The sequence below is a fragment of the Lactococcus allomyrinae genome (assembly GCF_003627095.1).
GTDB lineage: Bacteria > Bacillota > Bacilli > Lactobacillales > Streptococcaceae > Lactococcus > Lactococcus allomyrinae.
The window spans coordinates 1,268,775-1,384,117 of record NZ_CP032627.1 but is presented as its reverse complement, the minus strand read 5'-3'; the positions used below and the strand labels follow the sequence as shown (position 1 = coordinate 1,384,117).

The window sequence follows — 115,343 nt, the reverse complement described above, 5'->3', positions numbered from 1 at the left end:
TCCCAACCTGCTTCGACCCATTGCCAACCGATGTAAATCCGTAGGATTGTTAGAACCCATGAAGCGACAATATTAGTACGTAATAATTTAATCATAACGGTTTTCTCCTTTTTCTGTGGTGAGCTCAGTCCTTTTAAAGTTGTAAAATAACCCTAGGAGTAGAGCTTGAGATAATAGAAAAACTTGTAAACGGTTTTATGCTTACAAGTTTATTTTACTCTGATTTTGTTTTGTTGTCTATTAAAAATTACAATCGCTCTATTATTTTAAAAATAATTTTTCTAATTGACGAGCAACACCGTCTTCATCATTGGTCCAAGGAAGGATTTCTGTCGCAAAAGGTGTCAGACGTTTCGAGGCATTCTTCATTGCATAGGCATTTTTAGCAAGTTTAAACATCTCAATATCATTGTGCTCATCTCCGAAAGCAATAAGATTTTCTAGAGGAATATCAAGAACTTTAAGAAGATGTTTTAATCCAGAAGCTTTACTAATTCCTTTGGGAACGACTTCTAAGATACCGTTTGGGCCTCCCCAAACACCAACATCAATTTTTCCATTGTAGTGTCTGCGCATTTCTTCTGCTAATGCTATTTTGTCTTTTTGACGAGTGGAGATAAGTACAGCGTGTGGATTATCAGTGACACGGTCAGCACGTAAACGATTGTAAGGTTGAAATTTTTCCACACCAAAAAGCTTTGCATCAACATTTCGGAAAGTATTAAGGAAGAATTTTCTTCGGTATTCAACGGCGAAAAAATCAAGATTGAAATTTTGTTGGTGCCTTAATAAGTCAAAAACAAAAGAACGGTCAATATAGTGAGCTTTCGTGTGTTCCCATCCTTTGTTATTAGGCATTGAAATGAGTGCACCGTTAAAATTTATGACTGGACTGCTTAATTCAAGTTCGCGATAGATATCTAAAGACATTCGGTAAGGGCGCCCCGTGGTAATACATATAATATGTCCAAGTGCTTCAATTCGTTTAAAAACATATTTTGTATAACGACTGATAGAGTGACCATCAGATTGTAAAGTTGTTCCATCTAGGTCAATAGCAATCAATTTTCTATCTTTATTTTCCATACCCCATCCTTTATTTATATTCGTTCATCCATTATAACATAGATAGGCTACTCTTACTTTGAAGTTGCAGAATAAACAGAGAGTTGTTAAATAAAAGTATCCTAATTTATTTTCAATTCTCCGTAGAAAACTATTAGATGGATCAAGAATTTTGAGTAAGGGAACGAACATTAAAAAATTATTTACTAATTATGTTCGATATTTCCGAACATTGAAATGTTTTTAAAGGAAATTCCTAACAAAAATCTTGTTTCCTTAAGTAAAACTGATTAGAATAGGGATATAGTTATTTTTTATTTTATGACGTATGCCACAAAAACGTGTGGGATACAACTTTTTAGCGAATAACTGAGTTCAGCGGGCTAGAAAGTTAGTGAAAATATACTTTTCTCACTTTTATTAGTGATGACTACAATTGGCCTATTATGCTACTGTTTTGCGCCATGAAATTTGCAAAGCAACATCGGTTCATTCGTGTATTTACGATAAATTAGCCATAGTTTTTTATATTTCATAACTTCCAAATAGACCCACTTCGCATCTTTTAAAAAGGAGAAATTTTTCGTGAACAAGTTATTTAAACTTGAAGAAAACGGCACTACAGTTGGCCGTGAAATTATGGCTGGATTGACAACATTCTTTGCCATGAGCTACATCCTCTTTGTGAATCCACAAATCTTGGGGTCAACAGGGATGCCCGTACAAGCGGTATTCTTGGCAACAATCTTGGCATCTATTGTTGGTACACTTGCGATTGGCTTGATTGCTAATGTCCCTTATGCACTTGCTCCAGGAATGGGCCTCAATGCTTTCTTTGCTTATACTGTTGTATTGAGTCTTGGATATACTTGGCAAGAAGCGTTGGCTATGGTTTTCATCTGTGGTGTGGTTAATATTATTATTACGTTTACATCTATTCGTAAAGCAATTATTCTTGGTATTCCTGAGGCTTTGCAACACGCTATTGGTGGTGGGATTGGTATTTTCATCGCTTATATCGGGATTAAAAATGCTGGTATCTTGCAATTTATCGCTGACCCTGGGACTTATACAAATGAACACGGTACGATTACAGCTAATTCATCAATTGTGCCTGGACTTGTGACTTTTAATAATCCTGGTGTTTTGATTGCACTTGTTGGGATTGTTGTAACAATGTTCTTCGTTCTTCGTAAATGGAAGGCAGGAATTTTACTTTCTATTTTGGTTACAACGATTCTTGCTATTTTGACTGGTGTAGTTAAGATTGATGTGCATACATTGTTTGCACAAAATAATCTTGGAACTGCCGTTGATCAAATGGGAACAACATTTGGTGCTGCTTTTGGCCCTAAAGGTTTTGGGAGTTTATTCTCTGATTCTTCACGTATTGTTGAAGTTTTGATGACTGTCCTTGCCTTTTCATTGACGTCAATCTTTGACCCAATCGGTACATTTATTGGTACAGGTCGTGCAACGGGTATCTTTACAGATGAAGACCTTAAAGATATGGAAAATAGTCATGGTTTCTCATCTAAGATGGATAAAGCTTTGTTTGCTGATATGATTGCAACTCCAATTGGGGCAATCTTTGGTACATCAAATACAACAGTTTATGTTGAATCTGCCGCTGGTATTGGTGCGGGAGGACGTACTGGTTTGACTTCGGTTGTGGTGGCTGTAATGTTTGCTATTTCAAGCTTATTCTTGCCGCTTCTTGCTATTGTACCCTCTCAAGCGACTGCACCTATTCTTATCATTGTTGGGATGATGATGCTGAGTTCATTTACTGAGATTAAATGGAGCGACCTTGGCGAAGCAATTCCTGCTTTCTTTGCTTCTGTATTTATGGGACTTGGATATTCAATCTCTTACGGGATTGCCGCTGGATTTATTACGTTCATCTTTGTTAAACTGTTCAATGGAAAAGTGAAAGAAGTAAAACCTGTTATTTGGGTAGTTGCTATCTTGTTTATCATTAACTTTGCGGTTTTAGCTGCTTTGTAAGCTCAAAATTATACTTATGAATATTCTGTCAGTATACTGACAAGCCGGTTAGCTTTGCTAACCGGTTTTTTATCTGATTGATTCAATCCTTATATCAAGCGCATTGAATTGACAGAATTTTTTTATTTACAATTTTCTTGTTAGTAATTTTTTAATGAATTTTGTCATAATGTGATTAAAAATATGTTAAAATATGCTCATGGAAGATTTTGGATTATTTATTATTGGCGTAATTTTGACGTTATTTTTTGGGAGTATCACTTTCGTTTTTTGGTGGAAAATAAAGCGCTTGAAAGATTTAAGAACATTGCGCTTGGGAAGATTATCCTTTTTTTATATTATTTTTTTATGGATAACATTGAATGGTGTTTTGGGTTCGTTTATTGTATTTTCAGAGCAACGAAACAGTATCGGTCTTGTTTTGTTATCTATTGAAGCAGTCTTGTTTGCGATTACTCCTTTGGTGTTAGGTTTTGTTATTCCCATTGCGATTGTAGTTTTGACCATAAAAATGTGGCGAAGAGAATCAAAATCTGTTTCAAATTTATTGTTGCCTATTGTCGTTCTTTTCTTTATTGGTATTGATTTTCTTTATCTTTCGGTTGGGAAACTACCAGAAAGTTGGCTTTGGTTACACATTCTGAGTTTTGTATATCCCATCTTGTCTATTTATTTGGCTTGGCAATTTGGTATTTTCTTTTTATCAAGCTGGGTATATGGCAGGCGAGTGAGAAAAATGACAGCGCCTTACTATGTCGTGCTTGGTGCAGGACTCATTCAGGGAGAGCATGTTGGGAAATTGCTCGGCAATCGAATTCGTGCTGCTGTAGATGCAGTACGTGATGAACAGACAATTTTGGTGTTTTCAGGAGGTCAAGGACCAGACGAGAAAATCTCAGAAGCACAAGCCATGCAAAAATATGCCGTTGAAACGCTGGGATTTCCATTTGAGCGCACACTACTTGAAAATCAATCTCGAACAACTTACGAAAATCTAGTCTTTTCCGACAAACTTTTGAAAGATAAATTTCTATTTTTCACTTCAGATTATCATGTCTTCCGTGCTGCTTTATTTGCAGCTCAGATTGGTCTAGAAGCGCAAGGAGGACGTGGTGGAAAAACGGCGATGTATTATCGTGTTCCCGCCTTCATTCGTGAATTTATTGCTGTTCTTAACTCTGAAAAGAAAAAACATATGATTTGGGTTGCCGTCATTGTCGGAAGTTTCATCATTTTTGCTATTGTTGTTGTTCTGATGCAGCATTATAATAGGAACTGAGTTCGCATTCATTAAGAGCTGTGAAAAACAATCGAATTTCATCCTAAAATATTCTGTCAGTGTACTGACAGTTTTTTTGGTGACAATCTGTCAGTATTTTCGTATATGATAGTATGCTGACAGCAATTGATGAAAAAAATAAACTGGTTAACTTATTAGAAAGTTCTCCAGAAGAACTGACTGGGCAATACTTTTGTCCTGCTTGCAAAACAGAAGTTGTCTTGAAAAATGGAAATATAAAAATTACACATTTTGCGCACAAAACTTTACAAAATTGTGAATCGTGGACTGAAAATGAGTCTGTGCAACATTTAACATTAAAGAAGATACTCTATCGTTGGTTCAAAAAGTCCGAAAAAGTGGAAGTAGAAAAATATCTTCCGGAGTTAAAACAAACCCCTGATTTGCTGGTTAACGATAAAATTGCAATAGAAGTTCAATGTTCCTCTCTTTCGCTCAAACGCCTAAAAGAACGAACAGAAAACTATCAAACTCATGGTTATTCAGTGATTTGGCTAATGGGAAAGAAATTATGGCTGAGTCATCAACTGACAGAACTCCAAAAAAATTTGATGTATTTTTCTGAAAATCGAGGATTTTATTTCTGGGAACTTGATTTAGAACGAAAAAAATTAAGATTAAAATCATTGATTCATCAGGACTTGAGGGGCAACATTTTACATTTAACAGAAGAAATATTATTTGGTCACGGAGAACTGTTGACACATTTGCGCCAGCCTTTTTCCGCACAAGCTCCATTGTCATTACCTGTCAGTGCTGACAGAGGGCTTTTTCATTTTGTCAGACAACAACTCTTTCATCGGTCAACGAAATGGTTGGAAATTCAAGAAAAATATTATCAGCAAGGGAAAAATTTACTGACAGAAAACTTTGACAAACCTTATATCGCGCCACCAGGACTCAATTTACTTTCTGTCAGTGATGACAAGATTTCATCAGCAAATTTCACACAAATTACACAAAATTTAGTGCCCTACTATCAAAATTTTTTAGAAAATTTCAAAAAAAATCCGCGAAACAAGCTCTATCCACCTCGTTTCTATGCTATAATAAAAGAAGTTAACAATGAAACAAAGGCAAAATAGAAAAGATTATTCAAGTGGATAGTCTATTTTTTATAGTGCTACAACTAAAAATTACAACATCAAGCAAAGTGTTTGTTCATAATGAATTATAAGATAATTGTTTTGATGAAAAGGTAGGAGAAAGTATGAATATTGTTTTTTCGGATGTAGATGGAACTTTTCAAGATTTAGGCGTACCTGTTCCTCAAATAAATATAGATGCAGTTAAAAGACTTCAAGAAGCAGGTGACCATTTCGTATTTGTAACAGGTCGTGGTATTGGACTTGTTGAGCAAATGGAGCAAGAGATTGGACTAGATTGTGATGTCATCTTCGGAAATGGCGCAGGTTTTAAAGCAAGAGGGCAATTTCCGACTTATAGCAATTGTCTATCAATAGAAACTTTGCGGCGTCTTTTGCCTATTTTGGATGAAGAAAATATTCTTTATTTTATCCACACTGACACTGAGGTGGTGATTCAACCTGTAGAGAAATATGAGGTGCATCTGCAAAAACTCCGCGACAGTCTGAGTTTCATGGGACATCAAGGAAGACTGCTGATGGATTATAAAACAGAGTATTTCAAAGAGCAATGTTATCACGTTGAAGATATTATTGGATTTTTTGAAACATATCCAGAGCGGACAATCGTAAAAATTGAGCTAATGGAAGCAAGCGACAAAAAACATGAAATCCTTAGAGAGAGATTAACTATCAAAGACACTTACGTTTTCACATCATTCATAAAAACACTTGAGATCGTCAATCCTCTCAGTACAAAAGGAGCTGCAATACGCTCTTATCTTGAAAAATTACCTTATGACTTAAGTTTTGGAATAGGTGATGGAGAAAATGATTTAACAATGTTTGAAACAGTTGATGTAGCAGTGGCGGTAGCAAATGCATCTGACACAGTAAAAAACAAAAGCCACAAAACTACTTTAAGTTGCAACGAAGGTGGCGTTGGAAAATTTATTTTTGATGAAATTCTAAACTATACTGACATTAACTAAAAAATCTTCCACTTTTTGAGCGCCGATTTAAAATCAGTCTAGTATGAATTCCTCCAGAAAATAAACATTAAACTGTGGATAATGCTATAATAAAAAAATCTAGTACTATCTAAAAGCTAAGATTTAGACAGTATCTTCTCCGCTAGGAAAATATGATTAAAGTGATATAGAAACTGAGAAAGAGAAATGACAATATGGTTAAAGAAAGAACTGAAATTCTAGAACAATTGACTTGGGATTTAACAACGATTTTTTCAACAGATGAGGCTTGGGAAGAAGAGTTAGATTGTGTTACAGGCAATATTGAGGATGCAGAAGCAGATTTTGTAGGGCATTTATTAGATAACGCAGCAACTTTGAATGAGATAACAGCGACCATGCTCTCAATCTCAAGAGATGTGGAAAAGCTCTACGTCTACGCTTCTATGAAAAATGACCAAGACACTAGAGCTGCAAAGTACCAAGAATATCAAGCAAAAGCTACAACACTTTACGCAAAATTTGGTGAAGCATTTTCCTTCTATGAACCAGAATTTCTAGCGTTAACAACTGAAAATTATCAAAAATTATTATTAGACGAGCCACAATTAAAAAAATATCAACATTATTTTGAACGATTGTTTACCAAAAAAGCTCATATTCTGACCCAAAAAGAGGAAAAACTTCTCGCATCCGCAGGAGAAATTTTTGGTAGTGGTGCAGAAATATTTGAAGTATTTGATAATGCAGATGTCCGCTTTCCACAAGTAAAAGATGAGTCAGGTAAAGAAATTCAACTGACTCATGGGAATTATATTTCGCTTATGGAAAGTAAGGATAGAACTGCTCGTAAAAATGCTTATAAAGCGCTTTATAGTAACTATGAACAATATCAACATACTTATGCTAAAACCTTACAAACTAATGTGAAAGTTCATAATTTCAATGCAGAAGTACGAGGCTATTCATCAGCACGGGAAGCAGCTTTAGCAGAAAATTTTGTACCAGAAAAAGTTTACGATGTTCTTATTGAAACAGTCAATAAATATTTACCTTTATTACACCGTTATATTGTACTTCGCAAAGAAATCTTGAATCTTTCAGATTTAAAAATGTATGATATCTATACACCATTATCAACATTAGACTATAAATTTAACTATGAAGATGGGGTAAAAAAGGCACAAGAAGTACTAGCAATTTTTGGAGAAGATTATACCAAACGTGTAAAAAGAGCTTTTGATGAACGTTGGATTGATGTATGTGAAAATGTAGGAAAACGCTCAGGCGCTTATTCAGGTGGGTCTTATGATACAAATGCTTTCATGTTACTTAACTGGCAAGAAACATTGGATGACCTGTTTACACTGGTGCATGAGATGGGACATTCCATGCACAGTACATTTACACGTGAAAACCAGCCCTATGTTTACGGTGATTATCCGATTTTTTTAGCTGAGATTGCTTCAACCACAAATGAAAATATTTTGACTGAAACATTACTCAATGAAACAGAAGATGATAAAGAACGGTTTGCCTTACTTAATCATTGGCTGGATAGTTTCCGAGGAACAATTTATCGTCAAGCGCAATTTGCCGAGTTTGAGCAGATGATTCACGAAGCAGATGCTAAAGGTCAAGTTCTCACGAGTGAGTTTATGAATGATACTTATGGAAAATTAAACGAAAAATATTATGGCTTAAAAGCAGAAGAAAATTTAGAGATTCAGTATGAATGGGCAAGAATTCCACATTTTTACTATAATTTCTATGTTTTCCAATATTCTACAGGGTTTGCAGCTGCGACCTATCTTGCAGAAAAAATTGTTCACGGAACGACAGAAAATCGTGAAAAATATTTGAATTATCTTAAAGCAGGTTCATCCGCTTATCCATTAGATGTTATTGCTAAAGCAGGCGTTGACATGACATCCGCAGAGTATCTTGAAAGTTCATTCCAGCTTTTTGAAAAGCGCCTAAAAGAATTTGAAACCCTTGTAAAAAAATGAATTAATAATCAAATTTATATCTTAAAATATTACAGTTAATTTGTTATAAAAACTAACAAAACAACAACTTAATACAGCTCAATTTCTAAAAGGAACTAGTATAAGATAGGAAAGCGAGGTTTAAGGAGTAGTCATGAGAAAAGAACAAGAAATGATGGAGTTAGTTTTAGGAATTGCGCAATCTGATGAACGCATACGAGCAGTTTATCTGAATGGTTCAAGAGCAAATCCCAGCATAAATGGTGATAAATATCAAGACTATGATATTGTTTATATTGTCACAGAAATTAGTTCATTTATTGAAGACAAAAAATTTCCCCAGAATTTTGGTACTCCTTTAATTATCCAAGAACCTCATTCTCCCAGACCTGACACCCACCACGCGTGGTTGATGCTTTTTCAGGATGGTGTCAGAATTGACTTACAAATTGAAAATAAGGAAAAAAATAGCTTTGGGGAAGACACACTAACCATTCCATTACTTGATAAAGATAATATTTTAAAAGAAATTTCTTTATCAAACGACAAAGGGTATTGGATAAAAAAACCGACAGAAGCGGAATATGCAGCATCTTGTAATGAATTTTGGTGGTGTCTAAACAATGTAGCAAAAGGAATAAAGCGCCAGCAGCTCTCATATACAATGCGAATGTATATGGAAACAGTTCATTTAGAATTAGAAACCATGTTAGACTGGTTTATTGCAGTACAGCATAACTTTGAATTAACAACGGGAATGTGGGGAAAGCATATTAAATCCTATCTTCCTGATGAACTCTATGAATCTTATAAAAAAACATATTTATCAGCAGAAGATGAAAAAAATTCGTGGCAAGCAATTTTTACTGCCTGTGACCTTTTTCATCTGTTGGCAAATGATGTTGGAAAACGGTTGAATTTTACTTATGCACAGTCTGATGAAGATGGAATGAGAGCTTATCTGAATATGATAAAAAACAATGAATAAAGAAAGGAAACCATTAATTCGTGGTTGAAACCTATAAACGTACAAGTAATCCAATGATGAATCGTCCAGTTGTAAAACCAGAACTCGTTGACTGGATGCGCAGAAGCCAAACACAGTTGAGTGGAGATATTACAAAAGTTCTGACATTTGCTAAAGAAAACAATATTCCTGTAATTCCGCATGAAACTGTGACTTATTTTCAAATGCTGATTAGTATTATGCAGCCTAAACGTATTCTGGAAGTCGGGACAGCCATTGGTTTTTCAGCACTTATGATGGCAGAAGCTGCTCCTAGTGCTGAGATTGTAACAATTGATCGAAATCCTGAAATGATTGCTTTGGCAAAAGAAAATCTCGAAAAATATGATTCTCGTCATCAGATTATCCTTAAAGAAGGAGATGCTGCTGACGTTTTATCGGTTTTGAAAAGAGATGAACATAAAAAATATGACATTATTTTTATGGATTCAGCGAAATCAAAATATATCGAATTTCTGCCAAATGCATTAGATTTGTTATCTAATAATGGAGTTATCTTGATGGATGATATCTTTCAGGCAGGCGAAATATTAGTCCCTATCATGGAAATTAAGAGAACACAACGTGCCCTAGAGCGGGGATTACGTAGACTATTTGATGAAGTGTTTGATAACCCTAAATATATAACGAGCGTTCTTCCGCTAGGAGATGGTTTATTGATGATAAAATGTCGTTGAACCCTTGGGAATATGACAAAAATTGAAACTTTGCATAAATAAAGTTTTATTTAACTTTTTATGTTATAATTACAACAAGTTAAAAATAAATTAATGATTTTAGACCGAAGTGGCTACTCGGTCATCATGTAGGGGAGAATATTTTGAAATTCAAAAAACTCAGTTTAGCTATTGCTACAGTTTTCGCAGGTGCTGCACTCGTGACACTTTCGGGTTGTTCAAACAATGACTCAGCGAGCAAAGATATTATTACCATGAAAGGTGACACGATTCGTGTGTCGGACCTCTATAACGAAGCAAAAGAATTTCCATCGCAACCAACAAACACTTTACTCCAAAACTTAACTTTTGATAAAATTTTTAGCAAAGAGTTTGGGAAAGAAGTGACAGATAAAAAAGTTGCAGCTCAAGTTAAGGATATTAAAAGTCAATACGGCGACCAATTCTCTTCAGCCTTGCAACAACAAGGATTGACAGAGGCGAGCTTTACGCCATATATGCGTACTCAAATGCTTGAACAAGCAGCGATTGACCATGATATCAAGACAACACAATATACAAAAGCAAATCTTGAAGCAGCATGGAAAACTTATCACCCAGACGTGACTGCTTATGTGGTTTCTGAAACATCAAAAGATGCTGCAACTAAAGCATTAGCAGCAGCAAAGAAAGACGATGCTGGTAAAGCAAGTTTTGAGAAAACAAATGCTTCAAGCAAAATAACGTTTAATTCAACTTCAACAACAGTACCAGCGGAAGTTCAAACAGCAGCTTTCAAGTTGAAGAATGGTGAATTTTCAGATGTTATTGAAGCCTCTGATGCGTCTACTGGTTCTACTTCATATTATATCGTTGAGATGGTTAAAACATCTGACAAAGGTACTGACATGAATAAGTATAAAAAAGAACTTCAAGATGTCATCAAATCTCAAAAAGAGTCTGATACAACGTATGTTAGTGGTGTGATTGCTTCTTACTTGAAAAAGTATAATGTTACTGTGAAAGAAACAGCATTCTCAAATCTTTTCTCACAATTTACACAAACTTCATCAAGCTTATCATCTAACTAATAATTAAAACTTTAACTTTGCAGAGAGCTCATGGTGCTGAAAATGAGTAGGTTAAAACAACAGTGCTTAAATAGCAGAGAAAACTGCTTTGACAATCAAAAGAGATGATAGAAATTCTATCGTGAATAAGGGTGGTACCGCGGTATTTAACTGTATGCGCCCCTTTGTTTACGGTAGTTTTTTATCGTTTTATTGTGAATGAATACACAAATTAAAATAAATAATAGTTTGAAATGAATTTCCCTTTCTAAATAGGTTAGACGCTTAATGAAAAAATAAGACTAACGATAAAAGGAATAGTGGAAAGTCTAAAGGAGAAATCTTAATGAAAACCATGACTTCAGCAGAAGTTCGTCAAATGTTTCTTGAATTTTTTAAATCAAAAAATCATACAGTAGAACCTTCACAAAGTCTTGTACCAGTAAATGATCCAACTTTACTTTGGATTAATTCTGGTGTTGCGACATTGAAAAAATATTTTGACGGTTCAGTTGTTCCAGAAAATCCACGAATTACTAATGCACAAAAAGCAATTCGGACAAATGATATTGAAAATGTAGGTAAAACAGCACGTCATCATACAATGTTTGAGATGTTGGGGAATTTTTCTATTGGTGATTATTTCCGTAAAGAAGCGATTGCTTATGCTTGGGAGCTGTTGACAAGTAAAGAATGGTTTGAATTTCCAGCTGAAAAATTATACATTACTTATTATCCTGATGATAAAGATACTTTTAATCGTTGGGTAGAAGTCGGAGTTGACCCTTCACATCTTGTTCCTATTGAGGATAATTTTTGGGAAATTGGGGCTGGACCTTCGGGACCAGATACAGAAATTTTCTTTGATCGTGGTGAAACGTATGATCCAGAACACGTCGGATTAAAATTACTTGCTGATGATATTGAAAACGACCGCTATATTGAAATCTGGAATATTGTCCTTTCTCAATTTAATGCTAATCCTGCAATCCCACGTTCAGAGTATCCTGAATTGCCTCAGAAGAATATAGATACAGGCATGGGATTGGAGCGGATGGTTTGTATCATTCAAGGTGGAAAAACTAACTTTGATACTGACCTTTTTCTCCCTATTATTCGTGAAATTGAGAAACTATCTGGAAAAACTTATGATTCTGATGGAGAAAACATGAGTTTCAAGGTTATTGCGGACCATATTCGCTCATTGAGTTTTGCTATCGGTGATGGGGCATTGCCTGGAAATGAAGGACGGGGCTATGTTTTACGTCGTTTGCTACGTCGTGCTGTTATGCATGGGAAAAAATTAGGTATTCAAGGCAAATTCTTGGCGCCATTAGTCCCAACTGTTGGAAAAATCATGCAAAGTTACTATCCTGAAGTGCTTGAAAAACAAGACTTTATCATGCAGATTATTGATCGTGAAGAAGAAACATTTAATCGAACTATTGATGCGGGACAAAAGCTGATTGATGAACTCTTGAGCAAGCTCAAAGCTGAAGGGAAAGATACACTTGAGGGAGAAGATATTTTCCGTCTTTATGATACGTATGGCTTCCCAGTGGAATTAACAGAGGAACTTGCTTATGATGAAGGCTTCAAGATTGACCACGAAGGTTTCAAAGCTGCAATGAAAGAGCAGCAAGACAGAGCGCGTAGTGCAGTGGTTAAAGGTGGCTCAATGGGCGCTCAAAATGAAACTTTGTCTTCAATTGAAGTTGAATCAACTTTCCTTTATGAAGATAAAGTAGCACAAGCGAAATTGTTGGTAGCAGTTAAAGATAATGAGCTTGTTGAAAATGTAACTGGTACAGCTCAACTTGTATTTGATGTTACTCCATTTTATGCTGAAATGGGTGGACAAGTTGCTGACCACGGTGTGATAAAAAATGCTTCAGGTCAAGTGGTGGCAAACGTTTTAGATGTGCAACACGCTCCTCATGGACAAAATCTGCACGAAGTAGAAATATTATCAACGCTCAAGGTTGGTGATACTTATACTCTAGAGATTGATGTAGAGCGGCGTAATGCTGTTGTGAAAAATCATACGGCGACTCATTTACTTCATGCAGCGCTTCATCATATTGTAGGTAATCATGCCTTACAAGCAGGATCACTTAACGAGGTTGATTTCCTCCGTTTTGATTTCACTCACTTTGCACAAGTGACAAAAGAAGAATTAGCAGCGATTGAACGTCAGGTTAATGAAGTGATTTGGCAATCTATAAAAGTTGATACGATTGAAACAGATGTAGAAACAGCGAAATCAATGGGAGCAATGGCACTTTTTGGTGAAAAATATGGAAAAGTTGTCCGAGTTGTAAAAATTGGTGATTATTCAGTGGAGCTTTGTGGAGGAACACATACAGCAACAACTTCTGAAATTGGTCTATTCAAGATTATCAAAGAAGAAGGCATTGGCTCGGGTGTTCGTCGGATTATTGCAGTGACGGGTCAAAAAGCTTATGAAGCCTTTAAGGATGCTGAAGATACTTTGAATGAGGTAGCAGGGGTAATTAAAGCACCACAAATATCACAAGTGGTAGCAAAGGTTTCAAGTCTTCAAGATGAGCTAAAAACTGCTCAGAAAGAAAATAATGCTTTAGCAGGAAAACTTGCAGCAACTCAGTCAGATGAAATTTTTAAAAATATACAATCAGTAGGAGATTTGACTTTTGTTGCTAGTGAGGTATCTGTTCCTGATGCAAATGGTTTGCGTCAACTTGCAGATATTTGGAAACAAAAGGAACTTTCAGATGTGTTAGTGCTTGTTGCAAAAATTGGTGAAAAAGCAAGTCTTTTGGTGGCAAGCAAGTCATCAGAGATCAAAGCAGGAAACTTAGTTAAAGAACTTGCTCCATTGATTGACGGCCGAGGTGGCGGTAAGCCAGATATGGCGATGGCTGGTGGTTCTAATGCTGCTGGTATTGGTGGACTCTTGGATAGAGTTAGTGAAAAATTAGTATAAAAGTAAAAACTATCGCAAGATTTTGCGATAGTTTTTCTATTCGATGATATTTGAAAATTCATCAATGGGGTAGCGAAGGTGTGGAAAGCCAGGCTGTAAAGCTTTGCCAACAGGAAGCATGAGGATAGGTTCATAGGTTTTAGGAATGTTTAAATAATCCATAATTTTATCAAAGAATACACCACGCATTGGCACGGATTCGTATCCGAAAGCCCTTACGACATACATCAGATTCATCGAAAAAAGTCCAATATCAAAACGTAAGCCTTCATTTTCAGCATCTTCAGGGTGTAATTGAAGATAAGCTGTTACTCGTTCTGTTTTTTCTCTAAGCTCATCTTGGCGAATAATCTTGTTTCTAATGTTGAAGTTCATAATTTTTTGAACATCATAGGTGGATTTATCACCAAAAATAAGGAAAACAGCAGATGAATCTTCGACTTGTTTTTGATCTGCTGAGAAATTTTTTAAAATTTTCTGTTTGGCTTTATTTTTAATGACGATGACTTTCCATGGTTGAAAATTATTACTGGAAGGAGCATTTGCAGCGTGTGACAGAATATTTTTGATTTCTTCAGTGCTGATTTTGGCATTGGGATCGAACGCTCTGACTGAAGAACGTGCGTCTAAAAATTCGAGTGGTGACATTTTTTCTCCTTGTTAATAAGATGTGAGTCCGGCTGCTTCTAAATGATGAAAAATGCGTTTGGCTGAGAAACTTTAACTCCTAAACCAATAAACAGTGGAGTGGTGAAAGCGCGTAGATAGGAGAGTGCGCAGGAAAGTAAAGTTTATCTGTGCGATTTATCTTTTTTCACTCATTTCAGGGAGGACAAACTCTGTTAAAATAAGTTGTATGAAAATATTATAGTATAATGGATTATAAAATATAAGTACGCACTTTTTTGTTACTGTAAATTTTTAGATGGGAGAAAAATATGATTGAGGAATGTGGTGTTCGTCGTGTGATGGATATTTTTGGTGGAAAATGGAAAGTAAATATTTTATGGGCAATTTGTAAGATGGAGGGGATTCGGTTTAATCAGTTACGGCGTGAAGTTAAGGGAATTACAAATGTGATGTTAACACGTTCGTTGGAGACTTTGATTGATAAAAATCTAGTTGCTCGTAAGGATTTCCAAACGATTCCTCCCCATGTGGAATACTATTTGACAGATAAAGGGAGGGAGCTTGTTCCTTTTATGCAAGCATTGGATACATGGGGACGAGAAAATCTTTGAATGATGTGGTAAAATAAATTTATGGTAAAAAACACAGAGGACAAGCCGTTAGCGCAAAATAAAAAAGCAAGGCATGATTATGAAATTTTTGAAACTTTTGAAGCTGGAATTGTGCTGACAGGTACGGAAATAAAGTCTGTCAGAAAGTCTAAGATACAGTTAAAAGATGGTTTTGCACGTGTACGAGATGGTGAGGTATGGTTATCAAATGTGCATATTGCACCTTTTGAGCAGGGAAATATTTTTAATGTGGATGAGCTGAGAACGCGAAAGTTATTGCTTAATAAGAAAGAAATTGCTAAGATTGACAAAGAATTAGCGGGGACGGGCGTAACATTTATTCCATTGAAAGTGTATCTGAAAAACGGATTTGCTAAGGTATTGATGGGACTTGCGCGCGGGAAAAAGCAGTATGATAAACGTGAAACGCTCAAGCGTAAAGACCAAAATCGAGATATTGCAAGGCAACTCAAGTCTTATAACCGCTGATGAATTGGAGAATATAGCGCTGTTTTCATGAACTTGCTGGTGCCAAAAGTTTATGTATGTTTAAGATCAAAAATCTACTGACAAATGGTAATAAATTCTGTCAGTATACTGACAAAACGGTCAAAATGCTGATCGTTTTTTTGTTGGGTTGATTTAATAATATTTATATGAATTCATCTCTGGTTTTTTCTAAAACTTGGCAGATGAACTGCATAGTGTCTTTGAGGAGTGAGTCGAAAGTAAAATCTGGTTTGTTGTGTAAGCAGCTTATAGATCGATCATTGTACTCATAGCTTTGTGTTGTAAAAATAGCACTATGATACGCACTCTGTATGCCATTCTTTTTACGGATTTAGTCGTTTCGAGCGAATACATATAAAAGTTTGTTGGAATTTAAAGCGGAAGGGAGCTTTTAAAAGTAAAATGGTATTAAATCTGATTGTACTGACAGAGTTTACGATGCTGACAGGGAATTTTTTGAGTAAATTTATTCTGTTTACATTCCATTTACTTAGTATTTACCAAGGGTTTACATTTGGAAAGGCATTTTGATGATAGAATAGTTTTGTAAGCAAAAAGTGCTTAACAAACTTATTTAGAAATTAATTGGAGAAACTTCTCATGAAAAAACAAATTCTTGTTGCTCTTGTTGCCGGTAGTGCACTTTTGACTCTAGCGGCATGTGGTTCATCTAATGGTTCATCATCTACTTCCACTAGTTCATCTGATAAAGCATTGTCAGGTAAAATTATTGCAGGTGGTTCGACTGCGCTCCAACCATTGGCACAACAAGCTTCAACTGAATTTATGGCTAAAAACCCTAATGTTCAAGTCACTGTTCAAGGTGGTGGTTCTGGTGTTGGATTGACCCAAGTTGCTGCAGGTTCGTTCCAAATCGGGAATTCTGATATTTTTGCGGAAGAAAAATCTGGTATTGATGCTTCAGCAATTACTGACCACAAAGTGGCAGTCGTTGGTTTTGCTCCAATCGTAAATGCTAAGATTGACGTGAAAAATTTGACTTCACAACAACTTCAAGATGTATTTACTGGAAAAGTGACCAACTGGAAACAAGTAGGTGGACCTGACCAAAAGATTACTGTCATTGGTCGTACAGAAGGCTCTGGTACACGTGTAAACTTTGATAAATTCGCTCTAGGTGGTGCAACAGAAGTCAATGGTCCAACACAAGATGCTTCTGGTTCAGTTGTAACAATGGTAGGACAAACACCAGGTGCTGTTTCATACGTTGCTCTCTCATATGTTGATACAAGCAAAGATATTAAAGCAGTATCTATTGATGGTGTTGAACCAACAGAAGAAAATGTTGCAACAAATGATTATAAAGTTTGGTCTTATGAGCATATGTATACAAATGCTAAGAAAGAAAGTGCTGCTGATAAAGCATTCATCAAATACATTGCCAATGATACAACAGACATCAAAAAACTGGGTTATATCCCTGTAAGTGACATGAAAGTTAGCCGTGATGCTGATGGAAATGTAACTAATAAATAATTCCAGGTGCTGATTGATACAAGCAGGAATCAATCAGCCTCTTTCTTAATAAACTAAAGCGATAAAAATTTTCTTCTTCATAAATCAAAATCTTTTGTCGCTTTATATCTTGTCAGTGCTGACAAGAACTCTGTTAGTTACTTATATATAAGCAAGATAGATGAATTCCTATAAGTCTGTCTAGTTTCTCACTTTGCCAATTACTCGTAAGCAGTTTTGGCAAACTAACGCATATTTTGAGGCGTTAAAAATTTTCTTCATTCTTTTAAAAAAAGATAGGAATATACTTGCTCACTTCCGTTATGGAGATGGGCAATTTCCTGTTTCATTTACAAATTATTTACATAAAAACGCTGTCATTTCTCTTAAATTATACAGCCCTTATGATATAATTAAGGCATGAAGAAGAAAATTTTTATCGCTTTAGTAGCGGCATCTGCTTTAGCAGTTTTAGCGGCTTGTGGTACTGGCAATAAGCAAGTCACTGCAGGTGGCTCGACAGCTTTGCAACCTATGGTTGAACATGCTTCAATGGATTATATGAAACAGAATCCAGAAGATATTATCATGGTTCAAGGCGGTGGTTCTGGTGTGGGGCTTGCTCAGGTTGCAGCAGGTTCATTTCAAATCGGAAATTCAGATATTTTCGCAGAAGAAAAATCGGGCATTGCAGCAAATAAAATTACCGATCATAAGGTTGCGGTAATTGGCTTTGCACCGATTGTCAATAAAAGTTTGAAAGTGTCAAATCTGACGCAACAACAATTGATTGATATATTCACTGGGAAAATTACAAATTGGAAGCAAGTTGGCGGTCAAAATCAAAAAATTACCGTCATTGGTCGTACTGCAGGTTCTGGAACACGAGTGAACTTTGATAAGTACGGATTAAATAATGCTACAGAAATCAATGGACCGACACAAGATGCTTCTGGTTCAGTTGTTCAGCTTGTTGGTCAAACACCAGGTGCAATTTCTTATGTTGCCTTTAGTTACACAGAAAAACTAGGAGTTAAAGCATTGAATGTTGATAATGTCAAACCAACATATGATAATGTTAAGACGAACGAATGGAAAATCTGGTCTTATGAGCATATGTATACCAACAATTCTAATAATAACAAAATAGAAAATCGGTTCATAGAGTATGTCAAAAATGATAAAAAAACTCTTGAAGAACTCGGCTACATTCGTGTTTCCGAGATGAAGGTGGATCGTGATGCTAATGGTACAGTAACAAAGGTAAAATAATGCTACTTGAAGTATGCAGTTATAATTATCACGATGCTTTTGAAGCTATTACTTACTGACAGAAAAAATTTTTAGTAAATTGAGGCTGACGAGAGTCAGCTTTGATTTGTGAATGAAATCCGAACTTTAAGATAATAAAAAAGTGGATTTGTCAATGAAAATACCATGTCAAAATTAATTTTAGTTAGGTCTATATGGAAAACTCAAAAATCAAAGAAAAATTGCTTTCAGGCAATAAAAATTCTAAACTCGAAAAATTCGGTAAAAGTTTAACTTTCTTGTGTATTGCCCTTATCGTTTTTGTAGTTGGTGCGATTCTTGTTTTTGTTGCACAAAAAGGATTGTCAACTTTTTATGCCAATGGTGTTAATCCATTTCGTTTCCTTTTTGGGACGAATTGGTCGCCAGGAAATTTGGGGCCAGATGGTAAACCTGCTGTTGGCGCACTTCCTATGTTTTCTGGTTCATTGATTGTTACAGTACTTTCGGCGCTTGTTGCAACTCCATTTGCTATCGGTGCTGGAATTTACATGACAGAGATTTCACCAAAATATGGTAAAAAAATTCTTCAACCTGTTATTGAACTCCTGGTTGGTATTCCATCTGTTGTTTATGGGTTTATCGGTTTAACAGTTGTTGTTCCAATCATTCGTCATGCATTCGGTGGCACGGGACTCGGACTTTTGTCTGGTGTGTTTGTCCTTTTTGTTATGATTCTTCCGACAGTAACCAGTATGACAGTAGATGCTTTAAGAGCTGTGCCAGGTCATTATAAAGAAGCTTCTCTTGGACTTGGCGCGACGCGTTGGCAAACAATTTGGCGCGTGTTATTAAGAGCAGCAACACCAGGTATCTTGACTGCCGTTATTTTTGGTATGGCACGTGCATTTGGTGAAGCACTTGCGATTCAAATGGTTGTAGGTAATGCTGTTATGATGCCAAAAAACTTGATTTCACCAGCGTCTACCTTGACATCAATCTTGACTTCAGGAATTCCAAATGCGACACCAGGTATCCAACTTAACGCACTTTGGTCACTTGCATTACTCCTCTTAATCATGTCACTCCTCTTTAACCTTGCAATGCGTGCGATTGCTAAGAAAGGAAGTCTCAAATAATGAACGCTAAACGCTCTGATAAGATTGCCACTGGCGTCCTTTACGTCCTTTCAGGCATCATTGTCCTTATTCTAGCTTTTCTCTTGATTTATATTCTAGCTAAGGGATTACCTCATATTTCTTGGGAATTTATTACAACAGCATCCAACCCATTGACTGGTGGTGGTATTGCTGTTCAACTCTTCAACTCTATCTATCTTTTGCTTGTAACCTTGATTATTTCTGTCCCTCTATCACTTGGAGCAGGAATCTATCTTTCTGAATATGCCAACCAAAAACATTGGTTGACTGGAGTGGTTCGCTCTGCAATTGAAGTATTGTCTTCACTCCCTTCTATCGTAGTTGGTTTGTTCGGGATGTTAATCTTTGTTTTACAATTTGGTTTAGGATTTTCAGTTTTATCTGGTGCATTGGCGCTGACAGTTTTTAACTTGCCATTGATGACGCGTAATGTTGAGGAATCACTTCGCGCCATTCCAACTACTCAACGTGAAGGTGGTTTGGCACTAGGGATGTCAAGATGGGAAACCGCTATTCAAGTAATTTTACCAGCTGCTGTTCCAGGGATTATTACGGGGGTTATCTTGTCCTCTGGTCGTGTCTTTGGGGAGGCTGCGGCACTTATCTATACTGCAGGACAAACCAATCTTCCAATCAATTGGACAAATTGGAATCCAATGAGTATCACATCACCTTTATCACTCTTCAGACCTGCTGAAACTTTGGCAGTACATATCTGGGCACTTAATACTGAAGGTACTATTGCAACAGCGCAACAAATTTCAGCAGGTGCGTCAGCAGTACTGATTATCTTTGTTCTGCTCTTCAATTTAGGTGCACGTTTCCTTGGGAATCGAATTCATAAGAAACTGACTTCATCAAATTAAAGGCAAACTTGTAAAAGAAAGGAATTGAGACTACCTAGATGTTAGGAGGTTGTCTCACATCTTATATATGGCAACAACTTATGACTGGAACGAGCGCCAAATTATGGTGCCAGAAAATGAAATTGCTCTTTCAACCACTGATTTACGTGTTTTCTATAATGGGACAAAAGAAGCAATTCATGGGGTAACGATGAGTTTTCCTAAAAACGAGATTACAGCGCTAATTGGTCCCTCTGGTTCGGGAAAATCAACCTATCTGCGTGCATTGAATCGTATGAATGATACAATTGACGGTGCAAGAGTGACTGGAAAAATCAACTACGAAGGCGTTAATATCAATGATCAGAAGGTTAATGTATTTGAGGTTCGTAAGCAAATTGGGATGGTCTTTCAACGTCCAAATCCATTTCCAAAATCTATCTATGAGAATATTGCTTTTATTCATCGGAGAGCAGGTGTAAAAGACAAGAAAAAATTGGATGAGATTGTTGAGAAATCACTTAAACAAGCTGCTTTATGGGAACAAGTGAAAGATTCGCTTAATCAATCAGCGTTAGCGATGTCTGGTGGGCAAGCACAACGGCTTTGTATCGCACGTGCTTTATCAGTAAAACCAGAAATTATATTGATGGATGAGCCAGCATCAGCACTTGACCCTATCTCTACCATGCAAATTGAAGAAACCATGATGGAACTTAAAAAGGATTACACGATTATTATTGTGACGCACAATATGGCTCAGGCTTCGCGTGCTTCTGATAACACTGCTTTCTTCTATTCTGGTGATTTAATCGAATATGATAAAACGAGTACAATTTTCACCTCACCAAGTTTAAAATCTACTGAGGACTATGTTTCAGGACACTTTGGTTAAGAGAGAAAGAGAGTTTGTTTAAAAGTGGTGAAAAATAGAAAAAGGCTGCTTTCTGCTCTTTGGTAGGTTCAAAATTTCATTTTTTCATTCACTTTTAGCTTTCCAATTTGGATTGAATAGATTGTTGCTACTGACAGGATGTTGTCAGTATGCTGACAAAGGGAGAAATATGACAAAAGAAGTAGTTTTAACTGTCAGTGACCTTTCGCTTTATTATGGGAAGAAAAAAGCACTGAATAATATTAATATGACATTCTATAAGAATGAAATTACAAGCTTGATTGGACCATCTGGTTGTGGGAAGTCAACGCTCCTACGTTCAATTAATCGAATGAATGATTTGATTCCAACTGTAACAATTACAGGTGCGATTGACTACAAAGGGAAAAATATTTATAGTCCTAAAATTGATACTGTTGACTTGCGAAAAGAAATTGGGATGGTCTTTCAACAACCAAATCCTTTTCCATTTTCAATTTATGAAAATGTTGTTTATGGACTGCGTCTGAAAGGAGTGAAAGATAAAGCGCTTCTTGATGAAGTAGTAGAAAATTCACTGAAAGCTGCAAATATTTGGGATGAAGTGAAAGATATTTTGCACACATCAGCGCTTGGCTTATCTGGTGGTCAGCAACAACGGGTTTGTATTGCGCGTGTTTTGGCGGTCAATCCTGAAATTATTCTGCTTGATGAAGCAACATCGGCGCTTGATCCAATTTCTGCAGGACGTATCGAAGAAACACTGATTGAATTACGCAAAGATTATACACTGATTATGGTGACTCACAGTATGCAACAGGCCTCAAGAATCTCTGATCGTACTGCTTTCATGCTCAATGGTGATGTCATTGAAATGGATGACACGAAGAAAATCTTCTTAAACCCAGAAAAGAAGGAGACAGAAGACTATGTTGCAGGTAAGTTTGGCTAAGAAGTGAGCTAATTGCTCTAGGATGCTGCGCTTTGCTTTATTACATTAGTGTTGTTCATAAAATCGTTTTGCTTTTGCGGGCGAGCATAGCTTTGTGTTTATTTAATCGTCACTTCGCCTTGATACTTTAGTCGGTTAGTGAAATCCGATAGCATAACGAAGGGGAGATAGAGCGAATGAATATCGTAGCGTAGCGAAGCGGAGTGGAGTGGCGTCTACGCCGAGTGCTTGACTGCTGTCAAGGTAAGGTTACGTATGAAGCAAGCGGAGCTTGTATCAAAACGTAGTTCGACAAAAAAGTAGAGTTGACTTCACACGTCGATTGCTAAATTTAGCGATGAGTTGAAATCTGCACGGAATAAGTTTTAACTTTATGCTATAATAGCTATAATTATTTAAAAAAAGAGGAATATACCATGCTTCGTACACAATTTGAAGAAGATCTTAATAAACTTCATAATCAATTTTATTCAATGGGAACGCAAGTTTCAGCTCAATTGAACAAAGCAGTTCGTGCATTTGTCAGCCACGACCGTGATTTAGCAGAAGATGTTATTGAAGGCGACCATGCGATTAATGAGCAAGAAAAAAGTCTTGAAACTCAATCATTGGAAATGATTGCACTCCAACAACCTGTATCAAGTGATTTGCGTACTATTATCACAGTGCTTAAAGCTTCATCAGACCTTGAGAGAATGGGGGACCATGTTGCCTCTATCGCTAAAGCAACGATTTCACTTAAAGGTGAAGAACGAATCCATATTGTTGAAGAAGATATCAGCCTTCTTGGTGAAAAAGTGAAATCAATCGTTGATGCATCGCTGAATGCCTATATTCAAGGCAATGATAAACGTGCGCATGAAATTGCGGAACAACAATACACGATTAAAAATATGAGTCGTGAAATTCAAGAAAAAGTTCTTGAAGGGATGAAGGAAAACTCTGAAACAGTAACCACTGGTAAGGAATATCTTCTCACGCTTGTTTATCTTGAGCGTATCACAGGTTATGCTGTGAACCTTTGTGAGTGGATTGTTTACTTGAATTCAGGTAATATTATTGAACTTTAACAAAAAAAGTTCTGGCTATTTGGTCAGAGCTTTTTTATTATATATCAATTTTCTATAGTTAATCTCTTGTAAGAACCCAAAATTTAATTGACGTTGCAGACTGACTTTATAGCGCAAAGAAACGTCATGACACGTACTCAGTGCGCCCTTCTGGGAAAGGAGTTCTATGGTGCTGAATCACAAATGAATATCCTATAAAACGAGAAGTTCAAATCGTAATTCATATTCATAAATTTTTCGTTCCATGCTAAATTACTCCGCTAATTATCCATTAAGTACCTGTATTTTTAACGGGTCAGTAGAGACCTCAACTTCACCACCTAATGGAAAGGTGAAAATCGGTTGAGTATGTCCAAAGTCAACATCATAAATTACAGGAATCTTCTTGAGAATAGGATGTTTGTCCAAAATAAAATGTAGAATCTCTGGTGTCATTTGTTCCTCTTTTGGAAAACGTCCGATGACTAATCCAGAAATATCAGGATAAACTTGTAAAAAGTGTGCTAACTCTCTATCCCAGTCATAAAAATCTTCTTGCTCAGCATTTTCCAAAAAAGCAATCGGACACTTAGCTTTAACTTGAGCATTTGTACCAGTGACCAGCATTAAAGTATTTAGATTGCCACCTAAAATCGTGCCACGGGCATATCCAGAATTGTAAACTTTCCATGAAGCAGGAAGCAGATGGCGGGATTGTGTTGGATCATACCACGCATCACTAGTGTAAAAATCGCTTGCAATGAGTTCATATGAGGTCTGACCAGCCACGGCTTTGAGCCATTCAGCAGTTTGAAAATCTTGTCCTTCATCCATCAAAAAAGCGATGTATCCTGGCCCATAGTAAGTCACAAGTCCTGTATTTGCAAAGATGGCATGATGAAGTACAGTGATGTCTGAAAAACCACAGAATATTTTTGGATTTTTGCGAATAATTTCCCAATCAATATAAGGGAGAAGTTCGTTAGCATCAAATCCACCAATCGTGCATAAAATCGCTTTTACATTTTTATCCAAGAAAGCAGCGTGGAAGTCTGCGATACGTGAAGGAATGCTACTTGATGTAAGCAAATCATTTTCCAAAATATGATCACCAAAGGTTACCTTGAAACCAAGAGATTCAAGGCGTTTTTTAGCTTTTAGTTTTTCGTCAAATGGGCCTGTGCGTAGTAAAGATGAACTTGGGGAAATGACACGAATTTCGTCAGTTTGTTTTAGTTTCTCAGGGAAAATTTTATTCATAAAAAGTCCTCCAACTTGAATTTTATTTATTATATCACTTACAAGAAATTTTTTCTTATTAGGACTGTGGTCATGATACTGACAGAAGATAACTATTGTTATTGAAAGAAGTTGTCATTGAATTGATGATTAAAAAAATCCTGTCAGTATGCTGACAGAAATTTTTCAAAGTGATAATCTATTATTTAATGACTTCCAGACCGCCCATGTAAGGACGAAGCACTTCAGGGATAGTTATAGAGCCGTCAGCATTTTGGTAGTTTTCTAAAATGGCAGCAACAGTCCGCCCAACAGCGAGTCCAGAGCCATTCAAAGTATGAAGAAGCCGTACTTTTCCATCTTCGTCACGATAACGAATTTGCGCACGGCGAGCTTGAAAATCTTCACAGTTTGAGCAAGAAGAAATTTCACGATAAGTATTTTGTGCAGGAATCCATACTTCTAGGTCATAGGTTTTAGCGGCAGAGAAGCCCATATCACCCGTTGAGAGAGCCATAACACGATAAGCAAGTCCCAACTTTTGGAGAATATTTTCGGCGTTTTGAGTCATCTTTTCTAATTCATCATAAGAATTTTCAGGTTTTGTGAATTTTACCATTTCTACTTTATGAAATTGGTGTAAACGAATCAAACCACGCGTGTCACGTCCAGCAGAACCAGCTTCAGAGCGGAATGAAGGGCTCATAGCTGTAAAATAAATGGGGAGTTCGCTACCATCTAAAATCTCACCACGATAATAATTTGTCAAAGGAACCTCAGCCGTAGGAATCAAGACAAAGCCACGTTCGTCTTTTAGCTCAAAGGTATCTTCTTTAAATTTAGGATATTGACCAGTGCCAAACATTGAATCTTGATTAACCATATAAGGTGGAATCATCTCAGTATAACCTTCTTTAGCGTGCTCATCCAACATAAAGTTATAAAGTGCACGTTCAAGCCTTGCACCAGCACCCTTGTAGAACAAGAAACGTGAACCAGTCACCTTTCCACCGCGCTCCCAGTCAAGAATATTGAGCGCCTCACCCAAGTCCCAATGTGCTTTTGGTTCAAAGTCAAATGTTGGTACATCTCCGATACGACGGACTTCTACATTGTCGTCTTCATCAGCGCCGATAGGTGTGCTGTCAGCAGGAATATTTGGTAGAGTTGTTGTATACTCGGTCAATTTTGTTTCGATGTCAGCGAGTTTAGCATCAATACTTTTCACTTCTGCAGAAACTTTTTGCATCGCAGCAATTTGAGCAGAAGCATCTCCTTTAGTACGCTTGATTTGAGCGATTTCTTCAGAAACAGCATTACGTTCTTTTTTTAATTCTTCTGATTTAACGATAAGTTCACGGCGGCTAACATCAAGCGCACGAAGTTCTTCTAGTGTTTCTTTAGCCACACCACGAGTGGCTAATTTTTTAGCGACTTCATCAAAGTCTGAACGAATTCTTTTAATATCTAACATAAGATTCTCCTTGTAAAATGTGAGCTTAACTATTTTTATACTGGTTCATCTTCAATTCTACTTAGTGAAATTACGGCTAGCAGGCTCCGCATAGCGAATCATTTCGCCTTGTGCAGCTTAGAGCGAATGGATACCTGTGGTGTATCAGCAGCGTGGTGCGATAGCACGGAGATAGAATTGTTAGATAAACTGTAACCATACTGCTTTGCGATGATTGGGAAAAGCGATGTTTTTCTCATCTGCAACCTTGGTGCAAGTATGTCAGCGCAAAAAATGGTTTGCGTCTTACGCAAAGGGAGCGAGCATAGACAGCGTAGCAACTTTCAAGCGGTACGTTTAAAAGTTAAACAGTATTAGTTTCATCACTTCAAAATAGTTATACTCAGTTGTTTAAGATTTTTAACTTATAAATCATCCCTGACAGCATCCTGTCAGTATTTTATCTCACTGACGAAAATCTGTCAGTAAAATAAAATATAAAAACGCCCAAAATTCATAAGAATTAGGGCGCTGTTATTGCACGGTTCCACCTAAATTTACTGACAGAAATTTTGACGAGCTGTCAAAACTATCAGAACTCTAGCACTCATAACGTGAGCTAAACGTTCTCATTTTCACGAGAAAAATAAAGAAGTAGAAGGTCATTACTCTATTTTACTTGTTCACACCACCCACAAGTTCTCTACAAAAATAAATGCTAGACCAGCTTCTGTCCTCTATTTTATCAAAATATCTATTGTTTTGTCAAAGATTATCGGATATGGTTTAGAGATTTCTCATAAAAATGTTATCATTATATTATAGGAAAATGTAATTAAAAGAAGGAACATCTGGATTATATTATTAGGTTTAACACCATAAAGTCACAAGCTCAAATCTCAATTTGCTAAAATGCCACCTAAAAGAGGTCTCATTTTTTAGGTGGTTTGGTCATAGTATGGCTTAACAAGTCTTACTTTTATAGTTTAAGTCCGTCCACTAGAGGTGCCAGAAGACTGCGACTTCTAATTAATTTATCAGTACCAATTTGTTGACCGATTCGTTTCAAGATTGCTCCAGAATCTTTAGAGGAAAATCTTACTTTAGAATTTGTATTTAAATATAGGCCAAATTGTGAGCCGACTTTTCCTCGAAGAGACACATCCAATTCAACTTTGACAATTGTATGCCAAGGAAAGCTGAGATTTTTCCCAATCCGAGGGTTTGAATACTCAAATTCAAATCCTAAAGGAGTCAATTTTATTTCACCATTTTCAACGGCGCCCAAAAAAACGCGCCCCTTGGCAGTGTAATCAATCTGGTTGTTATTCATTTCCATCTCATTAACCTCACTTATTATTGTACTGATAAAAGTATTAGGAGCAATTTGTTATGAGGTTGCTTCATGATTCTATCCTACACAAATACAATAGTTTTATCTACAGCTTATTTAAACGACTAAGTTGGAGCAGGATTATAGTTTAGTTTGTTGTGAAAATCAACAACGTCTGCCGCAAAAATGATGCCATTGCGACTAATAAAATCCTGTTGGATTTCAAAATAGGACTAATATAGTCTTAGTCTGTAGCTTTGTCCTATTCATAAAAGCTTCTTACAGCACCATTATATCATAATAACACACATCTCACTATACCAGTTTCATTTTGAATTTCTATAATGTTTCAGACATTTGAGTACTTTCTCGACTTTAAGTTACTGACAGAATTTCTGTCAGTAAAAAAACTTTGATTGATTTTAAAAACATAATAATATAACTGATAGTAATTTTATTATAGACAATTTGTTGTGAAAATCAGGGCAAATGCAAGTGTTACCAGTCATCTTCGAATCAATATTAGTGTTGTAAAAATGAATGATACTTGCCTTACATAATTCTATAGGATTTTAAAGTGCTAACCAGTATATCAAAATGACGACCAATACATCAACTCAACATCCCAAAGGAGGACCTTGTGCACATTATAGGCGTAAAAATCGACCAGAAATTTATAAAAGATTTAATTGTACTCATTTTAGGGGTAGGCTGTTACATTTTATCCGTGCGACTATTCGTTATTCCTAATCTTCTCGCAAGCAATGGAATCGCAGGATTTTCAGTATTTATGAACTTTGTTTTTAATTTAGACCCAGCGCTTACTTTTTTTGTTATTAATATCCCACTGTTTCTCTTTGGATGGCGTTTACTGACCAAGCGTGAGTTACTGCTCAGCATTCCTGGTGCTCTAGCGATGAGTCTTTGGATGATTGCCTTTGAATTTATGGGAATACAAGGATTTCAACTTAATCAAATCATTTTTGCAGGTATTGCTGATGGTATATTATCAGGGATTGGTGCAGGACTAGTTGTAATATCAGAAGGTACTTTTGGTGGCTCTCTATTACTAAGCAGAATGATGGAAGACCAGTGGAAACTCCCAATTGACCGCGTACTCTTTGGAATAGATGTTGTAGTCATGATTCTCTCACTATTAACCTATCTTGCTTTTCCAAATTTTGCAGTTACACTGCTCTCGTGCTTCATTTTCAGTAAAGTCACACGTTTTATTGGACGTAAAGAATATCGTTTACGTGTCATTGAAAGATTAAAATTTAATAATTTAAGAAAACAAAAAGAGGATTAATCCTCTTTTTTTCTCCTCTTAAAAATAGAAGTAATCGTACTCGAAAATCTCTTTGATTTTACAACTCTTTCATTACCAATATATTGGCGAATAATGCGTAGAATTTTTCCCGATTCCTTTGAAGAAAAACGTACTTTCTGACCATTGGCAAATACGACATAGAATTGACGCCCAATCTGATATTCTCCCTTAAGAGATTTAGTCACATCGCCTTCAACGACCTTGATTGAATTCCATGGAAATTGCATATTCTTCTCAACATCACGGTCATCAAAGAACTCAAATGCCCGATCCCCTATCATAATTTGTCCATACTGTGGAAAACCAAGATAAGCTATCGCTTTACCATTATAATCCACCTTTGTGTTCAGTGATTGAGCCACTCTATCTCACTCCATTCAAAATAAATATATACCCATTATACCATAAGAAAGCGCTAATTTCATTACGATTCCGTAAAAAAGAAAATGAAAAAGTCGCCAGAAACTGGCGACCAAATTAATTTAATATAATTATTAAGCAAGACCAGCAACGCGGAGCAAGATACCCACAACGAAGAGAGCGATGATAATAACAAGTGGAGCGTTTTTAGATTTCCATTTACGCAAGATAGCGATAACGAGGAAAGTCAAGAGCAAAGCAACAAAACCAGGAATCAATGAATTAAATACATCGTTCAAAGATTGTTGTTTGAAGTTTTCAAGGCTAAGTCCGCCTTTGAATTGACCAAGAATATTGTGAAGGTCAGTTCCTGAAACAGAACCTTTAGGGAAGTCAATATAACCTCCATCTTGAATAGGTTGTTTAGGAAGCATAGCATTTGGACCAGCAAAGCTAATGTTAACCCAACGTTGAATCAAGGCACCAAGGATAAACATACCAAGGATAGATGCACCTTTAGTCAAAGTTTGAAGGAAACCACCACCGAGGTCAGAAGTAATGTTAACCCCTTGTTTATATCCAAATTCTTGAGTATACCACAAGAAAGCGATACGGATGATATTCCATACAAAGAAGAAGAACAAAGGAGCAATAATAGAACCACCAGTTGCAAGAGATGCAGCTACGGCACCAACGATAGGACGTACTGTAAACCAGAAGACAGGGTCACCAACACCAGCGAGAGGACCCATCATACCAACTTTAACCCCTTGGATAGCTGCTTCATCAACATCACCACCATTAGCGATTTCTTCTTCAAGGGCAAGAGTAACACCGATGATTGGAGCAGCTGGATATGGGTGAGTGTTAAAGAATTCCATGTGACGTTTGAGGGCAGCTTTAGCACCATCAGAGCCAGCAGGATAGAATTTCTTCAATGCAGGAAGAATTGCATAGAGGAAACCAAGGTTTTGCATACGTTCGAAGTTCCATGAACCTTGCAAGAACATTGAGCGAACCATTACTTTGAAACGTTCGTTTTTAGAAAGGCTGAACTTTTTATTTGTATTTTCCATTTTTATAAGTCTCCTTTCCTATTAATAATCGTTCAAGATATCGCCAATTGGGTCACCAGAACCACCAGCAGCACCACGTGAGTTTCCTGCTTTTTCAAGGTTGAGATAAACGATAGCGATAACGACACCAAGGATACCCATAGCAATCAAAGTCAATTGTGAAATTGGTGCAAGAGCAAATCCAAGGAAGAAGAAAGGCCAGAGTTCTTTAGTAGCCATAAGGTTGATAACCATTGCATAACCAACGACAACAACCATACCACCACCAACAGCAAGACCACCAGATACCCAGTCAGGGATAGCATTCAAGGCAGCTGTAACTGTTTTTGCAGGGATAGCCAAGATGATACCAGCAGGGATAGCAATACGCAAACCTTGAAGAAGGAGCGCAAACATATGCCAACCAGCAACACCATTATAAGAACCTTTTTCAGCAGAAGCATCAGCCAAGTGAATGATACCAACTGAAAGGAAACGAACGAATGTAGTAAGAACCAAACCAGCAGTTGCAAGCAAGATACCAGTAGGAACGATAACACCCATAATGTGGTTCAAATCGTAGTTACCACCTTGAACCATCAAGATAGCAGAAGCGACAGAAGCAAGTGCAGCGTCGGGAGCGACAGCAGCACCGATATTAGCCCAACCAAGGGCGATCATTTGAAGGGCACCACCGAGGATAATACCTTGTGCCAAGTGACCAGTAGCAAGACCAATCAATGAACAAGCAAGAATAGGTTGGTGGAATTGCCATTGGTCCAAAATACCTTCAAGTCCAGCAAGGAACGCGAAGATAAGGACAAAAATGACTGAAATAGCACTCATTTTATTTAATTCTCCTTAATTATTTAACATTTGCTTTTTGAATCAATGCGAACAAATCAGCTCTTGAGTCAGTTGGAACTTTACGGACATCAAAGTTGATACCAAGATCACGCATTTTTTCAAAGGCTGCAACATCACTCTTATCAGCAGAAAGAACAGTATTCAACATAGTTTTACCTGCTGAGTGAGCCATAGAACCAACGTTAATCGTTGAGATGAGACCAGGAACGGCTTCAACAATTTCTAAAGCATCATGTGGGTTTTCAAAGAGCAAGAAAGCGTGTGTTCCACCAAAACGTGGGTCTTTAGCAACCTCAATCATTTTCTTGATTGGAACAACATTAGCTTTAACTCCTGGAGGAGCAGCTTGTTCAATCAGAGTCTTACGCATGGTATCTTTGGCAACATTGTCAGAAACAACAATGATGCGGTCAGCTTTAGAATCTGGAGTCCATGCTGTTGCAACTTGACCGTGAAGCAAACGAGTGTCAATACGAACGAGGTTGATTTTAATTTTACCATCGCCGATGACTGTCCCTTCTGGAATAGCGCCTTGTGCGGCTACAGGAGCAGCTGCCGTAGCAGTTTCTTCTGCGGGTTGAAGCTCATCAGGAAGAACGCGTACGCCTGCCTTAGCTTCTTTCATAATGTTCGCCACTACTTGTTCAATACCAGCAGACGCATCCATCATACGCTCTGTGTAGGCTTGAATCAGCATTGGCAAGTTGAGGCCTGTGATAATGGCAATCTTGCGGTCAGGGTTTTCACCCATCACAGCGCTTGCTTGGTTAAATGGAGAACCGCTCCACAAGTCAGCAAGGACAAGAACATCATCTTCAGCATCAAATGTTGCGATAGCTGCTTCGATTTTAGCATGCAAATCAGCTGGTCCTTCGTTAGGCATAAAAGTAACAACTTGTACTTTTTCTTGCTCACCGAAAATCATAGAACCAGATTGTTTGATGCCTGCGGCGAATTCACCATGGCTCGCAATAACAATTCCGATACTCAATGTGAGTAACCTCCTATATAAGATTATAATAAAAATTATTACTTAGTCATTATACTATTTTAATCCAACATTTGCAAATGGTTTCATGAAAATAGAAAAGGGGTTATCTTAGCGTTGAAAGCCCTTTACAAATCAAGTTGTATAGACACTTTTAAAGCATGGTTTTGAAATTTATTCTTATAAAGAATACAAATTTTTTATTAAAAACACAAAATATTTATGAATTTGAAAACTTATGGTAAAATAGATAGTGATAAAATACTTCTAAATGTCCTCAAGGATTTTGAGGGCCCCAGTGGGACATAATTTAACGGCTGAACGGAGTGACGAAGTATCGGGTAATTCTTTTTGTTGTTGATCAGTAGCATAGAATTTGACAATACCATCATCGTGATAGTCGAATACTTCGGGTGCATGGACATGGCATAGCCCACATGCGATACATTTATCAGGAATAATTTTTATCTTCATATAGAGAATGATAATAAAAAAATGGTAAAAATGAAAGGAAAACGTCGTGTCAACGAAAGAACCTTGGAATAACGAAATATATCGTGCAATGCGAGAAGAACCAACAGAAATGAAAAGACAAGTTAGAATAAAAGATGAAAATAAGCGACCTTTAACGACACGCTTTTTGACTTTTCTTGTTGTCTTAATGTTTATTATTGTGGGATTGGCAATAGGTTTCATCCTATGGAATAGTCAAGTTCAAAGTAATGCGAGTATAGCGAAAAACTTCCATCAAGCATCAGTGAGCCAGAAAGAAACAGTGAAATCAAGTGATAAGACATCCGCTTCTTCAAACGCGACTACCAATACAAGTGTAAGTAGTACGAGTACCGCCTCTAGTAGTAGTGCTGCTGGTTCAACTTATACCGTTGTTGCTGGAGATTATCCTAGTACAATTGCTGCAAAAACGGGGATTGCATGGGAGACTATTGCAAGTTTGAACAATATCTCGGCAGATGGCTATAACGCTGATGGTAGTGCAATTCATGCAGGACAAGTTCTTAAATTAAAATAAAATTTATACAAGTATTAGCAATATCATAAAAGTAAATTTAGAAAAAGGATATTATGAAAAAGATTCAAATTGCTGTTGATGGACCAGCATCAAGCGGGAAATCAACAGTTGCTAAAATCGTAGCTCGCGACCTTGATTTAATCTATCTGGATACAGGCGCAATGTATCGAGCTGCAACATTTGTTGCTTTGCAAAAAGAAACAAATAAGGCAGAGGAAATTATTGATTTTATAAAACGTAATCCTATCTCTTTTATGAATGGTAAGAGTGGTCAAGAAGTTTATTTAGGACTAAATAATGTGACTCAAGTTATTCGGACTAATGAAGTTACAAATACAGTGTCTAAGATTTCAGCCATGCCAGAAATTCGTGAATTTCTAGTTGCTGAGCAGCAACGTATTGCTCATAACGGTGGAATCATCATGGATGGACGTGATATTGGAACTGTGGTTTTACCTGAAGCCGAACTTAAAATATTTTTAGTTGCTTCTGTGGATGAACGAGCAGAACGACGCTATAAAGAAAATATAGAAAAAGGAATTCCCACAAATCTTGAACAACTGAAAGAAGAAATCGCTAAACGAGATTATAAAGATAGTACGCGTGAGATTTCACCTCTGAAGCAAGCTAATGATGCTGTGCTCCTTGATAGCACAGGAAAAACAATTGAAGATGTTGTTTTATTTATTGAAGAAAAAGTAAAAGCAATTGTTTAAACAAGTGCTTTTACTTTTGGTATAAATAGGTGTTCCAAATGTGATATAAAAAGTGAAAAAACAGCTAAGGTATTTTTATGTATTTTGCACGAGCTAAAAAACTTTGGTATAATAAGTAGGAAATGAATGATAAAAAATATAAAAGACTAGAATATTTGAGGCATAACATTGATTATCTCACTATTCGCGAACGTCAAGAGTATTATGAATTACTCAATGAATTTACAGCACATGAAAGTTACTATAATCCTGAAGAGGCTGAGGAATATTCGGGATATGAAGCTCAGACTAATGATTATGATAGCGGTTATTCAGATGAAGGTGTCCAACATTCTTCTGCTTCAAATCGAAGAAGTGGGCGAAACTCATCAATATCTCCTACTCTAAGTGAGAGAAGAAAAAATGTTAAAAAAGATAAAGATTCAAAAAAATCTCCAAAGTTGGGAAAAAATGGTAAGAAAAAAAAGCATTGGTTGAGAAGGATACTCAGTGTCATTATTTTAATTATTGTAGTCATGGCAGGATTTTTCGTTTATGGCTATAGTCGAGGTGTAAAACATGAAGGAGGTGTGGCGAAACCAGAAACTTTTACTAGTTTAAAAAATTCTGATGGATCTGTTAATATTCTTCTTCTTGGAGCGGATAAACGCCCAGGTCAATCATCAGATGTGGCGCATACAGATACAATCATGGTGCTCCATATGAATGCTAAAGACCATCAAATGAGGCTTGTCAGTTTCATGCGCGATACACTGGTCAATGTGCCAGGAGTTAGTGGCAGCTCAAAAATCAACTCAGCTTTCACAGTAGGAGAGCAAGAGAATCGTCAAGGAGTGAACTTGATGAGTGAAACATTGAAAGAGAATTTTGGTGTCAACTGTCAATATTACGCAGTGGTAGACTTCTCTAGTTTTGCGACTATTATTGACTCTCTCTTCCCCACAGGATTGAAAATTGATGCGAAATTTTCAACAGTAAATGGACAAAAACTCAGTGCTGTACCTGTTCCAGATGATTTATCAGAAACAGAAGGTAAAACTTCTACCGATAAAGTCCTTACTGCAGATGAAGCGGCTGCTTTAGGTTATCCAGATGGTGGTGGAACATTCATGATGATTAAGCCAGGGGTTCAAAAAATGGATGGTCGCACTTTGTTGAACTACGCTCGGTTCCGTCATGATGATGAAGGAGATTTTGGTCGAGTAAAACGTCAACAACAAGTTTTAGAAACTGTGATGTCTAAAATGAAAAATCCTCTTACTCTTTTTACTGGTTCTAGTGCGTTGGGAACGACTCGTGCGGTCACAATGACAAATATTCCAAATTCATTCCTATTAACATCAGGAATCAAATCATTATTTGATATGAAAAATGGAATAAAATCAACAACAATACCAAATAATAATGACTGGCAAAATGCATATGATAGGTATGGAGGTTTAGGGCTTTCTATTGATATGGTAAAATATAAAGCGGAAGCTGAAAAACTTCTTGGACAATAAGTAAAAAAAGTCTCGTTAATATAACGAGACTTTTTTATTTATCCTTTGTCTGCACCAGCGGTAATTCCGTTGACGTAGAAACGTTGCATAATAATAAAGAGAATTGTGATAGGTACAGCGATAAGTACACTACCTGCGATAAACTGATAAAGGTTAGTTGCACTAGAACCTTTAGAGTTAGTCATCATATTTTGCAGACCATAGGCTACTGTACGTATTTTAGGATTTCCACCTCCCAATATATAGCTAGAGAATAGGAAATCGAGCCAAGGACCAATGAAAGCCATAAGAGAAGTGTAAACAATCATTGGACGAGATAAGGGTAAGGTGATTTTGATAAAAGTTTGCCAGCGTGAGGCACCATCAATGATTGCAGCTTCGTCAATAGAGCGAGGTATAGTATCTAAAAATCCTTTAAAGACATAGAAACCAAGTCCTGAGCCTCCGACATAAACTAAAGCCATTCCCCAAAGATTTAACATATTAATAGATTTTAAAATAGAATACATGGCAATCATTCCCATAATACCTGGAAACATCCCAATAATTAGGGCAAATTGTAAGAATGGTTTTCTAAATTTAAAACGTAAACGTGATAGGGAATAGGACATAATAGTCGTGATGAACGTATTAGCTACTGCACAAATAACTGCTAAGATAAAAGTATTTAAAACCCAATTTAAATAAGGGTACATAGGGTTATTGAAAATCCCTATATAGTTTTCAAGTGTCCAGTGAGTTGGAAAAAGCGTTTGAACAAATCCTGTGTTATTATTTTGAGCAAAGCTTGTCACTATCATCCATAGCACGGGAAAAATCCAGAGTAGCGCTAAAACAACTAATAGAATGTAACGCAAGATAAGAGAAGTTCTTCTTTGATTTTTGTAAGATTTCAATGTTTATCCCTCCTTAAATGCATTGGTTCTACGATACAATGCTAATGAAGCTGTTGCGGTAATAACAAATATGATAATACCAATTGCAGATGCGACTGCGTAGTTTCTCGTAGATTGGGTTGTCAATTTATAAAGCCAAGTAATAAGCAAGTCAGTCGTTCCGGCTTGAGCATTAGCTAGAGTGTTACTTGTATTTGGACCACCACCTGTAAGGAGATAAATAACATTAAAGTTGTTAAAATTACCAATGAATTGTTGAATCAATGTTGGTGTCAAGACAAAAAGAATTTGTGGGAATGTAATTGAACGGAAAACTTGAAAAGAGTTAGCTCCGTCAATACGTGCAGCTTCAATTTGATCTTGAGAAAGATTTTGAATAATGGCAGTTGAAACTAACATTGTAACTGGAATACCAATCCACATATTGACCCCGATGACTGAAATTTTTGCCAATGTTGGGTCAGATAAAAATTGAATAGGTCCTGCTATCCAATGCGCATTTTCTAATGCAGTATTGATAGGACCATGGTCATCTAGGAACATTGCCATCAGCAAAAGAGAGACAAACTGAGGTACAGCGAACACAACAACAAAAAGTGTTCTCCAGAATCCTTTAAATTTGATACCTTTAGATTCGATGAGCAGAGCGAGTAACACACCTCCAAGGAAAGTTGTTACCGTTGAAGCGATTGCCCAAATAATTGTCCAAGCTAGTATAGGTAAGAAAGCTTGTCCAAAATCGCCTTGGAAAATTTGAATGAATGCGGAAAAACCAGTCCATGAAAAACCTATGAGGTGTTGACTATCATAATTTGTGAAAGCCAGTGTAATCATGAAAATCAGAGGTGCAACTGTAAAAGCGAGAATCCCGAGCAATGGCAAAGCCATCAAAGTAATATAAAGACGGTCATCCAAAAGTGAAGATAAATCTTCTAATGTAGTAGGAATATGTGCGTCATCACGGTTCAGAGCGTACAAATGGCGTAAAGAGCGGAGGTGTACGATGTATAGGAAGATGAGTAAGGCAACGGCTACTATGGCGAAAACCCCAAAAAGTAAATAAAGAATGGAATTATCAGGTAAAATGGTATTGTATACACCTTGTGAGGCATCCCAAACGACTTTTTTTGTCTTGACTGTTCCTAACGTTCCGAGCATACTGATGGCGCTGAAACCAGAAAAGAATAGCCAACCGATGATAATAATCTCACTAGCGAGAAAAAGAATACCCTTAAGCCATTGTTTATTTTTAAGTTGAAAAAGTCCCATGATTATAAAGCTAAGTTTGGCAAAAATATCACCTTTAGACCAGACTTCTCCATAAGTTGCTTCAGGAGGAAATTTATTTTTCTTTTTGAACATAAAATTTGTCCTTCTTTAAATAAGAAATAAAGAGATTAGGCTGTGCCCAACCTCTTTATAACAAGAGTCATTACTAATTATTTAGTTGCTTTAGAAATAGATTCTTGGAAAGTCTTAAGTTGTGTAGCAAATTGTGATGCTGGAGTCTTACCAAGGTATGTATTATTAATCAAAGGTGCAGCTAAATTCCAGAATGTGGCCATTTCAGGCATCTTAGGCATTAAAGTATCATTTGGTACTTGTTTGATAACGGCTTGTGCAGCAGGGTCATTAGTGATTGTTGAATCATCTTGTAAGCTCTTAGCAACAGGAATAGCATTATTGTCTTTATAGAGTTCTTTTTGAGAGTCTGCATTTGAAAGATATTCAGCAAGTTTTGAAGCAGCCACTTGATTTTTAGATGCAGAATTAACAGCAAGTGTACCTACACCAGAAAATGCTTGCATTTGTTTAGAGCCAGAACCAAAGTCAATAGTAGGAAGTGTTGTTACACCGTAGTTATCGCCAAGAAGTTTTTTGATATTTCCAGCATCCCAAGGACCATCAAGGACTGCAGCAGTTTTACCAGATTTCAAATCAGCAAGTAAAGCTTGACCAGAATTGACTACACCTGTATTTGCTTTTTGTTTTGCAAACCAAGTTAGAACTTGAACTCCTGAATCTCCAGATACATCAGTACCATCTAAAGTTTCACCATCTTTACCAAATAAAACGGTTCCATTTGAAAGGAAGGCAGGATACCAGTTGTATGAATTAGAGAAGTCTGTACCGATAGCAGTATCTTTTGTGAATTGACTCCAATCAGTTGGAGCACTTGAGAATTTCGATTTATTGTAGAAAATAATGTTAGACTGTTGGTCTTGAGGGTAAGCGTAAAATTTACCTTTCCAAGATACGGCATCAGCAGCTACTGAAATATCGTTTGATTTAACCCATTTTGTTGCATCAGGTGATAAAGGATTAATGTATCCAGCTTCAGCCATAGCACCAAGTTGGTCATTAGGAACTTTGAAGACATCAGCAGCTTTAGATGGATCTTTACCAACGTCAGTTTTAGCATTTGCTGAACCTGTTGGGGACTGAGTAACTTTTACTTTAACATCAGGGTATTTCTTTTCAAACCCATTTACTAAAGTTTTGTAACTGTCAACGTTTGCAGGGTCAACCCACAAAGTAACATCTCCTTTTACTGCTGGAGATTTTGATGATGTTGATTTGCTACCACTTGCAGAATTTCCGCAAGCTGCGAGTGTTGCTACTGCGAGCACTGATGCTCCACCAAGGGCAACTTTTTTCCAAGATTTCATTTTATGTTTCCTCCTAATGAAAACGGTTTTAATTTTTACACCTCTCATTTTACGCAAACGTTTGCTCTTTGTCAAGGAAAATAATATTACATTTTAGTTACGAGGTGTTTCTGGCTTAAAAACAGCGTTTCTGAGATATTTTCCCTTAGAAATAATCATGTAAAATAAAAGAAATTGCAAAATAATATGCAATCGGTTGCGCAGATGAAAGCGTTATGCTAAAATGTAATCAATGTGAGGATTTGTATTCTTCCAGATGTGGTGGACATGACACTAACGGAGAGTTGATTGTATGAGTATTGATTTTCCGCTGTCCCTAAAATTGTGCAGAAAAATCTTGTGACAGTATTAGGGCAGTACAACCATCAAATAATTTGGAGGTTCTTTTTATGAACAAAGCAGCACTTTACCATCGCCCTGAATCAGAGTTTGCGTACTTATATACGAAAGAATTGATGCATATTCGACTTCGAGCGGATAAGGATGATATCGCAACTGTAGAATTGGTTTATGGTGACCCTTATATGTGGAAAGGAGTGGATAATCCAGATACACAATATTGGGAAAGTCGTAGTATAGAAATGAAGAAGATGCTTTCTACTAATATTAGTGATTTCTTTGAAGCTGAGATTACTGTTCCTACTAAACGAGTGGATTATTTATTTGTAGTCACTGGTGTAGATGGTGAGAAAGTCATCTATACTGACCAAGGGTTATTGGATTATGATAAGACATTAGTAACTAAAAAATACGGCGCTTTTCGCCTTCCTTATTTCCATGAAACTGATCGTTTCCATGCACCTGAGTGGGTTAAGCAAACGGTTTGGTATCAAATTTTTCCTGAACGTTTTGCTAATGGGGATAAATCAAATGACCCTGAAGAAACAAAAGAATGGAATCCAACGGAGACACCTGAACGTCAGGACTTTTATGGGGGTGATCTACAAGGGGTGATTAATCATTTGGATCACTTAACGGAGCTTGGTGTAAACGGAATTTACTTTACTCCGGTTTTTCAGGCGTTTTCAAATCATAAATATGATACAGAGGATTATTTGGATATTGATAAGCATTTTGGTGATAAAGAAATTTTCAAAAAGCTCGTGGACGAGGCGCATAAGCGCGGAATTAAAGTAATGTTGGATGCAGTTTTTAATCATATTGGGGATACTTCTGCACAATGGCAAGATGTTTTGAAATATCAACAAGACTCAAAATTTGCTGATTGGTTCCATGTAAATCAATGGCCAGCGACATATACACCGACAGATGATTTTGAAAATGCTGAGAACGCAACTTACGACACATTTGCTTTTACTCCGCATATGCCTAAGTTAAATACAGCAAATCCAGAAGTTGAAGCTTATTTACTTAAAGTTGCAGATTATTGGATTCGTGAATTTGATATTGATGCTTGGCGTTTGGATGTTGCTGATGAAGTAGATCATACTTTCTGGAAGAAATTTAGAACAACTTGTGATGCTGCGAAAAAAGATTTTTATATCTTAGGGGAGGTGTGGCATTCGGCTCAACCGTGGCTTGTTGGGGATGAGTTCACGGCTGTGATGAATTATGCTTATACAGATGCTATCAAGGATGGATTTATCACGAAGAAGATTTCGCTTGAACAAATGGCTTCTAATATCAACACACAATTAACACTTTATAGAAAACAAGTGAATCAAATGATGTTTAATGTGTTAGATTCACATGACACTCCACGTATTTTGACTGTTGCAAAAAACAATAAAAATCTGATGAAACTTGTGGAAACTTTTACTTATCTCCAACCTGGTGTACCATGTATCTACTATGGCGATGAGTACGCTGTTACTGGCGGTATGGATCCAGAATGCCGAAAATGTATGCCGTGGGAAAAAGAATTTCAAGATGAAAATATGTTTGAATTTTTCAAAGGATTGGTTGCTTTTCGTCATGAATACCAAGAGATTTTGAGTGATTCTGATGTTGAGTGGAAAATTGTTGATAATGAAAATGGTATTGTTAAGTTTAAACGTGGAGACTTGAAAGCTGTTTTCAATATTGGGGAAAAACCAGCTTATTTTTCAGCTGAAAATATTGTATTCTCTAATTTGATAGATGGTAAGAATGTTTTACAATACGGTTTTGTGATTTATAAATAATTTATGATTCTGTCAGCAAGATATTTTGCTGACAGAAATTGATTTTTTACTAACAGAAAATTAATTTTCTGTTAGTGATTGATTTTACATTTTCAGGAGTTAACTTATGGAAAAAAATTGGTGGCAAAAGACAGTTGTTTATCAGATTTATCCGCGGTCATTTATGGATAGTAACAATGATGGTGTTGGTGATTTACAAGGGATTATTTCAAAGCTTGATTATTTGAAAGAGTTAGGTATTGGTGCAATTTGGTTGTCACCTGTCTACCAATCGCCGATGGATGATAATGGTTATGATATTTCGGATTATCAAGCGATTGCGGATGTTTTCGGCACGATGGAAGATATGGAGCAGTTGCTTGCTTGCGCGGAGCAACGCGGGATTAAGATTGTGATGGATTTGGTGGTTAATCATACTTCGGATGAACACGCTTGGTTTGTTGAGGCACGAAGTTCGCGTGATAATAAATATCGTGACTATTATATCTGGCGTGATGAGCCGAATGATTTGAAATCAACTTTTTCGGGTTCGGCTTGGGAATTTGATGAGAAGACTGGGCAATATTTTTTACATATTTTCAGTAAACGTCAACCCGATTTGAATTGGGAAAATCCAATCGTTCACAGGGAAGTTTATAACATGATGAATTACTGGATTGATAAGGGAATTGGTGGCTTCCGTATGGATGTTATTGATTTGATTGGAAAAGAAATTGATCAGGAAATCACTGGAAATGGTCCAAAATTACATGAATATTTGCAAGAAATGAACCGAGCAACTTTTGGGGATAAAAATTTGCTTACAGTCGGCGAAACTTGGGGAGCAACACCAGAAATTGCAGAACTTTACTCTAATCCTGAACGTGCAGAATTGTCAATGGTTTTTCAATTTGAACATATCACAGATACTTATCTGGATGAGGGAGAAAAATGGGACAAGAAAGCCTTTTCTGTGTCATTGCTGAAGGAAGTTTTTGCCAAATGGCAGGCGCTCGAAAAAGGTTGGAATTCACTTTTTTGGAATAATCATGACTTGCCTCGCATCGTGTCAAATTGGGGAAATGATAAAAAATATCGCGTGGAATCAGCGAAAGCTTTTGCTATTTTACTTCATATGATGAAAGGAACGCCTTATATTTATCAAGGAGAAGAACTCGGTATGACGAATTTTCCTTTTGAGTCGATTGAACAAATTAATGATGTTGAGTCGAGGAATATGCGTTTAGAGCGTCTTTCTGAGGGATACTCAGAAGATGAGATTATGGATTCGATTCGTCGTGTGGGACGTGATAATGCTAGAACTCCGATGCAATGGTCACTTGATGAAAATGCAGGATTTACTGAGGGGAAACCTTGGCTTTCTGTCAATCCAAATTATTTGGAAATTAATGCTGATCTAGCGCTCAAAGATGAAAAATCGGTCTTTTATACTTATAAAAAGTTAATCGAACTTCGTCGTCAGCATGACTGGGTAGTTTATGGTGATTTTGAGCTGTTAGATAGTGAGCGAGATGTTTTTGCTTATTTACGCAAGTATAAAGGGAAAAAATATTTAGTTGTAGTTAATTTATCTGATGAGCAAAATAGCTTTTTGACGGGATTTGTCAGCAAGGAATTGCTGATTCACAATTATGAATTTATGCCTGAGCTTTCTCGAATGAACTTGCTCCCTTGGGAAGCTTTTGTCTGCGAAGTGGAATGATGCTGACAGAGTTCTGTCAAAGGATAGGAGGTAAAGGATGATTTTCCTTTGGATTTTACTAGTCTGGAATATCGTAGTTTTTGGATTTTATGCGGTGGACAAGTATAAAGCGATACATCATTTGTGGCGTATTCCTGAGAAAGTTTTACTGACAGAGGCGATCATAGGTGGCGGTCTTGGTGCAATTTTGGCAGGACAGATTTGCCATCATAAGACGCGTAAATGGTATTTTTGGCTGGCTTGGATTATTGGAGTAATCGTTGATATAGCTTTGGTTTTAGTGATTATTAATCTAATGTGAAAATTTTTTCTGTCAGTGTATTGACAGAATTTTGCAGTATCTATCAATGGCAAAAAAGGAAGAAAGAGGAGCTGAGGTGAAAAATGACTTCTGAATACGAACGCATGATTTCAGGCGAACTTTACGATGCAAGCAAGATTGAACCAGAATATCGTCCAAGAAAATCACGTGTTTTGGCGCAAAAAATTAATCAAGTGAGCTTAATGGAAAGAGACAAAATCGTTGCGCTTGAAAAAGAATTATTTGGACAAACTGGTGAAGAGATTTATGTCAATCCGCCGCTTCATGTTGATTATGGCTTTAATACAAAGATTGGTGAGCGTTTTTATGCCAATATGGACTGTATCTTTCTTGATGTAGCACCGATTACGATTGGTGATGATGTCATGTTTGGACCTCGTGTGCAATTGATTACGCCCAGTCATCCGATTGATGCAGGGGTTCGTGTGCGTGGGCTAGAGTTAGGAAAAGCAATCACGATAGGGTCTCGGGTTTGGCTTGGAGCCGGTGTGATAGTCAATCCTGGTGTTACAATCGGCGAAAATACGATTGTTGGCTCTGGAAGTGTTGTGACAAAAGATCTGCCTGCAAATGTGATTGCAGTAGGAAATCCTGCGCGTGTCTTACGTGAAATTTCGGAAACAGACCGTCTTTATTGGGAAGATGAAGAGAGAAAGTATCATGAAAAGTAAAATCATTGTACTGTCAGCGAGTATTCTTGCTCTGTCAGTACTGACAGCTTGCCAAAAAACTAATTCGCAAGCGAGTAGCGCTGACAAAAAAGCTGTCAGTACAAAAGTGAGTCCAAGTTTATACCGCAATTTTTATGAAATTTTTACAGGTTCTTTTGCGGATTCAAATGGTGATGGGCAAGGAGATTTGAATGGTGTTACACAGCATTTAGATTATTTGAACACTGGAAATCCCCAATCAACAACAGATTTAAAAGTTCAGGGCTTGTGGATGACACCTATTTTTGCAAGTCCTAGTTATCACGGTTATGATGTGACAAATTATGAAGCAATCAATCCAAAATTGGGTACGATGGCAGATTTTGAAAACTTAATTGCACAAGCGAAAAAACGCGGTATTGCAGTCATCTTGGATATGCCATTTAATCACACGGCGACAAACAATGTGTGGTTTGAAAAGGCGCTTGCTGGCGATAAAAAATATGTCAATTATTATAATTGGTCAAGTCAGCCAAAACAAGGCTATAATTTGGCAAGTAATGGAAAATACTATGAGTCAGAGTTTGACAAGTCTATGCCAGACCTGAATTTATCCAATCCAGATGTTAAAAAAGAAATCGCAAAAATCACAAAATTTTGGCTGGACAAAGGTGTTTCGGGCTTTCGTTTAGATGGTATGGCTTATTATTATGGCACATCTGTGGATAAAAATACGGTTAAATTTTCGAGTTGGTTGATGAAGACGATTCATTCTCAAGATAAAAAAGCTTATGTCGTAGGCGAGGACTATGCAGGTGCAGATGATATTACGTCACTTTATGCTTCAAAAATTAATTCACTATTTGCTTTTCCCAATGCTTTAAATAATAATAACAGTCCATTGATGAATGCTTTGATGTATGGCGAGGGTTCAACTTTTTCAGAGGGAGAAACGGCTTGGGATGACGAGATTCATAAAGCAAATCCGACAGCAATTGATGCACCGTTTTTGACCAATCATGATATGGATCGAGCGATTAATTTCACAAATACGCTACCTGAATCTAAAATGGCGGCATCAAGCTACCTGCTCATGCCGGGCAATCCATTTATTTACTATGGAGAGGAGTTGGGAATGAGTGGCTCAGGTGTTGACCAGAATAAACGCTTGCCAATGCCTTGGGCTGTGGATGGTAAAGATTCACCAAAAGCAAGTGTTTCTGTGCCTGGAAGTGATATGATAGCTACGACACTTGGTGGTTCAGTTGCGCAACAAGAAGCCAATCCAGATTCTTTGCTTAATTGGTATAAGAAAATTTTACGATTAAAGGCGAAATATCCGGAAATTGCTGCTGACAGAATCAAATCAGTTTCTGTCAGTAATGATAGCTTATCTGTCATTAATTACGGGCAAGACTTAACGATTGTCAATAATTTTTCGGATACTGACTCCGTTACTGTAAAATTACCTAAAGCAGTCATTGGAAACAAACTTTCTGATGGGCTTTATATCAAAGGTGGAGCGGCGAAACTGACAGCTGACAAGTTGACAGTTCCAGCATACAGCACAGTAATTTTGACGAAATGAAGTCAAGACTTATTTCAATGGGAGTTCCAACTCCCACTGAATTTAGTCGGATAAAATTCAAAGTTAGTGCTGCTTCATCCCCACCTAAGAGGGGGGTTAGCACGCACTTACTTTGATAAAAGGAAAATTCTGTCAGTGCTGACAGAGATTAGGTTTAATGAAAAAGAATAAAAATTGGTTTCATTCTGCCGTTGGCTATCAGATTTATCCGAAATCTTTTAAGGATTCAAATGGTGATGGCATCGGTGATATTCAAGGAATTATTGAAAAATTAACTTATTTGAAAAAGTTGGGTGTTGATTTTATTTGGCTTAATCCAATTTACAAAAGTCCACAATTTGATGGTGGGTACGATATTGCAGATTATTATGCGATTGATGAGATGTTCGGAAGTCTTGATGATTTCAAAATTTTGCTTACAAAAGCTCATGAAGTTGGTATAAAAGTAATCATGGACTTAGTTGTCAATCATACGTCTGACCAACATCCGTGGTTTTTAGAGAGCAAGAAGTCGAAAGACAATCCTTATCGCGACTATTATTTATGGCAAGAGGCTACAGATAAGAAGATGCCAAATGACTGGATTTCTTTTTTTGGTGGTTCAGCGTGGACTTATGATGAAGCGACCAGACAGGCTTATTTCCATGTTTTTGCAAAAGAGCAACCAGATTTAAACTGGAAAAATCCTAAAGTACGTGCAGAGATTTATCGTATGATTCGTTGGTGGTTAGAGCTTGGGATTGATGGTTTTAGATTAGATGCTATTTCTCATATTCAAAAAGAACCGTGGGATTTTAAAATTAAATCATGGAAAGGCGATGGCCCGTGGCAGCCGTTTATGAATGTTGCAGGCATTGAGCAGTACATGGACGATTTGAAGAAGATTTTTGATGAGTATGGTGCCTTGACGGTTGGAGAAGCTTCAGGAGTTCGCTCGCATCAGGCTTCAAGCTGGACAAATGATTCAGGATATATCAACATGATTTTTGAGCTTGAACATAACACGCGCAAACCAAATAGTGATGGTACAGGCTCAATCTATGCTTACAAGAAAGTGATTATGCGTTGGCAGGAGGATTTACAGGCAGAGGGGTGGAATGCGCTCTATCTTGAAAATCACGATCAGCCTAGAAGTATTGACACTTTTGGTGATGGCTCCCTTGAGTCAGCAAAAGCACTCGCGGTCAGCTACATGTTGTTGCGGGGGACACCTTTCATTTACCAAGGTCAAGAATTTGGCATGACCAATTTTCCATTTACTGACAGCAGTCAGTTGCGTGCTGAGGAAGTCAAAAATCATTACCAAGCGTTGCTGACAGAAAATCTGTCAGCAGATGATGCACTGAAAAAAGTGACGGCGGGAAGTCGTGAACACGCACGTACCCCTTTACAATGGTCCCTTGATGAAAATGCAGGTTTTACAACAGGTCAGTCGTGGATGGAGATTAATCCAAATTTTAAAACAGTAAATTCAGAAAATCTGTCAGAGCTGACAGAGCTGTATCAAAGACTGATTCAATTACGGCATGATGAGAAAGCAATTTCTGATGGCTCCGTTCGTTTTCATTTTGCTAGACACTTGCAGGCATTTGTCTACGAACGTGATGAATTTTTGATTATGGTCAATTTAGGAACGAAAAAAGCACACCTGAATTTTGATACAACTTCTGTCAGCACTGACAGAAATTACCAGCATATCTTGGGAAGTGCTGACAGACAATTTCAAACCAAAATGCTACTAGAAGCATGGGAATATCATGTTTATCAGAAGATTTAATTGATTTTGGAAGGCTAAAAGCTAGACGATTAGATGAATTGGAGAACCGTGCTTTCGCATGAACTATCCAATTTCCTAAATCACTACGCTTTTGGTCGAGCACTCTTCACTGAGTTCGGAAAGCTAGAAACTTGCGAAAAAATATGAAATTTTGAACCTGCGCTAACGCAGATCTTCATGGCTTTGCCATTACGCTGTCCGTTTGCTTAACTGCTAAAGCAGTAAGAGCAAAAGGGAACCAAAAATTTCCTTCTTTTTCACAGTTTCTGATTGAGCTTCTCTCACATCTTAACTAACTGAGGTTCGTCCTCCATGAAAGGGGTGAAAAAAGATAAGTCTGTGACCTGTCTGCGACAGAACCTCCAGCTTTCCTATTTTTCAACCTTTCAAAACAGTCGGACTCACATCTTAAAGAAAAGGAAAATAAAAGTAAAAATGAAACAAATCAAGAGAATTATGGGAATTAATCCTTGGAAAATCACGGCTCATCAAATCGAAAAAGAAGACCGAAGATTGCAAGAATCCCTAACTTCCATCGGAAATGGATACATGGGAATGCGTGGAAATTTTAGCGAAACTTTCAGCGGTGATCATCATCAAGGAACTTATATCGCAGGTGTCTGGTTTCCAGATAAAACTCGTGTGGGTTGGTGGAAAAATGGTTACCCAGAATATTTCGGGAAGGCAATCAACGCTCTGAATTTTGCCAAAGTTCGTCTGTTTATTGATAAAAAAGAAGTTGATTTGGCAACAAGCCCAGTAACAGATTTTGATTTAGCATTGGATATGGAAAAAGGGTTGCTGACTTATGCCTATACAGTTTCTGGTGTGCGTGTGACAGTTGAGCGTTTCTTCTCAATTGCAACGCGAGAACTCGCGGTTTTCCATTTTAACTTTGAAAATATTGACGGACAAATGCACAGCGTGCGCGCAGAGTCGTTTATAGATGCCGATGTTCGTAATGAAGATGCCAACTATGATGAAAAATTCTGGAATACCTATGAATCTGGCAATACGGAACACGGTTCTTATCTCATCAGTCAAACCATTCCAAATCCTTTTGGTGTAGAACAATTTACAGTATTGGCCCATCAAGATTTCAAAGGAAATTTACAACTGACCGCGCAAAAATCTGCTGACGACAACGTGAGTGATACTTACGAAGAAATCTTGCCAGCAGGGCAAACATTAACTTTTGAAAAACGTGTTTTGGTGCTGACAAGTCGTGATTATGACAATCTATCAGCACTGACAGATACTTCAGTAGCTTTGATTGAATCTTTGTCAGCAATTAGCTACGAAGAACTTCGTACAGCACAGATAGAAGCATGGTCAAAACGCTGGGAAATCGCTGACGTACAGATTCAGGGTTCCGATGAAGCACAGCAAGGGATACGTTTCAACCTTTTTCAACTTTTCAGCACTTATTATGGTGAAGACGCACGCTTAAACATTGGTCCTAAAGGATTTACAGGCGAAAAATACGGCGGAGCAACTTATTGGGACACAGAAGCCTACGCAGTACCACTCTATCTCGCATTAGCTGATGAAAAAGTCACAAAAAATCTGTTGAAATATAGATATACACAACTTCCACAAGCGCAGCATAACGCTCGTATGCAAGGTTTAGCTGGAGCGCTCTATCCAATGGTTACATTCACAGGAGTTGAATGTCACAATGAATGGGAAATCACCTTTGAAGAAATTCATCGTAACGGTGCGATGGCTTATGCAATTTATAATTATACCAATTACACAGGTGATGAAACATATCTTGCTCATGAAGGACTGGAAGTCCTAGTTGAAATTGCAAGATTCTGGGCGGACCGCGTGCATTATTCCGCACGAAATGATAAGTACATGATTCATGGTGTTACAGGACCTAATGAATACGAGAACAATATCAACAACAATTGGTATACCAATAAGTTAGCCGCATGGGTACTCACCTACACCAGTAAAAATCTAACAAAATTTCCTCGTCCTGACCTAAAAGTTTCAGAAAAAGAACTTGAAAAATGGTCAGAAATCGTGGAAAAAATGTACTATCCAGAAGATAAAAAATTAGGTGTTTTTGTCCAACATGATGGCTATCTTGACAAAGATTTAACGCCAGTAGCGCAGCTTGATCCATCAAACTTGCCGCTTAATCAAAACTGGTCTTGGGATAGAGTGTTGCGCAGTCCTTATATTAAGCAAGCAGATGTTTTGCAAGGGATTTATTTCTTTGGAGATAAGTTTAGTTTGGAAGAAAAACGTCGTAACTTTGAATTTTATGAACCGCTCACTGTTCATGAAAGTTCGTTATCTCCATCTATTCACGCGATTCTTGCTGCTGAGCTTGGAATGGAATCTAAAGCAGTAGAGATGTATGAACGTACAGCACGTTTAGACCTTGATAACTACAATAATGATACAGCAGATGGACTTCACATTACCTCAATGACTGGCTCATGGCTAGCTATCGTTCATGGTTTTGCTCAAATGAAAACATGGGAAGGTCAGCTAAGTTTTGCTCCATTTTTACCAGAAGCTTGGACAGCCTACAATTTCCATATCAATTATCGTGGACGGTTATTAAAAATCTCTGTTTCTGATAATATCGAAATCGAACTCCTCAAAGGTCATCCAATAGAACTTGAAGTTTACAATGAAAAAATTCTTTTAGAAACAAACTATAAAACAAAAATAAAATAAAAAATTGTAATCAAAGGTTGACAAATTGAAAAACTTTTAGCAAAATGGAACAAGATTATAAAAAGATGAGTTTATTTTAAAACACGTAAAATCGTGAAAGAATATAGACTGTTTACGATTTCAAAATATTCGAGTTTTAGAAACTTATTCTGATATCGCAGGTAAGGAAAGTAACATTTTTCTCAATAATTGTAAGGCGATATCCGCGGGTCAACGACTAATACTGATTCACTTCTAAAAGTGTTTTAGAAGTGAAAGTTTGCGTTTCACGCAAGCCTCTCTTGCGCTTGATGCTACTTTTCAAGGCTACGGATGAAAGCATTGCTTTTCCCAATCATCGCAAGCAGTTCACCTCCAAATGTCTAAAATCGTTTAGAGGTAAAATAGTATAAGTCTGCTTACGTATATTTAGAGATGAAAGAATATAAAGAAAGGAGTGCTGGATTTATCCAGTCTGAGCATCGCTCAGAAGACGAAAATGGCAGTAACAATCAAAGATGTAGCAAAAAAAGCTGGAGTAAATGCTTCGACCGTGAGTCGAGTCATAAAAGACAGCTCAGAAATTAGCGATAAAACCAAAGCTAAAGTGCGTAAAGCAATGCAAGACTTAGGTTACAGGAGAAATGCAGCTGCTCAAATTTTAGCTTCAGGTAAAACAAACACCATTGGCGTTGTCTTTCCACCTGTAAGTGATAAAGCCAGCCAGCCTTTCTTTATGAAAATATTGACCTCGATTAACGAAACGGCCCGTGATTATAATGTCTCGGTAGCTATTGCAACAGGACATTCAACCAAAGAATTAAAAAAACAAGTTGAGCTACAATACTCAGAAAAGCGAGTGGATGGTTTTATCATCTTATATGCAGGGAAAAGAGACGAAATTCGCGACTATCTGTTAGAAAATGATATTCCATTTGTGCTGGTTGGAACACCCTCTGAACGGCAAAATGAGATTACACATGTGGACAATGATAATATGCTTTTGGGGAGAGAAGCAGTCAGACATTTGGCTGAACTTCAACATCAAAAAATTGCCTTTGTCACTGATACCACAGAAGGAGAAGTCTACGAAGAACGTTATCAAGGTTTCAAAGATGAGATGAACCGATTAGGATTGACAAAACGTCTCATATTTTTTAACAAAGATTTCATGCTAGAAGATGAAACAGCTCTAGTCGCTATGGATGACGTCTTAGCGTTGAAAGTGGTGGAACGTTTGTCAGAAATTGGATTGAAGGTACCTGACGATGTTAGTATGATTACTTATAATAATTCGATTTTTGCATCAATTTTACATCCCTATTTGACGACTTTTGATATTCATATTGAGCAGTTGGGCGCAGCTGCAGTAAAAAAATTCTTAGATTTATCCAATGATAAGAACTTTTTGCCTGAGAAAACAATTATTCCGTTCGAGCTTATTTTGAGAGAATCAACAAAAATCAAAAAATAATAGAGTTAAAAGGTTCCAAAGTTTGTCTTTGGAATCTTTTTAATTGCGAAATTTGGAGAAAAAGATTGTTTGGGTTATCAGAAGAATTCAAAATAATTGTTTTAGTTTTATTTTAGTATTGATTAAGTTTAATACAAGACAAAAACGGCATAATAGTATAAAATAAAAGAAAGGGTGAGCGCGTTCTTATCAGCTTTATTTGCAAAATATCGAGAGAATATTTTACAAATATAAGTAAAAATACTAGAGATTTATCGAACGTTTTTTTATGTTGTAACGTTCAAATACTGTTTAATTTTTAAAAGTTTTTTTATAAATTAAAGTTTGCGTTTACGCAAATTATTTCTTGCACTTGCTGCTACTTTTTAAGTCTGTGGAATGAGAAAAGCATCGCAAAGCAGCATAGTTATGGCTACAGAGATGAACTAGTATAAAAGCATGAGATAAGAAAAATGATTTTAGCTCAAAAAAGTGAAGAAGGATGGATCCGATGATTAAAATTTTGTTAGTCGAGGACGACTTATCGTTATCCAAGTCTGTTTATGATTTCTTAAAATCATTTGCGGAAGTAAAGCAAGTCTATGATGGAATTGAAGGGTTATATGAAGCAGAGCTTGGAATCTATGATTTGATTTTGCTAGATTTGATGTTGCCAGAAAAAAATGGTTTTGAAGTTTTGAAAGAATTACGTGGAAAAAATGTTGATACGCCAGTTCTTATCATGACAGCAAAAGAATCTTTAGATGATAAGATGCACGGTTTTGATATTGGTGCTGATGATTATCTGACGAAGCCTTTTTATCTTGATGAGTTAAGAGCGCGTATTCAGGCTCTGCTAAAACGCACAGGAAAACTTGAAGATTCCAATGGACTTTCTTATGGTAATGTTCGCTTGAATCTCTCGAATAAATCAGCGATGGTAGATGATACACCAGTAGATTTGATTGGTAAAGAATTTGATTTGGTCGTTTATCTGATGCAAAATCAAAATGTTATCTTACCTAAAGAACAAATTTTTGACCGAATTTGGGGTTACGATAGCGATACCACAGTTACGGTTGTTGAAGTATATATGAGCAAGATACGTAAAAAGTTGAAAGATACAGAGTTTGTTAATAATCTCTCTACTTTGCGTAATGTAGGATATATTTTGCGATAAAAATTATTTCTGTTAGTGCTGACAAAACTGTTATAAGTCTGTCAGTAAATCCCATCATCAAAGAGAGTTGAACGACGAATGAGTTGTAGTGCTGACGAAATGGAAAAGAGAAAATTTGAAGAAAATAATTAAAAAAGTTAAGTCTTCAGCGATTGTGAAAAATGATGGGAAAAATTTCCTTCATTTTTTTCTAGCTTTTACAGTAATTTTTGTGGCTTTGGCAGTTATCATTATTCAAGTGATGCAGATTGGGATGTATAAAGCAACAGACCAAAATTTGCAGGATTTAGCGCGTAATTCAGCTTTTTTGCAAGATGCAGCAAATAATCAAACTGGAACAGGAAGTTTGCAAAGTCAAGGAGCGTATGGTCCGACGAATAGTGTACTTTTCTACGATGCTGACGGAAATAGTTTTACCCCAGCCTCTACTGATATGGGACCGTCAGATTTTGTTCTTAGTCATCTAAAAAAAGCAGTAAAATTAAATAAAAATGCAATTAATACGATTCGGACAATTTCCGTGCATAATCCCTATGGTGCAGATTGGCACTATCGCTATCTAACAACGCAAATTGTCATTACAAACAATGATGGTAGCATTACCCCAGCCTACGTGCAGGTCTTTTCAAATGTTGACCAAATTCAAGACGCGATGAGTCGTGCTATGCTTGTTATTTTAACGACAATGGTTGCTTTTTGGCTTTTATCGGTTGTGATTAGTCTATATCTTGCTAATTGGACTTTGAAACCAATTCTATCTGCTTATGAGAAGCAAAAGGAATTTGTGGAAAATGCTTCTCATGAATTACGTACTCCCCTCGCTATTTTGCAAAATCGGTTGGAACTTTTATTTCAAAAACCGACAGCGACAATCATTGATGAATCGGAAAATATTTCTGAAAGCCTGTCAGAAGTTCGAAATATGCGACTTTTGACCACTAATCTGCTCAACTTAGCTCGCCGTGAATCAGGAATCAAGATTGAGCCAGAAGAAACAACAGCAGCATTTTTTGAGATGATTTTCAATAGTTATGAAATGCTTGCTGAAAATGCAGGGAAAGTGTTTACAGGAACGCTCAAATTAGAAGGAACAATAAATTTAGACCAAGCTTTGATTAAGCAGTTATTGACTATTTTATTTGATAATGCATTGAAATATACTGATGATGACGGAGAGATTTCACTTGATGTGCAAAAAAATGGAGGAAATCTGATTTTTACAGTTGCTGACAATGGTGAAGGAATTTCTAACGAGGATAAAAAGAAGATTTTTGACCGCTTTTTCCGTGTGGATAAAGCACGCACGCGACAAAAAGGTGGTCTGGGCTTGGGATTGTCATTAGCGAAGCAAATCGTTGATGCTTATAACGGTAAAATTTCTGTTGAGGATAATCAACCAGAAGGAACAAAATTTATTATAAGAATTCGTTTGGATAATTCGATGGTTAATCCTGCAAAAATTTTCCAAAAGTTGTAAAATAAGGTTTAACGCTTGAATGTTTGTATGCTTTATGATACAAAGTGATATTTCTACATTCAAAGCAAAATCTGATTCTACAACTTATCATCACTCATTTATTGTAAAATCAGTGCAAAGTATGTGATGACATCAAGTTTGCATATCGGATATCCCACTTAAATAATTAGAAAAGAGAAAAGATGTCAATTTTAAATAAAGTAAATACACCTGCGGATGTGAAAAATTTGACAATTTCAGAGCTTAATGAATTAGCCACTGAAGTACGTGCTGCTGTGCTTCATAAAGTTTCAAATGTCGGGGGCACGTTGGTCCTAATCTCGGAGTAACAGAGTTAACAATTGCTCTACACAAAGTTTTTAATTCACCTGTTGATAAGTTTATCTGGGATGTTTCTCATCAAACTTATCCCCATAAAATTTTGACAGGACGCAAGGTTGGTTTTACTGATGGACACTTTCATGATATTACACCCTACACTAGTCAACATGAGTCTGAGCACGATTTTTTCACTGTAGGTCATACTTCAACTTCTGTAGCAAATGCTTTAGGATTTGCTAAAGCACGCGATTTGAAAGAGAACAAAGAAAATATTATTGCAGTGATTGGAGATGGTTCAATTTCTGGCGGACTTGCTATGGAAGCATTAAATAACGCAGGGGGTTTTGATAGTAATCTTATTATTATTTTTAATGATAATCAAATGTCAATTGCTGAAAATCATGGTGGTTTATACCGTAATCTCGCTGAGCTACGTGAAACAAAGGGAACTGCAGCAAATAATTTCTTTAAAACCTTCGGTTTAGATTATAAATATCTTGAAGAAGGAAATGATATTGAAGCGTTAATTCATCTTTTTGAAGAAGTGAAAGACATTGATCATCCCATTGTTTTGCATATTCACACCGAAAAAGGACATGGTTATGCACCAGCAATTGAGAATAAAGAAAATTTTCATTGGCGTGGCGCGTTTGATTTAGAAACTGGTGCTTTAAAAACAGCATCATCTGCAAAATCTTACACAAGTGTCATGCTTGATTATCTGGATAAAAAAATGGCAGAAGGTCTACCACTTGTTGCGATTAATGCCGCAATTCCGGGAATTTTTGGTCTGAAACAATTTGCTAGCAAATACCCTGAGCGCTATATTGATGCAGGAATTGCTGAACAGTTCACGATTACTTTTGGTGGAGCAATGGCGGCTTATGGCGCGCGCCCAATTATTTTCCATAACTCAACATTTTTACAACGTGCTTATGACCAACTTTGGCATGATGTCGCAATTAATGAAGAACCAGCAATTATCATTGTCAAAGGTGGTGTAATTTCTGGGTCTGACAAGACACACCAAGGTTCATCAGCAATGACATGGATTTCTAATATTCCAAATCTTAAATATCTCGCGCCAACTTCAGAGGAAGAATTACTGTCTATGCTTGACTGGGCACTTGCACAGCATGAAGAGCCAGTTGTGATTCAAATGCCGGAACATGGTGTGGAGTCACGTTTGTCAGTACTGACAGATTATTCAGAACCATCTTATCAGATGGAAAAAGTCGGCGAAAAAGTAGCAATTTTGGCGCTTGGTGGCTTATACTCTCATGGAGAAAAAATCGTTTCAGAACTCTCCAAATCGGGAATTGAGGCAACACTTGTCAATCCACTTTTTGTCAATGATTTAGACCAAACATTTTTGTCAGCACTGACAGAAAATCATGAAGTTATTGTCACTATCGAAGATGGAATTTTAGATGGAGGTTTCGGTCAAAAAGTAGCGTCATTCCTTGGGAAATATGATGTAAAAGTTTTGAATTTCGGTGCAAAACGTGAATTTAATGATTCCGTACCCTCATCAGAATTATATGAACGTTATCACCTCACACCAGAGTTAATGATTGCCGACATCCTTCAACTTCTAAAATAGACATTGACAAACAAAGCTGTCAGTACATTGACAAAAGGGGAAGCTACTCAGACATTGACAGAATAAGGTGACTTCATTGTTCAATTTTTCGTCAGTAGTGTCCAAACTCACAGAAATAAGCAAGGCATCTATGATTTGTATTTCAGTGAACTGTTGGATAAAGATTGGTAAATAAGGGACAAAATATAGAAATATGAAACATCCCCAATGAAAGAAATATGAAAAAAGTATTAGTGAAGGCGGTGCATGGTTATCAGCGTTGGATTTCTCCGGCTCTCCCTCCAGCTTGCCGCTATTATCCTACCTGCTCCAACTATATGATTCAGGCGATAGAAAAACACGGTGCTACAAAAGGTATAGCAATGGGAACCGCGCGTATTCTACGTTGCCATCCATTATGCACTCCTGGGTATGACTTAGTTCCAGACCATTTTAGTCTACGACGAAATTGGGAAGAACCCCCAAAAGACAACTCTTCTAAATAAGAGTTGTCTTTTTTCATTTATTTCTCATTATATTATTATGAAATGAGAAATAAATGAATTATAATTAAATAGAAAAATATCCAAGAAAGCGTAAACATATGAAATAATATGTTAAGGAATTTCAAAAATATCATCTCAAGGAGGAGAAAATGGGAAAATACGAATCACTTGCCCAGCAAATTGTTAAAAATATTGGGGGAAAAGAAAATGTGAATTCAGTTGTTCACTGTATTACACGTTTGAGATTTAGCTTAAAAGATGAAGCTCAAGCTGACACAGTAGCGCTTGAAAACATGGATGGAGTTGTCGCTGTGATGAAAGCTGGTGGACAATATCAAGTTGTCATTGGTAATCATGTGTCACAAGTTTTTGACGAAGTTGTCGCTTCAACAGGTCAAAATCCATCAGAAGGTGGGGAAGTAGAAAAGATGTCTGTTTTCAATCGAGTCATTGATATTATCTCAGGTTCATTTCAACCATTTTTAGGCGCACTCGCGGCAGGAGGGATGATTAAAGGGCTTCTCGCACTTCTAGTCGCTTTCAATGTTTTGACAGCTACTGATGGCACCTATTTGCTGTTAAATGCAGTCGGAGATGCTATCTTTACATTTCTTCCGATTATCGTAGGTATTACAGCTGCACGCAAATTTAAACTTAACGAATTTGTCGGACTTGTATTGGGAGCAATCCTTATGTATCCAGCCATTCAGCTTTCAGCATTTGGTGAAACACAGCCGATAGGTACGTTATTTTCAGGAACGATTATCGAAAGTCAGTATTTCACAACTTTCCTAGGATTACCTGTTATTGCACAAAATTATAGCGGTACAGTTGTTCCAATTATTTTCACAGTGTGGCTGGCAAGTATTATCCAAAAACAAGCAAAGAAAATGATTCCAGAATTACTTCAAACTTTCTTTGTTCCGTTCTTTACGTTGCTTGTTGCTGCTCCGCTTGCTCTTCTTGTCGTTGGTCCAACACTTAACATTGCAACGGACCTTTTGAGTACAGGCTTCCAAAATCTTCTTGGTTTTAATCCTATTATCTTTATGGCCTTGATTGGACTTCTGTGGCAAGTTTTGGTCATCTTTGGCCTTCACTGGGCATTGGTTTCTGTTGCAATTGTCCAAGTTGGTGCAGATGGTTTCACACAAATGCTCGCCGGAACTTTTGGAGCTTCATTTGCACAGGTTGCCGTTGTTCTTGCCCTTTGGTTGAAATTTAGAAAACAAGACAAGGGATTGCGTACGTTAGGAATTCCAGCGATGATTTCAGGATTAGCAGGTGTGACAGAGCCAGCGATCTACGGATTAACGCTTAAACGCAAGAGAGCTTTTCTCTACTCGATGATTGGTGGAGCAGCAGGAGGAGCAATACTTGGTATGGCAAATTCAGGCTTTTATACAATGGGTGGTTTAGGAGTATTTGGCCTTCCAGCTTTTGTATCACCAACAGGAAATATGGTTTTGCTCTATAATGCCTTACTCGGTTTAGCAGTATCAATGCTTGTTAGTTTTGGACTCACTTATTTGTTTTATAAAGAACCAGCAGAAGTTACAAGTGATGATAAAGTAAAAGCACCGAAGCCGACACCTTTTTCAACAACTTTTGCCACTAATACTATAGGGAGCGAAAGTTTCCATTCTCCTCTTACAGGAGAAGTTCGCGCACTTCATGAGGCAAGTGATGAGGTTTTCTCTAGCGGTGCAATGGGACAAGGGGTCATTGTTTTACCCAAAGAAGGAAAAGTCGTGGCTCCATTTGATGGAGAGGTCATAACGATTTTTCCAACAGGTCACGCTATTGGACTACGTTCTGATAGAGGTGCTGAACTTCTTGTTCATATTGGGATGAACACCGTTGAATTACAAGGTCAACATTATGAAAAATTTGTAAAAACTGGTGACCGTTTCAGTAAAGGAGATTTATTAATAAAATTTGATAAAGAAGCTATAGAAGCGGCAGGATATGTTACAGAGACACCTGTCATCTTAACGAATACTCCAGACTATTCGGAAATTAAGGTCTATACAGATAATAATGAAAAAATCATAGAAACTGCTTCATAATCTAAAAAAGATTGCTCTAAAATTGAGCTTTCTTTTTTGGATATTCTAAAAATGATATGACAAAGCTAGAAAAACAGTAATAGAAATAACTTTACTGAGATTAAAATAAATCAAAAAATATTAAAAATAAAAATGAAAACGCTATTAAATCATTTTGAAAAATGTTAGAATAATATAAGAGAAAAATAAAAGGAGAACCATTTATGCCATTTAGTAAAGATTTCCTCTGGGGCGGCGCTACGGCTGCTAATCAATGTGAGGGTGGATATAACCTTGGAGGTAGAGGCCTTGCAAACGTTGATGTTGTACCACATGGTAAAGATAGATTTCCCATTATTACGGGCGAAATGAAACACTTGGATTTTGATGATGAACATTATTATCCAGCAAAAGAAGCGATTGATATGTATCATCATTGGAAAGAAGACCTTGCTCTTTTCGCGGAGATGGGATTTAAAACCTACCGAATGTCACTCGCATGGACAAGAATTTTTCCAAAAGGTGATGAAAAAGAGCCAAACGAAGAAGGATTGAAGTTTTATGAAGAAATCTTCAAAGAATGTCAACGTTTAGGCATTGAGCCATTAGTAACCATTACACACTTTGATTGCCCAATTCATCTTATCGAAGAATATGGTGGCTGGCGTAATCGAAAAATGGTTGAATTTTACGAAAATCTCGCGCGTGCGATTTTCACACGCTTCAAAGGCTTGGTTCATTACTGGCTCACTTTCAATGAAATCAATATGCTCTTGCACGCTCCGTTCATGGGAGCAGGTATTGTGTTTGAAGAAGGAGAAAATAAAGAACAAACCAAATATTTGGCGGCTCATCATGAGCTTTTAGCATCAGCAATTGCTACAAAAATAGCTCACGAGATTGACCCAGAAAATAAAATCGGATGTATGTTAGCTGCGGGAGAATACTATCCTTTTGATTGTCATCCAGATAACGTACTTGAAGCTCAAAAACAAAATCGAGATAACCTTTTCTTCATTGATGTTCAATCACGAGGAAAATATCCAAATTATCTTCTTAAAAAGCTAGAGCGTGAATCTATTGAACTTCCAATCAAAGAAGGAGACTTGGAGATTTTAGCGGAAAATACTGTAGATTTTATCTCATTTAGCTATTACTCAAGCCGAGTGGCAAAGGCAAAAGATGAGGCAGAAGATAAGTCTGCTGGAAATATTTTTGAATCAGTGACTAATCCTTATTTGGAAGCAAGTGAATGGGGATGGCAGATTGACCCTAAAGGTCTACGCATCACAATGAATACAGCCTATGATCGTTATCAAAAACCACTTTTTGTTGTTGAAAATGGGCTTGGTGCAGTAGACACGCCTGATTCAGATGGTTTTGTTGCTGACGATTATCGAATTGCTTACTTGGCGGCTCATATTGAAGAGATGAAAAAAGCCGTTGAGATTGATGGCGTAGAGCTTCTTGGTTATACGACTTGGGGCTGTATTGACCTTGTTTCTGCAGGTACGGGTGAAATGAGCAAACGTTATGGCTTTATTTATGTTGATAGAGATGATTTTGGTAAGGGAACATTGAAACGTACCCCTAAAAAATCATTTAATTGGTACAAAAAAGTGATTGCATCAAATGGGGAAGATTTAAGTAATGAATGAAGCTGATATTTCATTTTGCTATGAAGTATAGAGACAAGACGCTTTAAATAAGGAGCCAAAGTGGTTTTAAAAAGATTTTTTGGTAGGCAAAGTTTTACGACTTTGCCTATTTTTTTATTGCAAAAGCAATATAAATGTAATCGTTTTACATTAAAATAAAAAATAATTCCTTAATTTATTTAAGTTTTACTTAAGGAAGGGAGAGTAGAATTGACTACTCATAAATGTTACGGCATTTTTTATTATTTAGAATACACTAATAGACCTTTAAACTTAAAGAAGGGCTGAGTATTTTAAAGGTGTAACGTCCATAGCGTGCAATGACGTTAAACTGCTTACGGTAATCCTACACAAGCGTTCAAGACTTTATGATGTGTATGGGAAGTAACCATGAGGATAGGGTATATACTGGATTGTACTCCTATGGAATATTCTTAGTGGCGAAATCGAAAGGTCTAAATGAAGTTAAGTAAAGTTGCTATTTCAACTGGATTAGTTGCATCGTTAATGTTTATCGGTAGTGGTATCGCTCATGCAGATACTCCTGCTCCATCAACACATGACATTGCGCTGGAGGTGATTAATGGAAACTATGGTGACGGTGGTGAACGCATTACAAAACTAACAAACAAAGGTTTTGATGCTAAAGTTATCCAAGCAGAAGTTAATGATATCTTACTAGGAAAAGTAAAGCAAACTCCTGTATCTACTAAGACCGTTGAAGGACAACCTACTAAAGTTACATCAGCACAAAGTGTTTCTGATGGACTCAATATGAGCCAAAATTCTGGACAAGTTAACATCCAAGCGCTCGCAAATTATATGGTAGCTAATACAGCAAATACGGCTAGTTATTCTGCTAATGAGTGGGCTTATATCATCTCTCGTGAATCAAACGGGTTAGCTGATAGTGTTAATACGAGTTCAGGTGCTTATGGCGTTTTTCAATTGCTAGGTCATGGTGAATATTCTGGTATGCCGTTGAGCGAACAGATTGCTATGGCAAGTAAACTTCCTGCTGGTAGCTGGGTGGTTTACAACTAAGTATTGAAAGATTGCAAGTGTCTTTTCAGTTGGTTATCAAGTGAAAAGACTATAAATATTAATAATTAAATGCTTATGACTTACATATCGCATAATTTGATATAGCTAGTTTCACAATGAAGTGATCACTTCATTATGGGGGAGTTCGTTTTCCATCAATGTTAGGGTACAACCTCACACCAAAAATATGAGGTCACACCTCCGCTTCGCTACGTTATCCATTCGCTCTATCTCCGCTTTGCTACGTTGTCGACTAAAGTCGGAAGTTCAAATCGCTAAAGCGCGAAGACCCTAGGGCAGTAGAACGAAAAATAGAGCTTTACATTTCGCCTTATCGCTTTAGTGAGTTGAGCACTTTCGTGCCCGAGAATCGACAGCGCAGTGAAGCGGAGATAACACGCACTTGTTGAGTTAAGATCCGATATGATTCTATATCATGGGTTCATATGTAGAATGGCACATAGCGTGCATGTCATGGACCACTTTTACTCCATGAAGTTGTAAAACAACGGATTAGCTATAGTCATGAAATAAAGTAAAACATTTGCATTAATAATAAAATTAAGCAGTATCTGACTTTTTTGTGGACTTCTACATCAGAGTTGGATTACTCTACTTTAGTAGTGTCAAACTTTAAATTGCCCTATTTGTATAGGGTTTTTTTATTAGAAAATGTATCTGGTGATGTTACTGTATTAATATAGATAAAGAGATAAGAATGTTGGGAGCCTTGCCAGTATAAAATAGTTCAATGTAAATATGTGGTTGCGGGGTGTGATATAATAAAAATATGACAGAAGTAAATGAAGAACGTGTGCATGAGATTTTTAATACAATCTCAGAAGACTACGATAAGATGAACTCAATTATTAGCTTTAAACAACATGATTTATGGCGAGCGCAAACAATGAAAAAAATGGGAAATTTAACAGGACAAAAAGTGCTTGATTTGTGCTGTGGAACTGGAGATTGGCTACTTGATTTGGCGGAGGCTGTAGGGGAGAGTGGGCAAGCGACTGGTTTAGATTTTTCGGAAAATATGTTAGCCATTGCTCAAGCAAAAGTTGCTAAGCGAGGAGATAAAAACATTGAGTTAATTCAAGGAAATGCAATGGAGTTACCTTTTGCTAATCAGCAATTTGATGTGGTTACGATTGGCTACGGGCTTAGAAATACACCCAACTACCTTACTGTGCTATCTGAGATATATCGTGTTTTAAAGCCAGGAGGCAGGGCAGTTTGTATTGAGACTTCTCACCCTACATTACCTGTTTACAAGCAAGCTTTTGAGTTATATTTTGAAAATATCATGCCCCTTTTTGGGAAATTATTTGCTAAATCTTATGAAGAATACCGTTGGCTACAAAAGTCAGCTAAAGATTTCCCGAATGCAAAAGTTTTGAAAGATTTATTTGAACAAGCTGGTTTTTCGGCAGTCGAGTACAAAATGCATGGTGGAGGTGCTGTTGCAACTCATTTTGCTAAAAAATCATTGAAGCCTAAGTCGAATATTCGTATTGGTAAGTAGTGATGAAACTTAAAGATATAGAAAAATCACCCAATAAAAATTTATATCTTCTTTTTTTGAGCGCACTTGTTGGATTAGTGGCAGGTTTTTTGGCAAGTTTGTACCGCTTGGCATTGGAGAAGGCGGAAACGTTGGGGCGCGAAATTTATCATTTCGTGTCTTTACATTTAATGTTCATTCCTTTTCTCATGATTTCTTTAATCATTATTGCTGGTATTGTGAGTTTGTTTATGAAATGGTTTCCTATGAGTTCTGGTTCTGGTATTCCACAGGTCAAGGGACAATTGCAAGGTTATTTTAGAGTCAACTGGTTTACGACTGCTTTTTCTAAATTTATCGCAGGCACGTTAGCAATGTTTGCTGGGTTATCGTTAGGACGTGAGGGACCTTCAATTCAGTTGGGAGCTGCTATGGGACAAATGGTGTCTGGTCGTTTGGCGCAAACAGAACGACATAAGCGTATTCTGATTGCATCAGGTGCCTCTGCTGGTTTATCTGCAGCTTTTAATGCCCCTTTATCAGGCGTAATGTTTACTTTAGAAGAAGTTTTTAAATATTTTTCACCTTTAATTTTGTTGACTTGTATGACTTCTGCGATGGTAGCGGATGTTGTTTCGAGAATTATTTTTGGTGAAGGAGCAGTTTTTCATTTTCAAATCTCTGGTTCTATTGCACTTTCTGATTATTGGTTATTATTAATATTAGGGGTAATTTTAGGTTTTTTTGGCGCTTTTTATAATTGGACTTTACTTTCTAGTCAGAAGTTGATGAATAAGGTTCGTTTGCCTTTTGTTCGAGTTTTGATTAGTTTTTTAAGTGTCGGATTGATGGCGCTGATTTTCCCAATCGTTATTGGTAGCGGTCATGTTTTGATGGATTCTTTTAGTTTTGGGATGGGGCTTGGTTTCCTCTGCTTGATTTTGATTGCCAAGTATTTTATCTCAATGATTTCTTATGCTTCTGGAGTTCCAGGAGGAATTTTCTTTCCGCTTTTGGTGTTGGGTGCTAGTTTGGGCGCTGTGTATGCGACGGTGGTTTTAGCAGCTTTTCATTTGCCGAGTGCTTTGTTTGCAAATTTTGTGATTCTTTCGATGGCGGGGACTTTTACGGCAATTGTGCGTGCGCCGATGACGGGAATTCTGTTATTGGTTGAAATGACGGGTTCTTTTGACCATTTGCTTCCTTTAGCGTTGGTTTCTTCGGTAGCTTATGTAGTTGCTGATTTATTAGGGTCAGAGCCGATTTATGATTCACTTTTGGAGCGGATGTTGAGTGCGCAAAAAGGTGATGATGAGGTTTCAGAAGGTCAGATGATGTTTGAAACAATAGTGCAATTTGATGCGCAAGCTGACCATAAGAGGCTGGAACAATTGGCTCTGCCCGATGGTGTTTTACTTGTTTCTATTCATCGGTCAGGTAAGGATTTGATTCCAAGGGGGAAAACGGAATTGCAAGCTGGAGATTATTTGACTTTTTTGATTAATCGTGAAGATGAAGTTGTTGCGCGTGAACAGCTTAGAAAGGTTTTGACTGAAAAAATGTCTGTCAGTGGCTGAGATTTTCTGCCAGTTCGGTTTGGTTAAGCTGATATTAGTTCACTTCTAAATCTATGCAGTGTATTTAGTTTACGACGATTGAGGAAAGCTCTGCTTTTCTTATCCAGTACGTCATCTTCACTATGTTACGCTATCCATTCGCTCTAAGCCAGCAGAGCTGGCAAGGCGAAATGGTAAGCGCAAGAAATGGTTTGCGTGTAACGTAAAAGCTGCGCTTGCAGCTAAGTGCTTTGCCTTTTGCTGTTGCTGCTTTAGCAAATTGCGATTTGAACTTGCCACTTTAGTGGCTTAGTGAAATCGACAGCGTAGCAAAGCGAAAGTAGAGCGAATCGAATGGATACACGTGGTGTATCGACAGCGTAGGTGCAGCAAAGTAACTTCTAGGCGGAATGTTTAAAAGTTAAACAGTATAAGAATGATTTAAGAGGATAAAAAAACGGTTAGCAACGCTAGCCGTTTTGTCAGTATACTGACAGCAGTTTTATTTTAATTTTTCGAGAAATTTTTGACTATCTATGATGAAACGGCTGTGAAATCCTTTGCCAATCAGACTTTTTTCATCTTTAGAAATGACTTCAAAGTCAACTTGCTTGCGGTCAACGGCGATGATTTTTGCTGTTGTGGTAATTGTTGCGCCAATGGGGCTGGCTTTGTCATGACTGACATCAATTTTTATGCCAACGGAAGTTTGACCCTTTTCCAAAAATGATGTGAGTGATTCACTTGCTACTTTTTCCATTTGAGCAATCATCATGGGAGAGGCAAAAACGGGGAGAAGTCCGCTACCAATAGTGCTTGCGATATTGCTTTCATCAACGATAGTGCTTACAGAAAAGGTTGTTCCAAGTTTTATCTCGGTCATAAGGTTACCTGATTTCTAAATATGACCCCTGCCGGACTCGAACCGGCGACAAGAACTTAGGAGGTTCTCGTTATATCCAACTTAACTAAGGGATCAGCTTTTGTCAATACTGACAATATGTTGTCAGCACTGACAGAGTAAGATTATTTTTTGTCAGCATCAAAAATGATACCAGCGCTTTGACGCATTTTGTACGAGGTATTTGCGACATCTTTGGCAAAGCTTTGGAGCTTTCGGGCTGCTTCAAAGTCTTTATTGGTCAGGATTTCGGCGAATTTTACTGCTTCATCATAGAGAGAATGTTTCGGAGCGGTAAGCTCGATTTTTATTTTTGAACCGTCAACGGCGATGAATTTCGCAGTGGAGATAGCATTAACACCATCTAAAATGAGCGTGCCATCTGTGGTGTAAATTTCGCTGGGTAAGTAGCTATTAAAATTACCAGCGCACTTGATTGCAACTTTGAAGTCAGTATAGTCAAGTGAGCCAACACCCGAAACATCAACTCCGCTAGGGAGAACAACGGCATCATAGTGGGCGTCTTGAGGTTTTCCAAACCAAAAGATTGCAGCGTACAAAAGGTAAACGCCAAGGTCTGCAAGAAGTCCACCAGAGAATTTGGGGTTAAATTTATTTGGTAATTCACCGCGCAGTAAAGCGGGCATTTTTGATGAATATTTTGAATAAGTGAAGTCAGCACCGGTAATGGTTTTGTCAGCAAGAAAATCTTTGATGAGCGTGAAAGATTGCTCATGGATATTACGTGCGGCTTCGAAAAAGAGAATGTTTTTTTCGTCAGCAAGTTGAAGAATTTCTGTCAGTTCTGACGGATTTGAGAAAGCAGGTTTTTCAGTGATAACATTGTGACCAACTAAAATCGCGGCTTTTGCTTGTTCAAAATGGAGTGCATTTGGGCTAGCAATATAGATGGCATCTAAGTCAGTTGCCAAAAACTGGTCAAACTGGTCAAATTGTTGAACGTTTTCAAAATCAGCTGAAAATTTTGCCGCAGTGTCAAGATGTCTTGAATAAACAGCGCTAAAAGTAAATTTTTCTGTGAGAGATGTGGCATCAATGAATGAGCGAGCAATCCAACTTGTTCCTACTACTCCTAGTTTTAACATAAAATTTCCTCCATTTTTGTTGACAATAACCAGTGCTTTTTATGACAAATATTGTGTCAAATCCCATGTTCTATATATACCAAGGTGTGAGGTCATTTAGAACTCAGTTGCAAGATGCGAGTACGATTGTAAGAAATGATGAAAAATAGAAGATCATGGAGCGATTTCGTTTTTCATGAGTTTCTAAATTGTGTAAGCTTAATTATATCAAATTTTTGCTTAAATTTCTCTAATGAATTTGTCAGTTGCTTACAAAAAAATTGATTTGTGGTAAAATAGTTTGAAGAAATTTTGAGGTTGTTTATCATTTTGTCAGCGCTGTAGGTAATGTTGCGGTATTTTGTAGAATGTTAATGAATGGTAAATCGAAATCTTAATGGAAGGTATAATGCTTTGAAAAAAACATTAATTATTGGTGTAACAGGTGGTTCTGCGAGCGGAAAAACAAGTGTTTCTCATGCGATTTTAGAAACTTTTTCGAATGAACGTATTGCAATGATTGAGCATGATAGCTATTACAAAGATCAGTCACATCTGACTTTTGCTGAGCGGACAAAGACAAATTATGACCATCCGTTGGCTTTTGATACAGACTATTTGATTGCTCAACTCAAAGAGTTACAAGATGGGCGTGCTGTGGATATTCCTATTTATGATTATGCCAATCACACACGGTCTGATAAGACTTATCGACAAGAGCCTGTGGATGTGCTGATTGTTGAGGGGATTTTGGTGCTCGAAGATGAGCGTTTGCGAAATTTGATGGATATCAAGATTTTTGTGGATACTGATGATGATGTGCGAATTATCAGACGGATTCGTCGTGATATTGAGGAACGTGGGCGGACGTTAGACTCCGTCATCAATCAATATCTAGCAGCAGTCAAACCGATGTACCATCAATTTATTGAGCCAACAAAGCGTTACGCCGATGTGATTATTCCAGAAGGTGTGTCTAATACCGTTGGTGTTGATATTATTACCACAAAAATTGCTAGTATTTTAGGAGAATAAGCGCCTATGGATAAAAACTGTCAGCATGCTGACAGTTTTTATAAGCCAAATTTAGTGCTGAGATCATCTGTTTGCGCTGTTTTTGTGCCTACACCACGCTCAGAATTTACACCGAGTTTTGGATAAGGTACTTTGAGAATTTCCTCGTCATAATGCCTGGAGAAGTGCTTTTCTTCTTCGTTGCGGTAGCCTTCAAAGATGACGGCTTGGATGTCTTCGCGATTGAAAAAGACAAATTTATTTTCTTCAGTGACACCAGTGGGATAAAAGACTGCAGCATAGTCAAAGTAGCCTAGTCTTCCCTTGTCATTAAAAAGTTGAGCGCGACTTGTAATCATGAGGTCAATATTTCCATCTTTAAGGTGGACAATGCTGCCTATTGGTAAAATGTAATCATTGTTCATAGGATTTAGTATAGCAAAAAATGGGAGGTAAGAATGCATTCGTGTGATGTTTGTGAAAAAAGGAGCAAACGGAAGCAAAAGAATACTCCGTGAAAATGCCCTTGGTAATGCTTACTTTTTTTGTGAAAGTGTGTTATAATCGTGGAGTATTGTTAAGAAAGAAGGAATAATTTCAAAATGGAACTTTTTGAATCACTAAAACAAAAAATTGCCAGCAAAGGCTTAAAAATCGTTTTTCCAGAGGGAACAGATGCACGTATTCTTGGTGCTGCAAATCGTTTGAATGCAGATGGTTTGATTACTCCCGTCTTTATCGGAAACGTATCTGAAGTCACAGAAACTTTAATTTCTCGCGGGATTAATCCAGAAGGTTTCGAAATCTATGACCCAGAAAACTGTGGACGATTTGAAAAAATGACGGAACTTTTTGTTGAACGCCGTAAAGGTAAAGTGACGGAAGAACAAGCCAAAGAAATTCTTAAAGACCCTAACTATTTTGGTACAATGCTTGTTTTTATGGGTATTGCTGACGGTATGGTTTCAGGTGCAGTTCACTCGACTGCCGACACAGTGCGTCCAGCTCTCCAAATTATCAAGACAAAACCAGGTGTTCGCTCTGTTTCAGGTGCATTTATTATGGTTCGGGGTCGTGATGACAATGAAAAATATGTATTTGGTGACTGTGCAATTAACATCAAGCCAGATGCTGCGACACTTGCAGATATTGCAGTTGCTTCAGCTGAGACTGCAGCACTTTTTGATATTGATCCTAAAGTTGCCATGCTCTCATTTTCAACCAAAGGTTCTGGTAAATCAGAAGATGTTGACCGTGTAGTAGAGGCTTCTAATCTCGTAAAAGAAGCACATCCAGAAATTGCACTTGATGGAGAACTTCAATTTGATGCAGCATTTGTACCCGCTGTTGCGCGTCAAAAAGCACCAGATTCAGAAGTGGCTGGTAAAGCAAATGTCTTTATTTTCCCAGATATCCAAGCAGGAAATATTGGCTACAAGATTGCGCAACGTTTGGGTAACTTTGAAGCCATTGGCCCAATCTTGCAAGGTTTAAATGCTCCAGTATCTGACCTTTCACGTGGATGTAATGAAGAAGACGTCTATAAACTTTCCATCATTACTGCTGCTCAAGCATTGAACAAGTAATAAAAATATTTATCACTGACAGGCTCTTGTCAGTGATTTTTTTATGTTATAATTGAATTTGCAACATCAGAAGCTATGAGAGAAGACAAAAATAAGCAGAATCATATTTTTCTCCACTTCTTAATGGTGTTGCTCACATCTTGTAATTGAATTCAGCTGCTTATAACTCAGGAAAATAGATAAAAGTCTCCAATGAGCAAGACTCATCTCTGTCTTTTCCTATCCCTGTGCTTCCAGCACTCTACTGTCCATTGGCTGATGTGTTAGCTACGTACTTATGGTACTCCGCTGTCTGTTAAAGCTAAGAGCAAACGGTAAGGCACAAAGAGCTAAGTGGCAATTTTCATGGGTTCTGGGCAAGCAGTTTCACACCTTGATATAACTGAGTTTGTACGATTAGAAATGGATAAAAAAGATAAGTGTCTCCAAGAAATTTCTTATTTTTCATCATTTCTTAGCAATCGTACTCGCATCTTGATATAATTGAGTTCACACGATTAGAAATGAGAAAGTATGGCTAAGTCAAGAATTTTTGCCTTAATTGGCAATATCATTTATACCCTTCTTGCGTTTGGGAGTACGCTTGTTGGCTGGACATTGCTGGTTCTCCAACATTCCAAAGCACTTGATGAAGAATTAAAAAAAGCTGGATTAGATATGCAACTTCTAATTACAGCCATGATTATTGCTTTTAGTCTGATTCTGATTTTGATGATTTTCAACTGGATTGCTTTTGCGCGATTAGACAAAGGAAAAGGATGGCGTATCTATTTTTTAGTGCTAGGAATTTTTTATGGTCTAGCTTCTACCATCAATAGTGCAGGGATTATCATTACTTTGCCTATTGCTGTTTGTTTTATCCTTGCTTTTGTTTTCAAAAGACGTGAACTTTCAGAGGTTTAGATTCAAATCGAAAAAAGAAAAGCCTGAAAATCAGGCTTTTTATCTGTAAATGAATCAAATTTTACTGATGAAAATTCTGTCAGTTTAATGCGATTAAAGAGAGCATTAAATCGGCGGATAAAAGAATGCTCAGCTTTAATGAGTATTCTGTCAGTATACTGACAACTTACAAAATTCCCCAATGATTGAAAGCATTGACAATACCATGGTCAGTATTTGCCGTAGAAATAAAATCGGCTAATTCTTTAAGTTCAGGTACGGCATTTCCCATTGCTGTTTTGTGGTCACTAGCTGCGAGAAGATGAAGGTCATTTCTACCATCACCAAAAGCAAAAGTTTCACCTGTAAAACCGAGAATTTCTTTGACATGATTGATTCCAGTGCCTTTGTTTGTTGAAATGTTTGTCACGTCAATCGAACTTGGAGAATTCATAAAGAAATTTAGCTCAGGTACGGCATCTTTATAGTAATCAACTTGGCTCAATTGATTGGTCAGCACTAACAGCATATTGACTTCATTTTGCAGATAGCGTTTGCGGTCGACCAGAGGAAGTGGCATATGAGTGTAGGAGTAGGCTTGCTTAGCAAAATCAGTTAATTCGCTCACCCAGTAGCCTTTACTATCATAAAAAGAAAGAGCTTCATTATGAGGTTCTGCCGCTGTCAGCAGCTTTTCAACACTATCAGTAGGGATTTCCTCTTTGTAGATGGTCTCGCCATTTAAAATAATGTACTGACCATTCATCGCAACAGCGCCAGAAATTCCTGTCAGTTTCATGATATTATCGAGCTCAAAGTGACCACGTCCTGTAGCAATAAAAGGAAGAACCCCATTTTCACGAATCTGATGAAGAGCAAGAATGACTTCCTCGTCCAATTGACTCTTTGAATTGAGTAAAGTTCCATCTAAGTCAAAGAAGGCTAACGCCTTATAATTATTGATATTTTCCATAAATTTATTGTATCAAAATTATGATATAATTGTAAGTAAAGTCGTAAGTAGATGAAGTAATTCTGTCAGTTTAATACGACCAAAGAGAGTATTAAATCGGCAGATAAAAGAATGCTCAGCATTGATGAGCATTCTGTCAGTTTAATACGACCAAAGAGAGTATTAAATCGGCAGATAAAAGAATGCTCAGCATTGATGAGCATTCTGTCAGTTTAATACGACCAAAGAGAGTATTAAATCGGCAGATAAAAGAATGCTCAGTATTGATGAGCATTCTGTCAGTATACTGACAGAATTAAATAAGTTTAATAAAGAAATGTGAAGTAAAAAAATGCCTGTAAAGAAAAAAACAACACGCAGAACAACGAAGAAAGAACAGCAAAAAAAAGCTGCAACGAGAAGAATGATTATCTTTTTTGTTGGACTCATTTTAATCTTATTTGCACTATTTCGTCTTGGAATTGTTGGGGTGCTTTTTTATAATATCACGCGATTATTCGTTGGCTCATTAGCGATATTATTTTTGATATTACTTGCTTTTACAATGATTATTTCCGTTTTTAGAAAGCAAATTTTTAGAGAAAATCAACGTCTTATTCCTGCTGGAATATTATTTTTTATAGGTTTAATGCTTATTTTTCAGATTAAACTCGCAAAAGACTTTGGACAAACTTTGTCTCTTGTGATGAACGATTTGATGTCTGGAAAAGTCACGCATTTTGTAGGTTCAGGAATTATTGGGGCAGCAATTTTTAGCCCATCTAAAGCACTTTTTTCAGTCGTTGGTGTTTATATTATCGCTGTTATACTCTGGCTGATTGCGATTTATCTCTTGATTCCAGGACTATTTCCCAAAATGCGCACTGCACTTCATGGAAGAATCGCCAAATGGAAAGTTAAACATGCAGAAAAACAAGAAGCCAAGAAAGCAGCAAAAGCTTTAGAAAATCTAGAAACTGAAAAGCAACTGGAGATAGAGCCAGACATGGCATATCCTGAAGAAGCAAATTCAACGGAAATTCCTATTAATATCCCAGACTTTGAAGATGACACTGTCCCAGATTTTGATGAGGAAGTTCCAGAAGAAGCTGTAAACTTTTCTCCTACTCATTATCAGGGTAACTACAAACTCCCAACGATTGATTTACTCGCAGAGATACCAGTCAAAAATCAATCAGGAGAGCGCGAAAATGTCCGAAAAAATATCCGTATTCTTGAAGAAACTTTCAAATCATTTGGTATTGCAGCCACGGTAGAATCAGCAGTGGTTGGCCCTTCCATCACAAAATATGAAATCAAATTGGCAACAGGGACAAAAGTATCACGGATTGTCAATCTGTCTGACGACCTTGCCCTCGCTCTAGCAGCCAAAGACGTCCGGATTGAAGCACCAATTCCTGGGAAATCATTAGTTGGTGTTGAAATTCCTAATGCTGAAGTCGCAACCGTAGGCTTCAGAGAAATGTGGGAAGGTGGCAAAACCAATCCCAACAAGCTCTTGGAGATTCCACTTGGAAAATCATTAGACGGTGGTATGCGTATTTTCGACTTGACAAGAATGCCTCATTTACTCATTGCAGGGTCAACAGGTTCGGGAAAATCAGTAGCTGTCAACGGGATTATTACCTCAATATTGATGAAGGCATTGCCAAGTCAAGTTAAGTTTTTGATGGTTGATCCAAAGATGGTTGAACTTTCTGTTTATAATGATATTCCTCATCTTTTGATACCAGTTGTTACCAATCCTAGAAAAGCCTCACGAGCGCTTCAAAAAGTAGTCGATGAAATGGAAAATCGTTATGAACTTTTCAGCCAGTATGGTGTTCGAAATATTGCAGGTTACAATGAAAAGGTTCAAAAATACAACGCTGAGTCTGAGAATAAAATGCTTGAACTTCCTTTGATTGTGGTCATTGTAGATGAACTGGCAGATTTGATGATGGTGGCGAGCAAAGAAGTTGAAGATGCGATTATTCGTCTAGGACAAAAGGCGCGGGCAGCAGGAATTCACATGATCCTTGCGACACAACGCCCTTCTGTGGATGTCATCAGCGGTTTAATTAAGGCAAATGTTCCATCACGAGTGGCTTTTGCGGTTTCTTCAGGAACAGATTCACGAACAATTTTAGACGCAAATGGTGCCGAAAAACTGCTTGGACGTGGAGATATGCTTTTCAAACCAATTGATGAGAATCACCCTATTCGTTTGCAAGGTGCTTTCCTATCTGATGCTGATGTTGAAGCTGTCGTTGACTTCATCAAAGCACAGTCGGAAGCGCAGTATGATGAGAGCTTTGATCCAGGAGATGTTGATGAAAGTTCGACCGGAAATTCAGCTTCTAATACAGGCTCAGGAGATCCTCTTTTTGAAGAAGCAAGAAATATGGTAATCATTGCCCAAAAAGCCTCAACAGCACAGCTTCAACGTGCATTAAAAGTTGGCTTCAATCGTGCGTCTGATCTGATGAATGAGCTGGAAGCACAAGGAGTTGTAGGACCTGCTAAAGGGACAACACCGCGTAAAGTGCTTGTCAGTCCAGATGGAGAGATGTTAGATAATGATGAATGAAAGCGAGAACCATACCTTTCAGATGGATTTGATGCAAGAGGTTTATGAGGTTTTTCAGTCACAAGATAAACTTTTGTCCTCTACGGAAAAGAAAATACTTGCTTATAGCTTAGTGTTGTTGGAGCGAAAAGGACCTGTTGATGAAATACTAGGACAGTTGGCAATGCGTTTAGATTTTTTTGAGAATCATAACGAAGAAGGATTTATCCGTGGAGGGATGAATCACGAAGTTCTAAAACTTTCGCAGAAATTACGAGAAAATAAATTTGTAATGTCATCTTCTGTTGTTCCTGGAGTGAGAGAAGTCCATGCGGTTACTTGGGATGATGCAATAAAAGGACACAAATTTACTGAGGATGAAGGTTTCGTCGGTTTCGGTTATGCTCAGTTTGATCCAAGTGAAAAGTACAAAAGTGCTGAGGAGCGAGTTGCAGTTCCAGATAATGAGCTTATTAGAAATGCGCGAGCAGGGGGCTTTTTAGGAACTGTCGGTAGGGGTGGTGCCTTTATTGGAATTATATTAATTGTAATTCTTGCACTAGTTGCTGTCTTAGGACTACTTTTAAAAAAGGTGACTAATCCATGAGTGTATTTAATGAATTTGAAAAAATAAAAAATGAAGGCTTACCACAAATTTTAGTTATTTTTGGTGAGGCAGACGATATGGTACAAGAGTTGAAAGGTCAGATTTTAGATTTTGTCAATTTTGAACCAACAGATTTAAGTCAAGCATATTATGATTTGACAACTACAAATGCTAATCTCGCTCTGGAAGAACTTGAATCTTTTCCGTTTTTTTCAGATTCAAGACTTGTTATCTTAGAGAATCTAGTTAATCTAACGACTGTAAAGAAAAGTGTATTGGATGAAAAACAGCTCAAACGCTTTGAAAATTTCCTTGAAAATCCCTCTAGCACAACTCAGCTCGTTCTGATTTTGCATGGTAAGTTGGATAGTCGATTAAAAGTTGTAAAAAAACTTAAATCACAAGCCTACCTACTAGAAGCCACAGAATTAAAAACTTCAGAACTTATCCAGTATTTTGGTCAAGTCACTCTACTGAAAAAAAATGTACTTGAAAAAATTGCTGAAAAATCAAATGATAACTTTTCAATTATGAAGCAAAATATTGATTTGGTACAAACTTATGCTTTAGGACGTGAAGTAACGACTGATGATGTAGAGAAAGTTGTCCCTAAATCTTTACAAGATAATATATTTGCTCTAACAGATTTAATTTTTAAAGGGAAAATTGATGAAGCTCGTGAACTAGTCCACGATTTAACTTTGCAAGGAGAAGATTTGATTAAGATATTGGCAATTTTAACTAATTCGTATCGTCTTTATCTTCAAGTAAAATTAATGCAAGAAAAACGATGGCAAGAACAACAACAGGTGAGTTTCTTGAAAATACATCCTTATCCTGTAAAACTTGCTAATCAACTCGTAAGAAAACTTTCTTCGGATTTTTTAAAGAAAAGTTTGTTGGAATTGATTCAACTAGATTTTGCTGTTAAGACAAGTGTTGCAGATAAAGCCTATCTGTTTGATATCACTTTAATCAAATTGACCTTGAAAAAAGTGTGAAAATCTGGTATGATTAGTAACGGACATTTTATAATGATGATAAAGAGGTAAAAATGCCAACATTTAAATTTACTCCCAAAGATATTTATGAAGCAGACTTCTCAACCAAAATGCGTGGATATGATAAAGAGGAAGTTGATGAACTCCTTGATGATATTATCGCAGATTATGAAGCTTATCAAACAGAAGTTCTGCGTTTACAAGAAGAAAATGAATTTTTAAAGAAAAAAATTGCTGAATTGGAGATGCAAGTATCTAAGCCAAATCAAGCGAATCTTGATGATACGCAACGCTTTGATCCAAGCCAAATCCTTCAATCACGCGTAAGTAAGCCAAAAACTGAACTGCGTAACCCAAGTAATTTTGACCTTTTGAAACGTATTAATCGTTTGGAACAAGCTGTATTTGGTCCAAATGGTATTGCAAATGATAATGACTAACTAGTTTTTGCTGTGCTTTTTTTGTTGTGTCTAGTTTTCGGTATTATGGCTTCGCGCATAGTAAATGAAGCCATAAATGCAAAGTGTTAACTTGCTTGCTTAATCTGCAAAGTCAATTCGTTGTCGTTAGTTCAAACTTTGTTTGATGTGTTCTGATAATATCAAAAATATTATGCCCATTCCTATTGAGTTAGCCTGATATGCTTAGGTTTATTAATATCATAGGATTGAACAAAAATAGGTTTTCAGAATAATTTTTTTGTGTTTTAGCGCAGATCTTGTGCTGAAATCAGAAGCAATAGCTCCACTTGTGTTACAACATTTGGCAGTGTAATTGCGATAGAATAACAGTTTTCGGATAATCGCGCGATTTTTTAAAAATCGTGAGGAAAGTCCATGCTCGCGCGTTGCTGAGATGCACGCAGTGTTTGTGCTAGGTTAAACAATAAACCTAGGTAGGAGCGTCATGCCTAACGGCTGGCGAAATCACTAAGTTTTTGATTTTCAAAAATATGTGAAAGTAGCCTATAAAAGTGCCATAGAGACGAGTCTTGCGGGAAACCGTAAGAATGGAACGTGGTAAACCCCTCAAGCGAGCAACCCAAACTTATGGTCGGGGCACTTAACTAGCTGAAATGAAAGCGTGGTTGAGGCTGATTTCTTCGGATTTTGGCAGACAGATGGTTATCGAAGGTCTTTTAGACTGGAACAAAACATGGCTTATAGAAAACTGTATGACACAGGCTGGGGCTTTTAGCCTCGCCTTTTTTTAATTAAAGATGTTCAAGAATGATTTTATTATAGTCTGATGCTGATTAATGGAAAACTAGACTTTTGAAGTATTCAATATAACATATAAGGAAAAAGAAGAAATTAATGAAAAAAGAATTTAAATTAGTGGCAACAGCTGCGGCTGGACTTGAGAGTCTTGTGGCTCGCGAATTGCGCCAACTTGATGTTGAAAATGTGACAATTGATGATCGGTCACGTGTATTTTTTAAAGGGGATTTGACTACCATTGCTAAGACTAATCTTTGGTTGCGCACGGCAGACAGAGTGAAGATTGTAGTGGGAGAGTTTAAAGCCCAAACTTTTGATGAATTGTTTGAAGGAGTGTATGCGCTTCCTTGGGCTGAATTAATCCCTTTTGGTTGCCAATTTCCTGTAAGTAAAGCAAAATCAGTTAAATCTACATTGCATAATGAACCTTCTGTTCAAGGAATTACCAAAAAAGCAATTGTGAAGAAGTTACAAAAGACTTATCATCGTCCTGAAGGTGTACCTATTCCCGAAAATGGTGCTAAATTTTCTATTGAAATCGCTCTGCACAAAGATGTGGCAACGGTGTTACTTGACACAACGGGAGATTCTTTGTTTAAGCGAGGGTATCGCACGGAAAAGGGTGAAGCACCACTAAAAGAAAATATGGCTGCTGCGATTATTTTATTAACCAATTGGTTAGCTAATACCAAACGACCTTTTATTGACCCAACATGTGGTTCTGGAACTTTCACCATTGAGGCAGCAATGTTGGCATTAAATATGGCACCAGGAATGAATCGAAATTTTGCATTTGAAGCATGGCCTTGGTTTGAGGATGACATTTTAGAATCAGAACGTGTGAAAGCTCGCAAGCAAGTGAGAAGTGATTTGGAGCTGGATATTCAAGGAACGGACATTGATGGTAAAATGATTGAAATTGCGAAACGCAATGCACTTGCGGCAGGCCTTTCAGATGTGATAGAATATAAACAAATGCGACTTCAAGATTTTCAGACGGATAAGCTTGATGGAGTAATCGTCTCCAATCCACCGTACGGTGTCCGTCTTGATGATGAGGAGAGTGTCACACGACTTTACGCAGAAATGGGAGAAACTTTTGCCCCGCTTCAAACATGGAGTAAGTATATTTTGACAAGTGATGTAGCTTTTGAGCAGCATTATGGTACAAAAGCAACGAAGAAACGTAAACTCTATAATGGAACATTGCGTGCTGATTTGTATATGTATTTTGGAAAGCGTATAAAATAATCTTTTGCGGATGTGCATTGATGAGTGAGATGCCATAAATTGTGCTATACTAGACTAACTTTATACGTGTCATGGTGCTGTTTCTGCGCTATGAAGTTAGACTGCAGCGTTAATTCGTTGTTGATTTTTACAACAAATTTATAGTAAGTTCAGTGTAGACTAAGTTTATCAGAGCGTTGTATTGGAATAGTTGAGTTTGAGTCGCTCTTGTGTTCTGATTTATCATTTTCTTGTCCTAGAGATTGGGGAAGTGAGGTCTTATTCGGAGGAAAAATGTCAAACAAGAATAAAAAAAATAATAACCAAAAGCAAATCGGTGAAAAGACGCTAAAACTGCAAGATTTGAAGGATTTTACTGTGGGGGAGATTGTCGAACAATCAAAGCGAGTAGATCAGGAAAACCAAGAAAATGAGTCAGTGCTGGATAAATATATTCGCCAACATCGGAGCGAAATTGAAGAAGCAAAGAGTAAAAATTTAGATGAGTTTATCCAAAATGAGCGTGAAAAGTTAAGTCCTTCAGAGGAGAAAGAAGAGTCTGAAGAGCAAAATGTAACTGATGATTTGAAGGAAACACCTGTCAGTACTGACAAGGAAGAACTTTTATCTCATGTCAGTCACGAAGAGGAAAAAGCAGAAGCAGTCGAATCAGAGCAAGAGATTATCTCTGATGAAAATAATGATGCTAAAGAAGAGAGTGATATAGAGAAAAAGGAACCTACTCTAGACCCTGTTATTATGGTGGATGCAGCACAAAATGTTGATGAAAAGTCAAAGATGACAGTTGCACCTACTGACAGAGAAGAATCATTTGCTGATGAAAAACTGTCAGTAGAAAAATCAAATGAAGAAGTTTTAGAGCAACAGGTAACTCAAGAACCAGTTCCTATCATAATGTCAGCCAATGAAGTGCCACTGACAGAAGAAACTGTCAGCACTAACGAAACAGAAGAAAATATCAAAGAGCAGGCAGAAATTTCAGAAAATCCAGTTATTGCTCCTTCAGATGAAAATCAAGAAGTATTGAGTCGTTCTAAAGGTAAAAATAGAAAAATACCGATCATTATTGGTGCTTGTGCAGTTGTTTTGCTCGGAGCAGGTGCAGTTGGTTTTGCACAGTATAATGCCAATCAGCATCCAAAACCAGTACAGACGGCTAAAAGTAATAGTGAATCATCGGATTTAGATAAATTCAATAAAGCTTACGATGCTTTCTTTACTGATAAATCTCATGTGGCATTAAAAAATAATCAGTTTACTCAACTTTCTACTCTTGAAAAAATGATTAGTCCGCATAAAAATGCAACGGCTTGGTCTAACGCCGTTTCCGAAACACAAGATTTGAAAGATCAAATTGCAGCGATTAATCTTGTGAACGCTTTATTTACTAAGGCTGTCATTACTGACGGAAAGTTTGATACTACTCCGAAAGTGATAAGTAATGTAAAAATTCCTGCCACTCCTAAAACAGGTAATGAAACATTAAATAAATTACTAACTAGAGCGATTGCTTTGGCTAAGTCGCAAGTAGAAAAAAATAATACTGCAGCATCTTCAACACAAAATACTTCAGCTGGAACGACCTCATCATCAGATAGTACACAAAGTAATACAATGCCATCAACAAATACTACTGAGTCTAATACGAGTACAGACACGAGTAACTCAGGGATAACAAGTGTAGTAACAAATAATGGCGGTTTGAGTGCTAATGGCGTGACACTTGATACTGCGAAAGCACGTGTTCAACCACAAGCGGGTATTAATCCAAATGATTCAGCTTTTATTTGGGGTGATGGTATCTTGCAGAAAGTTCTAGATATTTGTCGTGCGCGAGGTTATATTAAAGGAAATAGCTATATCCTTGTACCAACGGCTATCCATACGACAAACGGTAGCCAAGGCTTCCCAGCGGGCATTGTAAGTGGATATTACAATCTTTATGCTCCAGACGGAAGCTATCTTGTGTCTATTAATGACAAAACAGGCTATTTCGTTGGAAATGGTGCAGGTCATGCTGATGATTTAGACTATTGATAAAAAATAAACTCTGTCAGTGCTGTTCGAGAGATGAGGTGCTTTTGCATCAATTTTTCAGGATAGGATAGTATAAGTTCACAACTTTCATGTGAGTTTATACTATGACAGGTTTTTTTGTTTATCCAAAATTAAAAAAACGTTCTGTCAGTACTGACGGAACGTTTTTAGTTATTTTATCTCAAAATACGATAGAATTTTATACTATATGTAGCTCTATATAGCTCTTTAATATGACATGATTTAGAAGTTATGAGTATTAGAAAATCATTAAATCTTTATTAGTATGCGTGAAGCTTTCACAACCAGAATCGGTCACATAGATACAGTCTTCAATCCGAACACCAACTTTACCAGGAATATAAATACCAGGTTCGTCAGAAAAACACATCCCTTTTTCGACGATGATGTCTTCTGAACCACCAATTGATGGAAACTCATGAACATCCATTCCAATCCCATGACCAAGACGATGGTTGAAATATTCACCATAACCTGCTTTAGTAATCACATCTCGCGCGACTTTATCAACTTCAATAGCAGAAACACCTGGTTTAATGAAATCCATAGCAGCAAGCTGTGCTTCGAGAACAATTTTGTGAATCTCTGCATCAAATTCGGAAGGTGTTCCAATCGCAATTGTTCGTGTAGCATCAGAGGCATAACCATGACTCATCACTCCAAGGTCAAAGAGCAAAAGTTTGTTTTCTTGTATCTTGACTTCTTCTGGAACACCGTGTGGATTGGCAGCTCTAGCTCCTGATAAAACGATAGTTTCAAAGCTCATTTGGGGTACACCCATGCGCTTCATTTCGTATTCAATTTTTGCGACGATATCAGATTCAGTTACACCGTTGCGCTCAGCGGCTGTTGTGAAGCCAATTTCAAAACATTTGTCTGCAAAATCTCCTGCAATCTTCATTTTTTCAATCTCATCAGCAGATTTAATCAGGCGCATCCGCTCAACGAGTGGTGTGAGGTTGACAAATTCGATATTTTCGCCAAATTGTGCTTTCAGCCCTTCTATTTTTGAGAGAGGAATGTCAGAAAATTCAACAGCGATTGATTTTACAGTTGCTTTGACATGATTTTTGATTACTTCCCAAGGATTTTGAGCATCTTCGTAACCAAAAATATCAAAGCCATTTGTTTTTTCTTTTGCTTTTTCAACTTCTAGAGCTGGAGTAAAAAGCATAGGTGTTGAATCTCTAAAAATCATCAGTCCAGCAATGCGTTCGTGTGGGTCGATTGCAAGGCTAGTCAGATAATTGAGAGTCGTTGGGTTGGTGATAAAAGTCATATCGACTTCTTTTTCGTTCAGAAAATCTGAAATACGTTCAATTTTGCTCAAAATATGTCCTCCAAATTATGAAAATGAGCATTTTAAGATTTTTACTTCTTAAAAAGCATCTTATTTTCATTTTACGCTAATTTTTCTAAAAAATCACGTATTTGATGGTTGAAAAGGTTTACAGTTTATGATAAAATTTGTAAATGAAAATGGTTTTCATAAATACTGTGGACAAAACACAAGAAAGAGGTCAGCCAGAATATGGTAGAATCAACAACAACAATTTATGACGTGGCACGTGTCGCTGGAGTTTCAATGGCAACGGTTAGCCGTGTTGTAAACGGGAATGCAAATGTGAAAGAGAAGACGCGCCAGAAGGTTTTGGATGCTATCGCAGAGCTTGACTATCGTCCAAATGCGGTAGCACGTGGTCTTGCAAGTAAGCGCACAACAACAGTGGGCGTTATCTTGCCAACCATCACTTCAACTTATTTTGCAGCAATTACACGTGGAGTTGATGATATCGCTTCCATGTATAAATACAACATGATTTTAGCTAACAGTGATAATGATGTTGAAAAAGAAGGGAAAATTCTTGAAACTTTTCTGTCTAAGCAAGTTGATGGAATCGTATACATGGGGTCGTCTTTAGATGAAGAGGTACGTACCGCGCTAAAAAATACGCGTACACCAGTTGTGCTAGTTGGGACAATTGATGGAGATAAAGAACTTCCATCAGTCAATATTGACTATCATCTGTCTGCTTATCAAGCAACAACAAAACTTGCTAAAAATGGAAATAAGAAAATTGGTTATATCATGGGTTCATTGACTGATGCTGAAAACATTGAACGCATGGTTGGTTATCAAGAAGCTTTGATTGAATCTGGTCTTGAGTTTGACGAAGAATTAGTATTTGAAGGCAATTATAGTTATGAACAAGGGAAGGTTTTGGTCGAACGTTTACTTGATAGAGGAGTAACAGGCGTTGTTGTGGCTCATGATACGGTCGCAGTTGGCGTTTTATCGGCTTTGATGGCTAAGGGAGTCAAAGTACCTGAGGACTTTGAAATTATTGCAGGAAGTAATTCACCAATTACGCAATATACTTACCCAAGCTTAACATCTGTTAATCAGCCACTCTATGATTTAGGTGCGGTTGCAATGCGTCTTTTGACAAAATTGATGCTTAAAGAAGAAGTGGAAGAAAATCAATTGATTTTGGACCATGAAATCATTGAACGTCAATCCACAAAATAAGAGTAATTGCCCCATTTTGGGGCTTTTTTTTACTGACAGAAATTCTGTCAGTAAAAAATTATTAAAAAGAGATGTAAAGTAAAAAGTATTTGACATTTCTAGAAAAACTGGTAATAATAGAGTTACCGTGAAAAATACAAGATAATTGTTTACACGGATTTATCTATAAGAAATACATCTTAATGCTGTTTCGGCCTTGATGCACTATGTCAAAGTTGTGAATGAAAAGCAAATTTATCATAAGACAGTATATTTGTAGTTCATCTCTACGTTTTTGGAAAATTTCGAGATGAATGAGTATAAAATAGGAGTTTGAAATGCAGAATGTAGATTTGATTATTGTTGGAGCGGGTCCTGTTGGACTTTATGCAGCATTTTACGCTGGAATGCGAGGTTTATCTGTGGCAATGATTGAGTCTGCGGAAGTTGCAGGGGGACAACCACAAAATCTATACCCTGAAAAATTGATTTATGATGTTGCAGGATTGCCTGTAATTTCAGGAATTAATTTGACCCAAAACCTTTTAGAACAAGTGGCACGAGTGCCTCACGAGCTTTTTCTAGGCGAATCTGTTCAAAAAATTGAAAAAGTTACTGACGGATTTTTTGTCAGCACTGACAAGGAAAAAAGAAGTGCAAAAGCGGTGTTATTAACGACAGGAGCTGGACTTTTGACCCCGAGAAAGCTAGGGTTGGAACACGAGGAACAATTTGCTAAATCTGGAAAAATATCGTATTTTATCCGGTCGCTCGAAGAATTCCGAGGAAAAAGGGTTGCAGTGCTTGGAGGTGGAGATTCTGCTTTGGACTGGTCATTGATGCTTGAAAATATTGCAGAAAAAGTGCATCTTATTCATCGGAGGACCGCATTTCGAGCTCATGAAATTACTGTTGAGCAAGTATCTGAGTCAAGTGTGGAAATTTATGTTCCTTATACCCTGTCAGCACTGACAGAAACAGGATTGTTGCTGACAAAAGTAAAATCTGACGAAAAAGTCAATTTGTCAGTAGATAAGATACTTGTCAATTATGGTTTTGTGACGAATCACATTGATTTGATTGATGAGATTGAGCTAAGTCGCAATGGTCGTGTGAAAACAAACCGTGAACAGCAGTCAAATATTGAGGGACTTTATGCTGCTGGAGATGCGAGTGATTACATAGGTAAAGTCCCTCTGATGTCGGTTGGCTTTGGAGAAGCAGTCACAGCAATCAATGCAATGACAAAAGTTTTGACGCTAGATCATGCCATAAGAAAAGGACATTCCTCATCACTCTTCTGATAGGTTATTAGATATGTGCAAAAAAGCAAAATGAATTGATTTCATAAAATTATTGATAAATTTATCAAAGCAAGTGCGTGCTAATACCCCTACCTAGGGATAAAGCAGTACTATCTTCGCTATGCTACGCTGTCCATTCGCTCTAAGTCGCTGAAGCGACAAGACGAAATGGCAAGCTTTGAATTTCGTCCGACTAAATTCAGCGGTGAGTTGCCCTTTTATCAGTCGCTTCAGCGACTAGAGAAAATGGACAAATGTTTTACGAAACTCCCACTGAATAAGTCTTGACTTCATGCAAGTCTTTTACGTAACTCAATTCAGGGCTACGTTTTTTTGATGAAATACGATATAATAGGAAGAGTACACAATGAATTATCCATAGGACAACTGGATTTCACTAGATAAATAACCTCTAAAAAAATAGGAATTTCTCATGTTATTAAATTTGATTATTTTAATTGCACTTATTTGGGCATTTATGATTGGCTACTCACGTGGTCTGATTTTGCAAGCTATTTATAGCTTTGGAACAATTCTTTCAGCGATTGTCGCAGCGAATAACTATAAAGGACTTGCCAAGCAGATTAGTATGTGGATTCCTTTTTCAAGTGCTACAGAAAACTCACATCTTTTGCTGTTTAGCAATGACTTGCTTTTTCATCTAGATGAAGCATTCTATGCGGGAGTAGCCTTTCTGATGATTTTTGTAGTTGTTTATGTTATCATCCGACTCATTGGACTTTTTCTACGATTCACCATGAAACCACTAGGAAAAAATGGTAAGATTATTGCAGGAGTATTAGGCCTTGCAGCGACCTATTTTGGATTGCAAATGCTGCTCATTACCCTGAGCTTAGTGCCGCTTGCAACGGTTCAGAGTCATATTGATGCAAGCTTTCTTGCCAGATTCATGGTATTACATACACCAATAACATCAGGATTACTTCAAAATTTATTTATTGAAAATATTGTCCACATTAATCCACTTAGTTAAAAAATGAATAAAAAAATCTTAAAAATATTAGAGTATGATAAAGTTAAATCACAATTTTTGAATGATTTGACAACCGCTCAAGGGAAAGAAGAACTGACAGAACTTCTCCCACTTACTGACCAAAATAAAATTCAGCTTCTTTTTGATGAACTTTCTGATTTCCGTATTCTCACGCAAGAAAACGGACTTTTAAATCTATCAAAAACAACAGACTTGACAGAAATTCTTAGGCGATTAGAGCTTGATGGAGAACTTAACGGCAAGGAATTTGTCGAAATAAAAAAATTGGTTCAGCTTGGCGTCAATATTGCACGATATTTTGATGCAGCTGAGAATGTAGAAATACCAACCTTACAACTCACTTTGGATAAAGTCGTTGATTTGTCAGTACTGACAAAAAAACTAGAAATCTTTGATAATGCTGGGAGTCTTTATGATAATGCGTCATCGGATTTACTCCGTATTCGAGGTGCCATCAAGCGTTATCAGTCTGATATCCGTAAAATCATGCAAGAAATGCTGACAAAGAACCTGTCAGTGCTGACAGAAAATGTCATCACTATCCGTAATGACCGTCAAGTGCTTCCCGTCAAAGCAGAAAATAAAAACAAGATTCCAGGTGTTGTTCACGATATGTCAGCGAGTGGGCAAACGCTTTATATCGAGCCAAATGTTGTAGTAGCACTAAATAACAATCTCAATCAAAAACGCATCGAAGAAAAAAATGAAATTTCACGTCTCTACCGAGAATTATCAGCAGAGTTAAAACCTTACACCACAGAAATTCGTCAAAACGCTTGGTTAGTTGGACACATTGACCTCACTCGAGCAAAGTATCTTTATCTGACAAAACATAAAGCAACTATTCCAACACTTACAGAGGAAAAAGATATTACGCTTTTTGAAGCGCGCCATCCTTTGATTGATTCTAATACTGTTGTAGCAAATGATATAAAATTCTCAGCAGATTTGAACACAATTGTGATTACAGGGCCGAATACAGGTGGTAAAACGATTACACTCAAGACTGTAGGACTGCTTTCTGCTTTAGCACAGTCAGGTTTGCCAATTTTGGCAGGTGAAGGAAGTCGTGTTCATCTTTTTGATGAAATCTTTGCAGACATTGGAGATGAACAATCTATCGAGCAAAGTTTATCAACATTTTCTAGTCACATGACAAATATTGTTCACATTCTTGAAAAAGCAGACGATAACAGTCTAGTATTATTTGATGAACTTGGTGCTGGTACTGATCCGAAAGAAGGAGCAGCGCTTGCGATTGCCATCCTAGAGCAACTTCGTCGTGCAGGAATCAAGACAATAGCAAGTACACACTATCCAGAGTTGAAAGCCTATGGTGTGGAAACAGATAGCGTCATCAATGCTAGTATGGAGTTTGATATTGACAAGATGCAGCCTACTTACCATCTTCAACTTGGTGTTCCAGGGCGTTCAAATGCATTAGAAATATCAAGAAGATTGGGACTTTCTGCCGAAATTATCAAAGAAGCAAGCAGTCAGATCTCGGATGAAGAGCATGACGTGAATCACATGATTCAAAGTCTTGAAGAAAAAACGCGTGAGGTCATTAAAAGTGCTAATCATATTAAAAAAGTGGAACGCGAAAATATAGCACTTCATAGAGATTTAACGCGGGTCTACAATCAAATTAATCGTGAGCGTGAGATGGAGCTTGAAAAAGCCCATAAAGAAGCTCAAGAACTTGTGAAAAAGGCAAGTCTTGAAGCTCAAGAGATTCTCAAAAACCTTAATGATAAAGCAACCCTCAAACCTCATGAAATTATTGCAGCAAGGGCAGAGCTTGAAGCACTTGCTCCAACGATTGATTTTAGTCAAAACAAGGTACTCAAAAAAGCTAAAGCAAAACGTGGCCTCAAACAAGGAGCTGAGGTCAATGTCATGAGTTTTGGACAAAGAGGAAAGCTCATTCGTCTCGAAAAAGATGGACGTTGGACTGTTCAAATGGGCTCAATTACGACAAAACTTGCAGAAAGCCAATTTGAAGTAATTGAAACAGAAGAACAAAAACAAGCAAAAACTAAAAATATTACCAAAAAAGTATCCAGCAAAGTCAAAGCGCAGCTTGACTTGCGTGGTTTGAGGTATGAAGAGGCAGAGCTTGAGTTGGACAACTATATTGACCAAGCACTGCTTGCAAATTTGATGCAGATTACGATTGTTCACGGAATCGGTACAGGAGTAATCAGAGAAATGGTACAGAAAAAACTTCAGAAAAATCGTCACATTAAATCATACGAATATGCGCCGATTAACGCTGGTGGGTCAGGGGCAACAATCGCAATATTGAAGTAAAATAATAAGCAGTTATTTTCAGAGAAAATATTGTCCATTATGTTGCGTATTTTTACGCAAAATTAGTGTGGAGATGTGACGCTTTGGATTCAACGTTGCTCCGCTGTCCACTTGCTATGCGACTAAAGCTGTAAGTCAAGCTGTAGTTTTGGAGTTACGATTTTCAAGATTCTCTGCGCACACATATTTTCGAGTGAAAATGCTCCATTTTGTTCAATTTATCTAACTTTCTGGACAAAAATGATAGAAGGAATTTTATGAGAATAGGTTATAAGCATATTATTTTGCCAATTGTCTGAATTTTGATATAATAATATTAAAGAAAGATAAAGGTAATTTATCTTTTGAAGGAACTAGATTTTCAAGGAAAGTGAGCGTGAAAGCTAGTCATAAGTTAACACAAGGGATGGTGTCGGGGCGACATTGGTGTTAACTGTATTGTTTCCACTTCTACCTCGAATTTGGAGAATGGTTCGTTGGTGGACTATATCAGCATGGCGTTGCTCTGGGTATGATATTGCAGGCAACTCCAATTTATTGAGGGTTGTATAACGAATAAGCGATATAGGATAGTGGTTAGCGAACAAGCGCAAACCTATTCCAAAGGTAAGTCGAGTAAGATTTGCCCAACCTTAGTTCCTCTCTCTTCAATATTGCAGAGAAGAGATGGGTGTATTGTCTGCAGAGAAGTGTCGAAAGGATGTATTTAAGTGTAGACGATAGAAAATCTAGGACCATGTACCTGCCTTGATAAAGGCAGGTTTTTTTCGGTGTAAAAAAGTCAGTTTCCTTGAAATATAAACTAAAATACACTAGAATAGATGTATTGGGATAAGTTGACGTCATACTTGGAATTTAGATTTTATACTAGTTCCACTTTAAAATCTGGTAAGGTTTTATACCACAGTTGTCCATTCGCTCTACATTGCTGAAACGATAAGACGAAGTGGTTAGTGGTAACTGTAATCTTTTGCCTCTGCTGCTTTAACGGTCAAGCAAACGGATAGTGGAGTGGTGTGAAAAACGAACGTAGACCGTTCGGAGAACGAAGTATATCATGGCAATGTTTTTTGCCATAAAGTTGCCTAGTAACACCAATCTATTGTAACGGAGTTAGCTATAGTTTCTTATGCATAGATTCTGAAGTGCCATACACCCAAAAATTTCCAAATAAATTGAGGAAAGAATTAGAACTTGGAATAATTCTTTCATACATTGAGTATTACAGGAGAAGAAATGGAATACAATATTACAGATGCAACATTTGAAGAAGAAACAAAAGAAGGACTTGTTTTAATTGACTTTTGGGCAACTTGGTGTGGTCCATGTCGTATGCAAGCGCCAATTTTGGAACAACTTTCTGAAGAACTTGATGAATCAGAACTCAAAATTTGCAAGATGGATGTTGATGAAAATCCAGCAACAGCTCAAGGATTTGGCATCATGTCTATCCCAACTTTGATGTTCAAAAAAGATGGTGAAGAAGTGAAACGTATTGTTGGTGTGCAAAGTAAAGCACAACTTAAAGCTGTAATCGCTGAGTTATCATAAGCAGAATGAGGCGAGTGAAAGCTCGCTTTTTTCTATTGTGATTTTTCATATTTTATAGTAAAATAACTCTATGTCAAAGAAAAAAGATACAGAACTTGAAGTTATTGATACGGCAACTGGTGCCGTAATTAATCTTGGTAAGAAAACCATTGCCGAAATTAAAGAAGAGTTTGGAACATTTGTGGTGGTGATGTCAGGTAAAGAAATTGCCGTTGCTCGAACATTTGAAGATGCTCTTGAGGAAGCAATTAAGGCTTATAATTTATCAATCTAAGCAGGAAAATTATTAATTTCATGCTTTTTTTGCGCTTTTTTCAACAAAAATGAAAAGGTTGTGGCTTGAATTTTGACTTGAATTTTGATAGAATAATTTTTGTTGTAAAACGGTGATTCATTCGGTGAAGTTTGATTTCATGAAGTAAAAGTAGCATCATACCATATCAGTTGGTTGTTGTCACTAGTCATTTCGCTTGTCGCTTTATCCCTCTAGAATGAATGCCTTTGGTATAATATGTTTGAGGGAATGGTATAAATATTGGGGTATAGCCAAGCGGTAAGGCAAGGGACTTTGACTCCCTCATGCGTTGGTTCGAATCCAGCTACCCCAGTTCTTAAAGGAAACATTGGTTTCCTTTTTTTGTTTTTACTAAAATATGCTAGAATAGAATCAAGAGAATAATGATAAAGGAAGGAGAAAATCATGAGAAAGACTGAAATTGTAGTTCCCTTGATAATAGAAAATGTTTCAGACTTTGATGCTATTTCTGTAAGTAATTATGCCTCTGCTGATATTGTTGAATGGCGAGCAGATTTTTTATCAGTTGATGATATTCTAATATTGGCACCCAAAGTCTTTGAGAAGTTTAAGAATAATAAGATTTTATTTACAATAAGAACAACATCAGAAGGTGGAAATTTAAAACTTTCTGATAAAAAGTATATTCAGATATTAGAAAAAATACTGAATTTTGACCCTGATTATATTGATATCGAGTATTTTAGTCATGGACGAGCATTGTCAGCACTGACAGATTTTCGTCAGAAGATTGTCTTGTCTTATCATAACTTTGATGAGATGCCTACCGATTTGACCACTAGATTGATTAAAATGCACGGTGAGAAAACAGCATTCGTGAAAGCGGCAGTTATGCCAGAACATGAATGTGATGTTCTAGATTTATTACAGATTACACGAGATTTGACATTAGAGTATGGTGAGAATTTTATCACAATGGCTATGGGAGATTTGGGTAGAATTTCGAGAATTTCTGGATATTTGACGGGTTCATGCTGGACTTTTGCAAGTCTCGAAAAGGCGAGTGCACCTGGGCAGATAAGACTTGTTGAAGCTGAAAAAATATTAAATCTTTTAGAGGGAAATCTTTTTTAACTGAGTAGGAAACTACTCTTTTTTTGTGTTTCAAACTCCAATTAATTTTCAAGGGTTCACATTGTTCGGATTTTACAAACGATTTTTTAGTTCTGTCAGTGCTGACGGAAAGACGATGCTATTTTGTCAGTGAAAAATGATATAATTAATATTGAAATGATATAAAATCCTGTTGGATTTTGAAACTATATTAGGACAGTTAATAAGTAAGTTCATTTTATTAGCTGTGCTACAATTAGCGTGTTTCTTGCTCTTACAGGTTTGTAGTCCAGTAGGTATGATATAGTAATTGTTTTGGTGCATTTTTTTGCAACAAAATAGGTGTGAAGCAGTGTAAATCATTGCGCTTTTTGCAATGGTTTGCAGTATAAAAAGATAAATTAGGAGCGAAAAGTGGTTATTAGTCGTTATTCACGTCCAGAAATGGCGAACATTTGGTCAGAAGAAAATAAATACAAAGCATGGCTCGAAGTTGAAATCCTTGCTGACGAAGCTTGGGCGGAACTAGGTGAAATTCCTCATGAAGATGTTAAGAAAATTCGAGAAAATGCAACTTTTAATATTGAGCGCATCCTCGAAATCGAGCAAGAAACGCGTCATGATGTGGTTGCTTTTACACGCGCGGTTTCTGAAAGTCTTGGAGAAGAACGTAAATGGGTTCATTATGGCTTGACTTCAACTGACGTTGTGGATACGGCTTATGGCTATCTTTATAAACAGGCGAATGATATTCTTCGACATGATTTAGCGAATTTTGCTGAGATTGTGAAGAATAAAGCCTTAGAGCATAAATACACCGTCATGATGGGACGGACACATGGTGTCCATGCAGAGCCGACAACTTTCGGCCTGAAGCTTGCCACTTGGTATAGCGAGATGAAGCGCAATATTGAGCGATTTGAGCACGCTGCCGCAGGAGTTGAAGCAGGTAAAATTTCAGGCGCAGTGGGGACTTTTGCGAATATTCCTCCCTTTGTTGAGGCGTATGTCTGTGGAAAACTAGGCACACGCCCGCAAGAGATTTCGACTCAAGTTTTGCCTCGAGATTTGCACGCTGAGTATTTTCAAACTTTGGCTTTGATTTCGACTTCTATTGAGCGGATGGCGACTGAGATTCGTGGTCTGCAAAAGTCTGAACAGCGTGAAGTTGAAGAATTTTTCGCTAAAGGTCAAAAAGGTTCATCGGCGATGCCGCATAAACGTAATCCCATTGGTTCTGAAAATATGACAGGACTTGCGCGCGTGATTCGTGGCCATGCTTTGACTGCGCTTGAAAATATAAGCCTATGGCACGAACGTGATATTAGTCATTCATCGGCGGAACGGATTATTGCGCCAGATACAACGGAGTTGCTTGATTATCAACTTAATCGTTTTGGCAATATCGTCAAAAATTTGACTGTTTTCCCTGAAAATATGAAACGCAATATGGATGCAACTTTTGGCTTGATTTATAGTCAGCACGTGATGTTACTCCTGATTGAAAAGGGAATGACACGTGAAGCTGCTTATGACCTCGTGCAACCGCTGACTGCAAAGTCTTGGGACGAACAAATCATGTTCCGTCCATTGGTTGAAGAAAATTCACAAGTTCGTGAATTTTTAACAGATGAAGATATTGATGCAGCTTTCGATTATCATTATCATCTTAAACGTGTGGATGAAATTTTTGACCGTGTTTTTGATTAATAATAGCCTGTCAGTATACTGACAGGTTTTTTGTCATTAAAATATAACATAAAAAAGATTGACAAATTAAATGAAAACGCGTACAATTAAAGTCATAAATGTGAGAACGTTCCCATAAACATGGAACAGCAAATTTGAACGTTAGAAGTTTGAGAATTTGTAATCTAATTATATCTTGGGGGAGCTCATGGCTACGATAAAACAAGTTGCGAAAGAAGCTGGTGTATCAAAGTCCACGGTGTCGCGTTATATCGCACAAAATGGTTATATCAGCAGTGAAGCGCAGAAAAAAGTTGAACAGGCAATTAAGAAATTAAATTTTATTCCTAATCTTTCGGCTCAATCCTTGAAAACTAAGAAAAATCAGTTGGTGGGATTACTTTTACCTGATATTTCTAATCCTTTTTTTCCAATGCTGGCAAAAGGTGTGGAGGAATTTTTAAAGGATAAGGGTTATCGAGTGATGTTGGGAAACATTGGTGAGGATAATCAGCTAGAGAAGGATTATCTCAAAGTATTGATTCAGAGTAATGCTGCTGGGGTGATTACAACACATGATTTTAAAGAAGAGTTTCCTGAATTAGATATCCCAGCCGTCATTGTTGACCGTGTAGGGCATAAAAGTGACTTTGGAGTTTTCTCGGATAATGAGTCGGGGGAGAGATTGCTGCAAAAGTTGTGGCTGATGCAGGGAGTAAAAAAGTCGCTGTAGTAAGTGGTCCAGTCACCGCAGCTAATATCAATAATCGCTTCAAAGCAAGCGTGGCTTATCTGAAAAAAGCCAAAATAGAGTTCCAGAAATTTTATAGTAAGAGCTATGATTTTGATACCATTCAAGAAGAAGCAAAAGAAGTTTTTGCGTTGGAGAATGATTTTGATGCAATCATTGCGCCTTCTGATATCCATGCTATGGCATATATGCATGAAATTCATCGCTTGGGTAAAAAAATTCCAGAGGAGATTCAGATTATTGGTTATGATGATGTCCAAATGAGTCAGTTTATCTATCCTGCTTTATCCACAATTCATCAATCGGCTTATGAAATGGGTCTTGAAGCAGCACAATTGATTTATAAAATGGCAAATGATTTGCCAATAGAAAAAAAGAGAATTGAACTTCCTGTTCATTATGTTGAAAGAGATACGATAAGAAAGAGGAAATAAATGGGTAAAATAACAGTAGTTGGAAGTATTGCTATGGATTTGGTAACGCGCACTTTGCGTGTTCCTAAAGCTGGTGAAACAGTTTTTGGACAAGATTTTTCGATGGTTCCAGGAGGAAAAGGAGCCAATCAGGCAATTGCAATGGCAAGATTGACACCTCATGAGGTTAATATGATTGGGGCAATAGGTACTGACGCATTTGGTCAGAGTATTTCAGAAAATTTTGAGAAAAATGCTGTTCTTTTTAAAAATGTGGGAACGATACCACAAATGACAGGGATTGCTCAAATTACACTTTTTGACGAGGATAATCGCATCATCATCATTCCTGGTGCCAATAATTCTGTCAGTACTGACAGCTTAAAAGGAAGCTGGGAAATAATCAAAAATAGTGAATTAGTTGTCTTACAAAACGAAATTACACACGCGACCAATCTCGCTGTCGCCAAATTTTGTAGAGAAAACGGCGTAAAAGTCCTTTACAATCCAGCACCTGCTCGTCCAACAGACCTTGAAATGTTTGACTTTGTGGACTACATCACACCAAACGAGCATGAATGTAAAGCACTTTTCCCTGATGATAGCCTTTCGTCAGTGCTGACAAAATATCCCAACAAGCTGATAGTGACTTTGGGTGTGGCTGGTGTGACTTTCCATGACGGACAAGAAGTTCAACTCATTCCAGCTATAAAAGCAAAAGTTGTTGATACAACTGGCGCCGGTGATACTTTCAATGGAGCCTTTGGTTTTGCACTGACAGAAAATCTGTCAGTAACTGACAGCGTTAAATTTGCCGTCATTGCTTCTCATTTGTCTGTCCAAAAGTTTGGTGCTCAAGGTGGTATGCCAACATTAAAAGAGATAAAGGAACATAAAAATTATGAAAAAAAATGGAATATTAAATAGTGAACTTGCCAAAATTGTTGATGATCTGGGACATACGGATCAAGTTTGTATTGGAGATTTGGGTCTGCCTGTGCCAAAGAATATTAAAAAAATTGACCTTGCACTCAAGCATGGGATACCCAGTTTTCAGGAAGTTTTAGATATTTATCTAGAAAATGTACTGGTTGAAAAAGTATTTTTAGCTGAGGAAATCAAAGAAAATAACCCTGACCAGCTTGCTGTCATTACTGACAAATTTTCGGCAGAAGTTGAAATTGTTTTTGTCAGTCATGAAGAACTTAAATCCATGAATACCAATGTAAAAGCAGTGGTCAGAACAGGCGAAGATACACCGTATTCAAATATTATTTTACAATCGGGGTGACACTTTGAAAATCGAGATGAGCAATATTTCCAAATCATTTGGCACAAACAAAGTATTGGAAGCCATTGACTTGACGATTAATTCGGCAGAAGTTCACGCACTGATGGGGGAAAATGGTGCTGGGAAATCTACTTTGATGAACATTTTAACAGGACTTTTTCCCGCAAGTGGTGGCAATATTACGATTGATGGACAACCAAAACTATTCACTAATCCACAGGAAGCCGAGCAGTTTGGCATTAGCTTTATTCATCAAGAGATGAATACATGGAAAGACCTGACAGTTTTAGAAAATCTGTTTTTAGGACGTGAAATCAAAGGAAAGTTTGGACTTTTAGACAATAAAACCATGCGTAAAAAAGCCAGTTCTGCTTTTGAGCAACTGGGTGTAAGTATTGATTTAGACGCAGAAATCGGCGGCTTATCCGTTGGACAACAACAAATGGTTGAAATCGCTAAAAGCTTTCTATCAGATTTGAAAATATTAATCATGGATGAACCCACAGCAGCATTGACAGAACGGGAAACGGAGCGTTTATTTTCAGTCATTGATGGATTGAAAAAAAGAGGAGTTGGGATTGTTTATATTTCGCACCGTATGGAAGAAATCTTCAAAACCACAGACTATGTTACCGTCATGCGTGATGGATTAGTCATTGATACTAAAAAAACAGCAGAAACCAACGTTGACGAACTTGTTCGCAAGATGGTCGGACGTGAAATTAAAGACTATTATCCAGAGAAAACAGCAGAAATTCGTGAACTTGTCTTTGAAGCAGAACATCTCTCAGGTGAAAAATTCACAGATATTTCTTTTTCAGTAAAATCAGGTGAAATCGTAGGATTTGCAGGACTGATGGGCGCTGGACGTACCGAAGTCATGCGTGCAATCTTTGGTATTGACCCTCTAAAATCGGGCATAATCAGAGTCAATGGTAAAAAATTGAAAATTAAAACTCCAGCCCAAGCGATTCAAGAAGGCATTGGATTTTTAACAGAAGATCGAAAGGAAGAAGGTTTAGTCCTAGATTTTAGTATTAAAGACAATATCACTTTGCCAAGTACCAAAGATTTTGTGCATCGAGGACTATTTGATGACAAAACAGCCACAACTTTCGTAAAAACACTCTCTGAACGACTCAAAGTAAAAGCAACAGATGAAGAACAGTCAGTCGCTAGTCTCTCAGGTGGAAATCAACAAAAAGTTGTTCTTGCTAAATGGATTGGAATTGCACCAAAAGTCCTCATTTTAGATGAGCCAACACGTGGTGTTGATGTCGGTGCTAAAAGGGAAATCTACCAACTGATGAATGAACTTGCCGAGCGTGGTGTGCCAATTATTATGGTATCAAGCGATTTACCTGAAGTCCTTGGAGTTTCTGACCGTATCGTCGTCATGCACGAGGGAAAAATATCAGGTATTCTAACTAAAGAAGAAGCAACGCAAGAAAAAATCATGCAGTTTGCCACAGGAGGAAAATAAGTGAAAGCCTTATCGAAAAAATTCAGTTCTTTAACCACACTACTTGCTCTGGTTATCTTGATGATTGTCATCACCATTATCAATCCAAATTTTTTGACAACAAATAATCTGTTAAACTTGCTCTTGCAAGTTACTGCCAATGGATTTATTGCTTTTGGAATGACCTTTGTCATCTTAACTTCAGGTATTGACCTTTCAGTCGGAGCTATTTTAGCACTTTCAAGTGCAGTTTCGGCAGGATTTATCGCTCAAGGGATGCCGATTCCGCTGGCAGTACTTTGTGCAATATTGATTGGTGCGTTTCTTGGAGCTGTCAATGGTGCCTTAGTTGCCTACGGAAAATTAGCACCATTCATCGTAACTTTAGCGACTCAGATGGTTTATCGTGGGGCAACACTCGTTTTTACTAACGGGAATCCGATTACTAAACACTTGGATAGCTACTTCCTTGCTTATATCGGTCAAGGCTATCTTCTTGGTATTCCATTTCCAGTCATTCTAATGATTCTTGTTTTCATCATTCTCTGGATTGTCCTACATAAAACAGCTTTTGGTAAGTCAGTTTATGCCCTTGGTGGAAATGAAAAAGCTGCTTATATTTCAGGAGTTAAACTTAATAAAGTTAAAATCGCTATTTATACTTTATCTGGTGCGATGTCAGCAATTTCTGGACTGATTATTACCTCACGTCTATCTTCTGCGACACCACAAGCAGGATCAGGCTATGAAATGTATGCAATCGCGGCTGTTGTTCTTGGTGGAACATCGTTGATGGGTGGTAAAGGACGGATGTTTGGCACAATGATTGGTGTGTTAATCATCGGTGTACTAAATAATGGACTAAATATCATCGGCGTTTCAGCATTCTGGCAACAAGTGATTCAAGGAATTGTTATCCTGATTGCTGTTTTGATTGATGTGATTCGTAGCAAAAGGAGCAAATAGGAGAATTTAAAGATGAATTTGATGAAGAAAATAACCTTAGCTGTAATAGCAACCTTTGCAGTATCAACTTTAGTAGCTTGTAGCCTTTATACCGGAATTCCTGGTCGAGATGGTGGGCAAGAAACGAGTCAAGTGACTCATAAAAAACCGGATGAATTGAAAATCGGTGTTTCGATTTCTACGACTAATAATCCCTACTTTGTTTCGATGGACAATGCTATTCAGTCAATGGCAAAGAAGAATAATACAAAAATCACAGTATCGGATGCTCAAAATGATTCAGCGACACAGTTGAACGATATTCAAAACTTTATTAGTCAAAATGTAGATGCGATTTTGATTAATCCTGTGGATTCTGATGCTATTGTACCAGCAATCAATGCAGCGAATAATGCCCATATTCCTGTTATTGCAATGGACCGTGGCTCAAATGGTGGAACTGTATTGGCAACGGTTGCTTCAGACAATGTTGCAGCTGGTAAAATGGCAGCTGAGGCAGTGAAAAATCTTGTTGGTGCTCATGCTAAAGTGCTAGAACTTTCTGGCACACCAGGGGCTTCATCAACCATTGACCGTGGAAAAGGTTTCAACGATGAAGCAAAATTACTTGGATTGACTATACTTTCGAGCCAATCTGCAAACTTTGACCGTACAACAGCGTTGAATACAACACAAAATATGCTTCAATCTCATAAAGATGTTCAAGCCATCTTTGCACAGAACGATGAAATGGCACTTGGTGCAGCAAAAGCTGTGCAAGCAACAGGACAAAAAATCGCAATTTTTGGGATTGATGGCGAAGCTGAAACTCACGATGCAATCAAGGGGGAACAGTGACAGGAACAGTAGCTCAAGCTCCAGCGAAAATAGGAGAAATGGCACTACAAGCTGCTTATGATCATTATCAAGGAAAAGAAGTGTCTAAAACCATTAATTCACCAATTTATCTTGTTACAAAAGACAATGTAGGTGAACATAACTGGTGATGAAAGATAAGGCTTCATTCAAAATGAATTTCCATAGCTAATCTATTGTAAAAACCAATAAAGGATTGACGTTGCTTCGCAACTTCATCGAAAAAAAGGTGATATGACACGCTACTTCGTGGTCTTTATCCGAAGAGTCTACGTCGTAGAACTCACTTTGCTTTAGTGAGGTGAACTGACAGCGTAGTCCGAAGGGCGGAGATAGAGCGCATGTGCAACCTGTGGTATAAATTTGACTAATCATATAAAAAAGCTCTGTCATTAGGTTAGACAGGGCTTTTTATTCTGGAAGATTATCAAAATATTCAGGGAAGCTAGTCAGTACAGTCATTTCTTCCTCAAACATCAAGTGTAAGTGTCTTGCTACGGCAGCATCAGCGCGCTCTGGTTCGTGATTTTCTACAGCATCTAGGATTTCTTTGTGCTGCTCAATCAGCGTATTCCAAGGGAGTTCAGAGATAGCTAAACGAAGCCAGCGGAAACGGTTGAACTGGGTATTGACGGTCTGAAGCCAATCCCACACTTGTGCATGATTGGTTGTGAGATAAAAAGTTTTGTGAAATTCTTCATCGGCTTCAAAAAATTTATTGTATTCGCCGTTAGCAGCATATTTTTCCTGTAGTGCTATCGCATCTCGTGCCTGTGATAAAAGAAGGTTATCTTCGGTGTTAGCAGCTTCATAAACGATTTTACGTTCCAAATTTTCTCGAATGAAGCGTGCATTAATCGCTGCATCTAAATCAATTTTGGTGACAAAAGTGCCAGATTGGGGAATAGTATAAATAAGACCATCACGGCGCAGACGCAACAAAGCCTCACGAACAGGCGTGCGTCCAAGCTGCAAATCCTTCTCAATGCTCTTTTGTGAAATTTTTTGTCCAGGAATATACTCATTTCGTAGAATTTTACCAATAATTTGCTTATAAGCCTGACTCTGTAGATTAAAATTCGATTCGTTCATTCTGTAATTATAGAGCAGTGGTTTCGCAAAGTCAAATAAAAATAAATAAGGAGAAAAAAATAATTTATTTTTTCTAATTAGGGTTGACAACGTTTTCTAAAAGTAATATACTAGTTTTCGTAAACAGAAAACAGATATATCAGTTTTAGGAGTAAAGAATTTTTAAGATATATAAGTATTCTAGAACATGGAGCATTCAAGCTCACATCTTGAAAAGGAGAAAATCATGGTAAAGTTGGTTGATTCTTACTTGGAGAAGGCAGAGGAGTTTAAAAGTGCTAATATTCAAGTTCCTTTATTTGACCAAGAGAAGATTGCCGAGCGTGCGGCAGAAAATCCCACATGGATTCATTTTGGTGGAGGAAATCTTTTTCGCTGTTTCCACGCTGTGGTTGCACAGGATTTGTTGAACAAAGGAGAAATGAACGCAGGTGTCATTGTGGCAGAAACCTATGATGATGAAGTGATTGAAAAAATGTATCATGCTTATGATAATCGATTTTTGTCAGTTACGATGAAAGCAGATGGCAATTTTGACAAAGAACTGATTGCGGCAGTTGCGGATAGCTTTTATTTTAATGCTGAAAACATTGAGGGGTGGGCAGCGCTGACAAGAATTTTTGAGAATCCGTCCTTGCAGTTTACAACTTTTTCAATTACAGAAAAGGGTTATTCACTTCGTGATTCTCAGGGAAATTTGACGGCGCTTGCACTTTCGGATATTCAAGGAGCTGGAAAACCTGTGACCAACATGGGCGCAATCACTTACCTGCTTTATGCGCGTTATAAGGCTGGAAAATTTCCTATTGCGATGGTCAGTACTGACAATTTTTCAGAAAATGGTCAAAAGTTGCAAGAAGGAGTGCTGACCATTGCGCGAGGCTGGGTAGAAAATGAAATTGTAGAGCAAAGTTTTTATGATTATTTGATTAATCCGCAAAAAGTGAGTTTTCCTTGGTCAATGATTGACCGAATCACACCCAACCCGTCTGAAACAGTTGGTCAGTTGCTTGCTGCGTCTGGTTTTGAAGATACAGAAATTTTGCATACGGCAAAACATACCAATATCGCGCCTTTCGGCAATACTGAGGAAGTACATTATCTAGTCATTGAGGACAGTTTCCCGAATGGACGCCCTGCACTTGAAAAAGCTGGTGTCATCATGACTGACCGTGATACGGTCAATGATGCGGATCAGATGAAAGTGACAGCCTGCCTCAATCCACTGCACACAGCGCTTGCGGTATTTGGCTGCTTGCTGGATTATCATTCGATTGCAGATGAAGTGGCTAATCCTGATTTGCTTGCCTTGATTAAAAATCTGGGTTATGGTGAAGCTTTGCCTGTGGTGAAAAATCCAAAAATCATTAATCCGCGCGATTTTATTGACCAACTTTTGACAAAACGCCTCCCCAATAAAAATATTCCTGATACACCACAGCGTATTGCAGCAGACACTTCACAAAAAATCCCTGTGCGCTATGGCGTGACGATTGGGCATTATGTGACGAATCCGAAATTTTCTGTCAGTAGCCTCGAGTTTATTCCGCTAGTTATTGCTGCTTGGTGTCGCTATTTGACAGGCATAAATGATGATTTGGCAAAATTTACACCTAGTCCAGATCCATTGCTTGACGAATTACAAAGCTATCTAGCTTCTGCCAAATTTGACGGTAGTACGGAAAATGTGTCAGAACTCTTGAGACCGATTTTGAGCAATAAATCCATTTTCCCACAAGAGATGTATGTCACTGGATTAGCTGGAAAAATCGAAACTTACTTTGCGCAGATGCTGACAGGAAAAGGCGCAGTGTTTGCGACTTTGAAAAAGGCATTGGCAAATCATGGAAAGGACTACTAAAAAATGAAAATGACAATGCGCTGGTTTGGGCATGATGCTGACAAGGTCAAGCTTGCTGACATCGCTCAAGTACCAGGAGTGACAGGCGTGGTGGGGATGATTATGGATATTCCTGCAGGCGAGATATGGCCGAAAGCGCGGATTAAAGCACTCAAAGAAGAAATCGAGTCGGCAGGACTTGAGCTTAAAGTCATCGAGTCGGTGAATATCCATGACGATATCAAAATTGGTCTGCCAACGCGCGACCACTACATCGAAAATTACAAGACAACCATCAGAAACCTTGCTGAGTTTGGGATTGAAGTCATCTGTTACAACTTCATGCCTGTCTTTGACTGGCTCAAGTCGGATTTAGATTACCGATTGGCTGATGGGTCACAGACGATGGCTTTCATTGCAAAAGATATTCCTGCTGACCCGCAGGAAATTATTGACCGAGTGCAAGCCGCTGACGGCGGATTTTCACTGCCTGGTTGGGAGCCTGAACGACTGTCAGAAGTTAAAAAATTACTGACAGCTTACAAAAATGTTGACGAAGCAAAATTACGTGAAAACTTTGCTTATTTCCTCAAAGCCATTATCCCAACTTGTGAAGAAGTCGGCATCAAAATGGCAGTTCACCCTGATGACCCGCCTTACAGTATGTTTGGCCTGCCTCGTGTCGTGAAAAATCGTGATGATTTGGACTGGATTTGTAACGTTGTTGATAGCCCATCAAATGCGATTACACTATGCACAGGTTCAATCGCCGAGGATCCAGCAAACGACGTCTATGCAATCATGGCAGAATTTGTCAAACGTGACCGTATTCCATTTGCTCATGTGCGCAATATTAAGTTTTTGCCAAGTGGTAAAAAAGACTTCTACGAAGCACCTCACAAGTCTGAATATGGCTCGCTTGACATGTATAAAATCCTCAAAGCTATGTATGACAACGGTTTTGATGGCTATATTCGTCCTGACCACGGGCGCATGATTTGGGGTGAAACAGGGCGCCCTGGCTATGGACTCTACGACCGCGCGCTCGGTGCCAGCTATCTTAATGGACTTTGGGAAGCTCTGGAGAAGAACGATTCGACACTTTGATTTCTGTCAGTACTGACAGAAATTAATTGCTGACAAAAAATACTGTCAGTAAGGATAAAATGTTAAATCAGATTCATTTGTGCTGAAACAAGGTCAAAAAGCGCAATAACAATAAACATTAGCGGGGAAATTCTCCGCTAAACTTACAGCATCAGAGTAAGCGCTTCACAAAGTTCACAAATTAACAAGATGTACCGAATTGTTCCTTAAAGGGCGAAAATATGAAAATTATAAATTTTATCTTTTCCATCCTTTCAGATTAGCTCGTCAAGCTATGAAGGAACCTCGGCTATAAAGTATCATCAGTTTACAGATTTATAGGAGAATCTAAACAAAATGGCAGAAAAAAAGAAAAGCTCTTGGGTTTATACCCCAAAAGAAATTAATACGGCGCGAGGGTTGCGCTATGGCTTGACCGACTTAATGGGTGGCGGTTGGAATAACATTGTTTCTGGTGTTATTTTCGTTTTTGTCCTCTCACAAGGCATTAGTCCGCTATTCACTGGCGCGGTGCTTGGGATTGGGCGAATTATTGATGCGATTTGGTCATTATTTTTTGGGGCAATCACGGACAGATTTTATCGAACGCGACTTGGCAAACGTTTTGGGAGAAGGCATTTTTGGATTGCGGTAGGCGGTGTCCTTTTTGCAATCTTGTTCCCTATGTTTTGGATTTCAACGACAAGCTGGCAATATTATCTATGGGTTTATGTTGCCATTGAAGTTGCTATTTCCATGATTTTGATCCCTTGGGAAACATTACCTACGGAAATGACACCAGATTATAAAAAGCGTACGACTTTGTCGGGAAATCGGATGTTTATCTCAGCGACTGGGACAGCGATTGTATTCTTTACGCTGGCGGTATTAAAATCTTTCAATAATCCAAACGCTTATCTCTACACTGGGATTACATGGACAATTATTTTCGTGATTGCGATTTTTACCTCTTGGCGCTCGACTTGGGAACGTCCTTTGACACCAGAATTTTTGGCAGAACTTGATGCACAACCTCGATTAGGTTTTGGTGGTTTCCTCAAGAAAACTGTCACAGACTATTTTGGTACCTTTAGAAATAAGTCTTTCCGCAAACATTTGTTGGTTTATTTGTTGAGTTTCACAGGCAAGGACTTTTATTCTACATTGTTGCCAACCTTTATCGTGGTTGGAATTTCAGGTATGTCGGCCAATTCACCTTGGATTCTTCAAGCTTTGTCTGCATTTGGGATTCTCTCGACGATTGCAGCGGTCAAAATCATGGTTTCTCATGGACCGAAATACCTGTTCACACTGAGCTATGTTTCTATTATTATTGCTATGATTGGTTATTTCATCGTCTATATGACAGGTGTGAACAATCCGATGTGGATGCTGATTATTGTTTCTATCCTTTACCAACTTGGGCGTGGGATTTTGGAGTTCACACCTTGGAATGTCTTTCCTTTTATTCCTGATGTAGACCGGATTTACACACACGGCGACAAGGCCGGTGTTTATGCATCCGTCATGACTTTCTTCCGCAAATCAACGGGTGCGCTTGCGACTTATGTTGCAGGATGGTTGCTTGAAGCGATTGGATTTGATTCAGCAACCATGACGACACACGCCAATACACCACTAGGTATCCAGCACGGGATTATGATGATTTTCATTGTTGTACCGATTGTACTTATCGCTTTGGCTTTGATTGCCGCACGTACTTTTAAGCTCAACCGTGAAAATCACGATGTTTTGAAATCAGAGCTGAAACGTTTAGAAGATGGTGGCTCAAAGGCTGATGTTACACCAAAAGCTCGTGAAGTGGTTGAAATGTTGACAGGTCATCCTTATGATGAATGTTGGCCTGACGAAGCTGATATTTGATGCTGATAGAACTCTGTCAGTGCTGACGAAATTCTCGTCATAGGAGTTCAGTCATACTAAACAGTATCGGTAACTTTTGAAGGAAAAAAACAATGTTTACACTAAAAAATACAAGATTGACCGTTAAAATCAATCCAAAAGGAGCAGAATTAACTCACATTATTGATAATAAAACAGGTCAGGATTTTATCTGGAATGGCGAAGAATGGGCTAAACACGCGCCTATCTTATTTCCAGCAATCGGTCGTTCCACGGAAGACGAGTATCTGTTAGATGGCAAGCTTTATCCGATGCAACAGCACGGCTTTGCGACAGATTATGACTTTGAGATTCTTGAGCAAAGGACTGATTTTATTAAGCTTTTACTCAAAGATAATCCTGAAACTTATCAATCATTTCCTTTTCACTTTGAATTTATCATTATTTATAGACTAGAAGACAATGCCTTAAACGTGGCATTTGAGGTAAAAAATCTGACAGAAAAATCAATGTCATTTGCATTAGGATTTCACCCTGCTTTTAACTTACCAGGAAAATTTGAAGATTATCAGATTCGATTTGCGACCAATGATAAAGTACTCAAAACTTTTGACATTGTCAAAAATCCATTTCCTTATCGTTCAGGAAAACTGACAACTTTTGTTCAGCCTGTCAGTGAATTTTCCCTTGAGCGTCAGATGTTTGCTGATGGTTTAGTTATTTTTGACAATAAAATCAATCAAGTAAAACTTTCATCAGTATTGACAGATTACACGGTCAGTTTGGAAATGAGTGGTTTTCCCTACCTTTGTCTGTGGACAAAAGAAGACGTGGCGCTTCCTTATCTGTGCATTGAGCCTTTCAGCGGCTTACCTGATGTCATCAATCAAAAACAAGAACTTTTAGAAAAAGAAGGAAATCATATGCTGACAGCACATGAAGCAGCAACTTATAAAGTTAAATTAACTTTTGACAACTGATAGAATTTCTGTCAGTAAATTTGATACTAGTTTATCTCTAAATCTGCCAAAGAGGGATTTAGCAGCTGAACTGCAGACATATGCCCTGCACTTACCCAAGAGAGGTTTGCGTGGAACGGTGACTAGCAACTTTGCCTTTTGTTCTTGTTGCTTCAGCAGCTAAGCAAACGGACAGCGGAGCAACGAAGTTGCAGAACGGCGTGGGAAGCACGTAGTCGCATAGCGAGCATCGACAACATAACGGAGCGGAGTAACTTCTAAAAGGGACTTTTAGAAGTTAAACAGTATGAGAAAGGAAATATTATGAAATTTTTATCAGATGACTTTTTGTTAGAAAACGAGATGGCAAAAACGTTATTTCACAACTATGCTAAAGATATGCCCATCATTGATTATCACTGTCATTTAGAGCCACAAGAGATTTATGAAAATAAAAAATATGAAAATCTAACACAAATTTGGTTAGGCGGAGACCATTATAAATGGCGCTTGTTGCGCGCTAATGGCGTTCCTGAACGTTTGATTACAGGAGAAGCCTCAGATTATGACAAGTTCTTTGCTTTTGCAGAAACACTCGAAAAATCTTTCGGAAATCCAATCTATGAATGGACCCATCTGGAGCTGAAGCGTTTTTTCAATATTGACAAACTCATCAGTCGTGCTACGGCAGATGAAATCTGGGAAGAAGCCAATGCAAAGCTTGCTACTGACGCTTTTACACCACGAAATCTTATCAAAAATTCTAAAGTCAAAGTTCTTGTGACCACAGATGATCCTGCAAGTGATTTGCCTTATCACAATTTATTATCCGCTGAGGAAAAAGACTTCAAAGTCTTGCCAGGACTGCGTCCAGATCATTTGATTATGATGCGAAATGGCGCTTTTTCTGATTATTTGACACAGCTTTCAGCTGCTGCAAAGATTGAAATTACAGACTTTGGAAGTTTAATTGAAGCACTGTCAGCACGTTTTGCTTATTTTCACGAAATGGGAGGACGACTGTCAGACCACTCACTGTCTACATATTATTTTGTCAATTCTGACAGAGCCACGATTGATCAGATTGTCCAAAAAGCCATCAAAAATGAACCAGTCAGTGACCTTGAATATCATCAATATATTACTGCTTTGATGCTAGAAATCATGAAACTCAATCAAAAATACGGATGGACCCTCCAACTTCATGTCAATGTTAATCGCTCCATCAATCCCATAGCTTTGCAAGAAATTGGTGAAAACACAGGCTTTGACACCATCGGTACACAGGCTAATATTTCAGAAGAATTAACCAAACTTTTCACAGCAGCAGCTTATCGCGGGATTATCCCCAAAACAATCTTCTACTCGCTCAATCCAAATGACTGGATGGAGCTTGCGACCATGATGGGCTGTTTCCAAGGAAAGGGTGTGCAACAGCTGCAACTTGGCGCAGGCTGGTGGTTCAACGATACGGCTGAGGGCATGACGCATCAACTTCAGACTTTCGCTTCGCAGAGCCTTTTACCAAACTTTGTAGGTATGCTGACGGACTCACGGAGTTTCCTGTCTTATCCGCGCCACGAATATTTTCGCCGCGTGCTCTGCAACTTTATCGGCAGTCTTTCTGAGGCCGGGCGAGTGCCAGATAGTGAAGCCTTACTTGGAAAAATGGTGAAAGACATTAGTTATACCAATGCATACGACTATTTTGGTTTTTTTGAGAATGGAGACTAGCATGACAGAGTTTTTGACCATTGGTGAGCCTCTGGTGGTACTTGTCGCACAAGAGATAGACCTCCCGCTTGAGCAAGTTCAACATTTTACGAAATATGTTGCAGGCGCAGAGCTCAATGTGGCGATTGGTCTAGCGCGCCTCGGTCATCAAGCCCTATATTTATCCGAAGTAGGAGATGACCCATTTGGAAATTTCATCATTGATGAAGCTGATAAGGCAGGGATTGATACAAGTTTACTGACGAAAACTCTGTCAGCAGCCACAGGATTTTATATCAAACAAAATGTCAGTCACGGTGACCCTCAGGTCGCTTATTTCCGCAAAAATTCTGCAGCAAGTCAACTGACAGCTTTTGACATTGATTCTGTCAGCACTGACAGAATCAAAATTGCCCATTTGTCAGGTATTTTTCCAGCCTTATCAAAGACCGCTTTGGAAACATTCAAAACACTTAATACTAAATTGAATGCGGACCATGTGCTGACTGTATTTGACACCAATTTACGCCCAGCACTCTGGCAGGACGAAGAACAAATGATTCAAACGATTAATTGCTTGGCAAAAGAAAGTCAGATTATCTTGCCAGGCATCAACGAAGGCGAAATTTTGACGGGTTCGCGTTCCCCTGAGCAAATCGCTGATTTTTACCTGAGCCAAAGTGAGCTGACCCATACAGTTATTGTCAAGCTTGGCGCTGAGGGTGCTTTTGTCAAAACAAAATCAAGCGAGCCCTTTATGGTCAGAGGATTTAAAGTTAAAAAGATCGTAGACACAGTCGGTGCTGGCGATGGATTTGCAGTAGGCTTGGAGAGTGCCTTACTGGAGGGAAAAAGTCTTCACGAAGCGGTTGTCCGCGCTTGCGCAGTAGGCGCTTTGGCAGTACAAAATCAAGGCGATAACGATGGTTACCCCACGCCAGACCAACTCAGAGAATTTTACCAAAGAAACGGAGTCCTATAAAAATGCAAAGAGCAAACTTACTAGAAAAAGTCCTAAAATCAGGCGTAGTTTCAGTCGTAAGAAGCGACAGCCCTGAAAAAGCCATTAAAATCGTCGAAGCCGTTGTCTCAGGAGGGATTACCTCGATTGAGCTGACCTACTCTGTTCCCAAAGCCAATGATGTTATCGCTGAATTGGTGGAAAAATATCAAGGAACTAATGTTGTCATCGGTGCTGGTACAGTCCTTGATCCCACATCCGCACGCCTTGCGATTATTGCAGGAGCACAATTTGTCGTCAGCCCTAGCTTTAATGTTGAAGTGGCAAAAATTTGTAACCTCTATCAAATTCCTTATGTGCCAGGCATTTTGACACCAAAAGAAGCTCAAATCGCACTGGAATATGGCTCAGAGCTGATTAAACTTTTCCCAGGTGACATCACAGGTCCGAAGATGATTAAAGACTTGAAAGGCCCATTTCCTTACATCAATATCCTCCCGTCAGGCGGGGTCAATGTGGATAATGTTGCCGACTGGTTTGAGGCAGGCGCAGCAGCCGTTAGTGCAGGCGGTGGTGTGACCGCGCCAGCACTTACAGACGATTATGCAGCAGTCACTGAAAATGCTAAAAAATTCATTGCTGCATTTGAAGAAGCCAAAAAATAGTCAAGCTTCTGATTTGAAAATAATGTCATCTAAAAATAAGATAATAAAAAACTCTCTTAGGGAGTTTTTTTATATTCACAGATAGTCAGTCCAATTTTATCAATTTTTACTCAATGAATTTGGACTGTAAGCGCTGTTTTTTGTTAGAATAATTAAGTTATAATAAAAATACAGAGGAGACAAGCACTTTATGATTGACTATGATTTAGATGTTATTCTTTTTTCAAAACATAAACTCTGGAAATTAGAGCGCATATTAGAAGTCACCAATCTAGATAAAGAAAAATTTCAAAGAAAGCTAGAGGAACTCAACGAAAAATTAGAAATAAGACAGTTAAGAAAACTCGAATATAAAAATGAAATTGTAGCAATACCTGATCATCTCCAAAATTTTGAAGAAATTCGTTTCTCAATTAATCAAAAAACATTTGTTTTATCAGAAATTGAACGTCAAGCATTAATTTATCTACTTGTTTTTGTTGAATCAAGAACACTATCAATTTATGATTTACAAAATTGGCTAGTTGTAAGCAGAAATACAGTATTGAGCGACATAAAAAAGTTAAGAAAACAACTGGAAAAAGACAAAATCCAAGTTGAATATTCAAGAAAAAGAGGATTTTATCTCAACTTTGAAAATGAAAAACATCAAGAAAAAGCATGGTATTTTTTACAAAAACTATCAGAAAAAAATGGCTGTTATGTTCTATCAAAATTTTTAAATCAAAAAGATTCCCTGACCATTTTTAAAGTGAGCCGATTCTTAAAACAAACAATGAAACAAATGGAACTCGAAATTGTTTATAGTCGGTACATTTCAACGCTTCTTTATACAAGTTTGTTGAAAGCAAGAGCTAGCAAGTATCCTGACGAAACAATAAATGAACAAATCGAAGCATTGATGATTGGGATGTCAGACGGAAAAGGTGCAATTCCACAAGATAATTTTTTATATCGTATCGCGTTTAATATTATGGAAAATGTCATGAAATTGGCTGCCATCGAATTTGAAGATTTTACAAAAACATTTATGGCACTTTTAGCACATTTGACACCTGCTTATTTCAGAATAAAAAATCATTTTGAATTAGAGAATGTCCTTCTTGAACGAATAAAAAACGAATACTATTCATTATTTTTGCTTATGGATGTTGCGCTTGCTCCCTTAAAAGAACAAGTTGGAAAAATTTCAGAATCTGAGCGTGCCTATTTTGTGATTTTATTTGGTGGGGAAATTTATAAAAAGAAATACTCATCGAAACGATTAAAAGCAATTGTTCTCTGTGTGAATGGGATAAGTTCAAGCCTAATTATGAAAAAAAGGTTGGAAAATCTATTTCCTACAATGGAATTCATCCTTAGTACAGCAGTTTCACATTTTGAAAAATTACCTAAAAATTCATATGATATTATTTTTTCAACAGTTCCTGTGAAATCAGACAAAAAAGTTTATCTTATGTCTGCATTTCCCGAGCATCGAGAAGAAAATGAACTCTACAATCAACTTTTAAAAGACTATCAGCTTCCAGGATTTGTCAAACCTTCCGCACAAAATATTTTAAGTGCGATTGAACCTTATATTACAGTAAAAAATCCAGCAGGTAGAAAAGATTTATTAAGAATTATTGATAAAAAGTTAAACCATACAAGACGAGAAGGAGAGATTTCAGGAGTTATGCTATCAGATTTACTTACAAAAGAAAAAATACGATTTACAGATAAAAGTTTAGGTTGGCAAGAAGCAATTGAGCTCGCCGCTCAACCACTTATTGAGCAACATGAAGTTGAAAAAAGATATGTGCAAGCCATTATTGATAAAGTAGAAGCTTTTGGTCCTTATATTGACTTAGGGCTAGGTATTGCTCTTCCTCATGCTAGACCTGAAGATGGAGTGAACCAGCTTGCCATGTCATTTTTAAGATGTGAGCAGCCTGTAAAACTAATGGATGATGTAAAACATGAGATTAAACTTTTCATCGTTTTAGCAGCGATAGACAATGAAACGCATCTCAGAGCTTTATCTACACTCACCAAGATATTGTCTAACAAAGAACGTTTGAATCAATTACTTACAGCAACAGAAGCATCAGAAGTCGAACAAATACTTTTAAAAGAAGAAGGAGAAAAATAACATGAAGTTTGCGTGTGTATGTCAATCAGGACTTGGAACGAGTTTTATGGTTCAAATGAATATTCAATCAATACTGGAAGAAGCTGGTGTAAATATTGATGATTTTGAGTTAGAGCATATGGATGTTGGTTCAGCCACTTCAGATGCTGCAGATTATTTCTTTGTAGAATCTACTTTGGTTTCTGCTTTACCGAATATTCCAGAAGAAAAAATTATTCCGCTTAACTCAATCATTGATAAGGAAATAGCGCGTGAGGGAGTTTATAAAGTCTTAGATGAGAATGGAATTGAACATCAATAATATAAAAAAGAGTCTTTGAGGCAGTGGGGAGTGCTTCATAGCTTAAAGGAGATAAACAAAATGAATGGTTTTTTAAACTTTGTCGTATCGGTAACGACAACACCGGCTCTTTTAGTGGGTCTGATTGCAATGTTAGGGTTAATCTTGCAGAAAAAAGCTGCTACCGTTGTTATTCAAGGCTCAATCAAGACATTTGCAGGATTTTTAGTATTGACTGGTGGAGCAGGAATCTTGGTAACTTCCTTAAACCCTTTTGCAACGATGTTTCAACATGTATTCAACGCAAAAGGTGTTGTACCGTCAAATGAAGCAGTTGTGGCTTTAGCATTGGTAAAATATGGTACACCAGCAGCTTTGATTATGATAGTAGGGTTTATTGTTAATGTTCTTTTAGCCCGTTTTACGCGTTTCAAATATATCTTTTTGACGGGACAAGCCATGCTTTATGTTTCTACAATGGCTGCAGTTGTTCTTATTTCAGCAGGATTGGGAAATGGATGGTTAACGATTTTACTAGGAGGGATATTTGAAGGAACGCTTCTCACAGTTACACCCGCCTTAACTCAGCGCTATATGCGTAAAATCACAGGGAATGATGGTGTGGCGATGGGGCATACTGGAAATATGGGCTATGCTCTTTCTGGATGGCTCGGTGAAAAATTTGGTAACAGAAACCCTGAAAAATCAACTGAGAAGTTAAATATTCCAAAAAGCCTTGGATTTTTGAGAGATTCTACAGTTTCTATTTCTCTAGTGATGATGGTTGTTTATATTATCTTAGCTTTAATTGCAGGACCTCATTTTGTAGAAAGTGCTGCTCTGTCAGCTGGTACAAATTATATTGTTTATGCCATTACTCAAGCAGGAACGTTTGCAGCAGGTTTTGTTGTTGTACTCCAAGGTGTTCGGATGATTTTGTCAGAGATTATTCCAGCTTTTCAAGGGATTGCGAAAAAACTTGTGCCTAATTCGAAACCAGCACTTGATGTTCCAATTGTGTTTCCTTATGCACCTAATGCTGTATTGATTGGATTCTTTGTTTCTTTCGTTGTTGGGATTGTTTCAATGCTTATTATGCTTGGATTAGGGACAACTGTGATTATTCCCGGAGTTGTTGGTATCTTCTTTTGTGGTGGTGCGGCTGGTGTCTATGGTAATGCTTTCGGTGGAGTACGTGGCGCGATTATTGGATCAATTGCAAACGGACTCGTCTTAGCTTGGGGGCCACTTTTGATATTGCCTGCCTTAGGTTCATTTGGTGCGAATGCTGCTTCAACTTTTGCTGACTCTGATTATATCGTATCAGGTGGGCTGCTTGGAGTGATGGGGAAAGCAGGTTCTGCGACCTTGATTATATTTATTCTAGCCTTTCTCGTTGTTGTGCTTATTACGAGTGCACTATTGAATAGACGTGATAAATTGAATGCGAAGTAATTGAAATAGCTAGATTGACAATCTGGCTATTTTATACTGGCTCAAAAGTCAAGAATAACAACATTTCCTACAAAAATTAAAAAGATTTTCATATAAATTTTCAAAAAAAGAAAAAAATTTTAATTTTGAAGAGTGAAAACCGTTTCTAAGTTGTGTTATAATAGATGATAAATAAAGTTGTTCAAAAACTGGCTTTGCTTTTATAGTTTTTCGTTGTAAAAAGTGATGACGAATTGACATGGTTTCACAACTTCATGCGCAAAATCAGTTTCTTGAAGTTATATTTCAAGAAATTTATATGGAGAAAGTGAAGTTGTGATAAAAAAGTGAAGTCTTTAAACACAACTAATAAAAAATATGGAGAAATCTTATGTTTGATTACACTGATCAATTGGCTGTGAACACGATTCGGACTTTGTCAATGGATGCCGTCCAAAAGGCAAACTCTGGTCACCCAGGTCTTCCGATGGGCTCTGCACCAATGGCATATGTCCTTTGGAGTAAGTTCTTGAATGTGAATCCTAAGACGAGTCGTAAATGGTCTAATCGTGACCGTTTCGTCCTCTCTGCTGGTCACGGATCTGCAATGCTCTACAGTTTGTTGCATCTTGCGGGATACAATGTGACAATTGATGATTTGAAGAATTTCCGTCAATGGCAGTCTAAAACACCGGGACATCCAGAAGTTAATCATACCGATGGTGTTGAAGCAACGACTGGACCGCTCGGTCAAGGGATTGCTAATGCTGTTGGTATGGCAATGGCTGAGGCCCATTTGGCAGCGCAATATAATAAGCCTGGCTTTGATGTTGTGGATCATTACACTTATGCTTTGAATGGTGATGGAGATTTGATGGAAGGTGTTTCGCAAGAAGCGGCTTCACTTGCTGGTAAGTTGAAATTAGGCAAGCTTGTTCTCTTTTATGATTCAAATAATATTTCACTTGATGGTGATTTATCAATGTCATTTATTGATGATATTAAAATGCGCTTTGAGTCTTATGGTTGGCAACATCTTTTGGTAAAAGATGGCAATGATTTAGAAGAAATTGCTGCGGCAGTTGAAGTTGCTAAGGCTGAAAAATCTAAGCCAACGATTATCGAAGTGAAAACGGTGATTGGTTTTGGTGCTGAAAAACAAGGGACTTCAGCTGTTCATGGTGCGCCTTTGGGAGCTGAAGGTGTAAAATTTGCGAAAGCAGCTTATGGCTGGGATTATCCAGAATTTACAGTCCCTGCAGAAGTTTCAAAACGTTTCTTGGAAACAACAGTGGCACGTGGCGAAGCAATGGAACAAGTTTGGCGTGATATGTTTGATGATTATGCTGAGAAATATCCAGAACTTGCAGAACAATATGCAAAGGCTTTTGCGAATGAAACGCCTGACTTGGAACTCACAAAACATGAAGAAGGAACTAGCAAAGCATCACGTGTGACTTCACAAGAAGCGATTCAAGAATTGTCTGCTCAACTGCCTAATTTCTGGGGTGGCTCTGCTGACCTTTCCGCGTCAAATAATACGATGGCAAAGGCAGAATCAGACTTTATGCCGTCAAATTATGCAGGGCGTAATATTTGGTTTGGTGTGCGTGAATTTGCGATGGGCGCAGTGATGAATGGGATTGCTTTGCATGGTGGAACGCGCGTGTATGGTGGGACTTTCTTCGTCTTTTCAAACTATATGCTCCCAGCAGTTCGGATGGCGGCTTTGCAAAGTCTGCCCATAACTTATGTTTGGACACATGACTCGATTGCTGTGGGTGAGGACGGTCCAACTCACGAACCTGTTGAACAGCTGGCTTCTGTACGCTCAATGCCTAACTTAGATGTGATTCGTCCAGCAGATGGTAATGAAGTGGTGGCTGCTTGGCGTCGTGCGGCTTCAAGTCAACATCGTCCAACAGCTCTGGTCTTGACACGTCAAAACTTACCTGTTCTTCCTGGAACGGCTGAACTGGCTGAGGAAGGCTTGAGTCGTGGTGGTTACATTCTTGCGAAAGAAGAAGGCGAACTTTCAGGAATTATCATTGCTACTGGCTCTGAAGTTGCTTTAGCGCTTGAGGCGAAGAAAACGCTAGGAAATAGCGTGCGCGTGGTTTCTATGCCATCAATGAATATTTTTGATGAACAATCTGCTGAATATCAAGAAGAAATCTTACCTAAATCTGTTCGTCGCCGTCTTGCTGTTGAAGCAGGTACAAGCTACGGTTGGGGTAAATATGTTGGGCTTGATGGTGCAACGGTAACGATTGACAAATGGGGTGCTTCTGCACCTGCAGCAAAAGTATTGCCAGAGTACGGCTTTACTGCTGAAAATGTTGTGGCAGTTTACAATACTTTGGACTGATCTTTGAAAAATGAGCGCTGACGGACTTCTGTCAGCGTTTTTTTGGTTAAATTTTACCTTGAAAATTTCTGTCAGCATGCTGACAGACTGCTGTCATTGTGCTTTGACAAATTTTGTTTGAGATCGAGGAGATGAACATAATGGGAAATCTGGAGCGTATTTATAAGATGAGATGGGAGGCGGTTTATCCGCTTTATGTTGCAAAAATAGAGCGAAAAGGGCGCACGACTGCGGAACTAGATGAGGTTTTGTTTTGGTTGACAGGATTTGAAGAACCGTCAGCACTGACAGGAACTTTTGAAGAGCTGCTGTCAGAAAAAGTTTTTAATCCTAAGTCAGATTTGATTAAAGGTGTCATATGTGGTGTACGCATTGAAGAAATCCAAGATCCTTTAATCAAAAAAATACGACAAATGGATAAGCTGGTTGACGAATTGGCAAAGGGGAAAAAGATAGAGAAAATTTTGCGATGAGAAAGAAATTTATGATTTCTGTCAGTAAACATTGGGAGATTTATATTTATGATGGAGTAGTCTAAAGATTGAAGGGGGAAAAATGGGGATTTTATTTGCGCTTGTAGCAGGAGCAGGTTCTATTTTGAACTTTATGACAATCAATAATGTAATCATTCAAAGCGTACTGACGACTCTGTCAGTGCTATCAATGATTTTTTATGGAGGGAAACGGACAAGAAAAGCTTATTATAGTGGCTATGCACAGAACTATTTTACCTTTGGATTTGTGATTTGTTTCATCAGTTTTTTGGGAGCGGGTTCAATTTTGCTGGGGCTCTTGCTTCATTTGTATTAATGTGATAGAATATTGCCTATGCGATGAGTCGATTTTTCTGACCTCTGGTCAGAGTCGAAGCTAAAGGAGCGCTGGGAAATTTGGTTTTCCGCACAGGAAGTGTGAGCGTTTGTCAAATTGTGTGAACCTTTTTGGCACACGGTTTCGTGCCTTATAAAGCCCTTAGGGGCTTTTTTTGCTGGTTCTATTTTAAAATTGTTTTGAATTTTACAGCCTAGATATCTATATTTGCTAAAGCGGTGAGGCGCAAGGGAGTCTGCTGAAATCGGGAACATCACTTGTCCATTGTAGTGCTGATATGGTGTCATAAAAGTCAAACTGTTGCTGATTTTTACATAGAATTAGCTATATTAAGTTTCGTATGGAAATATAAAAATGAGTAGATTTGTTATAATCAAGATATGATTATTTTATGGATTTTGTTAATTTTACTTTTGTTGTTTTTGCTATTTTCGTTGATTACTTTTTTTGTAGTGGAGCATAAAAGTCAAAGAGTAATTGATTCGCTAAAGCCTAATCATCATCTGTATCAGGATAGTGAAAAATTTCTTGCTTCTGATTTGGAGGAACGAAGCATTCGTACTCAGGATGGATTGAAGTTGTATGCGTGGTATCTGCCGGCTGAGGTACAAACAGAGAAAACAGTGATTGTTGCCGATGGCTACCATTCGATTCGTGCGCGATTTGCGGCTTATGGTTGGCTTTTTCATCAGTTAGGATATAATGTGTTAATTCCTGCTTATCGTGCAAGTGCGGAGGCGGCAGGGCATTTTATCGGTTTTGGTTGGCTTGACCGAGATGACTATCTCAGGTGGATGAACCAATTAATTGAGCAAGATTCGTCAGTCAAGATTGCGATGTTTGGTGTTTCGATGGGAGCTGCCTCGGCGATGATGGTATCAGGCGAGCCCTTACCTGAGCAAGTTAAATGTTTCATTGCTGATTGTGGTTATGATAATGTTTGGAATGAAATTGCCTTTAAAGCCCAACATGATTTTCACTTGCCTGCTTTTCCGCTTGTTCATTTGTTGTCATTTTGGTCAAAAATCTTTGCTGGTTACGATTATAAAGAAGCGTCGGCAGTAAAGCAATTAGAGAAAAATACACGACCGTTTTTGTTTATTCATGGAGAAGAAGATGTTTTTGTCCCAACAGAAATGGTACATCGCAATTTTGCAGCAACATCAGCACAAAAAGAATTGCTTTTGATAGAAGATGCAGGACATGCTATCGCCTATGAAACGGCGCCAGAAATTTATCGTGAAAAAGTGAAAGATTTCCTAAAAAAATACTTGTAAGTGTGCTGACAGAAAATGGATGATTGACAGAATCACAGTAAGGGCCTGATGCTACTTTCAAGATTGTGGTTGAATACACCTGTGGTTTATCTGATTATTTTACTCAGT

Annotated in this window: 93 protein-coding genes, 2 tRNA genes, 1 other RNA gene and 3 pseudogenes (1 of these 99 only partly in view); 78 read left to right on the top strand and 21 right to left on the bottom strand. The window is 37.7% G+C overall.

Annotated features, from left to right (window positions below; genetic code table 11):
- Positions 1-95, bottom strand: partial view of a DoxX family membrane protein gene (locus tag D7I46_RS06450; protein ID WP_120772152.1) — the beginning only. The gene continues 424 nt to the left of window position 1, outside the view; 95 of the gene's 519 nt are visible here — the first part of the coding sequence; its start codon is at positions 93-95; its stop codon lies off the left edge, out of view.
- A gap of 166 nt (positions 96-261) precedes the next feature.
- Complete coding sequence (locus D7I46_RS06445; RefSeq protein WP_120772151.1) at positions 262-1,086, bottom strand: HAD family hydrolase; 825 nt, start codon at positions 1,084-1,086, stop codon at positions 262-264.
- Positions 1,087-1,650: 564 nt separating this feature from the next.
- Between D7I46_RS06445 and D7I46_RS06440 the strand changes: the two genes are divergently transcribed.
- From D7I46_RS06440 to alaS, 9 genes are all read left to right on the top strand, one after another.
- Positions 1,651-3,072 (top strand): NCS2 family permease, encoded by a 1,422-nt coding sequence (locus D7I46_RS06440; RefSeq protein WP_120772150.1) that lies wholly within the window; start codon positions 1,651-1,653, stop codon positions 3,070-3,072.
- Between the two features lie 199 nt (positions 3,073-3,271).
- Positions 3,272-4,351 carry a YdcF family protein gene (locus D7I46_RS06435; protein ID WP_420844004.1) on the top strand — a complete coding sequence of 360 codons (1,080 nt, stop codon included), beginning with the start codon at positions 3,272-3,274 and terminating at the stop codon, positions 4,349-4,351.
- A 113-nt stretch (positions 4,352-4,464) separates the two neighbouring features.
- Positions 4,465-5,457, top strand: a complete 993-nt coding sequence (locus tag D7I46_RS06430; RefSeq protein WP_120772148.1) for a competence protein CoiA — start codon at positions 4,465-4,467, stop codon at positions 5,455-5,457.
- Between the two features lie 125 nt (positions 5,458-5,582).
- Complete coding sequence (locus D7I46_RS06425; RefSeq protein WP_120772147.1) at positions 5,583-6,449, top strand: HAD-IIB family hydrolase; 867 nt, start codon at positions 5,583-5,585, stop codon at positions 6,447-6,449.
- A gap of 194 nt (positions 6,450-6,643) precedes the next feature.
- Positions 6,644-8,437 (top strand): oligoendopeptidase F, encoded by a 1,794-nt coding sequence (gene pepF, locus D7I46_RS06420; protein WP_120772146.1) that lies wholly within the window; start codon positions 6,644-6,646, stop codon positions 8,435-8,437.
- A 133-nt stretch (positions 8,438-8,570) separates the two neighbouring features.
- Positions 8,571-9,404: an aminoglycoside 6-adenylyltransferase gene (locus D7I46_RS06415; protein WP_120772145.1), complete on the top strand. Its 834-nt coding sequence runs from the start codon at positions 8,571-8,573 to the stop codon at positions 9,402-9,404.
- A gap of 20 nt (positions 9,405-9,424) precedes the next feature.
- A complete protein-coding gene (locus D7I46_RS06410) occupies positions 9,425-10,120 on the top strand; it encodes an O-methyltransferase (protein WP_120772144.1) in 696 nt (231 codons plus the stop codon).
- Between the two features lie 143 nt (positions 10,121-10,263).
- Entirely contained in the window at positions 10,264-11,190 is a 927-nt protein-coding gene (locus tag D7I46_RS06405; protein WP_120772143.1) for a peptidyl-prolyl cis-trans isomerase, read from the top strand.
- A gap of 325 nt (positions 11,191-11,515) precedes the next feature.
- Positions 11,516-14,134, top strand: a complete 2,619-nt coding sequence (gene alaS, locus D7I46_RS06400; protein ID WP_120772142.1) for an alanine--tRNA ligase — start codon at positions 11,516-11,518, stop codon at positions 14,132-14,134.
- A 36-nt stretch (positions 14,135-14,170) separates the two neighbouring features.
- Here the strand turns inward: alaS and D7I46_RS06395 are convergent, their stop codons facing one another.
- Positions 14,171-14,782: a nitroreductase family protein gene (locus D7I46_RS06395; protein WP_120772141.1), complete on the bottom strand. Its 612-nt coding sequence runs from the start codon at positions 14,780-14,782 to the stop codon at positions 14,171-14,173.
- A gap of 290 nt (positions 14,783-15,072) precedes the next feature.
- Between D7I46_RS06395 and D7I46_RS06390 the strand changes: the two genes are divergently transcribed.
- The 9 genes from D7I46_RS06390 to phoU all read left to right on the top strand — a co-directional run bounded on the left by D7I46_RS06390 (position 15,073) and on the right by phoU (position 23,513).
- Entirely contained in the window at positions 15,073-15,375 is a 303-nt protein-coding gene (locus tag D7I46_RS06390) for a winged helix-turn-helix transcriptional regulator (protein WP_120772140.1), read from the top strand.
- A gap of 21 nt (positions 15,376-15,396) precedes the next feature.
- Entirely contained in the window at positions 15,397-15,864 is a 468-nt protein-coding gene (smpB, locus tag D7I46_RS06385) for an SsrA-binding protein SmpB (protein ID WP_120772139.1), read from the top strand.
- A 621-nt stretch (positions 15,865-16,485) separates the two neighbouring features.
- A complete protein-coding gene (locus D7I46_RS06380) occupies positions 16,486-17,382 on the top strand; it encodes a phosphate ABC transporter substrate-binding protein (RefSeq protein WP_120772138.1) in 897 nt (298 codons plus the stop codon).
- Positions 17,383-17,781: 399 nt separating this feature from the next.
- Positions 17,782-18,633: a phosphate ABC transporter substrate-binding protein gene (locus D7I46_RS06375; RefSeq protein WP_120772137.1), complete on the top strand. Its 852-nt coding sequence runs from the start codon at positions 17,782-17,784 to the stop codon at positions 18,631-18,633.
- Between the two features lie 194 nt (positions 18,634-18,827).
- Positions 18,828-19,751, top strand: a complete 924-nt coding sequence (gene pstC / locus D7I46_RS06370; RefSeq protein WP_120772136.1) for a phosphate ABC transporter permease subunit PstC — start codon at positions 18,828-18,830, stop codon at positions 19,749-19,751.
- Positions 19,751-20,638 carry a phosphate ABC transporter permease PstA gene (gene pstA, locus D7I46_RS06365; protein WP_120772135.1) on the top strand — a complete coding sequence of 296 codons (888 nt, stop codon included), beginning with the start codon at positions 19,751-19,753 and terminating at the stop codon, positions 20,636-20,638. The genes pstC and pstA overlap by 1 nt, the downstream gene beginning before the upstream one ends.
- A 67-nt stretch (positions 20,639-20,705) precedes the next feature.
- The gene (pstB, locus tag D7I46_RS06360; protein ID WP_120772134.1) at positions 20,706-21,512 is read left to right on the top strand and encodes a phosphate ABC transporter ATP-binding protein PstB; all 807 of its coding nucleotides are present in this window, start codon (positions 20,706-20,708) and stop codon (positions 21,510-21,512) included.
- 169 nt (positions 21,513-21,681) lie between these two features.
- Complete coding sequence (pstB, locus tag D7I46_RS06355; protein WP_120772133.1) at positions 21,682-22,443, top strand: phosphate ABC transporter ATP-binding protein PstB; 762 nt, start codon at positions 21,682-21,684, stop codon at positions 22,441-22,443.
- 416 nt (positions 22,444-22,859) lie between these two features.
- Positions 22,860-23,513 (top strand): phosphate signaling complex protein PhoU, encoded by a 654-nt coding sequence (gene phoU, locus D7I46_RS06350; RefSeq protein ID WP_120772132.1) that lies wholly within the window; start codon positions 22,860-22,862, stop codon positions 23,511-23,513.
- Positions 23,514-23,777: 264 nt separating this feature from the next.
- On the opposite strand, the gene D7I46_RS06345 is transcribed toward phoU, so the two are convergent.
- The 3 genes from D7I46_RS06345 to D7I46_RS06335 form a co-directional block, all read right to left on the bottom strand.
- On the bottom strand, positions 23,778-24,752 hold the full coding sequence (locus D7I46_RS06345) for a S66 family peptidase (RefSeq protein WP_120772131.1): 975 nt from the start codon (positions 24,750-24,752) through the stop codon (positions 23,778-23,780).
- A 181-nt stretch (positions 24,753-24,933) separates the two neighbouring features.
- On the bottom strand, positions 24,934-26,205 hold the full coding sequence (gene serS / locus D7I46_RS06340; protein ID WP_120772130.1) for a serine--tRNA ligase: 1,272 nt from the start codon (positions 26,203-26,205) through the stop codon (positions 24,934-24,936).
- Positions 26,206-27,163: 958 nt separating this feature from the next.
- Positions 27,164-27,517 carry a DUF956 family protein gene (locus D7I46_RS06335; protein ID WP_240424363.1) on the bottom strand — a complete coding sequence of 118 codons (354 nt, stop codon included), beginning with the start codon at positions 27,515-27,517 and terminating at the stop codon, positions 27,164-27,166.
- A 640-nt stretch (positions 27,518-28,157) separates the two neighbouring features.
- Between D7I46_RS06335 and D7I46_RS06330 the strand changes: the two genes are divergently transcribed.
- Positions 28,158-28,826, top strand: coding sequence for a YitT family protein (locus D7I46_RS06330; RefSeq protein ID WP_120772128.1), 669 nt, complete (start codon positions 28,158-28,160; stop codon positions 28,824-28,826).
- Here D7I46_RS06330 and D7I46_RS06325 read toward each other — a convergent pair.
- The 5 genes from D7I46_RS06325 to D7I46_RS06305 form a co-directional block, all read right to left on the bottom strand.
- Positions 28,823-29,209 carry a DUF956 family protein gene (locus D7I46_RS06325; RefSeq protein WP_120772127.1) on the bottom strand — a complete coding sequence of 129 codons (387 nt, stop codon included), beginning with the start codon at positions 29,207-29,209 and terminating at the stop codon, positions 28,823-28,825. The two genes, D7I46_RS06330 and D7I46_RS06325, sit on opposite strands and share 4 nt — an antisense overlap.
- Before the next feature lie 132 nt (positions 29,210-29,341).
- Positions 29,342-30,283: a PTS system mannose/fructose/sorbose family transporter subunit IID gene (locus D7I46_RS06320; protein WP_120772126.1), complete on the bottom strand. Its 942-nt coding sequence runs from the start codon at positions 30,281-30,283 to the stop codon at positions 29,342-29,344.
- Between the two features lie 21 nt (positions 30,284-30,304).
- Positions 30,305-31,108: a PTS mannose/fructose/sorbose transporter subunit IIC gene (locus D7I46_RS06315; RefSeq protein ID WP_120772125.1), complete on the bottom strand. Its 804-nt coding sequence runs from the start codon at positions 31,106-31,108 to the stop codon at positions 30,305-30,307.
- A 19-nt stretch (positions 31,109-31,127) separates the two neighbouring features.
- Complete coding sequence (locus tag D7I46_RS06310) at positions 31,128-32,120, bottom strand: PTS sugar transporter subunit IIB (RefSeq protein ID WP_120772124.1); 993 nt, start codon at positions 32,118-32,120, stop codon at positions 31,128-31,130.
- 264 nt (positions 32,121-32,384) lie between these two features.
- Positions 32,385-32,591, bottom strand: coding sequence for a ferredoxin (locus tag D7I46_RS06305; RefSeq protein ID WP_120772123.1), 207 nt, complete (start codon positions 32,589-32,591; stop codon positions 32,385-32,387).
- Positions 32,592-32,637: 46 nt separating this feature from the next.
- On the opposite strand from D7I46_RS06305, the gene D7I46_RS06300 reads away from it, so the two are divergent.
- The 3 genes from D7I46_RS06300 to D7I46_RS06290 all read left to right on the top strand — a co-directional run bounded on the left by D7I46_RS06300 (position 32,638) and on the right by D7I46_RS06290 (position 35,365).
- Positions 32,638-33,147: an SAG1386/EF1546 family surface-associated protein gene (locus tag D7I46_RS06300; protein ID WP_120772122.1), complete on the top strand. Its 510-nt coding sequence runs from the start codon at positions 32,638-32,640 to the stop codon at positions 33,145-33,147.
- A 53-nt stretch (positions 33,148-33,200) separates the two neighbouring features.
- Entirely contained in the window at positions 33,201-33,863 is a 663-nt protein-coding gene (gene cmk, locus D7I46_RS06295; protein ID WP_120772121.1) for a (d)CMP kinase, read from the top strand.
- Between the two features lie 122 nt (positions 33,864-33,985).
- On the top strand, positions 33,986-35,365 hold the full coding sequence (locus D7I46_RS06290; RefSeq protein WP_120772120.1) for an LCP family protein: 1,380 nt from the start codon (positions 33,986-33,988) through the stop codon (positions 35,363-35,365).
- A 38-nt stretch (positions 35,366-35,403) separates the two neighbouring features.
- Here D7I46_RS06290 and D7I46_RS06285 read toward each other — a convergent pair whose 3' ends face one another.
- The 3 genes from D7I46_RS06285 to D7I46_RS06275 form a co-directional block, all read right to left on the bottom strand.
- On the bottom strand, positions 35,404-36,261 hold the full coding sequence (locus tag D7I46_RS06285; RefSeq protein WP_120772119.1) for a sugar ABC transporter permease: 858 nt from the start codon (positions 36,259-36,261) through the stop codon (positions 35,404-35,406).
- Positions 36,262-36,264: 3 nt separating this feature from the next.
- Positions 36,265-37,623, bottom strand: coding sequence for a carbohydrate ABC transporter permease (locus D7I46_RS06280; RefSeq protein WP_120772118.1), 1,359 nt, complete (start codon positions 37,621-37,623; stop codon positions 36,265-36,267).
- A 77-nt stretch (positions 37,624-37,700) separates the two neighbouring features.
- Positions 37,701-38,930: an extracellular solute-binding protein gene (locus D7I46_RS06275; protein ID WP_120772117.1), complete on the bottom strand. Its 1,230-nt coding sequence runs from the start codon at positions 38,928-38,930 to the stop codon at positions 37,701-37,703.
- Positions 38,931-39,319: 389 nt separating this feature from the next.
- On the opposite strand from D7I46_RS06275, the gene D7I46_RS06270 reads away from it, so the two are divergent.
- The 17 genes and pseudogenes from D7I46_RS06270 (at position 39,320) to D7I46_RS06190 (ending at position 64,142) form a co-directional block, all read left to right on the top strand.
- Positions 39,320-41,074, top strand: coding sequence for a glycoside hydrolase family 13 protein (locus D7I46_RS06270; RefSeq protein ID WP_120772116.1), 1,755 nt, complete (start codon positions 39,320-39,322; stop codon positions 41,072-41,074).
- Between the two features lie 106 nt (positions 41,075-41,180).
- The gene (locus D7I46_RS06265) at positions 41,181-42,776 is read left to right on the top strand and encodes a glycoside hydrolase family 13 protein (RefSeq protein ID WP_120772115.1); all 1,596 of its coding nucleotides are present in this window, start codon (positions 41,181-41,183) and stop codon (positions 42,774-42,776) included.
- Between the two features lie 37 nt (positions 42,777-42,813).
- On the top strand, positions 42,814-43,077 hold the full coding sequence (locus D7I46_RS06260) for a DUF1294 domain-containing protein (RefSeq protein ID WP_120772114.1): 264 nt from the start codon (positions 42,814-42,816) through the stop codon (positions 43,075-43,077).
- Positions 43,078-43,160: 83 nt separating this feature from the next.
- Positions 43,161-43,769 carry a sugar O-acetyltransferase gene (locus D7I46_RS06255; protein ID WP_120772113.1) on the top strand — a complete coding sequence of 203 codons (609 nt, stop codon included), beginning with the start codon at positions 43,161-43,163 and terminating at the stop codon, positions 43,767-43,769.
- Complete coding sequence (locus D7I46_RS06250) at positions 43,759-45,336, top strand: alpha-amylase family glycosyl hydrolase (protein ID WP_120772112.1); 1,578 nt, start codon at positions 43,759-43,761, stop codon at positions 45,334-45,336. The genes D7I46_RS06255 and D7I46_RS06250 overlap by 11 nt, the downstream gene beginning before the upstream one ends.
- Before the next feature lie 157 nt (positions 45,337-45,493).
- Positions 45,494-47,113 (top strand): alpha-glucosidase, encoded by a 1,620-nt coding sequence (locus D7I46_RS06245; RefSeq protein ID WP_120772111.1) that lies wholly within the window; start codon positions 45,494-45,496, stop codon positions 47,111-47,113.
- 435 nt (positions 47,114-47,548) lie between these two features.
- Complete coding sequence (locus D7I46_RS06240) at positions 47,549-49,810, top strand: glycoside hydrolase family 65 protein (protein ID WP_120772110.1); 2,262 nt, start codon at positions 47,549-47,551, stop codon at positions 49,808-49,810.
- Between the two features lie 478 nt (positions 49,811-50,288).
- Positions 50,289-51,263 (top strand): LacI family DNA-binding transcriptional regulator, encoded by a 975-nt coding sequence (locus D7I46_RS06235; protein WP_120772109.1) that lies wholly within the window; start codon positions 50,289-50,291, stop codon positions 51,261-51,263.
- A 490-nt stretch (positions 51,264-51,753) separates the two neighbouring features.
- Positions 51,754-52,422, top strand: coding sequence for a response regulator transcription factor (locus D7I46_RS06230; RefSeq protein ID WP_162930842.1), 669 nt, complete (start codon positions 51,754-51,756; stop codon positions 52,420-52,422).
- A 115-nt stretch (positions 52,423-52,537) separates the two neighbouring features.
- The gene (locus tag D7I46_RS06225; protein ID WP_120773309.1) at positions 52,538-53,899 is read left to right on the top strand and encodes a sensor histidine kinase; all 1,362 of its coding nucleotides are present in this window, start codon (positions 52,538-52,540) and stop codon (positions 53,897-53,899) included.
- A gap of 182 nt (positions 53,900-54,081) precedes the next feature.
- A pseudogene (locus tag D7I46_RS06220) lies at positions 54,082-55,823 on the top strand (1-deoxy-D-xylulose-5-phosphate synthase).
- 218 nt (positions 55,824-56,041) lie between these two features.
- Positions 56,042-56,308: a membrane protein insertion efficiency factor YidD gene (gene yidD / locus D7I46_RS06215; protein ID WP_120772107.1), complete on the top strand. Its 267-nt coding sequence runs from the start codon at positions 56,042-56,044 to the stop codon at positions 56,306-56,308.
- A gap of 149 nt (positions 56,309-56,457) precedes the next feature.
- Positions 56,458-58,377, top strand: a complete 1,920-nt coding sequence (locus D7I46_RS06210; protein WP_120772106.1) for a beta-glucoside-specific PTS transporter subunit IIABC — start codon at positions 56,458-56,460, stop codon at positions 58,375-58,377.
- Between the two features lie 203 nt (positions 58,378-58,580).
- A complete protein-coding gene (locus tag D7I46_RS06205) occupies positions 58,581-60,014 on the top strand; it encodes a 6-phospho-beta-glucosidase (RefSeq protein WP_120772105.1) in 1,434 nt (477 codons plus the stop codon).
- 459 nt (positions 60,015-60,473) lie between these two features.
- Positions 60,474-61,058 (top strand): transglycosylase, encoded by a 585-nt coding sequence (locus tag D7I46_RS06200; protein ID WP_120772104.1) that lies wholly within the window; start codon positions 60,474-60,476, stop codon positions 61,056-61,058.
- Between the two features lie 790 nt (positions 61,059-61,848).
- Entirely contained in the window at positions 61,849-62,586 is a 738-nt protein-coding gene (locus D7I46_RS06195) for a demethylmenaquinone methyltransferase (protein ID WP_120772103.1), read from the top strand.
- A gap of 2 nt (positions 62,587-62,588) precedes the next feature.
- On the top strand, positions 62,589-64,142 hold the full coding sequence (locus D7I46_RS06190; protein ID WP_120772102.1) for a ClC family H(+)/Cl(-) exchange transporter: 1,554 nt from the start codon (positions 62,589-62,591) through the stop codon (positions 64,140-64,142).
- A 481-nt stretch (positions 64,143-64,623) separates the two neighbouring features.
- On the opposite strand, the gene D7I46_RS06185 is transcribed toward D7I46_RS06190, so the two are convergent.
- The 3 genes from D7I46_RS06185 to D7I46_RS06175 all read right to left on the bottom strand — a co-directional run bounded on the left by D7I46_RS06185 (position 64,624) and on the right by D7I46_RS06175 (position 66,128).
- Complete coding sequence (locus D7I46_RS06185; protein ID WP_120772101.1) at positions 64,624-65,004, bottom strand: thioesterase family protein; 381 nt, start codon at positions 65,002-65,004, stop codon at positions 64,624-64,626.
- A gap of 22 nt (positions 65,005-65,026) precedes the next feature.
- A tRNA-Arg gene (locus tag D7I46_RS06180) sits at positions 65,027-65,099 on the bottom strand.
- A 48-nt stretch (positions 65,100-65,147) separates the two neighbouring features.
- Positions 65,148-66,128: a Gfo/Idh/MocA family protein gene (locus tag D7I46_RS06175; protein ID WP_120772100.1), complete on the bottom strand. Its 981-nt coding sequence runs from the start codon at positions 66,126-66,128 to the stop codon at positions 65,148-65,150.
- 393 nt (positions 66,129-66,521) lie between these two features.
- Here D7I46_RS06175 and udk point away from each other — a divergent pair, with 393 nt between their 5' ends.
- Positions 66,522-67,142, top strand: a complete 621-nt coding sequence (gene udk / locus D7I46_RS06170) for a uridine kinase (protein WP_120773308.1) — start codon at positions 66,522-66,524, stop codon at positions 67,140-67,142.
- Between the two features lie 38 nt (positions 67,143-67,180).
- On the opposite strand, the gene D7I46_RS06165 is transcribed toward udk, so the two are convergent.
- The gene (locus tag D7I46_RS06165) at positions 67,181-67,546 is read right to left on the bottom strand and encodes a DUF4176 domain-containing protein (RefSeq protein WP_120773307.1); all 366 of its coding nucleotides are present in this window, start codon (positions 67,544-67,546) and stop codon (positions 67,181-67,183) included.
- Between the two features lie 177 nt (positions 67,547-67,723).
- Here D7I46_RS06165 and pta point away from each other — a divergent pair, with 177 nt between their 5' ends.
- A complete protein-coding gene (gene pta, locus D7I46_RS06160; RefSeq protein ID WP_120772099.1) occupies positions 67,724-68,707 on the top strand; it encodes a phosphate acetyltransferase in 984 nt (327 codons plus the stop codon).
- Positions 68,708-69,220: 513 nt separating this feature from the next.
- Complete coding sequence (locus D7I46_RS06155; RefSeq protein WP_120772098.1) at positions 69,221-69,610, top strand: hypothetical protein; 390 nt, start codon at positions 69,221-69,223, stop codon at positions 69,608-69,610.
- A gap of 166 nt (positions 69,611-69,776) precedes the next feature.
- Here the strand turns inward: D7I46_RS06155 and D7I46_RS06150 are convergent, their stop codons facing one another.
- Complete coding sequence (locus D7I46_RS06150) at positions 69,777-70,562, bottom strand: Cof-type HAD-IIB family hydrolase (protein ID WP_120772097.1); 786 nt, start codon at positions 70,560-70,562, stop codon at positions 69,777-69,779.
- A 331-nt stretch (positions 70,563-70,893) separates the two neighbouring features.
- Between D7I46_RS06150 and D7I46_RS06145 the strand changes: the two genes are divergently transcribed.
- The 7 genes from D7I46_RS06145 to D7I46_RS06115 all read left to right on the top strand — a co-directional run bounded on the left by D7I46_RS06145 (position 70,894) and on the right by D7I46_RS06115 (position 79,226).
- A complete protein-coding gene (locus D7I46_RS06145) occupies positions 70,894-73,131 on the top strand; it encodes a DNA translocase FtsK (RefSeq protein ID WP_120772096.1) in 2,238 nt (745 codons plus the stop codon).
- Complete coding sequence (locus D7I46_RS06140; protein ID WP_120772095.1) at positions 73,121-73,717, top strand: hypothetical protein; 597 nt, start codon at positions 73,121-73,123, stop codon at positions 73,715-73,717. Before D7I46_RS06145 ends, D7I46_RS06140 begins: the two co-directional genes overlap by 11 nt.
- Entirely contained in the window at positions 73,714-74,718 is a 1,005-nt protein-coding gene (gene holA, locus D7I46_RS06135) for a DNA polymerase III subunit delta (RefSeq protein ID WP_120772094.1), read from the top strand. The genes D7I46_RS06140 and holA overlap by 4 nt, the downstream gene beginning before the upstream one ends.
- A gap of 53 nt (positions 74,719-74,771) precedes the next feature.
- A complete protein-coding gene (gpsB, locus tag D7I46_RS06130) occupies positions 74,772-75,158 on the top strand; it encodes a cell division regulator GpsB (protein WP_120772093.1) in 387 nt (128 codons plus the stop codon).
- 350 nt (positions 75,159-75,508) lie between these two features.
- Positions 75,509-75,886: RNase P RNA component class B (gene rnpB / locus D7I46_RS06125), an RNA gene on the top strand.
- Positions 75,887-76,034: 148 nt separating this feature from the next.
- The gene (locus D7I46_RS06120) at positions 76,035-77,189 is read left to right on the top strand and encodes a THUMP domain-containing class I SAM-dependent RNA methyltransferase (protein WP_120772092.1); all 1,155 of its coding nucleotides are present in this window, start codon (positions 76,035-76,037) and stop codon (positions 77,187-77,189) included.
- A 273-nt stretch (positions 77,190-77,462) separates the two neighbouring features.
- Positions 77,463-79,226: a cell division site-positioning protein MapZ family protein gene (locus tag D7I46_RS06115; protein WP_120772091.1), complete on the top strand. Its 1,764-nt coding sequence runs from the start codon at positions 77,463-77,465 to the stop codon at positions 79,224-79,226.
- A 259-nt stretch (positions 79,227-79,485) separates the two neighbouring features.
- Here the strand turns inward: D7I46_RS06115 and D7I46_RS06110 are convergent, their stop codons facing one another.
- On the bottom strand, positions 79,486-80,577 hold the full coding sequence (locus D7I46_RS06110; protein ID WP_120772090.1) for a M24 family metallopeptidase: 1,092 nt from the start codon (positions 80,575-80,577) through the stop codon (positions 79,486-79,488).
- Positions 80,578-80,778: 201 nt separating this feature from the next.
- On the opposite strand from D7I46_RS06110, the gene ccpA reads away from it, so the two are divergent.
- The 15 genes and pseudogenes from ccpA to D7I46_RS06035 all read left to right on the top strand — a co-directional run bounded on the left by ccpA (position 80,779) and on the right by D7I46_RS06035 (position 96,866).
- Positions 80,779-81,777: a catabolite control protein A gene (gene ccpA / locus D7I46_RS06105; RefSeq protein ID WP_120772089.1), complete on the top strand. Its 999-nt coding sequence runs from the start codon at positions 80,779-80,781 to the stop codon at positions 81,775-81,777.
- Positions 81,778-82,094: 317 nt separating this feature from the next.
- Positions 82,095-83,060: an NAD(P)/FAD-dependent oxidoreductase gene (locus tag D7I46_RS06100; RefSeq protein ID WP_120772088.1), complete on the top strand. Its 966-nt coding sequence runs from the start codon at positions 82,095-82,097 to the stop codon at positions 83,058-83,060.
- Between the two features lie 433 nt (positions 83,061-83,493).
- Positions 83,494-84,054 (top strand): CvpA family protein, encoded by a 561-nt coding sequence (locus tag D7I46_RS06095; RefSeq protein WP_120772087.1) that lies wholly within the window; start codon positions 83,494-83,496, stop codon positions 84,052-84,054.
- 3 nt (positions 84,055-84,057) lie between these two features.
- Entirely contained in the window at positions 84,058-86,388 is a 2,331-nt protein-coding gene (locus tag D7I46_RS06090; protein ID WP_120772086.1) for an endonuclease MutS2, read from the top strand.
- A 1,236-nt stretch (positions 86,389-87,624) separates the two neighbouring features.
- Positions 87,625-87,939, top strand: coding sequence for a thioredoxin (gene trxA, locus D7I46_RS06085; RefSeq protein WP_120772085.1), 315 nt, complete (start codon positions 87,625-87,627; stop codon positions 87,937-87,939).
- A gap of 70 nt (positions 87,940-88,009) precedes the next feature.
- Complete coding sequence (locus D7I46_RS06080; RefSeq protein ID WP_120772084.1) at positions 88,010-88,213, top strand: DUF2969 family protein; 204 nt, start codon at positions 88,010-88,012, stop codon at positions 88,211-88,213.
- Positions 88,214-88,475: 262 nt separating this feature from the next.
- A tRNA-Gln gene (locus D7I46_RS06075) sits at positions 88,476-88,547 on the top strand.
- A 92-nt stretch (positions 88,548-88,639) separates the two neighbouring features.
- Positions 88,640-89,329 (top strand): type I 3-dehydroquinate dehydratase, encoded by a 690-nt coding sequence (gene aroD / locus D7I46_RS06070; protein WP_120772083.1) that lies wholly within the window; start codon positions 88,640-88,642, stop codon positions 89,327-89,329.
- A gap of 423 nt (positions 89,330-89,752) precedes the next feature.
- Positions 89,753-91,018 carry an adenylosuccinate lyase gene (gene purB, locus D7I46_RS06065; RefSeq protein ID WP_476737461.1) on the top strand — a complete coding sequence of 422 codons (1,266 nt, stop codon included), beginning with the start codon at positions 89,753-89,755 and terminating at the stop codon, positions 91,016-91,018.
- A 187-nt stretch (positions 91,019-91,205) separates the two neighbouring features.
- Positions 91,206-92,182 (top strand): annotated as a pseudogene (locus D7I46_RS06060) (LacI family DNA-binding transcriptional regulator).
- The gene (rbsK, locus tag D7I46_RS06055) at positions 92,183-93,088 is read left to right on the top strand and encodes a ribokinase (protein WP_120772081.1); all 906 of its coding nucleotides are present in this window, start codon (positions 92,183-92,185) and stop codon (positions 93,086-93,088) included.
- Positions 93,063-93,452, top strand: coding sequence for a D-ribose pyranase (rbsD, locus tag D7I46_RS06050; RefSeq protein WP_120772080.1), 390 nt, complete (start codon positions 93,063-93,065; stop codon positions 93,450-93,452). The genes rbsK and rbsD overlap by 26 nt, the downstream gene beginning before the upstream one ends.
- A gap of 4 nt (positions 93,453-93,456) precedes the next feature.
- Complete coding sequence (locus tag D7I46_RS06045) at positions 93,457-94,935, top strand: sugar ABC transporter ATP-binding protein (protein ID WP_120772079.1); 1,479 nt, start codon at positions 93,457-93,459, stop codon at positions 94,933-94,935.
- Positions 94,936-95,880, top strand: a complete 945-nt coding sequence (locus D7I46_RS06040) for an ABC transporter permease (protein WP_120772078.1) — start codon at positions 94,936-94,938, stop codon at positions 95,878-95,880. It begins immediately after the preceding gene.
- A gap of 12 nt (positions 95,881-95,892) precedes the next feature.
- Positions 95,893-96,866: pseudogene (locus D7I46_RS06035) on the top strand (substrate-binding domain-containing protein).
- A 280-nt stretch (positions 96,867-97,146) separates the two neighbouring features.
- Here D7I46_RS06035 and D7I46_RS06030 read toward each other — a convergent pair.
- Positions 97,147-97,827, bottom strand: a complete 681-nt coding sequence (locus D7I46_RS06030; RefSeq protein WP_120773306.1) for a GntR family transcriptional regulator — start codon at positions 97,825-97,827, stop codon at positions 97,147-97,149.
- Positions 97,828-98,053: 226 nt separating this feature from the next.
- Here D7I46_RS06030 and D7I46_RS06025 point away from each other — a divergent pair, with 226 nt between their 5' ends.
- From D7I46_RS06025 to D7I46_RS05960, 14 genes are all read left to right on the top strand, one after another.
- Positions 98,054-99,688 carry a mannitol dehydrogenase family protein gene (locus tag D7I46_RS06025; protein ID WP_120772077.1) on the top strand — a complete coding sequence of 545 codons (1,635 nt, stop codon included), beginning with the start codon at positions 98,054-98,056 and terminating at the stop codon, positions 99,686-99,688.
- Positions 99,689-99,691: 3 nt separating this feature from the next.
- The gene (gene uxuA / locus D7I46_RS06020) at positions 99,692-100,774 is read left to right on the top strand and encodes a mannonate dehydratase (RefSeq protein WP_120772076.1); all 1,083 of its coding nucleotides are present in this window, start codon (positions 99,692-99,694) and stop codon (positions 100,772-100,774) included.
- A gap of 336 nt (positions 100,775-101,110) precedes the next feature.
- Positions 101,111-102,637 carry an MFS transporter gene (locus D7I46_RS06015; RefSeq protein WP_120772075.1) on the top strand — a complete coding sequence of 509 codons (1,527 nt, stop codon included), beginning with the start codon at positions 101,111-101,113 and terminating at the stop codon, positions 102,635-102,637.
- 92 nt (positions 102,638-102,729) lie between these two features.
- Positions 102,730-103,596, top strand: coding sequence for an aldose 1-epimerase family protein (locus D7I46_RS06010; protein WP_120772074.1), 867 nt, complete (start codon positions 102,730-102,732; stop codon positions 103,594-103,596).
- A gap of 303 nt (positions 103,597-103,899) precedes the next feature.
- Positions 103,900-105,309: a glucuronate isomerase gene (gene uxaC, locus D7I46_RS06005; RefSeq protein WP_120772073.1), complete on the top strand. Its 1,410-nt coding sequence runs from the start codon at positions 103,900-103,902 to the stop codon at positions 105,307-105,309.
- 1 nt (position 105,310) lies between these two features.
- Positions 105,311-106,270: a sugar kinase gene (locus D7I46_RS06000; protein WP_120772072.1), complete on the top strand. Its 960-nt coding sequence runs from the start codon at positions 105,311-105,313 to the stop codon at positions 106,268-106,270.
- Positions 106,271-106,272: 2 nt separating this feature from the next.
- Entirely contained in the window at positions 106,273-106,914 is a 642-nt protein-coding gene (locus D7I46_RS05995) for a bifunctional 2-keto-4-hydroxyglutarate aldolase/2-keto-3-deoxy-6-phosphogluconate aldolase (protein ID WP_120772071.1), read from the top strand.
- Positions 106,915-107,104: 190 nt separating this feature from the next.
- On the top strand, positions 107,105-109,045 hold the full coding sequence (locus tag D7I46_RS05990) for a BglG family transcription antiterminator (RefSeq protein WP_120772070.1): 1,941 nt from the start codon (positions 107,105-107,107) through the stop codon (positions 109,043-109,045).
- 1 nt (position 109,046) lies between these two features.
- On the top strand, positions 109,047-109,346 hold the full coding sequence (locus D7I46_RS05985) for a PTS sugar transporter subunit IIB (RefSeq protein ID WP_120772069.1): 300 nt from the start codon (positions 109,047-109,049) through the stop codon (positions 109,344-109,346).
- A gap of 60 nt (positions 109,347-109,406) precedes the next feature.
- Complete coding sequence (locus D7I46_RS05980; protein WP_120772068.1) at positions 109,407-110,780, top strand: PTS ascorbate transporter subunit IIC; 1,374 nt, start codon at positions 109,407-109,409, stop codon at positions 110,778-110,780.
- 370 nt (positions 110,781-111,150) lie between these two features.
- Positions 111,151-113,127 carry a transketolase gene (gene tkt, locus D7I46_RS05975; protein WP_120772067.1) on the top strand — a complete coding sequence of 659 codons (1,977 nt, stop codon included), beginning with the start codon at positions 111,151-111,153 and terminating at the stop codon, positions 113,125-113,127.
- Between the two features lie 140 nt (positions 113,128-113,267).
- The gene (locus tag D7I46_RS05970) at positions 113,268-113,600 is read left to right on the top strand and encodes a DUF2200 family protein (protein ID WP_205570824.1); all 333 of its coding nucleotides are present in this window, start codon (positions 113,268-113,270) and stop codon (positions 113,598-113,600) included.
- Positions 113,601-113,682: 82 nt separating this feature from the next.
- The gene (locus tag D7I46_RS05965; RefSeq protein WP_120772066.1) at positions 113,683-113,937 is read left to right on the top strand and encodes a hypothetical protein; all 255 of its coding nucleotides are present in this window, start codon (positions 113,683-113,685) and stop codon (positions 113,935-113,937) included.
- A gap of 401 nt (positions 113,938-114,338) precedes the next feature.
- Entirely contained in the window at positions 114,339-115,235 is an 897-nt protein-coding gene (locus D7I46_RS05960; RefSeq protein WP_120772065.1) for an alpha/beta hydrolase, read from the top strand.
- Positions 115,236-115,343: the final 108 nt, after the last annotated feature.

What these genes read in the sequence shown, in the direction of transcription:
- pta (WP_120772099.1), top strand. Translation starts at nt 67,724, where the DNA reads ATGGAACTTTTTGAATCACTAAAACAAAAAATTGCCAGCAAAGGCTTA.
- D7I46_RS05980 (WP_120772068.1), top strand. Translation starts at nt 109,407, where the DNA reads ATGAATGGTTTTTTAAACTTTGTCGTATCGGTAACGACAACACCGGCT.
- pstA (WP_120772135.1), top strand. Translation starts at nt 19,751, where the DNA reads ATGAACGCTAAACGCTCTGATAAGATTGCCACTGGCGTCCTTTACGTC.
- D7I46_RS05990 (WP_120772070.1), top strand. Translation starts at nt 107,105, where the DNA reads ATGATTGACTATGATTTAGATGTTATTCTTTTTTCAAAACATAAACTC.
- trxA (WP_120772085.1), top strand. Translation starts at nt 87,625, where the DNA reads ATGGAATACAATATTACAGATGCAACATTTGAAGAAGAAACAAAAGAA.
- D7I46_RS06155 (WP_120772098.1), top strand. Translation starts at nt 69,221, where the DNA reads ATGGCTAAGTCAAGAATTTTTGCCTTAATTGGCAATATCATTTATACC.
- D7I46_RS06140 (WP_120772095.1), top strand. Translation starts at nt 73,121, where the DNA reads ATGATGAATGAAAGCGAGAACCATACCTTTCAGATGGATTTGATGCAA.
- D7I46_RS06380 (WP_120772138.1), top strand. Translation starts at nt 16,486, where the DNA reads ATGAAAAAACAAATTCTTGTTGCTCTTGTTGCCGGTAGTGCACTTTTG.
- D7I46_RS06245 (WP_120772111.1), top strand. Translation starts at nt 45,494, where the DNA reads ATGAAAAAGAATAAAAATTGGTTTCATTCTGCCGTTGGCTATCAGATT.
- pstB (WP_120772133.1), top strand. Translation starts at nt 21,682, where the DNA reads ATGACAAAAGAAGTAGTTTTAACTGTCAGTGACCTTTCGCTTTATTAT.
- D7I46_RS05965 (WP_120772066.1), top strand. Translation starts at nt 113,683, where the DNA reads ATGGGGATTTTATTTGCGCTTGTAGCAGGAGCAGGTTCTATTTTGAAC.
- tkt (WP_120772067.1), top strand. Translation starts at nt 111,151, where the DNA reads ATGTTTGATTACACTGATCAATTGGCTGTGAACACGATTCGGACTTTG.
- D7I46_RS06315 (WP_120772125.1), bottom strand. Translation starts at nt 31,108, where the DNA reads ATGAGTGCTATTTCAGTCATTTTTGTCCTTATCTTCGCGTTCCTTGCT.
- D7I46_RS06280 (WP_120772118.1), bottom strand. Translation starts at nt 37,623, where the DNA reads ATGTTCAAAAAGAAAAATAAATTTCCTCCTGAAGCAACTTATGGAGAA.
- D7I46_RS06235 (WP_120772109.1), top strand. Translation starts at nt 50,289, where the DNA reads ATGGCAGTAACAATCAAAGATGTAGCAAAAAAAGCTGGAGTAAATGCT.
- D7I46_RS06100 (WP_120772088.1), top strand. Translation starts at nt 82,095, where the DNA reads ATGCAGAATGTAGATTTGATTATTGTTGGAGCGGGTCCTGTTGGACTT.
- D7I46_RS06390 (WP_120772140.1), top strand. Translation starts at nt 15,073, where the DNA reads ATGATTGAGGAATGTGGTGTTCGTCGTGTGATGGATATTTTTGGTGGA.
- D7I46_RS06210 (WP_120772106.1), top strand. Translation starts at nt 56,458, where the DNA reads ATGGGAAAATACGAATCACTTGCCCAGCAAATTGTTAAAAATATTGGG.
- smpB (WP_120772139.1), top strand. Translation starts at nt 15,397, where the DNA reads ATGGTAAAAAACACAGAGGACAAGCCGTTAGCGCAAAATAAAAAAGCA.
- D7I46_RS06025 (WP_120772077.1), top strand. Translation starts at nt 98,054, where the DNA reads ATGGTAAAGTTGGTTGATTCTTACTTGGAGAAGGCAGAGGAGTTTAAA.
- D7I46_RS06015 (WP_120772075.1), top strand. Translation starts at nt 101,111, where the DNA reads ATGGCAGAAAAAAAGAAAAGCTCTTGGGTTTATACCCCAAAAGAAATT.
- D7I46_RS06115 (WP_120772091.1), top strand. Translation starts at nt 77,463, where the DNA reads ATGTCAAACAAGAATAAAAAAAATAATAACCAAAAGCAAATCGGTGAA.
- aroD (WP_120772083.1), top strand. Translation starts at nt 88,640, where the DNA reads ATGAGAAAGACTGAAATTGTAGTTCCCTTGATAATAGAAAATGTTTCA.
- D7I46_RS06195 (WP_120772103.1), top strand. Translation starts at nt 61,849, where the DNA reads ATGACAGAAGTAAATGAAGAACGTGTGCATGAGATTTTTAATACAATC.
- cmk (WP_120772121.1), top strand. Translation starts at nt 33,201, where the DNA reads ATGAAAAAGATTCAAATTGCTGTTGATGGACCAGCATCAAGCGGGAAA.
- D7I46_RS05970 (WP_205570824.1), top strand. Translation starts at nt 113,268, where the DNA reads ATGGGAAATCTGGAGCGTATTTATAAGATGAGATGGGAGGCGGTTTAT.
- D7I46_RS06255 (WP_120772113.1), top strand. Translation starts at nt 43,161, where the DNA reads ATGACTTCTGAATACGAACGCATGATTTCAGGCGAACTTTACGATGCA.
- D7I46_RS06190 (WP_120772102.1), top strand. Translation starts at nt 62,589, where the DNA reads ATGAAACTTAAAGATATAGAAAAATCACCCAATAAAAATTTATATCTT.
- D7I46_RS06080 (WP_120772084.1), top strand. Translation starts at nt 88,010, where the DNA reads ATGTCAAAGAAAAAAGATACAGAACTTGAAGTTATTGATACGGCAACT.
- D7I46_RS05995 (WP_120772071.1), top strand. Translation starts at nt 106,273, where the DNA reads ATGCAAAGAGCAAACTTACTAGAAAAAGTCCTAAAATCAGGCGTAGTT.
- rbsD (WP_120772080.1), top strand. Translation starts at nt 93,063, where the DNA reads ATGAAAAAAAATGGAATATTAAATAGTGAACTTGCCAAAATTGTTGAT.
- pstB (WP_120772134.1), top strand. Translation starts at nt 20,706, where the DNA reads ATGGCAACAACTTATGACTGGAACGAGCGCCAAATTATGGTGCCAGAA.
- D7I46_RS06000 (WP_120772072.1), top strand. Translation starts at nt 105,311, where the DNA reads ATGACAGAGTTTTTGACCATTGGTGAGCCTCTGGTGGTACTTGTCGCA.
- D7I46_RS06150 (WP_120772097.1), bottom strand. Translation starts at nt 70,562, where the DNA reads ATGGAAAATATCAATAATTATAAGGCGTTAGCCTTCTTTGACTTAGAT.
- D7I46_RS06250 (WP_120772112.1), top strand. Translation starts at nt 43,759, where the DNA reads ATGAAAAGTAAAATCATTGTACTGTCAGCGAGTATTCTTGCTCTGTCA.
- D7I46_RS06290 (WP_120772120.1), top strand. Translation starts at nt 33,986, where the DNA reads ATGAATGATAAAAAATATAAAAGACTAGAATATTTGAGGCATAACATT.
- D7I46_RS06425 (WP_120772147.1), top strand. Translation starts at nt 5,583, where the DNA reads ATGAATATTGTTTTTTCGGATGTAGATGGAACTTTTCAAGATTTAGGC.
- D7I46_RS06145 (WP_120772096.1), top strand. Translation starts at nt 70,894, where the DNA reads ATGCCTGTAAAGAAAAAAACAACACGCAGAACAACGAAGAAAGAACAG.
- D7I46_RS06265 (WP_120772115.1), top strand. Translation starts at nt 41,181, where the DNA reads ATGGAAAAAAATTGGTGGCAAAAGACAGTTGTTTATCAGATTTATCCG.
- D7I46_RS06270 (WP_120772116.1), top strand. Translation starts at nt 39,320, where the DNA reads ATGAACAAAGCAGCACTTTACCATCGCCCTGAATCAGAGTTTGCGTAC.
- D7I46_RS06010 (WP_120772074.1), top strand. Translation starts at nt 102,730, where the DNA reads ATGTTTACACTAAAAAATACAAGATTGACCGTTAAAATCAATCCAAAA.
- gpsB (WP_120772093.1), top strand. Translation starts at nt 74,772, where the DNA reads ATGCCAACATTTAAATTTACTCCCAAAGATATTTATGAAGCAGACTTC.
- uxaC (WP_120772073.1), top strand. Translation starts at nt 103,900, where the DNA reads ATGAAATTTTTATCAGATGACTTTTTGTTAGAAAACGAGATGGCAAAA.
- D7I46_RS06275 (WP_120772117.1), bottom strand. Translation starts at nt 38,930, where the DNA reads ATGAAATCTTGGAAAAAAGTTGCCCTTGGTGGAGCATCAGTGCTCGCA.
- D7I46_RS06435 (WP_420844004.1), top strand. Translation starts at nt 3,272, where the DNA reads ATGGAAGATTTTGGATTATTTATTATTGGCGTAATTTTGACGTTATTT.
- alaS (WP_120772142.1), top strand. Translation starts at nt 11,516, where the DNA reads ATGAAAACCATGACTTCAGCAGAAGTTCGTCAAATGTTTCTTGAATTT.
- D7I46_RS06305 (WP_120772123.1), bottom strand. Translation starts at nt 32,591, where the DNA reads ATGAAGATAAAAATTATTCCTGATAAATGTATCGCATGTGGGCTATGC.
- D7I46_RS06230 (WP_162930842.1), top strand. Translation starts at nt 51,754, where the DNA reads ATGATTAAAATTTTGTTAGTCGAGGACGACTTATCGTTATCCAAGTCT.
- D7I46_RS06395 (WP_120772141.1), bottom strand. Translation starts at nt 14,782, where the DNA reads ATGTCACCACTCGAATTTTTAGACGCACGTTCTTCAGTCAGAGCGTTC.
- purB (WP_476737461.1), top strand. Translation starts at nt 89,753, where the DNA reads ATGGCGAACATTTGGTCAGAAGAAAATAAATACAAAGCATGGCTCGAA.
- holA (WP_120772094.1), top strand. Translation starts at nt 73,714, where the DNA reads ATGAGTGTATTTAATGAATTTGAAAAAATAAAAAATGAAGGCTTACCA.
- pepF (WP_120772146.1), top strand. Translation starts at nt 6,644, where the DNA reads ATGGTTAAAGAAAGAACTGAAATTCTAGAACAATTGACTTGGGATTTA.
- phoU (WP_120772132.1), top strand. Translation starts at nt 22,860, where the DNA reads ATGCTTCGTACACAATTTGAAGAAGATCTTAATAAACTTCATAATCAA.
- D7I46_RS06175 (WP_120772100.1), bottom strand. Translation starts at nt 66,128, where the DNA reads ATGTTAAAACTAGGAGTAGTAGGAACAAGTTGGATTGCTCGCTCATTC.
- D7I46_RS06185 (WP_120772101.1), bottom strand. Translation starts at nt 65,004, where the DNA reads ATGACCGAGATAAAACTTGGAACAACCTTTTCTGTAAGCACTATCGTT.
- ccpA (WP_120772089.1), top strand. Translation starts at nt 80,779, where the DNA reads ATGGTAGAATCAACAACAACAATTTATGACGTGGCACGTGTCGCTGGA.
- D7I46_RS06090 (WP_120772086.1), top strand. Translation starts at nt 84,058, where the DNA reads ATGAATAAAAAAATCTTAAAAATATTAGAGTATGATAAAGTTAAATCA.
- D7I46_RS06320 (WP_120772126.1), bottom strand. Translation starts at nt 30,283, where the DNA reads ATGGAAAATACAAATAAAAAGTTCAGCCTTTCTAAAAACGAACGTTTC.
- D7I46_RS06430 (WP_120772148.1), top strand. Translation starts at nt 4,465, where the DNA reads ATGCTGACAGCAATTGATGAAAAAAATAAACTGGTTAACTTATTAGAA.
- D7I46_RS06120 (WP_120772092.1), top strand. Translation starts at nt 76,035, where the DNA reads ATGAAAAAAGAATTTAAATTAGTGGCAACAGCTGCGGCTGGACTTGAG.
- D7I46_RS05985 (WP_120772069.1), top strand. Translation starts at nt 109,047, where the DNA reads ATGAAGTTTGCGTGTGTATGTCAATCAGGACTTGGAACGAGTTTTATG.
- D7I46_RS06165 (WP_120773307.1), bottom strand. Translation starts at nt 67,546, where the DNA reads ATGAACAATGATTACATTTTACCAATAGGCAGCATTGTCCACCTTAAA.
- D7I46_RS06335 (WP_240424363.1), bottom strand. Translation starts at nt 27,517, where the DNA reads ATGAATAACAACCAGATTGATTACACTGCCAAGGGGCGCGTTTTTTTG.
- D7I46_RS06030 (WP_120773306.1), bottom strand. Translation starts at nt 97,827, where the DNA reads ATGAACGAATCGAATTTTAATCTACAGAGTCAGGCTTATAAGCAAATT.
- D7I46_RS06345 (WP_120772131.1), bottom strand. Translation starts at nt 24,752, where the DNA reads ATGAATAAAATTTTCCCTGAGAAACTAAAACAAACTGACGAAATTCGT.
- D7I46_RS06260 (WP_120772114.1), top strand. Translation starts at nt 42,814, where the DNA reads ATGATTTTCCTTTGGATTTTACTAGTCTGGAATATCGTAGTTTTTGGA.
- D7I46_RS06205 (WP_120772105.1), top strand. Translation starts at nt 58,581, where the DNA reads ATGCCATTTAGTAAAGATTTCCTCTGGGGCGGCGCTACGGCTGCTAAT.
- uxuA (WP_120772076.1), top strand. Translation starts at nt 99,692, where the DNA reads ATGAAAATGACAATGCGCTGGTTTGGGCATGATGCTGACAAGGTCAAG.
- D7I46_RS06095 (WP_120772087.1), top strand. Translation starts at nt 83,494, where the DNA reads ATGTTATTAAATTTGATTATTTTAATTGCACTTATTTGGGCATTTATG.
- D7I46_RS06445 (WP_120772151.1), bottom strand. Translation starts at nt 1,086, where the DNA reads ATGGAAAATAAAGATAGAAAATTGATTGCTATTGACCTAGATGGAACA.
- yidD (WP_120772107.1), top strand. Translation starts at nt 56,042, where the DNA reads ATGAAAAAAGTATTAGTGAAGGCGGTGCATGGTTATCAGCGTTGGATT.
- D7I46_RS06375 (WP_120772137.1), top strand. Translation starts at nt 17,782, where the DNA reads ATGAAGAAGAAAATTTTTATCGCTTTAGTAGCGGCATCTGCTTTAGCA.
- D7I46_RS06240 (WP_120772110.1), top strand. Translation starts at nt 47,549, where the DNA reads ATGAAACAAATCAAGAGAATTATGGGAATTAATCCTTGGAAAATCACG.
- rbsK (WP_120772081.1), top strand. Translation starts at nt 92,183, where the DNA reads ATGGGTAAAATAACAGTAGTTGGAAGTATTGCTATGGATTTGGTAACG.
- D7I46_RS05960 (WP_120772065.1), top strand. Translation starts at nt 114,339, where the DNA reads ATGATTATTTTATGGATTTTGTTAATTTTACTTTTGTTGTTTTTGCTA.
- serS (WP_120772130.1), bottom strand. Translation starts at nt 26,205, where the DNA reads ATGTTAGATATTAAAAGAATTCGTTCAGACTTTGATGAAGTCGCTAAA.
- D7I46_RS06200 (WP_120772104.1), top strand. Translation starts at nt 60,474, where the DNA reads ATGAAGTTAAGTAAAGTTGCTATTTCAACTGGATTAGTTGCATCGTTA.
- D7I46_RS06415 (WP_120772145.1), top strand. Translation starts at nt 8,571, where the DNA reads ATGAGAAAAGAACAAGAAATGATGGAGTTAGTTTTAGGAATTGCGCAA.
- pstC (WP_120772136.1), top strand. Translation starts at nt 18,828, where the DNA reads ATGGAAAACTCAAAAATCAAAGAAAAATTGCTTTCAGGCAATAAAAAT.